This is a genomic window from Streptomyces sp. NPDC002446 (genome assembly GCF_053595675.1).
In genome coordinates this window covers 1-95,327 of sequence record NZ_JBSFYC010000027.1, presented here as the reverse complement: position 1 = coordinate 95,327, position 95,327 = coordinate 1, and the positions used below count along the sequence as shown (strand labels likewise).

The window sequence follows — 95,327 nt, the reverse complement described above, 5'->3', positions numbered from 1 at the left end:
GATCCGGCGACACGGCGCCACATGGTCGTCGATGAACACGTACAGTGCCGCCAGAAGGGCGTCCAAGCCAGAAGTCACACTCAGGCCAACGGACGCCCTTCGCCATGGTCGCGGCCAGCACAAACATCGGACTCAATCATCTAGGGGATGTCACAGCTCAGCAGCAAACCCCGGCCCACCACCCCGGCCCGGCCACCCGTTCCGCGCGGACCAGGTACTTTCGAAGACGTGGCTGGATTCAGGATGGGTCGCGGACGGGATGCCCGCCCCGCGCAGAACGGACAGCAGGGGCAGCAGGGGCAGCAGGCTCCGTACGGACAGCAGGGACCGTACGGACAGCAGCCCCCACCGTCCCCTGGGCAGTGGCAGCAGGCACCGCAGCAGTACGGCGGCGGACCGCAGGGGCAGCCGCAGGGGCAGCACGGCGAGCCGGAGTACTTCGGCGACGGCGGCTACGAGCCCCAGCAGCAGTCCTACGCGCCGTACGCCCAGGACAACAACCCGGGTGCCACCCGGCAGTTCAGCATCGGTGAGGCCCCGGACTACGGCGCCCACCCCGACCAGTACGGCGACGGCGAGTACGCGGCCGGCGGCACCTACCGCGCCGGCCAGACCTCCGCGCCCCCGGTCGGCCCCCGGCTGCACTGGAAGCAGCTGCTGTCCGGCCTCGTGCTGCGCCCCGACGCCACGTTCTGGCAGATGCGCGACCACCAGGTCTGGGCCCCGGCCCTGATCGTCACGTTCGTCTACGGCCTGCTCGCGGTCTTCGGCTTCGACAAGGCCCGCGAGGACGTGCTGAACGCCACGCTCTCCAACAGCATCCCCTGGGTGCTGATCACCGCCGTGATGTTCATCATCGGCGGCCTGATCCTGGGCGCCGTCACCCACACCATGGCCCGCCAGCTCGGCGGCGACGGCGCCTGGCAGCCGACCATCGGCCTGTCCATGCTGATCATGACGGTCTCGGACACGCCCCGGCTGCTGTTCGCGATGTTCCTCGGCGGCGACTCCCCCATGGTCCAGGTCCTGGGCTGGCTGACCTGGCTGGCGGGCGGCTATCTGCTGACGTCCATGGTCGGCAAGTCGCACGACCTGCCGTGGCCCAAGGCGCTCGGTGCCTCCGCGATCCAGCTGGTGGCGCTGCTGGCCCTGGTCAAGCTCGGCACGCTGTAGGCCCGTCCCGGCCACGTCAGGGGCCCGCCCCGGAGCACTCGGCTCCGGGACGGGCCCCTTCGACGTACGGCGGCCGCAGGGCGCGCTGCCGCCTCAGCCCCGGACGAACCGCTGCCCCGCCGACCCGTCACAGGCCCGCAGCCTGAGCGGCTCCTTCGCCCCGCCCAGCGTCAGGCACAGCGACTGCGCGGCGGCCGGCCGGATCGACCCGCCGTCCGCCCGTACGAACCGCTGGTTGGCCGCGCCCGAGCAGTTCCACAGCACCAGCCCGGCCCCGGCCTCGTAACGCGCGCCCGGCACGTCCAGACACCGGTCCTGGGTCAGTCCCACGTGCACCGACCCCTGCTCGCCGTCGTACCACCAGTCCTGATGGCGCTGGCCGTTGCAGTCCCAGCCGCCGACCGCCGTGCCGTTGCGGCTGGCGCCGCCCGTCGCGTCCACACAGCTGCCCGTACCGGCGTTCGTCAGCGGCCGGTACACGTCGTCCCAGGCCCCCGCGTACAGCTTCGGCCGCCCCGTGCTCGCCGGATCCGCGCAGGACGCCTCGCGCAGCGACGGCGCCGCGTACAGCTGGGTCAGACACGACGCGAACGCGCCGTGCCCGCGGGCGTTCGGGTGGAAGGACTGCCGCACCGAATTCGCGTTCGGCGGGAAGGGGTTGGAGAGGTTCACATACAGCCCGCGGGCCCAGGTGTCCTCCATGCACACCTCGTGCCCGTGGAACAGCCGCGAGGCGTCGAGGTAGGTCGCGCCCGTGTCCCGCGCGGCCCTGCGCACCCCCTGCTCGAAGGCCGGCACCGCGGCGTTGCGGCCCCAGCCCGCGTCCGAGGTGTAGCCGGTGCAGCCGCCCGGCAGCTTCCCCGGGTAGCCGGGGTTGTCCTCCACGTCCGGCCCGATCGGGCTCGGGTACGACATCACCACGAGCCGGTAGTCGCCGTCCGCGTACCCCGCGTCCCGCATCACGGTCCGCAGATCACCGACCGTCCGCTCGACCTTGGGCACCAGCCCGTCCACCCGCGCCTGCCAGCCCGGCCGGTACTTCGGCTCGCAGGTGCCCTGCAGCAGGAACCAGCGCTGCACGCAGTCCGTCATCACCGGCCCGAACTGCAGATCGTCATTGGCCCCGGCCACCAGCAGCACCATTTTCAGCCGGGTGTTGCGGGCCGCGACGGCGAGACTGTCGCTCTGCACCAGCTCGTCGGGGTACTGCTTGCTGCCGCCGATCACGATGTTGCCGCTGTACGCGCCCGAGCAGGCGACGTTGTACGTCACGTCCGCCGCGATCCCGGTCCGGTGGATCGCCGAGTCCGGCGACCGGTGACACCAGTTGTCGGGCCCGTCCGTCCCCGGCTCGTACGTCCCGACGCCCTCTCCCGAGATCTCGCTGTCGCCCAGCGAGATCAACGAGGTCTTCCGCTCCTCCAGGGGCCGCTGTGCCGGGTCCCCGTACAGCTTGACCGCCTGCTCCGCCCGGATCTTCTCCAGGGCGGGCGCCAGCGGGGCGGCGCGCGTTCCGGCCGCGGCACCGCCCGTACCCGTACGGGGCTCGGCGAGGCTCACTCCGCCCACCGCCCCGGTGAATGCCACCGTCAAGGCCACGGCCAGGACCGCGCCCCTCGCTCTCCCCCGCCGCCCACGTCTCACCCGCACCTGGGGCCTCCCCTCCGGTCGCCGACCTGCTGTTACCGCCGGTTTTTACTCGCAGGTAAGCAAGTGCGGAACACCCGGAACGCGATTGGCCGAAACACGCGCAAGCACCCGCAAACGCCCGCAAGAACCTGTGCAAGCACATCCGCAAGACGGCGTAAGACCCTGCGCAAGAAGACGCGTAAGAACATGCAAAAGGGAGCCGGCACACAGCCGACTCCCTTACCCCGAAGGGCGGTTCACCCATCGCAAGAAGCGGTCCCACGGACGGTTCAGAGGGCGTCCCCGCGGATCCCCCGACGCCCGCTCACCTCCCGCTCACGCGTCGAGGATCTGCCCCTCCCGCCGGACCACCGGCGGCTCGACGCTCCACGGGAAGTTGATCCAGTCGTCCGTGCGCTTCCACACGTACTCGCACTTCACCAGGGAGTGCGACTTCTCATAGATCACCGCGCTGCGGACCTCGGCCACGGTCTCCAGGCAGAAGTCGCGCACCAGCTTCAGCGTCTTGCCGGTGTCCGCGACGTCATCGGCGATCAGCACCTTCTTCTCGCTGAAATCGATCGCGTTCGGCACCGGCGCCAGCATGACCGGCATCTCCAGGGTGGTCCCCACCCCGGTGTAGAACTCCACGTTCACCAGGTGGATGTTCTTGCAGTCCAGCGCGTACGCCAGGCCCCCGGCGACGAAGACTCCGCCCCGGGCGATCGACAGCACGACGTCGGGCTCGTACCCGTCGTCCGCGATCGTCTGCGCCAGCTCGCGGATCGCCCCGCCGAACCGCTCGTACGTCAGGTTCTCCCGCACGTCACTCACGTATCTCTCTCAGACCTTCTGTATCCCTGTGCCCACACGCGCCGGCGCCCGCTCCGCGCCCGCGGCCGCCTCACACCTGCGTACGGTGGAAATTCCGGAACGAACGGGACGGCGTCGGACCGCGCTGCCCCTGGTAACGGGAGCCGTACCGCTCACTGCCGTACGGGTGCTCGGCCGGCGAGGTCAGCCGGAACATGCACAGCTGCCCGATCTTCATGCCCGGCCACAGCTTGATCGGCAGCGTGGCGACATTGCTCAGCTCAAGCGTCACATGCCCGCTGAACCCGGGGTCGATGAACCCGGCGGTCGAGTGCGTCAGCAGCCCCAGCCGCCCCAGCGAACTCTTCCCCTCCAGCCGGGAAGCAAGGTCGTCGGGCAGCGAGATGACCTCGTACGTCGAGGCCAGCACGAACTCACCCGGGTGCAGGATGAACGCCTCGTCCCCCTCCGGAACGACCTCACGGGTCAGATCGGACTGCTCGACGGCGGGGTCGATGTGCGGATAGCGGTGATTCTCGAACACCCGGAAGTACCGGTCGAGGCGCACGTCAATACTGGACGGCTGCACCATCGACTCGTCATAGGGATCGATGCGCACCCGACCAGCGTCGATCTCGGCCCGGATGTCCTTGTCTGAGAGAAGCACGCACACGAGGATACGCGCCCGCACCACCCCCCTCGCACGACGAGGGCCCGGCCCCCACCGGGGACCGGGCCACACCACTCAACCTCGCGATCTCTTCTTACGACTCTTCTTCCGATCTTCTTCCGACTCTCCCCCTGCTACGACCTCACTACCGCTACTACCGCTTCGCGTGCTCCACGGGCACCGAATGCCGCAGCCGAGCACAGCGCGGGCAGCGCAACAACCGTCCGGGACCGAGCCGGTCGGTGGTCTGCATGGGGAACGAAGCGGTGCTGAACACGTGGCCCTCGGCACAACGTACGACGGTGCGCTCCATCAAGTCCCTCTCCCAACTGCGTGGACAACAAAAGCCACATTAGGGGATGAACTGGGCGCCACTACACGCGGCACTCCGACGCCCAACCGTACGCCTCAACTCCCGCCCCCCGCACCCGCATCCCACCCACGGACACCCCCCGAGCCGTCCCCGAGCCGTCCCCCGCGCCACGCCCCACCCCCGCCTCGCCGAGCGCCCCGCACCCCCGCCCGGGCACGCCAAATGCACCGCGAGGCGGCGATGGGGTAGAGTGTGCGACGATGTTCCGCCCTCGATCCGAGGCGGGATTACGCGGGTGTAGTTTAATGGTAGAACATGAGCTTCCCAAGCTCAGAGCGCGGGTTCGATTCCCGTCACCCGCTCCATACAGAAGCCCCAGGTCAGCGGCCTGGGGCTTAGTTGTTGTCTAGACCATTTTTCGGCCGCGCGCCATCCGCGCACCATAAGGGACCGATTAACGCACCGAGTTGGCATCCGCAAGACCCTCCGGAGCGACCTGATGGGTGGTCATCGCGAATCGCGAGACGAAATTTTTGTGGCCTGCGCCATGTGCCGCTGGGCCGCTGGGCCGCTGGGCCGCTGGGCCGCTGGGCCGCTGGGCCGCCTGCAACGATGCGCCCGCGAACACGGGAGTGGCGCACCGGAGCTGTCGTAGACGACGCCCCTCTGCGAGCCGTCTCATGCGGCGCCGTTCCATACTCCTCATCGACCGCGCCTGCGGGAGCCCCGAACAGAGCACCCTCAGACGATGTACGGCGCCGGCTCACCGGCTGGCGCCACGACCTGAGCGGCCTCTGCTGAGAGTAGGGCACTCCACACAAGCCTTCCTCGGAACCTGGCCACGACGAACCTCCTGACCCGGTTGTTGCGTGGTCATAGCCGACTTTGAGGCAGCCTCCGTTACGATCCCAGGAGCCGTAACTCTGCCTGTTCTGCGGGAGGTTGGCGCGTGAGCGAACCTGATGAGGAACTGCTCCCCATTACGGCGAACGGCATCCTCGGGACTTCTCTGGCACATGTCCTCGACCTGATCCGCGCCCAGGTGGGGTCGGTGCAGCCGCGTCGGATCGCATGCGTCGTAGGGACGCAGATCAACGGATCGCCGCACCTGGGCACCGCCCTCGTCCAAGCCGCCGCTTTCCTGCTCGCCCAGCAGGCCCACCGCACCTGGGCCACCGACACCGCCGTGCGTTTCATCGCGCTGGACAACGCGGAGTACGAGAAGGCAGCCGACCCCGTAACCGGGCGCACCTATCGCCGCACCTACGTCCACGCACTCGGCGCGGACGCCGTCGCCAAGCTGATCGACGCGCACTACCGCCCGCTCCTCGACGGCATGTCAGCCGCGACCGGCGTCCCTTATTCCATCGAGACGTACTCCGACCAGCAAGCATCCCAGGCGTTCAGGACGGAATTCCTGCACAGCCAGACGCTGCGGGAGAACCTGCGATGGTGGCTGGCCCCCTCCACCGGCACGCTCCAGCCCCGCCTCCCCTGCCCCACTTGCGGCTGGCAGGAGGCAGAACAGGAGGCGGAACTCGAAAGCACCCGCCTCCTCCGCCTGGACGAGCGCGGCGCACTGTTCGGCGCGACATGCCGTTTCCACGGCGCCCACGAGCTGCTCCTCGACGTCCAGGGCAGCGGCTATCTCGACCTGCCCGTGCTGTACCGCAACGTGATCAAGGAACGCACCCTGGCGACCGACGCCGAGACTGTGTCCTTGGTCCTCAAGGGCAGCGACTGGGCATACGCCGTCCAACCCGTGGACCGCGCCCTGGCACTGCTCGGCACGCCGCCGACCGACATCCCCGTACGGATCTTCACCCCACAGGTACTCCACGCCACAGGCAGCGTCCTCTCCAAATCCATGCTCAAGACAGCGGCACCGGACGGCCTTCCGGCAGCCGCCCCATGGATGCTCTCCTGGACCAACTGGCCCGAGAGCACCACGACTACGTCGATGCGGTGCTGTGGCTGGTCGGCCACCTGCTCTCCGACCCCAGGCACTTCTTCCGCTCCTTCACCCTGAATGAGCTGGCCCGCCTCATCGACGCCCGCCCCGTCTCTGCACCGAAGCCCGGGACAGCGCGACGAGGGCCGGGCTGACCAACCGTCAGCCCGGCCCTGACAGCCGGTTGTGCCTTTATCGCTCGGCCGACCCGGCCGCAGGCGCATGCAGGTCCGCGCGTGTGGAACGGCCACGCCGAGCTCAGTGAGCTTGGCGTGGCCCGGTTCGCGCTGCTCGGCCCCGTCTACTGAGCCGACTCGGCCGCCTCGTGAGCCGCCTCGGCCTGCCCGCTGCAGAACACCTCCTTGACAAGCCTTTGGTGCGCCTTCTGGAACGCCTCGGCCGTGGCGGCGAAGTCGAGCTCGGCGTCCCCGGTGGTCAGGGAGGCGGTCAGGGTCTTGCTGCCGTCGGGCGTGCTGTACATCAGCGTCGCCCCACCAAAGCCGCCGTTGTGGTGGAAGATGGTGCCGCCGCCGTCCGTGTCCTGCACGAACAGCCCGAGGCCGTAGCGGTGGTCGCCGCTCTTGGGGTGCGGCGTGCGCATCTCGGCCAGCAGCGAGTCCGGCAGGAGCTTGCCGCTCATCAGCGCGGAGAAGAAGGTGTGGAGGTCCTCGGTGGTCGAGATCATGTCACCAGCGGCGGAGATCCAGGAGGCGTTGAAGCGGGTAACGTCGACCACCTTCCACTGGCCGGCGTGCTCGTACCGGTAGTAGCCGTGAGCGTGCGGCTCGGGGATCTCCGGCGAGGCGCCCGGCACCACGGTGCCCGACAGTCCCAGCGGCCGCAGGATCAGCCGCTGCATCTCCTCTGCCAACGAGCGGCCGGTGACCTCCTCGATCAGCAACTTGGCCAGCACGTAGTTGGTGTTGGAGTAGCTCCAGTCCGTCCCCGGCTCAAACCGCGCCGGCTTGGACAACGCCAGCCGTACCAGCTCCTCGTCCTGGTAAGTGTGGAACTGGTTGTCCACCCACTCCTGGCCCTGCCAGGGGATCCCCGGCACGACCGTCCCGTCCTCGTAGTACTCGCCGGTGAAGTTGAACAGCCCGCTGGTGTGCTGCAACAGCATCCGCACCGTGATCCGCCGGTCCAGCCCGAACCGGGGCAGGTAGTCATCGGCCGGGCTGTCCAGCCCGATCTTGCCCTCGGCCACCAGTTGCAGCACCACGGTCGCGACGAAGGTCTTGGTGGTGCTGCCGATCCGGAAGTGACCGTTGGTCGGCGGCTTGGCACTCTCGCCCAGCTTGCGCACCCCGGCGCTGCCGACCCACTCGCCCCGCTCATCGTGCACGCGCAGTTGCACCCCGGCGAATCCGGACTCGACGATCTCCTCGATGGCCTTCTGCAGCTCCGGGCGGTCCTGCCCGGTGAGGATGAGGGACATGGCTGTGCTCCTTATGGGTTGCGTGGGTGGTTGTTGCGGTGAGGTTGTGCCGGCCGCCGAGGGCGAGCGCGTCCAGGGCGGTGGCCGTGCTGCGTTCGCTGTGCGGGATGCCTCCCGGCACGGCGGGTCAGAGGCTGCGGGCGGTGATGTCGCCGTAGGCGGTGGTCGCGTGGATGTTCAGGCCCGCGGCGCCGTCGGTGTTCTTGAGCGCGTTATGGATCCGGCCGTAGGCGGTGCCGGCGTCCAGTGCGGCGGAGACTCCGCGGGCGGCGCCGACCGAGATCCCACCGGCCTCGGTGCGCAGCACGACCGTGCCGCGCACGGCCTCGGCGATGTGGAGGTCGCCCTTTTGGGTGCTGATCTCCGCGGGGCCGCCCAGGCGGCCGACCGAGATGTCGCCGGCGGCGAGGGTGAGGCGGGCGCTTTCGGCCTCGTCGAGCTTGACCGAGCCGTGCGCGCCCTCGAAGGCGACGTCGCCGAGCCGTCCGACGCCCCGGAATTCGGCGCTGGCCGCCTTCGCCTCGATGCGGGAGCCGGCGGGCAGCTGGACGGTCAACTTGATGGATCCAGAGTTGCCGAGGATCCGGTTCTCCGCCGGTAAGGCCGCGACCCGCAGGACGCCGTCGCCGTATTCGACCGTGATCCGCTCCGCCGCCTTCACGTCGCGCCCCTTCGAGGCGTCCGCGGGCAGGACCTCGACCGTGGTGTCGGCCCGGTCGGCGGCGATGAACCGGACGCGTCCCGCGGGGATGTCGAGGACGGCGGAGACCGGGGCGGGAGTGTCGAACTTCTGCATCGTGCTCTCCTGCGACTCGTTGTTTCGGATGCAGGAAACGCTACGCTGCATTCCAAAGTCCAGCAACAAGTTCGTTGCGTCAAATCGCCATCAACGCAGGTAGAGGCTGGAATATCGTTGCAACAATTTCGAATTCAATGCAACGAGCGCTACTCTTTCGTTGCAATAGATAGAGAGTGAACGCTATGTTGGAGGCATCAAGGAGCACGAAGGAGGTCACGATGCCGGGAGGCAGACTCACCCAGCAGGAACGCCGGCAGATCGCGCTGGGGCTGGCCGACAGCCTCGCTTACGCGGAGATCGCCAGACAGCTCGACCGTCCGACCTCCACGATCACGCGTGAGGTCATGCGGAACGGCGGCCCCACCGCCTACCGCGCCGACCTGGCCCACCGCGCTACCGAACGCCGCGCCCGCCTGCGCAGGCAGGCCGCGCCCAGGGGGCCGGAGGCGCCCGTGCAGACCGACGGACGCGACGCCGAGGCCGTGCACGAGTACGAGGAGACGCTCACTACCGTCATCATGCAATCGGGCTTGCCCAAGATGACTTCCCGGGTGCTGACCTGCCTCTACACCACCGACGCGGGCAGCCTCACCGCCTCCGAACTCGTCCAGCGCCTCCAGGTCAGCCCGGCGTCCATCTCCAAAGCGATCACACTCCTCGAAAGCCAGGGCCTCGTCCGCCGGGAACGCGACGAACGCCGCCGCGACCGCTACATCGTCGACGACGACGTCTGGTACCAGGGGATGATCGCCAGCGCCCGGTCCAACGCCCTGGTCATCGAGACCGCACGGCAGGGCGTCAGCATCCTCGGCCCCGACACCCCGGCTGCCGCCCGCCTCGAAGGCGTCGCCCGCTTCCTCGACTTCGTCAACGAGAGCATGACCCGCGCCGCGGAGCAGGCCCGCGGCGTCCTCCACCCGAAAGCCGAAGCGACCTCAGGCGGCACCGCCACGCCACGTTCAGATCGCGGATAGACAGTCGTCTTGATGGTCACAGCCAGTGGCGCCGGCGCCGGATCACCAGTCAGCAGCAGTGCCCGTGGCGCGTCGCGAGCCGCCCCCTGCGGGAATGCCTCCGTTCCGGGGCCGCATCGCCCACCGTGCCAGTGCCGTGCCAGATAGACCGGTAGACCACGGTCAACAAGGGCCAGAGATTCAACCGGGCACGCCCGTCCCAGCCGCGGCGTCTTCGCTGGTCAGGACGCCATTCGGCACCCGAAAGCCCCCTGATTCCCAAGCTCAGAGCGCGGGTTCGATTCCCGTCACCCGCTCCATAGTTGAGGCCCAGGTCGGCGACCTGGGCCTTGTTTGTTGTCTGGACCAGTTCAGGCGTCGCGCACCAGATCCGCACCAGAAGGCTTCTGATCCGCCTTGCTGCGGGCAGCCCGCACGAGGTCGTCCAGTCCGCTCGCCACTTCCTGTTGCCGTTCAGGGTCCCAGTGCTGGTAGATCAGCGCGGCCTTCTCAGACGGCTGGCCGGCGCGGACCATCGTGCCCTTGAGCATCGCTCCGCGCACCGAGGAAGACCATCAGACGCCAGCGAGGCCCGAGGGCATCGGCACAGCTCGCCGACAGGCCCCGCTACCGGGGGAGTTGGGCATGGATGGTTTTGCCGGTTCCGGGGGCGGGGGTGATGGCCAAGTGGCTGGCAAGGTGGCGGACCATGTGCCAGCCGAAGCCACCGCCGCCGCCGTTGAGATCAGGTGCGCGTTCGCGGGGGGCCGCCGAGCTGAGGTCGCTGACCGCGGCGTTCAGCGTGTCCGGGCCGGCAAAGAGTTGGAGGGTGTACCGGCCACCGCCGTGGCGCAGTGCGTTGGTGGCGAGTTCGGAGACCACCAGGAGGAAGGTGTCCGTGCGCTCGGGATCCGGTGCTGGAGTGAGGTTGTCAGTGAATGCGCGGGTCGCCTCGCGGGCTCGGTGGATGCTGTCCGGGCTTTCGCCCCGCACCACGGTCGACACGGGATGAGGGGCGGCGCTGGTGATCTTCATGCCGTTCATGCGCGTACACCCCACCTGTGATCTGTTGCGCCCTTTTGCCGTGACAGGCAGTGTGCCCGCCCCTTCGGTTCCCACACCCCGGACAACGCACTTCCTGGTGCAGTTTCCATCAGGCGCGGATGACAGAAGCTCGGCCACCACCTTGACAGAAAATCTGTCATGGCGGTGGTAGACATGCAGCCTCTCGAGGTTTAGGCTTTTCGTCGTAGCCAAGAGATCGAAAGGCGCGGCAGAGGTCGAACTGCCGCGCGTGCGGTGCCAGAAGAGGCACGGCAGTGGAGTCGCGGGGCCGAAAGGTATGCAGGTGGGCCCCGCGACTGACTGCCGGGCCGGGCGGCCCCCGGGACCGCGAGCGGAATCGCAGGATCTGCAGTAGTAAGCAGGACGACAGAAGGAAGATAAGGAGGCAGACACCATCAGGATCGCCCGGGCGAGGAAGTGAGTCCGCTCGGGTACCGCAGGCCCCGGAACGGAAGGTGGTCCCCGGTCACACATCCGCGATCCCCGCACTTCCCGCCCTCTCCCGGGCGACGGTGCGGAAACAGAAAGCCGGCACCACAGTAAGCCGGCAGATGGTGTTCAATCCCTCGGGGCCCTGGTGCGTGTTCGGCACCAGGGCCCCACGATGCATTCCCCCATCAGAGGTGCAAATGACCGCAGAAAACTCTCACGATCGTCTCAACGACGAGGACTACCCCGCCTACACCATGGGTCGAGCCGCCGAAATGCTCGACACCACCCCCGCCTTCCTGCGGGCCCTCGGTAAGGCCAAGCTGATCACGCCGTTGCGTTCCGAGGGCGGCCACCGCCGCTACTCCCGCTACCAGCTGCGTATCGCCGCACGCGCCCGCGAACTCGTCGACCAGGGAACCCCCGTCGAAGCCGCCTGCCGCATCATCATCCTCGAAGACCAGCTCGACGAAGCTCAGCGCATCAACGAAGAACTGCGCGCTTCGCCCTCCGGGCCCCGCCGCAAGACCGACGCCTGAACTCCGCTTCCGCGCCCGCGCACGGCCGCCGCGCCCCGGGGACGTTCAGTCGCCGTCGGACAGGCCGGAGTCACAGCCGACCCACAGCAACCACGCAGACGAGCTCCGTCGATATCGTCGCCGGAGCTGTTCGCCGTCAGCCTGACGCCAACCGGGTTGAGCGCCACGGTCGGGGTATGCCCTGATCTCGCGGCAGCGTCCGAGGCTCCGCGCCTCTGATTCACCGGGAGCCGGGCGGGCCATCGGGACGTGGGACGGACGAGGCCCACGCGCCAGGACATCTGCTGTGGTCAACAGACGGCGAGGGAGATGGCGCTCGTCCCGAACAGCAGCAAGGCGGTGACGGAGTACGCGCTCCGCGGGGTTGGCCGGCTGGAGCACGTTCTCCCCTCACCGGGGCGAGGGACACACTTCCGGATTCGGCGGCGTCGCGGGACACAGCTTCCGTCCTCCTTCGGACCGTCGGGCCTGCATTGCCACAGCGGTCCGGTCAGGCTCGGGCCGGGTGCCCCAGCAAGGCCGACGCCGTCTCCAGTGGTGTGAGACCGGTCGGTGGCACGAGCGCGGCAGCCGGGCGGCACACGAAGCCGAGGCGGCTCAGAGCTCGGGTCACTTCGCCGGCGGAGAAGTCACGACGGTCCTGCCGGGTGATGATCTCCCCGACCTGTTTGACGGGGTAATGGCGGCGGCCGATGAGCACGGACTCACCCGTGACGGGTTCGGGTTTGATGCCCTTCATCGCATCCTGCACCTCGGTCTTGAGCAGGTTGAAGGGGAAGCCGGCGATGACGACGCGCATAGTGCCTCTACAAGGTCGAAGAGAAGCCGGAAACGGATCACCGGCCCGGGCGGAGAGGTATCAACGGGTGAGGACGACGGCGCCCAGGGCGTGCCCGTCCTCACCGATCACGGGTGAGGCCCGCAGCGCGCGTTGGCGCATGGCGCGTTCGGCGTCGTGCCCTTGGTGGTGGGCTGTCATCTGGGAACGGGTGATCAGGCCCGTACATCGCCCGTCCTCGTCACGGACGAGGAGATCGTCGGCACGGGCCCCGATGAGGACGGACAGCGCCAGGTCGACGATCATGTCGTCGCCGACCTGTGGTCCCGGCGACGTCATGACGTCGCCGGCTGCCTTGCCGGAGCAGTCCGCCTGGGGGTGAGCTCTGAAGCATCAACGAAAGCCTCCGTGACGATGGTGATCCGACGAGCTGGGCGTGATCGTCCGGGACCGGCCTAGGCGGCCCGGGCCGAGGAGGTCTGCCGCGCCGTCGGTGTCGCGGTTCGGGATGATCCTGCGGCACGGCGGGCCTGGGCGGGGCGGCTGCGGCGGCCGCGCGTGGAGGAGCCGCTGCGCTTGGCGCGTTCGACGACTGGTGCGGCGATGGTGACCGGGATGCCGGAGGGTGCCTGGGCTCCGGTGATACGGCTCAGTTCGGCCTCGCCGGAGCGGACCTGGGTGGACTGCGGGGTGATGCCCGCGTCCACCATCAGGCGATTCATGGTGCGGCGCTGGTTGGGCAGGACGAGGGTGACGACGCTGCCGGACTCGCCGGCGCGGGCGGTGCGTCCGCCGCGGTGCAGGTAGTCCTTGTGGTCGCTCGGCGGGTCGACGTTGACGACGAGGTCGAGGTTGTCGACGTGGATGCCGCGGGCCGCAACGTTGGTGGCCACCAGGACGGTGACATGTCCGCTCTTGAACTGGGCCAGGGTGCGCGTGCGTTGGGGCTGGGACTTGCCACCATGCAGGGCCGCGGCGCGCACGCCGCTGTTCAGCAGGTGCTTGGTGAGGTTGTCCACGGCGTGCTTGGTGTCCAGGAACATGATCGACCGGCCTTCGCGGGCCGCGATCTCGGTGGTGGTGGCGTGCTTGTCGGCACCGTGGACGTGCAGTACGTGGTGCTCCATCGTGGTGACCGCGCCCGCCGAGGGATCGACGGAGTGGACCACCGGGTCGGTGAGGTAGCGCCGGACCAAGAGGTCTACGTTGCGGTCCAAGGTGGCCGAGAAGAGCATCCGCTGCCCCTCGGGACGGACCTGATCGAGCAGAGCGGTGACCTGAGGCATGAAGCCCATGTCGGCCATCTGGTCGGCCTCGTCCAGCACGGTGATGGCGACCTGGTTCAGGCGGCAGTCACCGCGCTCGATGAGGTCCTTGAGCCGTCCCGGCGTAGCGACCACCACTTCGGCGCCGCCGCGCAGTGCGCTGGACTGCCGGCCGATCGACATCCCGCCGACGACGGTGGCCAGCCGCAGCTTCAGCGACCGGGCGTAGGGGGTGAGTGCGTCGGTGACCTGCTGGGCCAGCTCCCGGGTGGGGACCAGGACCAGGGCCAGCGGCTGGCGGGGCTCGGCGCGCTGTCCGGCGGTGCGGGCCAGCAGGGCCAGGCCGAAGGCCAGCGTCTTGCCCGATCCGGTGCGTCCGCGGCCGAGAACATCGCGTCCGGCCAGCGAGTTCGGCAGCGTGGCGGCCTGGATGGGGAACGGGGCGGACACGCCTTCCGCGCCGAGGGCCGCCAGCAGTGCCGGCGGCATGTCCAGCTCGGCGAAAGCCTCGGCCGGGGGCAGGGCGGGAGTGCGGGTGACGGGCAGGGCGAACTCTCCCTGCAGAGTCGCGGGACGCCGTCCGGGGCCCCCGGAACGGCCCGTGCCCGAGCGGTTCGGCCCACCGGAACGGTAGCCGCCGCGGCCTGAGCCTGACGAGCCGGCAGAGCGGGAGTAGCGGTCATTCGTGCGAGCTGTGCGGTTCATGGAGAACCTTCCTCGATGCGGTACGTCGAGGAATTCCCAGTGGCAATAAGCCGCACACAAGAATCGCCAGAACGAACCGATGAAATGAAATGAAACGAAGCGGGGCGGAAATATTTCGCCCCTTGCACGCCGAAGCGGGACCGGCAACGCCGCAAAGAAGAGCGAAGCAGTTGCCGGATCATGGATCCGGGCGGATTGCCCGTCGCGGGATAGCGGTCGGGAAATCGAACTCGCTGCCCGCACGCCGCTTGTGCGGCCGTTGCGGGGCACACGGGAAACACCGAAAAGCAACGAGCTGGGGCCCGCACCCAAGGTGCGGGCCCCAGCTACGGTGTACGCGTCAGCGTCAGGCGGGAACGATGTTCTCGGCCTGCGGGCCCTTCTGGCCCTGCGTGACGTCGAAGTTCACCTTCTGGCCCTCCTGCAGCTCGCGGAAGCCCTGGGCAGCAATGTTCGAGTAGTGGGCGAAGACGTCGGCGCCGCCACCATCCTGCTCGATGAAGCCGAAGCCCTTTTCCGCGTTGAACCACTTCACAGTGCCAGTAGCCATGTCATATCTCCTTCGGGGCAGTGCCCGGAGCCCACACCATGCGGGCTCCGTGTCGCTGCGTTGATTGCCCGTCCGGAAATAAACACCGGAAATACGAAAGCGCTCCGCCATGTACGACAGCGACCACGCTTGAAGTCTTGGGAATCACAACTGCAACTGAGATCGACGGTAGCACGGTACTGGCGGCCATGCGCGGCACATGATCCCGACGGTTTCGAGAGGGCAAAAAACCCTTACCGCACCAGTGGCCATTTCTGCAGTTGCGGCATGAGATATTCAGCATCGGCGCTCGCCCCTATTCGACCGGAAATGCGTCGCCCCCCTCGACCACTGCCCAGGCTCCGCGGGCACGAGCCGAGCACCAGCCGTGCCTGGCCGAACCACACAACACCGCACAACCGTCGGGGGTGGATCGCGGCGCGGCACGGCCTGTACCGGTCCACCGAATCAGCAGTCAAAGCGGGCGCGGGGTCAGAGCACTCATGGTCACCCGGGAGGACGAAACCCCGACGAACCTTTGGAAGCGGGGTGGCGAGCACGCCGACCCTGCACGCTTGCACCAGCGATTCCGCAGCGGGTACCCACGTGCCCCCTCTCTTCCACCTGCCCGCCCGGAAATGGCAAGCAATCCACGTACCGTCGACGGCAGCGCCCTTGACGCACATCGAACTGGCGCGATGCAGCAGCGACCGGCCGTCTGGTCCTCATACGGCTGTTCTCGCCACCCGGCTTCTCGCCGCCGACCTCCTGACCAGGACGGCCACTCCGATCGGCCGCCGTCCGGTCCTCGCCGTCCGCCGCGCCGGCTGGTACTCACCAGCGAGAACCGCCTCCGCGCTGACCCCGTGGGGGTCGGCCGGCGTCACCAGTCACCGCAGCCACTGTGCATGGACCCGTCGACGGTCCTCGCGGATCCGTTGCTGGTCGTCGCGGGGGCGGAACAAGGAGCCAGGGCCCAGGTCACCGTCCATGAGCCGCCCGACCATGAGTCCGACGACGCCCAGCGCCGCCACCAGCAGGAAAGCCCAGAAGCCGCCGAAAAACCCGGCGAAGCCCAATGCCATTCCCGCAATCAACCCCGCCATAGCCCAACTCATCGTGTGCTCCTTCGCTCAGCTACCCCGTTTGCGGGGCTACTGGACGCGCTGTTCCTCTTCCTCTTCGTCCTCCTCGTCGGGCAGTCTCACATCGCTCACCGCGATGTTGACTTCCACAACGTCCAGGCTCGTCATCCGCTCCACTGCGGAGATCACGTTCTCCCGCACGGCACTCGCTACCTCGGCGATCGCGACGCCGTAGTCAACGACGAGCTCCAGGTCGATGGCCGTCTGCACCTCGCCGACCTCGACCTTGACCCCACGTGTGACGGATTTGCCGCTGCCGGCTCCGGGCACCATTTCGCGGACGGCCCCCATGGAGCGGGAAAATCCGCTGCCCAGCGCATGCACCCCGATCACCTCGCGGGCCGCTATCCCGGCGATCTTCATGACCACGACGTCCTCGATGGTGGTCCGGCCACGGGAGCCCGGGGCGCCACGCTTCCCGCCCGCATCCCTCGGCCTCGTTGCGTCCTCGCCCGTGGACTCCCTTTCGGAGGTCGCGGGCCGATTCTGTCCTCCGGCTTCGCCCATAATCGATAATTCCTTCCCAAGAGGGCATACTTGGCTTACCTCGCTATTCCATTCATTTTAAATACCCTTTGCTTTGTTCGCCTCCGCGATGCGGCCCATGTGGGATCGGGCTGCCGGACGAGGGCGCAAGCGGCGATACCGGGCAGCCTGGGCGCAGCGCCGGTGGCGGCTGACGCATGGATGCTGGCTGCACCGGCAGCAGCTCGCTCCCGGCCGATTGCTGCCGCTTGGCGGGCCCGAGGACGGAGCCTGGATCACCGAACACCCGGCGTGCCAGGTGCCGGGCCGCGCGGCCTCCGGTATCCGGGGCCTGCTGGGCACGGCGCGTATCCGTCTGGCCGGTCGGTCTTTTCAACGGTGTCGGCGCTGAAGCACCAGTCGGCCGACCAGCGCACCGCCGAACACCACCACGCCCACGCCGACCAGCCAGGACTGCACGACCAGGACGGTGCCGATGGCGCCGTAGGTGACCGCGCTGGACGCGATCAACGGCGAGAAGACGAGCCGGGAGAAGACCCTGAGACCGATCAGCCCGGTCACCGTAATCACCGCACCGGGCAGCAGGGCGCCCCAGCCGACCCGCCCACCGAGCAGCATCCGCTGCGACCACCAGAAGAACAGAACCGCGCTCAGCAATGCGGCCGACGTGAGGGCCAAAGACTGTCGCCACAGCGTGGTGGTGGCGGACATGAAGAGGTACCCGACGAGTACGACGAGCCACAGCACATGCCGCCACCGGGCATACCAGCGCGCTGGGGAGAGCTCCCAGACCCTCTCGTAACCGGTCTGCACCGCCGAGCCCAACGACAGACCGAAGACAGCAAGGGCGGCAAGGCCGAACGCCGTCGTGGTCCGAGCTGCCTGGCCGGGCCGGGTGAACAGCTGCCCGATTTGCTCCCTGGAAGCCGTCGACACGCCGATCCCGTCCCCCAACCACTGCGCGAACCCCCGCCCGTGTGTCGGATCACCCGCGGAGACAACGATCAGCAGTGGCACCAGCGTGAGGAACCCGAGCGCCGCGAAACCCAGTGACCGCGATCCCAGCTCCAGCTCACGGCCCCGTCTCCAGCCGCGCCCGACCGGCGAATGCCGGATCACCCGGCGCAGCCGTCCGAACGGAGAAGGACGGCCCGCGGCATCGGAAGGCTTCATCGGTGTGCCTGTCGACTACACGGTCGACGACGTCGCCATCTCACGGGCTGTCAGAAGTCACGCCGCGCGCCTCGGGGGTGAACACCGCCGCCGCTGCCGTGAGGCGCAACATCTCCAGTGTGTCGATCTGGCCCCGTGCCCGGTCCAGCAGATGGTGCAGCTGGGATTCATCCAGACGGGGCTCGCCCGCGGCCACGACGAGCAGCGTGCGCCAGATCAGGGTCTTCCCCTCGACTCCCAGCCGCAGGGTCTCCAGCTCGATCAACGTACTCAGCCCGGAGCGCCGGTACAGGACGCCGTTCGGCTTCAGACGCCCCAGCCTCTCGGCCGCCCAGCCACCGCACACCTTGTAGCGGCGTGCGGGGACGCCGAGTGCGTCCATGACTTCGAGCAGGCTCTGCCGGTCCTGGGCGATCTCGTCGGCGATGCGCTGCAGGTCGGCGCTGCGCGCCGAGTGGCGGTGCTGGTGGGCGATGCGCTGAGCAAGCCCGATGCCGAAGGTGGCACCGGCCAGGTGGTCATTGAGGTAGATCCCGAGCTTGTCGCGATGCACCCTGGGCCCCGTTCTCGTCTGTCCTCGGCGATCTCCTCGACGGTGCGACCGCGTACACAAGCGGGCCGGAAGCACCGGCGTCGGATTTCCCCCGCACCACGCAGCAAACCGCGAGGGAACGGAGCCGGCGCGGCGAAATGCCGGGAACGGACCCGAACGGCTCAGGGGCCGCCCCAGGCGCTGGAGCCACTGTCCGTCCCCGCGCACGAGGTGGAGCTGCGCAGCAGAGCCCTTCCAGGACGGTGACGGCACGCCGCGTTACGGTGCATGGCTTCTCCTGGCCGGCTTCATTGCTGGAGGGCTTCGCACTGAAGGTCGCCGGCATCGTGGACCTCAAGCGGCAGCCCGCACGTGAGCGAGCCGTCGAGGGGCCGCAGCATGCCGCGACCGTGCACTCGTATTCCGGCCCGAAACGTTCCCGCAGCTGCCGACGCCGGATCGTGGTCCGCAGGACCAGCGCGACCACGGCCAGGATGACCACGACAGCCACGATGATGACGATGGTTGACATCGCATCCTCCACTCACTTACAGCCCACGACCGGCAGCCATGATCAGAGACGACTGCGCCGCAAGTAGCTCGGCACGCCCCGCACGACAGGCTTCAGCGGCCGCCGGTGACGTATGCCCAGGCACGCGGTGCGCCGCACTCTCATCGGGCTTCCCCGCACGATCTTGGATCTCACGGGTGAGCGCGCAGCGGTGCATGCCCGCACACGGTCGTCGTTGCACCGCCGGCCGTCGGCTCTCCACGCGCGGGACTTCATCGCCGTGCGGGTGCCGGGGCCCTCTACCAGTAGTGCCGTCTCCCTCGGACCCCATGCCCGAGAGCGCCCAGGAGCAACAAGATCAGTCCGATGACGGCCAGGATGATCCCGATGGTCCACAGTATGGCGATCTTGGCCAGGAACCCGATGATGAGCAGAATGACTCCCAGGGCGATCACGGTGTCCTCCGATCTCGCACAGTGCTCTCCTTCTCACCGTGGCGCTCACCTGTCCACGCGGCAACCACTTCCGAATCCCGCTGACCTCCTGATGTTTCGGCCCGTCCGGGCGTGATGCCTTCTGTGGCGGTCGCCGGTCTCCGGGTGTGGAACCGGGTGGATGGGCGGGGTGTTCCCCGCTGACCACCGACCGCACGCGCAGGGCACCCACTTCGTCACGGAAGGCGGCGGAGTATCGCCGCCAGATGCGTCTTCTCTCGCCGTGGATACGCTGAGAGTGGGTGTTTTCCATGGAATGGCTGAGAAGGCTGCCTGGGATCGCACGGCTGATGCGTACGCACATGTGGCGCGCGTACGAGCGGCTGGCCAAGGTCCACTGGGCGCGGCTCGCCGCCGCCATCACCTTCACCAGTTTCGTCGCACTCTTTCCGCTGATCACTGCGGGCGCGGCGATCGGAGCCAAGCTGCTGAGCAAGGACCAGCTCAGCGAGCTCCAGGGCAAGATCGCCGGCCAGGCGCCGGGCCTTTCCAACCTGCTGGACCTGAACAGCCTCGTCGCGCACGCCGGAACCGTCGGGCTCATCGCGGGCGCGCTGCTGCTCGTGATCGGCATCAACTGGGTCGGCGCCCTGCGCGGGTGCCTGCGCGCGGTCTGGGAGAAGGAGCAGGACCCGGGAAATCCGATCCTGCGCAGGCTCAAGGACACCGGGGTACTGGTCGGTCTCGGCGTGGTCGGGCTGGCCGCGATGGCCGGCTCCGTGTTCGCGACCAGAGGTGTTGCCTGGGCCGCCGACAAGATCGGCATCGAGGGCGGCGCCGGACGCACGCTGCTCCTCCTCGCCGGCCTGGCCATCGCCCTGCTCGTCGACTTCCTGCTGCTCGTCTTCCTGCTCACCCGGCTGCCGCGGGTGCACCCTGGCCGGCGCGCGGTCGTGATCGCCGGCCTGATCGGCGCGGTCGGCTTCGAACTGCTCAAGCTGCTGCTGACCGGCTATCTTCAGGGCGTCGCGGCGAAAAGCATGTACGGCGCCTTCGCTGTGCCGGTCGCCGTCGTGCTGTGGATCAACCTCATGGCCAGGCTGCTGCTGTACTGCACCGCCTGGACGGCGACGGGGCCAGCAGCGCAGTCCAGCGAAGCAGCCGCAGGTGAAGGTGAAGGTACGGGTCCCGGGACCGGCCCCGCTGTGTCCGACGTACCCCGGCCGGCAGCGGAAAGCGGCGGTCCACCAACAACACCGCGCAGGCCCTGATGCCGAGCGGGACGAGCAGGACGGAGCCCGGTCAGCAGCGCGTTACCCGGCTTCGCCCCGGGCAAGCGACCCACGACCCTCCGGGGCGAGTCAGCCACCGGTCCCGGGGAATCCTGTGCGTTCCGGTCGCAGTGGCCTCCTGGCCACTGCGGTTCTACCGTGGGACATACCCAGTAGCTCCTTGGAGCGCGTCATGATCGGCATCCTCGGACTCCTCATCCTGCTCGCCGCTGTAGTCGTCGGCGTGGCCGGCATTGTCACCAACGGTGGCAGCGGGCATGAACTCACAGGCGGGTTCTCGGTATTCGGCTACGACATGGCCGGCTCCACCGGCATGCTGTTCCTGTACGGCATCATCGTCGGGGCGGCGGCCGTGTTGGGGCTGATCATGCTGTTCACCGGTGCACGACGCCGTACCTCGCGCCATGGCAGCACCGAGCGCCACGGACTCAAGCGCCGCGAGCCGACCGCTGCCGGCAACGATCGCCACGACCTGAACGGCCAACGGGGAACCGGCCGCACGGAGACGGCGAACGCGCGGGGAAACGACTCACCGCAAAGCGACCGTTCCCTCGAACCGCACGGCGGTCATCACAGGAGACTGCACTTGTTCGGGCACCGAGCCGCCCCCCGGTAGGCCACCGCCGCACGCGCGGATCGCTGACCGCCGACCCACCAGTATTCGTGCCGCCGTACCTCCAGCAGACAACTCACCCAAGGTGGCCACCCATGAGTATCGCGAAGAAGATCGCGCACAAAGCCGAAGCGATGAAGGGCGGAGCCAAGAAGGCAACCGGCCGCGCCACCGGCAGTCGGCGCCTTCAGGCCGAAGGCCGCGGAGACCAGCTCAAGGGCAACATCAAGCAGGCCGGGGCGAAGATCAGGGACGCGTTCAGGCACTGACCGACCCGCCCGGAGCGCCCTGCGGCCGCGGTGGTCTGCGGTGACCCGCCGTGCCTGCTGCCCATGACGGACTGCCTCCACAGGACCGTGCAGGACCGTGGTCGCAGCGTGAAAAGACGAGGACGACACCAGATGGCCGGCCTGGCGCCCGAGGGTGGACAGCAGGAAGCAAGCTGGAAGAGCAGGCGCCTCTGGTGGCGACATGGCGATGTCGAGCGGGCCGTCCTGCCTCGGCCGGATGCAGCGTGCGATCGAGGGGCTGACGATGATCGAGGCAGGGCCGGGTCGGCTTGACCTACCAGCCGGGCGCGGGCGGCGAACGGCAGCTCGCACGCCGCTGACCACCCGCGCTCAGCCCAAGGGAGGGGGGACGAGGCGCCGTCCACCACGATGACAGCGGAGCCGCGTCGACCACCGTGCCAGTGCCGTGCCAGATAGAGCGGTAAACAACGGCCAATCGGGGGCTGAGATTCAACTGGGCGTTCCGTCCCAGCGGCGGCGTCTTCGCTGGTCAGTCAGGCATGAGGCACCCGAAAGCCCCCTGATTCCCAAGCTCAGAGCGCGGGTTCGATTCCCGTCACCCGCTCCATAGTTGAGGCCCAGGTCAGCGACCTGGGCCTTGTTGTTGTTTAGACCTCTCTAGGCAGGTCATGCGCTCGGCGAGGGGGTGTATTGGGCGGCCTGGGTCTCGTAAAGGGAGCGGTAGTGGCCGTCTGTGAGGGCCATGAGCTGGGTGTGGGTTCCGCGTTCGATGAGGCGGCCGTGGTCGAGGACGTAAATCAGGTCGGCGGTGGCGGTGGCTGCAAGGCGGTGGGTGATGAGGAGCACGGTGGTGCCCTGGTCGGCGAGGGAGCGCAGGGCCCGGAACGCCTCGATCTCGGCTTTCGGGTCGAGGGCCGAGGTGGGCTCGTCCACGATGAGCAGCGGTGCGTCTCGGTAGCGGGCCCGGGCGGTGCCGAGTCGCTGCCACTGGCCTCCGGAGAGTTGGGCGCCCCGCTCAAACCCTTTGATCACCACGCTGTCCCAGCCGTGCGGGAGGGAGGCGACGGTGTCGGCGACGTCCGCGTCTGCGGCGGCCTGTTCGATGCGGTGCTGGTCGAGGGGCTGGTCGCCGCGGCCGATGTGCACGTTGGCGCGTGCGGTCATGGGCCACTGCGGGAAGTCCTGGGTGAGAACGGCGACTTGGTCGAAGACCGCCTCCCGGTCGGCCTCTCGGATTTCCGTCCCGTTCCACCAGAGGCGTCCGCCGGTGGGGAGGTAGAGGCCGGCGACGAGCTTGGCCAGCGTCGACTTTCCCGAGCCGTTCTCCCCCACCAGGGCGACGACCTGGCCGCGGGGGATGGTGAGGTCGACCGCGTGCAGGGCGGGCGCGGTCGCACCGGGGTAGGTGAAGGAGACCCCTTCCAGCCTGACCTCTTTGAGGGGGCCGGGGAGAAGTGAGCCGCCGGTGGGGATGGCGTGCTGCCGGGCGGTGTCGCAGGCCCGTTCCCAGTCCTTGAGGTACATCGCTTCCTGGTAGAGGCGGTTGAGCTGCATGACCAGGGACTGGAGTCCGGCGCTGGAGGTGCGGACCGCGATCACGGCGGTGCCGGCCACGGCCAGCGGCATTCCGCCGCTGGTCAGCAGCCACCACAGCAGTCCGTAGGCGACCAGGGACGCGGCTCCCGAGCCGGCCGAGGCGGCGGCCTGCGTGGCGGAGTCCGCGCGGGCCAGCCGGCGCTGTTCGCGCTCCATGGTCCGGGACATGTCCGCGTAGGCGTCGACCAGGAGGCGTCCGGCACCGTGCACCCGGATCTCGGCGGCACATCGCTGGTCGGTGAGCTTCTCGGTGAGGATGGCGATGGCGCGGCGGTGTTCGATCCAGGCGTGGCGGGAGGCGTACCGGCGGCGGGCAGAGAGGACGGCGCCCCAGCCCTTGGGTGCGGCGACCAGCAGGAGCGTGAGGACGAGCAGTGGATGCAGCAGGAACAGGACCCCGGCTGCCGCGGTCAGGCTGATCAGGGCGTTGAGGACGAGGACGGACGAGCCGAGCATGGTGCGGATCGATTCGGTGCCGAACTTGCCCGCGTCCAGGGTGCGCTGGACCCGCTGGTCCTCCAGCGCGGCGAGTTCCACGCGGATCACACCCTCGTAGAACCGGGCCGTACAGACCCGTTCGACCTTGGGCTCCAGCTGTCCGGAGGCCGCGGTCGACGCCGCCGCGAGCACCGCGAGCACGGCGGCGACCGCGGCCATGGCCACCAGGCCGGGCAGTGCCTCGCGCAGCCGCGTGGGCGTGGGACCGGCCGCGAAGAGTGCCACCAGCACCTGGTTGGTGGCCACGAGGGCGAAGGCCCGCATGAGTCCCTGCCCGAGTTCGGCGCCCAGCAGGGTGAGCAGCGCCGCTCGGTCCTCGCGCCAGGCGGCCTTGGCCACGGCGCCGATCACCTGTGGGAACTGGCGCGCCATCGTCCACAGGCTCATCCGCAGCAGGGGCAGCTCGTGCTGCACGTACGGGGTGTCGTAGCGCAGGGCACCGCCGAACAGCATCTGCTCGCTGTCGGAGACCGGCGCTTTGGGTCGGAGGCGGGGTCGAGGGTGCCTCATCAGGCCACCAGCAGGGCGGTCTGCCAGGGGGAGGCACAGGTGCCGTTGGCGTAGGTGTGCAGGGCGAGTGCGATGCCGGCGCTGCCGTCGAGGAATCCGGCGCGGTGGGGTGCCTGCCGGAGACCGTCGCTCAGCTGCGGGCGCTCGTAGTGGTAGCCGAAGGGGTGATCGGGGCGGTAGGCGGCCAGGAGGCGGGCGGCCAGCACGGGCAGCCATGCGCCCAGCCGGGGGTCGTCGCTGTCCTGGGCCATCAGGCCGGTGAGGTGGAGCAGGCCGGCCCAGCCGTGGCAGACCGAGCTGTCCGTGACGGTGTCCAGCAAGAGCCCGAGTGACGTGACGTGTGTGTCGACTGCCTGCGTGTGCCAGTCCGTGCGGTCCAGCGCGACGGCCGCCAGCTGGAGGGCGCGGGCGGTGCCGGGTGGCCCGTAGCACCAGGCGATCATGCGGGAATGGCCCGCGTGCGGGTCAGCGGCGCCGACGAACGTGTCGAAGCTCATCACCCCGGGCCACATTCCCTGCTCGGTGCGGTGGACGAGGAGGTGCTCGGCGATCCGGACGATGGCTTCACGCTGGCCCGGTACGCGGACGCCCGCCTGCCAGGCGAGCGAGAGCAGCGCGAGGGGACCGCTGATGCCGTGCGCCAGGCCGAGGTTGAAGTGTCCACGGGGGAACTGGGGGCCGTGGCCGGGTTCGAGCGGCACCCACCAGCCCGGTACCCGGTGTCCGTGCACCTCCACCGGTTCGGTCAGGCGCACCAGATAGGCCAGGGTGTCGGTGAGCTGCTCCCGGTGGCGTTCACCGCGCAGCAGCAGGTAGCGGCCGAGTCCGGTGGCGCCGGCGACGACGTCGTACGTACGCATCTGCACGCCCGCCCGCCCGGCGGCCAGGCGCTCTTCCTCGCCGGTGAGCAGCCTGTTCATCTGGGCGGCCACTCGGGCATCGAGGGTGTCGAGCATTCCGGCGTAGTCGTCCTCGCTGTGGCGGGCCGCGTTCGCGGCGAAGGCGAGCGAGGCGGCGCCGCCGAACAGGCCCGGTACCGCCGGATCGCCCAGGCCGCGTGCGGCGGCGGCCAGGTGGGCGTGCGCGGCGGTGCGGAACCGCTCGTCGGCGTGCGAAAGCTCGGCGTACAGCAGCGCGACACCGGCGTGGGCCTCGCCCAGCCCGAGCGTGCCCCAAGGGGACTGCGCCGCGGGCATGCCGGGAAGCAGATCGACGTTGTCCGCCGCACAGGCTGCGGTGGCCACCTCCTGCGGGTCGATGAGCCGTTCGGCGAGTTCGGTCACGATGCCGGCGGCCTGTTCGGGGCTCGCCTCGGTGCCGGCAGCGGCGGTCTTGGTGGGGGTGCTCATGAGCAGCTCCTGATGCGGTCTCGATGTGCTTGCACGGCGCCGCGCATGATGGCGGTGGCGGCCTGTTCCACTTGCGGGCCGATGCCGATGAGCCGGTTGTGGTGCATGTGCAGCAGAGAGAGGAAGACCGGCGTGGGCTCCGACCACGCATCGCCGCCCAGCATGCGCAGGGTGTGTGCGTAGTCGGTGACGGCTGACGTACGGGCTCGCCATGAGGCAAACAGTTCCTCGCCTCCCGGCCGCTCGCGCAGCCCCTCCCAGCTGCCGTGGACATCGATCAGCGGCAGTGCCTCGCGCCTGCGCTTCTGGAAGGCGTGGTGCATCTCGCCGCGGGGGATGGCTTCGAGTACGCGTCCCATCCAGGCCGGCTCCTGACCGCCCGGGGCGTCGTCGGCGGTGTACGCGGCCCAGAAGGTGCGAGCGATGTGTGCCTGACCGAGCGCAGCCACCATGACCGGCTCCAGTGAGAGTCGTCCCGCCTCCCGCAACTTCAGCGCCTCGATGGCCGCGAGACTGTCGGCGTGGAAGACCCTTTCGGCCGCCGTCATGGCCTGCGGACCTCCGTAGCGCTCCAGCTCGGGGTCGTACGTGCCAAGGCCGATCCCCCCGATCAGGCCGTCGGACCGGAGGGCGTCGGCCCAGTGGCGCAGCCTGGGCAGCAGCGCCGCCGCGAGCGTGTCGGGCGCGCCGTGGAACCGCAGCCGGAGCAGGTCGTCCGGGCTTCGGTAGCGGATGAAGAACCAGCGGTCCACGCCTTCGGGGAGACCGTCGAGCAACTCCTCCAGGTGGCTGACGAGCAACTCGTCCTGCCGTGCGGGAGTGCACTGCACCGTGGCGTACAGCCACTCCCCGCCGGGCAGGTGCTCGGCCCTGCCCGTCCGTAGCGGCGCGGGCCGGGCGGCGGCCGGACGGACGGTGCCGGGGCCCCGATCTCCCGGCGCGGCCCCGGTGGGCTCGGCCACCAGCGGGATCACCAGCTCGTTGCGGTGCGGACCCTGCGGGCCGGTCAGCCATCCCGCACCCGCCCCGCGGGCGTCCCACCGCTCCAGCACCAGGGTCTCCGGGCGCCGCTTCAACTCGTGGCGCAGCAGGCGCAGATGGATGGGGCGGGTCAGGTCGAGTTCGAGGCGCTGGTCGGCGTAGACCAGACAGACCTGGTCGGGCACGTGCCAGCGCCTGCGCCACTCCCCCACGGCACGTTCCCACGCGGCGAAGGCGGTGTCCTGGTCCAGGACGGCTTGGGTGGGGCGCCAGCGGGCCAGGCTGAGCACGGCACGGCCGTAGCGGACACGGGGCACGTACGGCAGGTCGTCGGCGCGGCCCCACTCCCAGGAATGGACGCCCCGGACCCCACCACGGCCGATGTCGTCCAGCAGCCGTGCCGTGTTGGGGGCCAGAGTGCGGGTGTTGAGCTTGTGCAGCACGGTCGGCACCACTTCCCGGCCGCTGACCGTGTCGACGACCAGCAGCCGGTGGGGATCGGCACAGACCGCGAGGTCCTCCAGCGCCAGCGTGCCGGGCTCGGCGGTGTCGGCGAACACGCCGACCGGCAGCCGGTGTTCCAGCCACTGGGGCACCTGGACGACGTTGTCGCCGCGGCCGTGACGGGACTGGAAGACGACCTGGGCGTGGAGCCCGTCCGCTCGCGGGCCCTCGTCGCCGGTGGCACGAGCCAGTGCGGTCAGCGACGGACGCAGTTCACCGGAGAACAGGTAGGCGAACCGTCCGAAGGTCGCGGCGGCAGGGCCGGCCGAGCCGCCCATGACGACCAGCCGGAACGCGCCGTCGCGCAGGGCCTCCACCGAGGGCGCGACGAGCCGGGTGAACAGTTCGATCGAGGGGGCGCGCCGCCCCGTCGTACGGGCGATACGGGACACCAGCGGGTGCCCTTGGTCGAGGACCACCTCCTCGGCCCCGGAGAGCAGCGCCTCCTGGGCAAGCTCCGTCATCAGCCGGTCCCGCTCGGTCATCTCGGACGTCCGGGGCGGCAGGGGGCGGGTGCTGGGGGGATGTTCGTAACCGGCGGGCGCTCCCAATCCCACGTCGGGGTCCAGCACTTCGGTGACCGGGACGGCCCTCCCCACGCCATAGCGCTCGACGAACTCCGAGTGGTACTGCCGGAGTGCGAGGTAACCGGGTCCGTCCGGGGCCAGCCGCCACAGCATGTCCGCCGCCCGCTCGGCCTCGGCCGCCACCTCGGGAGGCAGCCGCACGTCCGCGTCCATCGCGAGGTCCACCTGCACGCCCCGCTGTGCCGGCCGCAGACGGTGCATCCGGGAGGAGACCTCGGACCAGGGTGTCCGGCCGTCTCCCAGTGCCCGGTCCCGGTAGTCGGCGAGGACTCGGATGATCTCCCGCAGTTCCGCCAGCTCGGGAAGTGACCGATTGCGCATCGCCCCCAGCGTGTCCAGCACGTGCGCCGCCGCGTCGGGGGCCTCTGCCGGAGGCGTCAGATCGGTGAGCAGGATCTGCTTGCGGACCAGATCGGCGAGCATCCCGGCGATCGCGCCATCAGGAGCGGAGGGGAACTGCTCAGCCAGACTCTTCGCCACCTCCGGGTAGGGCAGCGGCGTCCGGGCCGAGTCCAGCGCGGCGCGGACGGCCGGTGTGTGGCGCACGCTGACCTCCCGCACCGGGCCGGCGTCCTCGACCCCCAGATCGGGGACATAGGAGAGCACCAGCCGGTCACCGCGCACCCGGCAGAGGTTGTTGGCCGTGAGCCGGAGGCAGGAGAGCACTTCCGGACGACCGACCCAGGAGGCCGTCACCGCGGTGACCCAACCCCGCTCCAACCGCACCGACTTGCGGTGCGAGGCTCCCAGGCGCGCACAGGCGTTCTCCGAGGCGTCGGCGAACCGCGCCACCGCGACCCCGGCCATGATGCCGAAGGGGGTGCACCGTGTCGCCATGCGCAACTGGTAGGAGCTGACCGCGCGGACGGCCCGCCGGATGTCGGCGATACCGCGCTTCTCCCCACTGAGGATCTCGTCCCAGCGACGGGCCAGCGGCGGACTGGAGATCTCCACCGCCTCGCGCAGCAACCTGTCTCCGGCAAGCGCACGGAGGTATTCAAGGCTCTTGCGGACCTCGTCGGCAGACCCCTCCGTGATGTCGGCGAAAGTTGCCTCGGAACGCTGTTCGGGAAGGGTGGGAATGCGCAACAGAGCAATGTCGGTGCAGGAGTACAAAGGCTTATTTGCCACAAGGAACTCTCTGTTCTCCGGGCGTCGTCCGAGACCCCCTCCCAGCCCTGGCCGGGAGGGGGCCACCTACTGCTTCAGGCCGATCCGCCTGGCGTCAGCCGCAGTGGGAGATGGTGCAGCAGTCTCCGGTGCACTGGTTGCTGCACAGCGTCGGGATACCGCTGCTGCCTTCCACGCGCGTGGTCGCTTCCTCCCTCGGGTCCGCGGCCTCGCGCACGTCGAGGTCAAAAACATCCATCGCGGTCTTCTGAGCAGCCATGACTACCTCCTGGATGAAACGGAATACGCGACACGTAAACCGATGAGTTATCGGCACGCAAACCGACGGGTTATCGGTCGGCACCGACTCTCGCAGCGCGATCGAATAGGCAGCAAGGAAAGAAATTAGCCATGCGCGGTTTTGCGCCTGTCCCTGCGGAACCACCGCAGGTCGCGCGCCCCCTCACGCCGCCGGGAGCCGCCCCCCTCCACGCGTCACCACTCCGGCTTAACCACCGCAATTTTCCGGGGATCCGAGACTCCAACCGGGTGGCGAAGCAGCCCATTTGAGGGCCGACAAAGCCTGTCTTGATCCTTTCTCGCACCATTTCCAGGCCGGGATCAGATCCCACTCATAAACGCATCTCGAAAGCGCACAAATTTTCGGCGAATAACCCCTTGCGCGCCCGCATGAAAACCTTCAATATATACAGACCGGAACGACCTCGCACCCCCGGAGGAATACGTGTCGAACACTTCGACCGACAGCGAAAACCAAAAACCACCGGAACAAAATGCGACCCATATCAATCAACGCAAAAACCGACCAGGAGGCACGTTCTTACGCCGCGCCCTATGGTTCCTGACAGCGACCGCACTGACCGCAGCCACCCTCGGGACCACCCCGGCTCAAGCAGCCGCCCCACCGAACCCGGTTATCTTCGTTCACGGCCGAAATGCCGACCCGGGAGTATGGAACACAATGCGGGCGGAATTCGCCCGGAACGGATACCCGGAAGACCGGCTCTTCGCCTGGTCGTACGACACCTCGAAGTCGACGAACGAGGTGCTGAGCGATCAACTCCAGACCTACGTCCACGCGGTGCTGGACCGAACCGGCGCCAGGCAGGTGGACCTCGTCGCCCACAGCCTCGGCAGCCTTCCGACGCGCTGGTACGTCAAGTTCGGCGACGGACAGGACAAGGTGGCGCACTGGGCCTCCTTGGCAGGCCCCAACCACGGCACCAGCATGGCCTGGTTGTGCGCGGCGTGGGACCAGGGCTGCCGGGACATGACCCCCGCGTCGTATGTCGTCACCCGCCTCAACTCCGGCAGCGCGACCCCCGGTCCGGTGAAGTACGCGACGTGGTGGTCATCGTGCGACGAGCAGATCGTTCCGCACAGCAGCACACCACTCGACGGCGCCCTCAATACGCACACCGCCTGTCTGAAACACAACGACCTCCTCGGGGACACCACCGTGATCCAGCAGGTGCGCTCCTTCCTCAACGGTGAAAGCAAGGCCACTCAGCCCTGACCGTCCTCCCTCACGTCGATGGTGGGCTTCCTGACTGTGACCTGGTCGTGCCGTTGCCCCCGAGCGCCAAGAGTGGGGGGCAACGTCCACGTTGCCCCCCCACCCGTTCGTCAGGCTTCCCGCGCGAGCGGACGAAAGCTCAACTCCGGCGGCGATCCACACCCTGGGGATAGCGCCACCCTGGCCCAGGCCGAGCGCACCCTGACGGCGGTCGCGCTCAGATGACCGACAAGACACTGCCTAGTGGTCGCGTGCCTGCCAGGTCGTGGACTGGGCGCGGACCAGCCGCGTGAGGTCGCCCTGTGCGACATTGAAGTCGATCACGTGCAGGCCGCTGAGCGGGCTCTTCGTGCCCGGCTCGGTGAATGCCGCGGTGTCGCCGGAGATCTGCAGCCAGCTGGCGGTGCCTTCGGCGCTCTCGTGGAGGTGGCACTCGCCCTGCAGGGCGCTGGGGTGGTGGAGGTATCCGGCGGCGGAGTCGGAGACGCGGTATCCGGTCAGTACGGTGCCCATGCTGCCCTTGGGGCTCAGGAGGTTGCCGTTGAGGGTGCGCTGGGTGGGCATGTAGGCGTCGAGCGGCTGCCGGCGGGTGTGGGGCGTGCCGTTGAGCAGTGCGGCGGGGTTGACGCACAGGACGTGGTTCTTGCGCGAGGTGGTGCGGCCGAACATGTCGTTGGTGGCGGGGCGTTGGGCGTAGCTGGAGTAGGCCACGACACAGCCTGTCGGCACGGGCGTACGGCGGGATGTCCGCGTGCATGCGGGGAGATTGCGGAACGAGGCGGTGGTGACGTCGCCGCCCAGCAGGATCGCCGAGACCAGGTGGCTGCGCATGGCCGGGTTCCGGTCGATCTGGCGGCGCATCATGGCCGTCAGCGCGGTGGCGCCCTGCGAGTGGCCGAGGATCACCACTCCCCGGCGCCGGTGGGTGACGGGGTCGATGTTGTCGTGCTCCCAGTAGTCCCGCCAGGCGCTGTCGATGTCCGCCTGGCCGCGGGTGAGGGCGGCGGACTTGTCGCGGGACAGGATCTCGGTGAATGCCGCCTGCCGGTAGACCGGGGCGAACATCCGGCACGTCCCGGAGAAGCGTGCGGCCTGGGCGAGCAGCACGGCCATCAGCTGTTCCTCGGACGCGCGGGACGCGTTCGGGCCCAGCATGTCCACCGTCGGGTAGGCGTAGAAGCAGTCCACCGACGGCTTCTTGGGCCCGGCGAAGGCTTCCTTACGGCCCGACGGAGACTCCTCGGCGTCCAGCGTCACCGTTTGGCCCGACGGATAGCGCATGGTGAACGAGCCACCGGAGTAAGGGCGTTGGGGGTTTCCGGTGAGGTCCTGGTTGCAGGGGTTGTCCGCCATACCGGGCTTGCACAGCCAGGCGGTTCTGTCCGCGGACTGGTTGCCCGATTCGGCTGCGGCGCTGGTCGAGGCGGCAGCGGTACCCGAGAGAAGCGCCAGGGACAGCACGGCTGGGGTCAGCCGGGCAAGCAAGGGCATAGTGCTCCTTTGGGAGGATGAGGAGGATGAGGAAGATAAGCGGGTGATGCGATATGTATCGCTACGGATTCCTCAACGCCTCCGCTGTCCCCGGGTCACGCCCCAGGCCGCCCCGTAAGCCCATGAGGTGAGGGCTCCTCGGCGGCGCGATGGCCCTCGTCGGGGCGCCGATGAGACGCCGGTTGGGGGGCCGCCCTCCGTCGCCCTCAGTCTGAACGTGCGCAGCCTGCCCGGCATCCCGTCTGACCTGCCGCCGCCGAGCCAGACAACCCGAGCCAGACAACCCGACCCAGACAAGTCGCGTCGTGGGCACGGCCAGGACGGCGCGCGTGAGCCACGTCACTTGGCGGGGGTGCATAGCGGGGCAGGGGCCAGTGTCTTTATTGAGGTTGTAGGGGCGTGTTGAGGTGAGGGGTGACGCTGATGGGGCAGTTGCGGGCCGAGGAGTTCGACCGGTTCGTGGCGGCTCGGTGGTCGGCGTTGCTTCACCTGGCGCGGCTGTTCACCGGTGGAGACCGGCACCGGGCCGAGGATCTGCTGCAGGAAGCGCTCGTCAAACTGTGGTTCGCCTGGCCGAAGGTGGCCGAGCAGGCGCCCGAGGCGTATGTGCGCAAGGTCCTGGCCCGTGCTGCGGCTCGCTCGGCACGGCGTCGCTGGTGGGGCGAGCACCCTGTGGACCAGCTGCCCGACCCGCCCGAGGTGGCAGATGAGACCGCTGCCGTGGACGAACAGGCCCGGTTGGAGGCCGTGTTGGCGTTGCTGCCGGCGCGGCAGCGGGCTGCGGTGGTGCTGCGCTACTACCAGGACCTGCCCGAGCGGGATGTCGCGGAGGCACTGGGCTGTCCGGTGGGCACCGCCCGTTCACTGACGACCCGCGGCGTTGCACGGTTGCGTCAGCTTCTGGCTGAGGCAGAGCCGGTGGAGTGAGGAGGGAGCTATGGATCACTTCGAGCAGGAGCTGGCGCGGATGATGCGTGACGGCCAGGAGGAAACGCTCTATGAGGACCGGCACCGAGACCGACTGCACGCCGGCGTTCGCGCACGCCGGCGGGCTCGAGCGGCCTGGACGGCCACCGGATCCGTGCTGACCGTTGCCGGGCTCGGAGTCGGACTGATGGTCCTGCCGAGCTCCTTCGCTCAGGACGGCCCCACCGGCCCTCAGCGCCGCCCCGGCACGCCCGCGGAGTCGGTCCCGATGCCGTCGACGTCCCGCCCCGTGCCCCCTGCCACGAAGGCGCCGATGCCGACCTGTACGTCAACCGCCCGGCCGGTGCCGATGCCGTATCGCCCCTTGCCCCCCGAGCCTCCGATGTCCACCCGTACCTCACCCCTCAAGCCGGTTCCGATGCCGACCTGCGCCTCAACTGCCGGTCCGGTTCCGGCGCCGACACACACCTCGACCGCGAGGTAGCGCCCCGGCCGCGTTCAAGCGGTCCCGAGGGGTGTGTCCCGAGGGGTGTGTACGGAAGCCCCGTGTCCGTACACCCGGTCCGTACGCCTGGGCCGTACACCCGGGCGAGAGGGAGACGGCGACTTCGCCTGCGCGCGCACCGCGCCCTGGGCAACCAAGTCGGCCACGGGGGCCTGCCTCGGAACCTGCCGGGCGGGCGGGCTCCGCGCAGTACAGCCGCTACGTATTCATCGATCCTCAAGACCGTCGCCTCCCTGCCCTGAAAGTGGCGGGAGGCGCAGGAGGCACCGTGCTCACCGCGTTCGCCCGGGCGTTCAAGACGCCCGACCTGCGCAAGAAGCTGCTGTTCACCTTGGGCATCATCGTGCTCTACCGGATCGGAACCCACGTCCCGGTCCCCGGGGTGAACTACGCGAACGTCGAGTTCTGCATGGAGCGGCCCCACGCCAACAGCGGGTTGTTCGGCCTGGTGAACATGATCAGCGGTGGCGCGCTGCTGCAGATCACGATCTTCGCGCTGGGGATCATGCCGTACATCACGGCGAGCATCATCCTCCAGCTGCTGACCGTGGTGATCCCCCGGCTGGAGGCCCTCAAGAAAGAGGGACAGTCAGGCCAGGCGAAGATCACCCAGTACACCCGCTATCTGACCGTGGCGCTCGCCGCCCTGGAGGGCACCGGTCTGGTGGGCGCCGCCCGCGGCGGTGTGCTCTTCCAGGGCTGCACGCGCCCGATCGTGCCCGACGACTCGGTCTTCACCATCATCACGATGGTGATCACGATGACCGCCGGCACCTGCCTGACCATGTGGCTCGGTGAGCTGGTCACCGCCCGCGGTATCGGCAACGGCATGTCGATCCTGATGTTCATCTCGATCGCCGCGCGCTTCCCGGCCGCGCTGTGGCAGGTCAAGCTTGAGGGCGAGCTCGCCGACGGCTGGATCGAGTTCTTCGCGGTGATCGTGGTGGGCCTGGCGATGGTCGCGTTGGTGGTCTTTGTCGAGCAGGCACAGCGGCGCATCCCGGTGCAGTACGCGAAGCGGATGATCGGGCGCCGGTCCTATGGCGGTACGTCGACCTACATACCGCTCAAGGTGAACCAGGCGGGTGTGATTCCCGTCATCTTCGCGTCGTCGCTGCTCTCCATCCCGGCGCTCATCGCACAGTTCAGCGGGTCGAAGGCGGCATGGGCGACCTGGCTCGCCACCGTCTTCACCAAGGGAGACCACCCCGTTTACCTCACCGCGTACACCTTGTTGATCGTGTTGTTCGCCTTCTTCTACGTCGCCATCAGCTTCAACCCCGAAGAAGTCGCCGACAACATGAAGAAGCACGGTGGCTTCGTCCCGGGCATCCGGGCCGGTCGCCCGACGGCCGAGTACCTCGGCTATGTGCTCACCCGGATCACATGGCCGGGCTCGCTGTACCTGGGGCTGATCGCGCTCGTACCGACAATGGAGTTGGTGCTGTTCAACGCGAACCAGAACTTCCCGTTCGGCGGGACGAGCATCCTCATCATCGTGAGCGTGGGTCTGGAGACCGTGAAGCAGATCGAGAGCAAGCTTCAGCAGCGCAACTACGAAGGTTTTCTCCGCTGATGCGCATCGTCACCCAGTAGTGCGAATCGTCGCCCAGTGGCCGGGCGCCGTGGCGCAGCGGGCACCTATGGGCGGTAGAGGGCGCGGGCGCGCGTCAGGTCGGCAGGACCGGTCTGGCCGAGGCCGAAGAAGTAGTTCACCTGCCATGACTGGGTGCTGCGGGCCTGCCCCGTCGTCGGCGTCGAAGGGCCGGATCGGCCCCTCCGCAGACCGCTGCCACACGGTGACGAACTGGCCCACCTTCGTCCTGCCATCGCGCCCGTGCGCACTGTCCTGTCCGGGGCAGCCTGTGTCCCTCGTCGTCGAAGGAGCGTCGAAGCATCGAGCATCGACGGCTTCCTCACCGGTCTCCGTGTTCGCGGCCCGTCTGAGACTCTTCCGTGGGAACCGGGTGTGCGTGACGAGTGCCGGTATCGATGAGGATCTGCTCGGCCTGGGTGACGTTGCTGGCCTCGACTGCCCTGGTCATTGCGGCGCGGGCCGCTTCAGGTGTCGCGTGCGGCGGAACCACCAGCAGGGAGAAGTAGTCCTGGTCGCCTCGGGTGATGAGGACGGTGTCGTCACCGACCGGGAAGGAGTCGATGTGCACGACCCGGTCGCCGATGACCAGACGCGTCGGCAGCTCTTCCCACGCATCGGCGTCCAGGCCGACGCGCAGGACGGGGCCGAGATGCTCGGTCAGCGCGGCGATCAGACCGGGGAGCTCGGCGCCGATGTCGCGCGAACGCGGCCACCACGCACCGTCGAGAACTTGCTCGCGGGTTTGCGTGGTCACCAGCCGCAAGAGGGCTGTCCCGGGCCTGACGGCCTGGTGGACCGCGTCCGGCAGAAGCTTCGGGGCGCGGGGAGTGTCGGAGTCGGAGTCGGCCATGTGTGTTCGCCCGCCTTCCGGGGCGGTGCGTCCGCCCGCCGAGGTGACCTCTGACCTCGTCACTTCACCGTACTCCGGGTGCCGGGGCAGCGCGGGCGCGCCCGCACGGTGGCGCAGCCAGACCCGCGTTCGCCAGGAAAGTTCCTGGTCACACGCGCCTTCACGGACGGCTGGGCGGAGTAGAGTGAAGAGACCGGGAGTACTTCGCACACCGGCTCCCACGCCGGTGCCGTTTCCGGCGAGCAACAACACCGGGACGTCGAAGACGAGCCCCGGGGACAGGTTCGCGCCATGACCGCGACCATCGACCGTACGATCGTCAGCGAGCGCGAACCTTCGTCATCGGCCCGCCTCGCCTTCACTCCGGCAGGATCGCCTCCGGGTCTCCTGGACGGTGCCTGGTGGCCCCGCTCTCGCGATCTCTCCCGCGAACTCCCCGCTCTGATCGACGTGCTGGACGCGCGCTGGGGCCGGATCACTCATGTCACGGTGAACCCGGCCCACTGGCCCGTAGTGCCGCGAAAGGTGCCGGTGACCGGGCACACGGTGCACGTGGGCTGGTTCGCCGCAGAGCAGGACCCGAACAAGCTGATCCTCCTCTCCTACACCGCGGGCCGCTGGGACCTGCTGGTGATCCCGCCGGAGACCGGCGCTGCCGCCGCCGCCCGGCTGATGTCCGCCGCGGCCGCCCCCGGCGGCCTCCACACCGCCAGCGCGCTGATGACGAGCGAGGACACCGCCCGTCACGCGCAGGAGGAGCTGCAGGAGGAAGAGGAGTGGGAGACCGACGGGGGAGCCGCCTCGGCGACCGAGAAACCGGCCGGGTTCCTGACCTCCGCCCGTCCCTAAATGACCGAGGCCACCGCCCGTCCCCAGATGAACGAGGCCACCGCCCGTCCCCAGATGAACGAGGCCACCGTGAAGCCACCAGAACTCCCCTCGGCCGGGCGCGCCGACGTGCGCATCGTCGCCGCGTCCCCCGAAGCCGCCCGTCGGGTCGCAGAAGTCCTCCGTCATCACTTCGCAGCCACCGAACAGCGCAGCTATCCCGTCGACGACTCAGGCGGAACCCGCCTTCACCTCACCGTCGACACCACCCGCACACCAGAGCCGGCGCAGCCCTGGCTGGTGACCAGTCGATCCTCCGGGGACGCCCGCACACAGACGGACGAAATCTGAAGCCAGAGCCGGCAACGGGCGGCGGGGTGGGGCGGGCGTACTGCTCCACCTGTCCCACAGGCTCCGAGTCGGCGCCGGCACGAGTGGACAGCGATCATGGCAACACTGCAAGAGCGGAAGCACTACCGCCAAGCGATCATGAAAGCCCTGTACGAGACCACGGAAGGCAATCGCTTCCTCGGTGTCCCCGGGGCAAAGCTGCGCGACGATCTTCAGATCCCCGAGCAGGATCTGGCCGCTGCCTGCGCATATCTGGTGGGCGAAGGGCTCGTCACCATCGACTGGGCACAAGGGAACACACCCGTGATGGTCACGCTGACGCACCAGGGAATCCGGCTCATGGAAGCCGAAGAGGAGGAGGGGGGCTGACGCGAAGCGAACGGTGTTCACCCGTCCGGCCGTTAGCGCTCAGGTCCCGGGACGGGTACCGGTGAACCATGGCTGGCACCTTCACCACCCGCACGATCACCATCACAACCGGCTCCACCGAGACCCTGCACGACCTGACGAACGCATGCTCCGCGTTCCTCCGGGAGGCCGCTCATGGGCGCAACGGACTGCTGAACATCTTCACTCCCCACGCGACGTCCGGTCTGGCCGTCATCGAGACCGGTGCGGGCAGCGACGATGACCTGCTGGCGGCCCTCCGCGACGTTCTTCCGGCGGACGACCGCTGGCAAGACCGCCACGGCGGTCCAGGCCACGGCAGCGCCCATATGCTCCCGGCTCTGGTCCCACCGCACGCCACACTGCCCGTGGTCGACGGTGAGCTGGAGCTGGGGGCGTCACAGTCCGTCGTACTGGTGAACACCGACCGGGACAACCCGGAACGCCAAGTCCGGCTGTCTTTCCTCAGCTGACCACACGACTCTGCACCTGGTCTCCGGCGAAAGGGCAGCTATGGCGGAGGGTGATCGGCAGCCTGGCAAGGACGCGGTGGACCGGTCGGAGGGGTTCGGCGAGCGGCTGCTGGGGGTGCTGCTGGACCGGGCGCACGAGATGCCGCCGCAGCTGATCGCCCCGCTGGTCGCGGAAGAGGTGGCCAGGGTCGGTGGCCGGGATATCTCGATCCTCCTGCAGGACTATGCGCAGCTGCTGCTGGTGCCGCTGCCGGGTAGGCATCTGGCGGTCGGCGAGCCCGAGCCGATCGGTGACTCCCACGCCGGCACGGCCTTCCTGAACGCGACCTCCGTCGAGGTACCGCAGGCTGACGGCGTCCGGATGTACCTACCGTTGCTGGACGGCAGTGACCAGGTGGGAGTGCTGGCCGTCACCCTGGAGACCGTCGATGACGACGACCGCCGTCTGCTGCGCAGGCTCGCCGGCCTGGTCGCCGACATGCTGGTCACCAAGCACAGCTACACCGACCAGTTCTTCCTCACCCGGCGCCGCGCACCCATGAGCGTGGCCGCGGAGATCCAGTGGTCTCTGCTGCCGCCGCTGGCAATGTCCGTACCGCAGGTCGCGGTGGCCGGAATCCTGGAGCCCGCCTACGACGTCGCCGGCGACAGCTTCGACTACGCACTCAACGACGACATCCTGCACGTGGCCGTGGTTGATGCGATGGGCCATGGCTTGAACGCTGCCACCATGGCCACCGTCGCCATCGGCGCCTACCGGCACTCCAGACGTGCCGGTATCGACCTGTCCGAGATCTACGCGTTCATGGATCAGGCCATCGCCGAGCAGTTCGGGCCCGAACAGTTCGTCACCGCGCAGATGATGCGCCTGAACATCTCAACGGGCCACCTGCAGTGGGTCAACGCGGGCCATCCCGCACCGCTGCTGATCCGCAACCACCAGGTCCTGCGGCAGCTGGCGGGCCCGACCACCTTGCCGGTCGGCTTCGGAGGTGAAAAGCCCCAGGTCAGCGAGCAGAGACTGGAACGCGGCGACCGGGTGCTGTGCTTCACCGACGGCCTGATCGAGGAGCACAAAGCCGGCCAGGAGCAGTTCGGCGAGGAACAACTCGTCCACTGGGTCAACCGCATCGAGCACGCGGAGAAGGGAGTGCGGGCAGTGGTGCGCTCGCTCTCCCACAGACTGAAGGAGGAACGGGGCGGGAGCACCAGTGACGACGCGACTCTCTTCTTGATCGAGTGGCGCGGGGGCGCCGCCGACCACCTCGCCGTACTGGAGTGATCCGGTACTCGCGTCGTCATTGACGGAGCCGACGGCGCGCAGGCCGCGCTGCCTTCACCAGCGGCCCGGCCAGTACGCCGGTGGCGGCTACCCATCCTCTACGGCGGTGCCAGCTAGCCATCCTCAGCCCGGACTCCGGCCAGCAGCACCTCCACCAGGGCGTCGAAGTCCATCGGGGGATGCGCCGGGAACCGCCCGGCTTCCTCGGCGGCCAGCCATCCCAGGACGGCGGTCGCGAAGACGTACCAGCGCTGATGGGCGCGTTCAGGCGGCAGCCCGCCGAGCATGAAGGCCGTCACCACGCCGGACTCGATGGCGTCGTGCCCCGCCGCCCGGTGCCCGCCGGTCAGGGCACGGGCGGCGAAGCCGGGCACCGTGCGGAACTCGCGGCGGATGGCGTGGGCGAGTTCGGCCAGCCAGTCGCGCCAGTCGGCGTCCGTGGGCTCGCGCCCGGGCACGATCCGCCGGCTCAGCTCGGCACTGACCAGATCGAGCAGTTCCTCACGGCCGCCGACCCAGCGGTAGAGCGCGGAGGTCGCCACGCCCAGGCGGCGGGCGACGGCCTGCATGGTGAGGGTGTCCTGGTCCAGCTCCATCGCCGCCGCGACGATGCCGTCCCGGTCGATGACCGCAGGGCGACCGGGACGGGGGGTGCGGGCGGCGGGCTTACGGCCGGGGGTGCGCTCAGGCATGGCCACCAGCCTAGTGAGGCACCTCCGAGCCATTTAGTGAATCCATTTCACAAATACCTAAGGCTGCCCTAACCTGTTGGAGGTCCTCGGCCCTGGCCGGGCCCCCGGCACACACCCATGTGCCGTGCCGTGCCGTGCTTTTCTGCGCTGTTCCGCGCTGCTCAGCCTCCGTACCGTTCCGCTCCTCCGCACTCCGGAAGGTGCTGCCATGCCTGTACGACAGTCCCTGCTCGCCGGACCCTCGCGATCACTGCGAACACCTCGGCCATCCCGAACACCCCGGCCATCCCGACCATCCCGACCACCGCGGTCGGCGCGACCCGCCCGGCCAGCCCCCGACGGCGTGCTGCTCGCACTCGCCTGCCTGGTGGTGTTCCTGGTGGTCCTGGACGCCACGATCGTCTCCGTCGCCCTGCCCTCCCTCCGCGCCGACCTGGGCCTCGGGCCCACCGCCCTGCCCTGGGTCGTCAACGCCTACACCCTCGCCTTCGCCGGCTTCCTGCTGATCGGCGGGCGCTGCGGCGACCTGTACGGACGGCGCCGCACTCTCCTGACCGGCATCACCCTGTTCACCTTGGCCAGCGCCGTCGGGGGCCTCGCCACCGACGGCGGTCTGCTGCTCGCCGCACGCGCCGCCCAAGGGCTGGGCGGGGCGCTGCTGATGCCCACCACCCTCTCCGTGATCACCCAGACCTATCCGGAGGGGCCCCGAAGGGCCAGGGCCCTGGCGGTGTGGAGCACGGTGGGCGCAGTGGGCGCGGCCGCCGGGACCGTACTGGGCGGAGTGCTCACCCAACTCCTGGACTGGCGCTGGGTGTTCCTGATCAACCTGCCGTTCGGAGCGGTCGCGGCCACCCTCGCCTGGCGCGTCCTGTTCGACGTACGGCGAGACGCAGGGAGAGGGGGCGCGGAAGAGCGGCAGGAGAACGGCGGCCCCGCGCCCCGGCAGCGGCTCGACCTGCCCGGCGCCGTCCTGGTCACCGTCGGACTGGCCGCCGCGCTGTACGGACTGATGGAGTCGACCGCGTACGGCTGGACCGCGCCCCGTGTCTGGGGCCCCGTCGCCGGCGGAGCCGCCGCGCTCGTCCTCTTCGCCGTACATCAGGCGTGCTGGGCCGAACAGCCCCTCGTCCCACGGTCGGTGGTGCGCAGGCGCCCGGTCCAGGTCGCCAACGCCACCATGTTCTTCGTCGGCCTGGCCTTCTTCGCCAGCCCGGTCCTCCTCTCCCTGCATCTGCAGAACGTGCACCACTACAGCCCGCTCCGCGCCGGCCTGGGCTTTCTGCCCACCGCTGTCGCGCTGATGGTCTCCGGTCTGGTGACCGGGCGGCTGGTCCCCCGGTTCGGCGCCCGTGCCGTGGCCATCGGCGGACTGACGCTGGCCACCATCGGCTTCGGCACCCTGGCCCTGACGCTCGGCGGGCACGGCCCGTACGCCCTGACCGTCGGCCTGCCGGGCGTCGTCTTCGGGCTCGGCATCGGCTCGTCCTTCACCCCGATCACGACCTGTGCCACCAGCGGAATCCCACCGACCCTCGCCGGAGTCGCCGCGGGCATCCTGAACACCACCCGCCAGGTCAGCGGCGCCGTCGGCCTCGCCGTCCTGAGCACCGTGGCCGCCACCGGGGCGGACTCGTACGCGCACTCGCACCCGGCAGCGGGCGGCGCGACGGGCGCCGACGCCCTAGCCCACGGCCATGCGCTGGCCTTCACCGTCGCGGCCTGCTGCGCACTGGCCGCAACAGTGGTGGCCACCCGGCTTCCACGGCCCACAGCCTGAGCAGCATGGCCGTTGGGGCGCTGGGGGTCGGTGCCGAAGGCGGCACGAGAGGCCTCGTCGGGGGTGATGACCTCGATGAGGCCGCCGCGCTCGGAGATCGAGACCGCAGTTCCCGGAAGGTGTCAGGCTTCTTCACCGCGATCTTCGATGCCGAAGAATGCGAAAATCGCGGCGCGCTGCACCGCCGTGGTGACGACCTCTTCCAGCTTGGCCGGCGCGAAGATATCAACCATCTCCTTGTTGATTCCGCCCGCTGCCGCATCGAACGTATAGGAGAATCGCCCACCGTCCATCTGGGCTTGCATTCCCGACAATGTGACGTCTACTCGGGCACCCTGGCAGCACAACAGGAGTCCCTCAGCTTCGAGATCCTTGCGAAATTTTCGCAGGCAATGCGTCAGATGGTTCCCTGAGTACGTAACCTCCGAATGACCTTTTCTGATAGCGGTCAACTCATAAGGGTCAGTAGTAGTGAACCGCAGAACTACAGCCTCTGCGCGACTGCCGCCTTCGCCTGCCGCGGCCAGTGTGACGGACTCTGTCATCGGCTTCCCCTGAAGTTTGGATTGGGTATCACAATGACGTCGCCGAACGTGGCGATGCGAGACGAGCAGCTGAAGGGCAGGGCCGGCGCACGCCGGCCCCGCCCCTCACGCCCGCGCCGCGCCGGGCCGGGACGACCTGTTACGCGGCCGTGAGTCGCTTGACCCAGGTGACCGAGCTGCTGCTGCCGGGGGCCTGGATGAAGACGCGGGCGGGGATGGCCACGATGTGTTCCTGGTTGTTGCTGTCGAGGTCGCGGACGACGATGTAGCCGGTGTAGGTGGCGCCGTTGGCCCGGCCCTCCAGATAGCCCTTCTTGCCCTGCGGCACGTTGATCTCCACGTCCGACTCGCGGGTGTTCTGCACCTTGGTCGTGGAGGTGGAGCTGTAGCTGTAGGTGAAGCTGGCCTCGCCGCCGGCCGATCCGCCGTCGCCGCTGATCGTGGGTGTGATCTTGCCGCCCACCTGCCAGCCTTCGGTCGTGCTCTGCTCGTCGGCGACGGACGCCGTGACCTTGTAGGTGAGTTTGCCCTCGCCCGTGAGGCCGTCGCTGGCGCCCCGCTGCGGGTACTTCTCGTCGACCTTCCCGACGAACATGCAGGGCGCCGCCTGACCGTAATAGGGGCTCTGTGAATCGGTGTTGGTCATGTTGCAGTACTGCTCGGCGCTCTGGCCGCCGGACAGGGTGCTGTCCTTGGTGTTCTGGCGGATTTCGTTGCCCTTGGGTTTGGTCGCATCGGACCAGCCGTCGGCCAGGTGCTTGGCGCTCTCCCGCAGCGGTGCGGAGTGCTTCTCGTCGGCCGCGTACTGCGTCGCCGCCGCCTGGGCGTCCTTGACGGCCTGTTCCGGGTCGTACGTGCTCTGCACGTCCGCCAGGGTGAAGGCCTTGACGTTGCCGTCCTTGTCCTTGTCCACCCCGGCCGGGTAACCCATGGAGGATTCCGAGGAGTTGACCGGATCCGTCTTCTCCATCGCGGCGAGGACGTCCTGATCGGACTGGTAGGTGCCGTCGGCGACCTTGGCGGGCTGGCCGTCGTCGGCGAAAGCGGGGGTCTGGGTGCCGATCAGGGATATGCCGGTGAGGAACGCGGTGGCGAGTGCCCCGGCCGTCACACTGCGCTTGCGCCGGCCCGGAGTGAGCTCGGTCTGCAGTTGCGTTGACACACGGTCTCCTATCAGTCGGGCATCGGCCGCTCGGGGCCGCGCCGATTCGTGGGGGGAGTGCGGCGAAACAACGGAGTTGGCGTTCCGAAGGGGGGTGGCCGCGGCAAAGAACCTAGAAAGCTACTATTGCGTTCATCCGTAACGTTTGTAACGGATGTGACTCAGTCGCATCGTGGGGTGGAGGCGTTGGCTGGGCGCGGTGTCGCCTTCAGTCGCCGGTCATACGTGCGTTGACCCGGCGTCATCCGGTCCGTCCGCTCAGCGGAGGCCGCGGATCCGGTACCCGCCCGCCAGCGCGGCGATGCTCAGGGTGGAGACGGCCATCAGGTAGTAGCCGGGTGAGATCCGGGAGCCGGTCGCCATGACCAGTGCCGAGGCGATCGTGGGGGTGAAGCCGCCGAAGAGGGCGACCGTGGTGTTGTAGCTGAACGCGAGCCCGGTCGCGCGGGCCTCCACCGGGAAGACGTCGGACATCACCGAGGGCAGCGCGCCGAAGTACGCCGCTTTGAGGAGGCCGAGGACCGTCATGCACAGCGCGAGTACCGGGAAGGACGGTGCCTTGGTGAGCCAGAGGAACAGCGGGACGGCGCTCAGGCCGATGAGGGCCGCGGCAGGGACCATGATCCGCAGCCGTCCGAAGCGGTCGGCGAGCAGGCCCACGGCCGGAGTTCCGAGGGTGAGGATGACGCCGGTGATGAGCAGGGCGGTGAACGACAGCGAGTCGTCCAGGCCGAGTTCCTTGATCGCGAAGGCGGGCAGGTACTGCAGGGTGTAGTTGAGTGCCGTGGAGACCATCAGCGCCCCGCCGGCGATCAGGAGGCCGCCCCAGTGGCGGCGGAACACCGAGCGGATCGGCGAAGGCGTCTCCCCGCCCTCCCGTACCGCCGGTCGTCGCGCCATCTCGGGCGACTCCTCGACGTAGCGGCGGATGACATAGCCGGCCGGGCCGACCAGGAGGCCGAAGACGAACGGCACTCGCCAGCCCCACGCCGTCATCTGGGCGTCGGAGAGCGTCGCGGTCAGGCCCGTGGCGAATACGGAGGCCAGTACGGTGGCGAGTCCCTGGCTGGCGAACTGGAAGCTGCCGAAGAAGGCCTTGCGCCGGCTGTCCTGCTCGACCAGGAAGGAGGTGGCGGCGCCGAATTCACCGCCGGCCGCGAAGCCCTGGACCAGCCGGGCGAGCACGATGCCCAGCGGCGCGAAGATCCCGAGCGTGGCGTAGCCGGGCATGAACGCCATCAGCGCGGTGCCGATCACCATCAGCCGGATCGACAGCATCAGCGCCTTCTTGCGCCCCTGCCGGTCGGCGTACGAGCCGAGCAGCAGGCCGCCGATCGGGCGGACCAGATAGGTGATGCCGAACACGGCGTAGGCCTGGATGAGTTGGATGCCGGGGTCGTCGTCGGGGAAGAAGGTTTTGCCGATGTATGTCGCCATCAGGGCGTACAGGGCGAGGTCGAAGAACTCGAGGGCGTTGCCGATGGTCGCCGCCGCTATCGCGCGCTTGGCGGACGCTGGTCTCGGGGGCGCGGCCGGGGACGTCCCCGGCCGGGTGGGTTGAGGGGTGGCTTCGGTCATCGCGGGTCCTTCCGGCGGGCGCCGGGCCGACGGTCGTCAGGCCGAGCGGGAGGGGGAGCGGGAGGTGGGCCGGGGAGCGTGCGGGGGGGTGGGGGGTCAGCCGGCGCGTGGCGGGAGCGGGAGGCCGGGCGGGGTGTGGCCGAGGGCATGGAAGAGCGTGGCCGCCAGCACGATTCCCTCGCGGGCGATCGTGCCGAGCAGATGCTCGTCGGGTGCGTGCTGCAGACAGCCGGGGTAGGAGTGCGGCAGCCACAGGGCGGGCACGCCGAGGATGTCGGTGAAGACGTGGTGGGGCAGTGAGCCGCCGATGTTGGGCAGGACGGCGACGGGCTGGTCGGTGACCTGCTCCAGCGTCGTCTTGGCCCAGTCGACCCACGGGTCGTCGAGCGGCGTACGCCCGGCGGGAAAGCTGTGGTGGACGGTCACGTCGACCATCGGGTAGCCGTGGGCGGCGAGGTGCTCGGCGATGGCCTCCGGCACCCGGCTCACGTCGGTGCCGGCGACATACCGCAGCTGCAGGGCGGCGCGCGCCCGGCCGGGGATCGCGTTGACCGGGTGGTCGATGTCGGCCGAGCCGAGCGCGAGGACCTCCAGGATGTTCCAGCCGTAGAGCCGCTCGGCGGGGGTCAGGCCGGGCTCGCCCCACCCCTCGTCGGGGACCGGGTCGCCGGGACTGCCCCCGACCGCGACGCCGGTGAGCGCCTCCCGCACCTGATCCGGGAGGCGGGGCGGCAGCAGTGCGGGGACCTGGATACGGCCGTGCCCGTCGACCAGGCTCGCGAGGGCACCGGCCAGGGTGGTGGCGGGGTTGCGCAGGACGCCGCCCCAGTTGCCCGAGTGGTACGCGTCCGGCCGCAGGTCGACGTCGAGCAGGAGCCTGACGCCCCCGCGCGCTCCGAGGAAGAGCGTCGGCGTCGTCGCGTCCAGGCGGGGCCCGTCCGAGGCGATCAGGACGTCGGCCCGCAGCTCCTCGCGGTGTGCGGCGGCGAAGGCGGCAAGGCCCGGCGAGCCGATCTCCTCACCGGTCTCGAACAGGAAGGTCAGGTTGAAGCCGAGCGACCCCTGCTCGGCCAGCAGCAGCCGCAGCGCCGTGAGGTTGACCAGGTGCTGCCCCTTGTTGTCGGCCGCCCCGCGCCCGTACCACCGGTCGCCCTCGGCGGTCAGGGTCCACGGATCGCGACCGTTGCTCCACTTGCCCGCGTGGCCGTCCACCACGTCGGCGTGCCCGTAGCAGAGCAGCGTCGGGAGCTCCGGGGACTCGACGCGCGTGCCGACGAGGAACGGGACGCCCGAGGGGTCCGGGTTGGCGTACTCGGCGACGGAGCACCCGAGTTGGGTCAGCGCGGGGACGAGGACCTCATCCAGGTATGCCTTAACGGCAAGGTGACTTTGCGGGCGGGTGCTCTCCGTCGGATAGGCGACCATCGCGCTGAGATCGGCGAAGAAGGCGCCGGAGTCGACGTACTCCTCGGCTCGCTGGACCAGGTTTTCGGGGATCACCGGCGATTACTCCTGAGCGTGGCGCAGGTACGGGTGCACGGCATGTGCCGTGTTGGCTCAGCAGCGTAAGGGCGCCTGGGCACCCTGACTATTGCCGTTTGTGGCGCCTGGCGTTCTAATTTCGGCAAACCGGCGCAGGCGTCAGCCGGCCCGCCGTCCAGCCCCCGTGGAGGTCCGATGCAGCTCGTGCCGGTGAGCCTGGCGTACTTTCTCGAAGTCGCCCGTACGGGGGCGGTGAGCGAGGCCGCCCAGAACCTGCGGGTCGCCCCCTCGGCGATCAGCCGGCAGATCGCCAAGCTCGAATCCGGGGTCGGCGTCCCTCTCTTCGTCCGGCATCCGCGCGGAATGACCCTGACCGACGCCGGATCACGCCTGCTGGCCCATGCCCGCCGCAGCGAGGCCGAGTCCTCGGCGCTCCTCACCGAACTGCGCACCGGCAGCGGCGCGGACGCCCGCAATGTCACCGTGGCCTGCTCGGAGGGTTTCGCACGCCGCCTCGTCCCGCACGCGATGGCGGCCTTCCGGCAGGACCACCCGGATGTGACGTTCCAGCTCGACCGCGTGCCCCACCAGGAGGCGACCCGCAGGGTGGCCGAGGGGATCTCCGACATCGCCGTCACCTACGCGATGGGCCCGCAGCACGACGTACGGGTGGAGTGCTCCGTCGTGGTGCCGATGGCCGCCATCGTCCCGCCTCGGCACCCGCTCGCCGGACGGGAACGGGTCGGCCTGGCAGAACTGTGCGCGTACCCCCTCGCCCTGCCCCCGACCGGAACCACCCAGCGCGACCTCTTCGACACCGGTGCGCAACTGGAGGGCCTGGCCGTCCGGCCGGCCCTGGTCTGCGACGCCATGGCCACGAAGTACGAGTTCGTCCGCTCCGGCGGCGGTATCGCGCTGGTCGGCAACCTGGGCGGCCTGGGCGGCCTGCGCCCGGACCCGGTCGCCGAAGGCGTCGTCTACGTACCGCTCGACCACCCGGTCTTCCGCCGCCGCGAAGCCCAGGTGCAGACGATGCTCGGCCGTCGGCTCCCCTGGGCGGCGACGGAGTTCACCGCGTTGCTGGTCTCACTGCTGCGCCCGGCAGGGCCGATGTCGTGACTGACCACGCAGTCGATGTCATGACCACGAAGCCGATGTCATGACCACGAAGCCGATGTCATGACCACGCGGGGACGGCGAGCGACCGACATCACCTTTGGACGACTAGAGATAACCAGGTACTGTGCAATGCATGGAACCTGACATTGCAGGTAAGCCTAAGCCTGTCGTCGCCAGCAAGGCGGAGAGCCAGCTCCGCAAGGGGGTGCTGGAGTACTGCGTGCTTGCGATCTTGCGGGACGGCCCGCGCTACGGCGTGGAGCTGCTCGAAACCCTCGGCGCGGTGAACGTCATGGTCACGAGCCAAGGGACGATCTACCCCTTGCTGTCGCGGCTGCGCCGTGACGGACTGGTGGAGACCCGCTGGCAGGAGTCCCCGAGCGGGCCGCCCCGGCGCTACTACGAGCTGACACCGCCGGGGCATGCGGCGCTGAAGGAGTTCACCGCTGTCTGGCCGCACTTCCGTGACGCGGTCGACCACTTCATCACCGACTGACAGGAGACCACCATGACGATCACCGATCACCCGCTGGTGAAGAAGTACCTGGCCGCCGTGGCGCGTGAGTCGGCCGGACTCAGCCCGGAACGCCGCAACGAGCTGCTGGCCGACCTGGAGGAGCACATCGCCGTGGCCCTCGCGGAAGAGTCCGCCTCCGGCGACGACGAGATCCGCACCGTGCTCGCACGCCTCGGCGACCCGCGCACCATCGCGGCCACCGCACTCGGCGAGGAGCTCCCCGCCCCGCAGGTGAGCCGAGGACGCACCCTCGCCCTGCTGGGACTGCTGGCGGCGACCGGCCCCCTGACGATCTTCGCGCCCGTGCTGGGCGTCCCGGCCCTGATCGGCGCGATCTGGTGGCTGTGGACCGCGCCGCAGTGGCGCAGCCGCGACAAGGCGATCGGGACGGCGGCCGCCCTCGTGCCGCTGCTGTTCCTGGTGTCGCAGTGGGTGGTCCCCGCGGGCACGCTCAACTTCGGTCTCGGCGCGTTCCTCCCGGTCCTCCTGGCCGTTCCCGCGCTCCCGGCCGCGGCCGCCCTCTATCTGCTGCGGGCGGCGAAGCGCCCGGCGTGACGGGGATCCACCGTCACCACACATCCGGCCCGACCGGCGAACTCTGAGAATCCCCCCACCAGTGAGAATCCCCCACCAGCAAGAGGAGAGAACGATGCAGGCACAGCTCGCACAGCAGATGGCCCTGGCCCCTACGGGCGACATCATGATCACCTGCGTCATGGGTGCCGCGGCCCTCGGCGTTCTCGCGTTGTATTTCGGCGCCCTGCTCAGCATCGTCAGGTCCGACGTCACCGGCGGGATGAAGCTGGTCTGGCTCGCCTTCGCCTTGGTGGCGCCCTTCTTCGGGTGCCTGCTCTGGTTCCTCGTCGGCCGCCGCAACGCCCAGCACCGGACAGGCGTTGCCTGATTCCGGGGCCCGCCCCGTCGACGACGGCCGACAGGCCGCGGCCGGGGCCCCGCATGAGGCCCCGGCCCGGCGGTCCGGACGATCACTCCCCGACCGCCGGAGGGTGAGCCCTTACTTCTTCACATACAGCCCGTGGAGGTAGATGGGCATTTCCACGCCCAAGGGAATCGGGTGGCACAGATAGGCGCTCCAGGTGCCCTCGGCAATTCCCTTCTTCCCCCGGGCCTCGCACTCCGTGGCCTTCGCATAGGTCGAATGACCGACGTATCCCGCGGGCGGGTCCCAGCTGTCGGCCTGGGAAACCGTTCCAGCGGCGCCGTCCGCGACCGCGCTCACCCCGGCCGGAACCTCGGCGGCCGTTGCGACACCTGACATCGTGACAGCGAGGAATGAGCCGACGACGGCCGCTGTGGCGACCAATGTGGACCTACGCACAGATTGACTCCTCTTTACGTTCGCGCACCCGGCCGACACTCGACCAAAGGCACTCGGAACAGACAAATAAACACGATGCGCCCCATGGAATATCGACTCCCTTTCCCTTTTCTGTCGGCTACGCGGCTAAGCGGCTACGCCCGTCATTGCAGAGAAAAGGTCAGGGTCTTCCTCCTTTGAGAAGGACGCACCGCCGTCACGAGGCCTGGGTCAGGTGATCGTCATGGGTCAGGAGCGGGTGGCGAAGTCCTGGGTCCACCACGGGCCGTTGGAGTTGAGGTTGACGCCCACCCCGGTGGATTTGTAGGAGCAGTTGAGGATGTTGGCGCGGTGGCCGGGGCTCTCCATCCAGCCCTTCACTGCCGTGGCCGGGTCCTTGGGGCTCTTGAAGATGTTCTCGGCCCAGCTGCCCCACTGGAATCCGGCATTGGTCATACGGGTCCCGGGGTCGACGCCCTCCGGCGAGTTGTGCTCGTAGTAGTTGCGGGCGGCCATGTCGTCCGAGTGCCCCTGTGCCGCGCGCTGCACCCGGGGGTCGACGGTGAGCGGACCGCAACCGTGCTGGGCCCGCTGGGCGTTGACCAGGTCGACGACCTTCTGGGCGAACTGCGCGGCGGTGCCGGTCGCGGCCCGCGGTCCGGCGGGGGTGGTGGTACCCGTCCCGGATCCGGTGCGGGAGGTGCGGGGCGTCGTGTTCCCGGCGGTCGTCGAGCCGCTTGAGCCGCTTGAGCCGCTCTCGGGGCGGGCCTTCCGCGGCCGCTGGGGTGTGTGCCGCTTGCGGTGCCGTTCGGCGTCGGAGCGGGCGGTCGCCGCCTCCTTGCGGCGGGGCGAGGGGGCGGCGCTGCGCGATGCCGAGGGGGTGGCGGCGGTCGCCGTGGGCGGTGCCGGTACGGAGCGGTTCGCCGCGAGCGACTGGTCGGATCCGTCGGGGCCGGAACCGGGACGTATGAGCACCAGGGAGCAGCAGCCCACGGCGAGCGCGGCCGTCACCGCCAGCAGCGTGGTCTTCCGCCGGGGGCGCGGACGGCCGGTGGCGGCGCGGTGGGATCCGGCGGTCCGCCCGTGCCGGCCGCCGGGCCGGGGCTTGGCGGAACGGCGGTGGGAGGCGGGCTCGCCGGTGCGGTGGTCGTCGGTCCCGGTGGGCGTCTCGTCGCGCTGGGCCGACCAGAGGTTGTCGTCGTCGAGGGTGTGGTTCATGGGTCCGTTTCCTGTGCGGCCGCGGGGACCTGGAGCCGTGGCCTGTGGGGGATGTGGGTCCGTACGGTCCGCCGGTGCAGGCGGTCCGTAGGAGGGAGACCCCGGTCGCGGTGCCGGATAACGAAAAGTTCGGGCGAGAAAAGTGATCGGGGGGTTCGGGCAGGTCCGAGCGGGCCGGAGGGGCCCGGTAGGCCGCGCGTGGGCCTGGCCGGGGATGTGCGCCGAGGGATGGGCCGGGGCTGGGGCATGGCGGTGGAACGGGCGCACCGTAGGTTTTCTGTTATCCCGCTGAGCCCGACAGGTCACCTGAGGCGGGGGCCATGGACGTGCACACGGATGAACAGGACCGAAGAGGCGTGAAGCAGGAGAGCGGTACGGCGACCGTCGAGGCTGCCAAGGCCGGGGACAAAGATGCCCGGGAGCAACTGGTCGCCGCGTACCTGCCGCTGATCTACAACGTCGTGGGCAGAGCGCTGGACGGCCACGCGGACGTCGACGACGTGGTGCAGGAGACCATGCTGCGCGTCCTGGAGTCGCTGGCGGATCTCCGCGAGCCGGCCTCCTTCCGTTCGTGGCTGGTGGCGATCGCCATGAACCAGGTACGGCGCCGCTGGACCGTCCACCACAAGGCCCCCGTCGTCGGCCTGGACCAGACGCCCGAACAGGCCGACCGGGCCGCCGACTTCGCGGACCTGACCATCTTGAAACTCGGGCTGACCGGCCAGCGCCGTGAGGTCGCCGCGGCCACCCGCTGGCTGGACGACGGAGACCGGGCCCTGCTCTCCCTGTGGTGGCTGGAGGCCGCCGGGGAGATCAGCAGGGCGGAACTCGCCGACGCCATCGGCAGCGGTGCGCGGCATACGGCGGTCCGTGTGCAGCGGATGAAGCAGCAGCTCGCGGCCGGACGTGTGGTCGTCCGCGCGCTCGCGGCGCATCCCCCGTGCCCCGAACTCGCCCAGCTGACCGCCACGTGGGACAACGAGCCCTGCGCCCTGTGGCGCAAACGCATAGCCCGCCACGCCCGCCGGTGCGGCGACTGCTCAGGGCACTGGAACGACCTTCTGCCCGCCGAGGGGCTGCTGGCCGGCCTCGCCCTGCTGCCGCTGCCCGCACACCTCACCCCGCCCACCGTCCTGCACACCCCCACCGCCGCGACCGCCCCCACCACCGCGACCGCATCGAGCGCACCGGGCGCACCGGGCGCACCGGGCGCACCGGACGCATCGAGCGGATCGAGCGCATCAAGCACGTCAGGCACATCAGGCATCCCGGCCCCGCCGCGCCGGGGCGTCAAGGGCGCGGCGGTCGCGGGGGCCGCGGCACTCGCGGTTGCCGTCCTCGCCGCGCTCTGGTGGTCTCGCGGCACGCCGGGGAACGAGCACCGGGCCGAGCCGAAGGCGGCACCCACCGTCGCCACCGCCACACCGGCGCCCCGTCCCACGCCCACACCGGCACCGTCGCGCACCAGCGCCCGCACCTCGCCCACCCCGTCCGCCTCACCGACGACCCCCACCCCGTCGCCCACCCCGCCCGACCTGGAGGCACAGGCCATCGCGCTGGTCAACCTCCGGCGGGCAGAGGCCGGGTGCGGTCCGCTCCGTAGAGACCGCAGGCTGCACGCCGCGGCCCAGCGGCACTCCGCCGACATGGCGGCACGCGGCTTCTACGCGCACGACACGCCGGACGGCACCGGGCCCGACGAGCGGATCACCGCGGCCGGATACCCGTGGAGCAGCTGGGGCGAGAACCTCGACCGCGGCCCGCGTACGGCCGCCGCGGCGGTGGGCGACTGGATGAGCGACGCCATGCACCGGGACAACCTGCTCAACTGCCGGTTCACCGCGGTCGGCATCGGTGTCGTGCACGGTGCGGGCGGCCCCTGGTGGACCCAGGACCTCGCCGCCCCGCGCTGACCCCGGGGCGGGCGGGGCGGCAGGTGCTCCGCGTGCCGTCCGCTCAGACCGTGGTCCGCTCCACGGGGATCCACAGCTCCGCGTCCGCCCGGGTCGCGTCCTGCGACAGGCGGGTGCGCAGGAGCTCGGGCCCCGGCCTGCTCCGGTACGGGTTGGACGGGAACCACTGCGTGAACACGTCCCGCCACAGGTACTGGAGGGCCTGCGGGAACGGCCCGGAGTTCTCGAAGACGGCCCAGGTCCCCGCGGGGACCGTGAGCGCGTCCAGGTCTTCCGGAACGTTTCCCGACCGGGTCACCACACCGTGGTAGTAGTCGAGTTCGGTCCCCTCGGACCGGCTCGGGTCGAGGTCGTCGCTCACCCCGACGATCCCCTCCGGCTCCTGGTCGGACAGTGCCGTGATGCGCCGTGTCGTCTCCTGGTCGATGCTCCGGAGGAAGTCGGCGATCGTCGGGTTCACGCCCTCGTGGACGAGCGGGGCACGGACCTTCTTCCCGACCACCCGGAACTGCTCCTTCTCCACTACGCGGTAGCGCATGCTGCCGCTCCCTTCGATGATGAGCCGGAAGGTCATCCGCGGCTGGGAGCGCAGCGCAGCGCCCGTACGCCGGGCCTCGCCCGGCCCCACACCGTGCACGGCCCGGAACGCCCGCGCGAACGCCTCCCCCGAGCCGTAGCCGCAGCGCACCGCGATCTCCAGCAGCGTCCGCTCCCCGGCGAGCACCTCGGCCCCCGCGACGGTGAGCCGTCTGCGCCGGATGTACTCCGACAGCGAGATCCCGGCCAGCGTGGAGAACATCCGGCGGAAGTGGTACTCCGACGTCATGGCGATCCGCGCCAGATCCCGCACCTCGATCGGCTCGTCGAGATGCGACTCGATGTGGTCCAGGGCCTCGTTCAGTCGCTCCAGCACCTCGTTCTCCTTCCCTTTACGGCCTTCACGTGCGGAAGTCCGCACCCGTCCGGACCCGGCATCCCCTGCCCGGAACGGCCGGGTATGACGGGTGGCCGAAACCATGGGCATCCAGCCGGTGCGTGGAACACCGCTGGCTCATCTGACACAAGCACCCTGTACACCCGCGCTAGTGTGCGCCCGTGAGCCTTCATGTCGTCATAGGATTCGGGCCCGCCGGCGCGGCCACCGCTCGACTGCTGGTCGAAAAGGGCCATTCGGTAAGGGTCATCACCACGTCGGGCCGCAGCGCGGAGCCCGGCATCGAGCACGTCGCGCTGGACGCTACGGACCGCGCGCGGCTGATCGAGGCGGTGCAGGGCGCTGCCGCGATCTACAGCTGTGCCGCGCCGCCCTACCACCGCTGGGCGAGCACCTGGCCGTCGCTGGCCTCGTCGGTCTGCGCGGCGGCCGAGGCGACCGGGGCCGTGCTGGTCATGCTGGGCAATCTCTACGGCTACGGACCGGTGGACGGTCCGATGACCGAGGATCTGCCGCTCGCGGCGACCGGCACCAAGGGGCGGGTGCGTGCCGCCGTGTGGGAGCAGGCGCGGGGGCTGCACGAGGAGGGCCGCATCAAGGCGGTCGAGGTGCGGGCCTCGGACTTCTTCGGGCCCGGTGTGACCGACGGCGGGCATCTGGCCGCGCGGGTCATACCGCGGCTGCTGCGCGGCAAGCCGGTCTCCGCGCTCGGCGATCCGGACGCCCCGCACAGCTGGACCTACCTCCCCGACGTGGCCGCGGCCCTGGTCGAGGTGGCCGGCGAGGAACGGGCCTGGGGCCGGGCCTGGCACGTCCCGACGGAGCCCGCCCTGTCCACCCGGGAGATGGTCGACCGCCTCGCCGCCCAGTCGGGAACGGGGCCGGTCGCGGTGCGCCGGCTGTCTCCGGCCGTGCTGGGCGTGGTGTCGCTGCTCTCCCCGCTGATCCGCGAACTGAAGGAGATCCGCTACCAGTTCGACCGGCCGTTCGTCGTCGATGCGCGGGCTTACGAGGCCGAGTTCGCGGTACGGGCCACGCCCGTCGACGAGCAGATCAAGGCGACGGTCGAGTGGTGGCGTGACCGATCGGCCACCGCCGGGTGACAGCCGTGACGGGCAACGAATCCCTGGCCGGCTCCGCGGGAGCGCGGCGTGATGACGTCGCCGTCGTGGGGATGTCCTGCCGGTTCCCGGGGGCGCCGAATGTCAACGCGTACTGGCGGCTGCTCACGGATCCGCAGGCGCAGTTCTCCACCGTCCCGGACTCGCGATGGCGCAGCGCGGCCTTCCTCAGCGACAACTTCCGTGATGCGTCCGCGGCCTATACGGACACCATGGCGCTGCTGCCGGACGTGGGCCACTTCGACGCGGTGCACTACGGCATTCCGCCGCGGCGGGCCCGCTCGATGGACCCCCAGCACCGGCTGCTGATCGACCTGGCACGGGAGGCGATCCAGGACGCGGGGTGGGAGGCCGAGGGCTTCGACCGCGAGGAGACCTCGGTGATCACCTCGCTCACCGAGAGCGGCTATCGCGAGATCAGCACCCTGCAGATCCGGATGCGTCAGCTGGCCGGCGGCGAGTTCGGCGCGCCGTCGGGCGATCCCCGCTGGCTGGAGACGGTCCGCGCGGTCGACGGGCTGCACGGCACCTCCGTGGCCGGGCTGCTGCTCAACATGGGCCCCAACACGGTCAGTTCGGTCTTCGATCTGCACGGCGAGAGCTATGCGCTGGATTCGGCCTGTTCGGGCGGGCTGATGGCGGTGGCCAACGCCGTCTTCGCACTGCGCGCGGGCCGGTGCCGGATCGCGCTGGCGGGTGGCGCCCAACTGATGCTCACCCCCGACCTGTTGGTGGGGCTGTGCCGGATCGGCGCCATCTCGCGCAGCGGCAGATGCCTGCCGTTCGGCGCGGACGCCGATGGCTTCGTCCTGGGAGAGGGCGCCGGGGTGCTGGTGCTGCGGCCGCTGGCCGATGCGCTGGCGGCCGGCGACCGGGTCTACGCCGTGATCCGGGGCGTGGGCACGGCCAACGACGGCACCGTGCAGGGCGGGATGCAGCCCCAGGCGGCCGGTCAGCTCCGGACGCTGCGCCGGGCCTACCGCGATGCGGGCCTGGCCCCGGACGCGGTGGGCTACCTGGAGGCGCACGGCACCGGGACCACGGTCGGCGATCCGGTCGAGGTCGGTGTGCTGCGCGAACTGCGCGGTGCGCGGGGTGCCCCCGCCTACCTCGGGGCGGTCAAGGCGGTGGTCGGGCACTCGCTCAACGCCGCCGGGATAGCCGGGCTCATCAAGACCGTCCTGGCCGTCCACCGGGGCCTGATACCGCCGCAGCCGGAGTTCGCGCTGGGCGACCGCGCCGGGCTCGACGCCGCGCGGCTGACCGTCCCGACGGCACCGGCCCGATGGCCGGACTCCGGGCAGCCGCGCCGGGCGGGGGTGAGCGCCTTCGGCTTCGGCGGCACCGGCGCCCATCTGGTGCTGGAGGAGTGCACCACGGCACAGGCCCGGCCCGCCCCGGACCGCGGGCCGCAGCTGCTCGTACTCAGCGCCCGCGACCGGGCCGGGCTGGCCCGCTACGCCCGGGACGTGGCACACACCCTCGCCGACGACCGGCCGCCGCTGGCCCGCGTGGCGGACACACTTGCCCGCCGGGCCCCCTTCACGGAACGGCTCGCCCTGGTGGCACAGGACGCCGCCGACGCCGTCGGAAAGCTGACGGCAGCGGCCGACGCCGTGGCCGCGGGCCGTACCGGAGAGCTCGGGCCCGGGCAGCTGGCCGGCACGGTGCCGCCCGGTGAGCCGCCGGAGGCCGCGGTGCCGGTGCCGGGCGCGCTGTCCGCCGGGGAGCGTACGGCCGCGCTGGCCCACCTCGCGGAGCGCGCCGTCACCGGTACGGGGCTTCGTCCCGTGCAGGGGCGCATGCCCCCCTGCACCCTGCCGCCGAGTCCGCTCGCCCCGCGCCACCACTGGGCGGTGGACGAGACGGCCCGCGAGCCGGAGGACCGGCCGGGAGCGGCGGCCCCGCCCGGACCGCCGGACCCGCCCGGGGCGCCCTCCGCGGCGCCGCGGGACGGTGGCGCGACCGCCGCGTCCCTCGTGCTCGAAGAGGTCTCGCGGACCGGCGTCTTCCCGCTCTCCGACCTGAGCGCGCGGATGGCGCTGGTGTCCGATCTCGGCTTCGACTCCCTGATGTTGCAGGAGCTGGAGTTCGGCATCGGCAAACGGATACCGGGCTTCCGCACCGAGGAGATCTTCTCGCCCCACCTCACCATCGAGCAGCTGACCGCCCTGGTCGCCGTGCACCTCACGGAGCCGCCGGCCCCCGCCGCGCCCCTTCCCGCGAAGGTGCCGCCGGCGCGGGGCGCCGAGACCGCGTGCGTCGATGACTTCCCGGAGGTGCGGCAGTTCGAGGAGCGGCTGAGCGCCATCACCGGCAGTGGTGCCGACTTCCCGTACTTCCGGGTCCACCAGGGCAACATCCGCGACACGACCGTCATCGACGGCCGGCCGTACCTGTCCTTCGGCAGCTACAACTACCTGGGGCTCTCGGGCCATCCGGCGGTCAACGAGGCCGTGCACCAGGCCGTCGAACGGTACGGGACATCGGTCTCCGCGAGCCGGGCGCTCTCCGGCGAACGGGAGCTGACCGTACGGCTGGAGCGGGCGCTGGCCGGCTTCCTCGGCGTCGGCGACTGCCTGGCGCTGGTGAGCGGCCATGCCACCAATGTCACCGCGATCGGGCACCTCGTCGGCGCGGGGGACCTCGTGGTGCACGATGCGCTCGCGCACGACAGCATCCTTCAGGGCTGTGCGCTGTCCGGTGCGGCACGGCGCCCGTTCGCCCACGCCGACACCGGCCAGCTGGACCACATCCTGCGGCTCAACCGGTCCCGGTTCCGGCGGGTGCTGATCGCCGTCGAGGGCGCCTACAGCATGGACGGGGACCTCGTCGACCTGCCCGCCGTGGTCGAGCTGAAGAAGCGCCACGGCGCCTTGCTGATGGTCGACGAGGCGCACAGCATCGGCACCGTGGGCGAGAGCGGCCGCGGCGTCGGTGAGTTCTTCGGCGTCGACCGGTCCGATGTGGATCTGTGGATGGGCACCCTGTCCAAGGCCTTCGCCAGCTGCGGCGGCTACCTGGGCGGCTCGGCCCGGATGGTGCGGTGGCTGCGGCACACGCTGCCGGGCTTCGTCTACAGCGTCGGACTGACCCCGGCCAACGCGGCGGCGGCGCTGGCCGCCACCGAGCTGATCACCGCGGAGCCGCAGCGGGTGCGCACACTGCGGCGCAACTCGGAGCTGTTCCTCACTCTGGCCGCCGCGGCCGGTCTGGATACGGGCCCCAGCGCCCACAGCCCGATCGTGCCCTGTGTCCTCGGCGACTCGGCGCGGACCCTGCGCGTCGCGGACCGGCTCTACGACCGCGGGGTCATCGCCGATCCGATCTTCCACCCGGCCGTGGAGGAGGGGCTCGCGCGGCTGCGGTTCTTCGTCACCGGCGAGCACCGCGAGGACGACATCCGACGGGCGGTGTCGATCCTGGCGGAGGAGGTGGCGGCGGCCGCGCGATGAGTGCCTCATGTCAGATCAGGGTGCGTTCGATCCGGCTGAGCATGGCGTTCTTCCCGGCTTCGGCGTCGTCGCCGGCCTCCCCTGCCGGGGGCGGGCCGTGCCGTTCCTCGGCGCTGCCCATCCGCTGGGAGAGCAGATAGGCGATGATCTCCGCTTCCTGTTCCTGGACGTCGTCGTAGGTCGCGCGCAGGAGCATGTCACGCACGAGATCGGGGTCGAGGTTGGGGAACAGCAGGCGGGCGCTCGCCTCGTCCAGCCAACCCGCCCCGCGATGGCAGCAGATGATGTGGCCCAGCTCGTGCAAGATGATGTGCTCCTGATGCGCGCTGGTCGTGTTGGCGTCGTAGAAGATGAGGTCCTCGTCGCGTGCGGCGACCCACATGCCGCAGGGGTGCGACGTGGCGGGCATCTGCATCGGGACCAGCGTGATCGGGCGGTCGCGGACCTCTCCGAGGTAGCGGCAGAGTTCGGCCACATCGGCCGCCTCCGGCAGGTCGAGTGCGGCGATCCGCTGTGCGCCGGCCTTGCGGAGCTTCTTGAGCTGGCTGCGACGGTCCTGATCGCCTGAACGGCCCCTCCTCGCGCCCCTCACTCCCCCGTGCCCCTTACTCCGGTTCGGAGGGGTCGGTGACGGGAGGCAGGCCCTGCATCTGGCGGTACTGGTCCATGATGGCCGTGATGGCCTGGAGGTTCTCCCTCTTCATCCCGGCCGCCCGCATCGCCACGGAGCGGACGCCCGCCTGTCGCAGCGCCTCGATGGCGGCGACCTCGCTGAGCACCGACTCGGCGACCTTGTCGTCGAAGAAGTAGGCCACCGATACGCCGAAGAAGCGCGCCAGCGCGGCCAGCAGGTCGGGTGAGGGATTGGAGCGCTTGCCCGTCCGCAACTGCGACAGATACACACCCCCGACCTTGAGTTCGGGGCTGGCCCGTTTCAGCTCCTCCGCCACCTCGGCGTTGGTCCAGTGCTTTCCCTTGGGACGAACCGTCTTGAAGAGGTTGTCCAGACGCACTGCCAGCATGGGCCGGTCGTCAGTCTCGGACATTGCGAATCTCCCTCCCGTCACCTCCTTGGCATTGCCCTCGGCTAACCGTCAGTTTCGCAGATTAGCTGTCAGTTGACAATCGGGCCGTGCTCCGCCAACGTGGACCTCGCCGATAGCTGTCAGCTAACTTCGCTTACGGGGGTAGCCGAGTTGGTTGCCGGCCATGTCGGCCTGGCCCGGCCGTCGGGGGAAGGGTCGGGCCAGACCGGGCCGGGCGGGACACACCCGCCCGGCCACGACAGGGAAAACGGGGGAACGGGGGAACGGGGAACCACGGGGGATCCACGGGGGAAACGGGGACCCACGGGGGAACGGGGGAACCATCGGGGGAGAGCACGGGGGAAAAGGGAAAACCCGCCCGGTCTGACGGGGGACAGACCGGGCGGGAGCTCTCAACTCGCCTTACCGAGTCTACGGTAGGCGGCTGCGACCTGGGTGAGCCATGCGACCTCCGCGGTGAAGTTGTCCGTATCGCGGTCGTCGAAGTCGCCGGCGTCCTTGTTGTCGTCGGGGATGGTGCCGATGCGCTTGGCGTCCAGTGCCTGACGGATCTGCGCCGCCTCGGCGAACGCCTGCCGGGACTCGTCGCTCGTCCCGGGCTCCGCACCGCCCGCACCGTGGGCGGAGCGCTCGATGTAGGGCCGCAGGTCCCGCCATCCGTCGCGGATTTCGATCACCCGGCGGTGGAGGCGGTAGTTGAGGTCGGAGACCGCGGCGCCGGGCGGCTCCAGGACGATGTCCGGGGAGGACTCGTACAGGTCCCGCCAGAGCGGGTAGAGGGCACGGTAGGAACGGTAACTGCGCGCCCACTCCAGCAGCTTGGCGGCCGAGGAGCCCCAGGAGGAGATGGTCAGGCTGAGCGAGAGGGTGGCGATGCCCGCCGCGCTGAAGACGTTGGAGGCGAGCTGCCAGACGCCGATGTCGATGCCGAACGCGGCGGTCAGGATGTTGACCGTCCTGGCCGTGCAGTAGAGGAAGAGGACCACCGCGGCGACGGAGAGCAGCCGCAGCGCCTGTCGCAGCGAGGCCTTGCCGGTCATACGGGCGTAGGGGCCGCACTGGCGGAAGATGGTGACGCACGGGGCCGCCTGGGAGACGATGAAGACCAGGAGGTAGGTGAGGACCAGCGGCTGGCCGCTGCCCGTGTTGAAGTCCGTGGCCGGCCGGCCGGGGCCGTCGGCGACGAGGAAGAGCGCCACCAGAAGCACGTTGAGGGCGATGCCGGTGATCACCCAGTAGCGGGTCTTGCGTACCGCCTCCTCGGCGGTGGTCGCCCAGCGCAGCAGGATGATCTGCGAGCTGACGCAGAAGGCGACCGCCGATAGGTGCATCACCAGGATGGCGAGGTTGCCGACGCCCAGGAAGCGCCCGCTTCCCATGGCGATGGCGCCCATGGTGAAGGTGAGGCACTGCAGCAGCAGAGTGATCACCAGTGTGCGGTAGGCGGTGTCCCGCCAGCTGCGCCTTACTTGGCACAACCGGTAGACGAGCGCGGCGTACGACGAGAGCGCCGCGATGACGAAGCAGAGTGTCTTGGTGGTGTTCACGGCCTGATCCCCCGCCGTGCGCGCACCCGGCGAACGGCCTGGTCGGTGTTCTCGCCCTAGTCGGCGCTGACGCCCTCGTCGTGGTTCTCCCCCAACGGAACCACGAGCCCGATGCTTTCGGCCGCCACGGCGATGGCGAAGTCGAAGAAGGCGACCTCGTCCCGGACGCTGTCGTGGGTGCGGCTGAAGACCTGGAACACCAGGAGCCCGATCAGATTGCTCCACAGCACGATGCCGCGCTCGATGATGTCCGAGAACGGTGCCTCGGGCGCGCCGCCGAAGAGCTCCACGGCTTCCGGCCGGAGCAGCGACGGCCCGGGGAACGTCCGCCGGGGCGGGGTGAGTTCACCGGCCTCCAGCGCCGCACGCAGGATGCCGGCCAGCACCTCGGGGGTGCGCGCGGCGGGCGGCACCGTGTCCTGCGGTGCGTGGTACTCCGGCACGGGTGAGCCGTAGATCAGCGTGAACTCGGCGGGGTTGTCGAAGGACCACTGCCGCAGCGCGCGGGTCGCCGCGAGCAGCCGCGCGCCCGCCGGCGCCGAGGCGTCCCTGGCGGCCTGATCGGCCTGCTCCATCGCGGCGCCGGACACGTTGTAGGCATCGATGATCAGCGCGGTCAGCAGGTCGTCCCGATGCGGGAAGACGGCCGCCACCTCGGCGACGGCAAGACCGCTCCCCGCCGCGACGGCCTCCAGGGACAGCCCCGCGGCGCCCGCTTTCGCCAGCAGTTGGCGCGCGGCGGCCTTGATGACCGCCGGCGGCCTGGTGTTCACATCGGCGGCACTCGCTCCGGAAACATCCATGGCCAAACCGTACCTGTCCGCTGCCACGGCCCACGGTGCGGTCGGCCGCGGACCCCGGCGGTGCGTGGTGATTCGGCCACACCGCTCGGGCCCGCTCAGCCCGCAAACCGCCCGCGCACGGCAGGTTGGTCAGGAGCAGACCGTGTCGTCCGCCGGGACCTTGCCGTCGAGCAGATGGCCGTCCACGGCCTTGGTGGCGCACTGGTTGACGCCGTACGTGCCATGGCCCTCGCCCTTGACGGTGAGCAGCACCCCTACCCCCTTGCCGAGCTTGTGGGCCATCTTCCGCGCGCCCGCGACGGGGGTCGCCGGGTCGCCCGCGTTCCCGATGACGACGATGGGGGCGGCGCCGGGCGCCGAGACCTCCGGGGTGTCGCTCTTGCCGGTGACCGGCCAACCGGTGCAGCTCAGCAGGCCCTTCGCGGTCAGCTCACCGAAGACCGGCGAGGCCTTGCGGAACTTCGGCAGGACGGCCCGCACGTCCTTGGGCGTGCTGCGCTGCTTGGTGTCGGCGCAGCTGATCGCGGCGTTGGCGACCTGCATGTTGTTGTAGCGGCCCCGGTCGTCCCGTCCGCTGTAGTTGTCGGCCACCGTCAGAAGGGTGTCGCCGCGGCCCTGCTCCGCCTCGGCGAGCGAGGCCGACAGCATCGCCCAGGCCTCCTTGGAGTAGAGCATCGCGGCGATGCCGATGATCGCCTGCCCCTCGGTGAGCTTGCGCCCGCCGGTGGCCGGCAGCGGGTGCTTGCGGATCTTCGCGAGCAGTGCGGCGATCCGGCGGTGGCCGTCCTCGGCGCTGGGGAAGGGGCAGGAGCCGGGTGTGGCGGCACAGGCGGAGAGGTAGTTGTCCAGCGCCAGCTGGAAGCCCTTCGCCTGGCCCAGGGACTTCTGTACCGGGTCCTGGGTCGGGTCGACCACGGCGTCCAGGACCGTGCGTCCCACGTTCTTGGGGTACAAGTGGGCGTAGACGCCGCCGAGTTCGGTGCCGTAGGAGATGCCGAAGTAGTTGAGCTTGGCATCGCCCAGGACCTGGCGTATCAGGTCCATGTCGCGGGCCGCGCTCTGGGTGCCGACGTGCGGCAGCAGCTTGCCGGAGCGCTTCTGGCAGGCCGCCGCGGCCTGCTTGCTCTGCTCGGCCGTCTCCTCCGGATCGGTGGTCAGGGCGCGCTGCGCATCGAGCTCCTTGTCGCTCAGGCAGGTCACACCCGCGCTGTCGCCGACGCCCCGGGGGTCGAAGCTGACCAGGTCGTAGCGCGAGCGGAGCGACTGGGCCGCGGTGTACTGCGGCAGCGTGGCCACGCCCGAGGCGCCCGGTCCGCCGAAGTTGAAGACCAGGGAGCCGATCCGCTTGCCGCCCCTCTCGGCCTTGGCGCGGATCAGCGCGACGTCGATGGTGTCGCCGGCGGGCTTGGCGTAGTCCAGGGGCGCCTTCAGGTCCGTGCACTCCCAGGCCGTGCCGTCCGCCAGCTTGCCGGGTGCCTTGCCGCCGCCCTGGGCGGTGGACGGCGCCGGGCACGGCCGCCAGTCGAGCTTCTGGGAGGTGAGCGCGGCCGGCAGTGCGGCGGCCGTCGGGGAGGAGGAAGAGGAGGAAGAGGCAGAGGGTGTTGCGTGGCCGGAGGCGGCCTTGTCGGGGGCGCAGGCGGTGGCGGTGAGGCCGAGCAGCAGGGTGGCGGAGAGCAGTGACGTGGTGCGTGGCGTGCGGAATCCAGGCATGGTCGGCTTTCTGTCGCCAGGGCGGCAGGCCCTGGATGCGTGAAGGTGAACTGTGCGCTGCGTGGGGGGAGTTGGCGGACCCGACGGGGTCGGGTGGGCACCCGCGGCCGGGGTGCGGGCCGCGGGCGAGGAGGCCACCGCCGGCGGGCCCGCCGCGGGCGGCGCCGGCGGACCGTGGCCGGGGGTCGTCAGGTGCCCAGGCCGGCGTCCCTGGCCAGGAGTGCGGCCTGTACGCGGTTCTCGCAGCCCAGCTTGGCCAGAATGCGGCTCACATACGTCTTCACCGTGGCCTCGCTCATGTGGATCCGGGCGCCCGCGTCCGCGTTGGAGAGGCCCTCGCCCAGCAGCGCCAGGACCTCCAGCTCCCGTTCCGTCAGCGTCTCCAGCCTGCGACGGGCCTGCTCGGCGCGGCGGCCGGCCACGCCGGAGGCGAGGGAGTCCACGACGTGGCGGGTGGCGCCCGGCGACAGATAGGCGTCGCCGGCCGCGGCGGCCCGCACCGCGCGCATCAGCTCCGCGGGCGCCGAGTCCTTGAGCAGAAAGCCCGCGCTGCCCTCGGTCAGGGCGCGCAGCACGTTCTGCTGGTCCCCGAACGTCGTCAGGACCAGCACCCGTGTTTCGGGGACGGTCCGGCGGAGTTCGCCCAGGGCGGTCAGCCCGTCCATGACCGGCATCTGGATGTCGAGCAGTACGACGTCCACGCGCTGGGCCCGGGCCAGCTCGACCGCCTCGCGGCCGTTGGCCGCCTCCGCGACGACGTCGATGTCCTCGGCCGAGGTGAGGATCATCCTGATGCCCGCCCGAATGAGCGGCTCGTCATCCGTGACGAGAACCCTGATCACGACTCTCCTGCGCGCTCTTGAGCGGTCCTTCCTGCGGCCGCTCGCCATCATCCCCGATCCAACCGCCGCCCGGACGTCCCGGCGACCCCTCCGCGGTTACGACTTGACCTCGAAAGACTTCTTCTCGATCAGCTTTCCGTCCTTGAAGCAGAAGCGGAAGACGGGGTCCCTGTCCCAGCTGCTGCCGATCTCCGTGGACCCCAGGCTGAGACACTTCGCCCCCTTGGGCACGGGCGGCGCACCCTCCTCCAGGTTCTCGGTCAGGAACGAGTCCCCCTCGGGCAGCCGGCCGCGGACGGAGGACTCCGACTGGCCCACCTTCACCGCGTCGTACTCCTTCGGGTCGATCACGGACCGGTCCGTCTCGCCCGCGAGGAACACCGCGACGACCCCGGCGAGCACCACCAGCGCGGTGATCGCGGCCACCGCCCCGCAGCCGACGGCCAGGCCCCTTCGCCTCTTGTTCCGGCTCATCGCCCTGACCAGCTCCTTCGGCAGACCGATCCCGTAGTCGACCGGATCACCCTCGCCGAGGGAGCCCGCCGGGATCTGCTGCCGGAAGTCGCTCGTCGGCCCGACGAACGTCGTCGCCGTGCTCCTGGGCGCGCGGCCCGCCGCCCCGCCCTCCGGCGAGGTGTACGGCAGCACGCCCGCCAGCCGGAAGCCGCCGTCCGCGGTCGGGCCCGCGTGCACCATGCCGCCGACGAGCCGGGTCCGCTCCCCGAGGCCGGTGAGCCCCTGGCCGCCGCTCACCACACTGCGGCCGCTGTCCGCGGCCGCGGGGGCGGGGCCGTTCATGACCTCCACGACCAGCGAGTCCGGCTCGTACCGCAGCTCGACGGTGATCGAGGCGCCCGGGGCGTGCTTGTGGACGTTGGTCAGGCCCTCCTGGACGATGCGGTACGCCGCGTGATCGGCCGTGGGGGCGAGTGGCCGCGCCTCGCCCGAGCGGCGCAGCTCCACGGCCGTGCCCGCACCCCGGGACGCGCCCACCAGGCCCTCGATGCCGGCCACCCCGCGCGACGCCGCCTTGGCGTCCTCCTCCCCTATGGCCTCCAGGGCATGGGACGTGCCGCCCTGCCCGGGGGCCTCCGTGCCGTCCCGCAGCAGCCCCACCACCTCGCGCAGTTCGTGCATCGCGGCCACCGAGGCCTCCCGCAGCACGCCCACGGCCTCCCGCTGCCGCCCGGTCAGCTCGCGGTCCACCTCCAGGGCGCCGGTGTGCACGGCGATCAGCGCGAGCTGGTGGCCGAGGCTGTCGTGCATGTCCTGCGCGATGCGCTGGCGCTCCCTTATCCGGGCCTGTCCGGCGATCATCTCGCGTTCGCGCAGCAGGTGGGCGTGGTACTCCCGCAGGGTGTCCGCCAGGGTGCGGCGCTGCGACCAGTAGCGGCCGGCGAGGCCGGGCACGACCACCAGGACCAGCGACGACAGGGCGACCATGATCAGGAGCGCCGGCGAGAGGCCCGGCAGCTCCCACAGCACGGTCAGGCCGAGGGTGAGGACGAAGGCGAGGGCGAAGGTGCCGGTCGCCCGGCCGACCCCGTCGATCCGCCGACCGGCCGACCAGGCGGCGACCAGGACCAGCGGGGCGAGGCCGCCGAACTCGGCCGAGCCGGCGGCGGTCGCCAGCAGTACGGTCGCGGGCAGCACCCGGCGCAGCAGTGACAGCAGGGCCGTGGCCAGCGCGACGGCGAGGATGCGTACGGGGCCACCGGCGTCCAGCACCTCGATGCCCGCCGCCAGCACCCCCAGCCCCACGGCGAGCAGCGATTCCCCCACGATGCGCCCGGGGGACCACATGCCGGGCTCGAAGAGCGCCCTGACCGGGTCCGCCATCCGCCGGGTCGCCGCGCGCAGCCTCGCCGCCGGTGCCCGACGGGCCCGCTCCGGGCGGTCCATGCCTTCCACACCTGTCACGCGGCCACGTTAGGCGGGCCCGTCCGGCGCGGACACCGCCTTTCGTCGCGACACGCAGCGACCAAAGTCCCGGCGGCGGCGCTACAGGTTGTCGCCCCAGCCGCCCTGGATCATGGTCTGGAACGCCCATGTCCCGTCCCGCCGGATCAGGATGTCGGCGTAGCGCAGCTGCTGGGTCCGGCCCTCCACGGTCATCGTCGAGTCCGTGAAGACCACGGCCATGGCGGGCGAGAGGAAGACGGGCGTCCGGGTGGACTCAAAGGTGATGTCCTCGCTTCCGTCGCCCATCACCTGCGTCATCGTCGTGACGAACTGCGCCCGGTCCCACTGCGCCGAACGGCCGTTGCCGGCCGCGTCGTCGCTCACGAGGTTGAGCGGGAACACCGCCATGTCGGCCATGCGCTCCACGTTGCGCTGTCCGCTCTGGGCGTCGTACTCGGCGAACCAGGCGTCCAGGCTCGCGCGGTCCTCGTCGGTCGCCATGTACCCGGTGTCGGGCAGAAAGGTCACGCGGACTCCTCACAGAGACTCGTCAAGTTTGACTACGCGAGGGAAGGTATAGCCCGTAGAGGCCCTAGTCAAACTTGAATAGGAGTTTGGGCCCGGCGTCACGCCGGCTGTGCCGCGCCCGACACCAGTGCCGCGGTCACCGGGTGGGACGGGGAGGCGAAGAGCCGCGCGGTGGGGCCGGACTCGATGGCGTGGCCGGCGGACAGGACGAGGAGGGAGTCGGTGCGGTCGGCGATGAGGTGGAGGTCGTGGCTGATGAGGATCAGCACCAGGCCGCGCCTCTCGCGGAGGTCTTCGAGGAGGTCCATGATCGCCGTGGCGGTCCGGGCGTCGAGCGCGGAGGTCACCTCGTCGCAGACCAGCACGTCGGGGTCGGCGGCCAGCGCGCGGGCTATGGAGACGCGCTGGCGCTGGCCGCCGGAGAGTTCGTGGGGGTAGCGGCCGGCGAAGTGGGCGGGCAGGCCGACCTGTTCGAGGAGGTGCAGGACGCGGGCGGGGGTCTGGGCGCGGGTGGCGCGCCGGTGCAGGCGCAGCGGGCGGCCGATCGTCGCGCCGACCGTACGGCTGGGGTTGAGGGTGCCCAGCGGGTCCTGCGGTACGAGCTGGAGGCGGCGGCGCTGTTCGCGGGTGCGGCCCTGGGCGGTGGGGGCGAGGCGTACTCCGTCGAGGGTGACGGCGCCGCCGGTGGGGCGGTGGAGTCCGACGACGGCGCGCACCAGGGTCGTCTTGCCGGAGCCGGAGGCGCCGACGATGCCCGTGCTGGAGCCGGCGGCCACGGTGAGGTCGATGCCGTGCAGGACGGGGACGCGGCGGCCGCGGCCGGTGAAGGCCGCGTGCAGCCCGGAGACGGTCAGCGTCGGCTCGCCGGTGGGCAGCGGCCGGGCGGCGGGGCGCGGCGCGCGGGGCGGCGCGGGCGTGCCCCGGGAGAGGTCGACGATGTCGTCGGCCAGCCGGGAGACCAGGTCCGCGTCGTGGCAGGAGAGGGCGACGGCGAGCTGGTGGTGGGCCGCGAGGTGGCGCAGGAGTGCGGCGATCTCGTCGCGCAGCTCCGGGTCGAGGCCGGCGGTCGGCTCGTCGAGGAGCAGTACGGCGGGGCGCCGGGCCAGCGCTCTGGCCAGGGCGAGACGGCGCTGCTGACCGCCGGAGAGCTCTCCGGCGCGGCGGCCCGGCAGGCCGTCGCCGGTGGGCAGTTGGACCTCGTCGAGCAGGGCGCGCAGCGCCTGGGGGCTGCGGTCCACGGCGACCTCGGCGAGCAGGCGGCGGACCTTCATCCGGGGGTTGAGCCCGGAGCCGGGGTCCTGGCCGACGTAGGCGAGGCGGTGGCGGCGCAGGGTGCGCAGCGCGGCCGCGTCCAGCGTGAGCACGTCCTGGCCGAGGACGTCGATCCGGCCGGCCGTGCGCCGGGCACCGCCGGGCAGTACGCCGGCCACGGCGCGCAGCAGGGTGGTCTTGCCGCAGCCGGAGGGGCCGGTGAGCGCGGTCACCCGGCCGGGGCGGACCGTCAGGTTGCCGCCGTCCAGGAGCAGCCGGCCGTCCGGGGCGGCGATGGTGAGGCCGGTGACGGTGACCGCCGTACCGGCGGCGGGGGGCGGCGGGTTCTGGGGGTATCGATCAGGCTGGTGGGTCACAGCGCGGTCACCGCTTTCCGGCCGGTCTGCGGTACGAGTGCCGAGACCGCCAGGTTGACGCTCATGGCGAGCAGGCCGATGGCGATGCTGGGGGCCAGCACGGCCCAGGGGTTGAGGAGGATGCCGCCCGCGTTCTCCCGGATCATCAAGGACCAGTCGGCGGTGGGCGGTTGCGGGCCGACCTGGAGGAAGCCGGCGGTGGCGACGACGTAGACGGCGGCGACGAAGCGCAGCCCGAAGAGGGCGAGCACGGTGGCGCGCAGGTTGGGCAGCACCTCGCGTACGACGAGGTGCCACAGCCGCTCGCCGCCCACCGCCGCCGCCTCGATGTAACCGGACGCCGCGACGGGCGCGGCCGCTCCGGAGACCAGGCGCACCCCGTAGGGCACGCCCATGACGACGGCGGCGGCGATCACCGCGAGGCGGCCGCCGCCCGGCCACGACAGGGCGATCAGGAGGATGCCGAGTACGGCGGGCAGCAGCATCAGGACGTCCGCACAGCGTTCGACGATCCGGCCGAGGACCGGCCGCAGCGCGCCGAACGCGCCGAGCAGCGCGGCCGCGGCGGTGACCAGGGCGGCGACCAGCAGGGAGGTGGCGATCAGGGCGCGGCCTCCGGCGAGGAGGCGGGAGAGCACGTCCCGGCCGAGCTGGTCGCCGCCGAGCGGCGCGCCGCCGCCCGGTTCGGCGTACGGGGCGGCGACCGGGGCGTCGACGGCGTGCGGGGCGAGCCACGGCCCGGCGGCGGCGAGCGCGACGAGCAGCAGGGCGGGCAGGGTGCGCAGGATCAGCGCGCGGCGGACGCGGCGGTGTACGGACGGGGTGCGGGCGGGCGCCGGCGGGGCGGTCGGGTGCGGGGCGGTCATATGCGGCCTCCCGAGGCCCAGGCGCGGACGAGGTCGGCGAGCAGGAGTACGCCGGTGATGACGGCTCCGGTGACCGCGACGACGCCCGCGATGACCGGGCTGTCCCGGTCGGTGACGGCGCCGGCCAGCACCCCGCCGATACCGGGGTAGTTGAAGATCGTCTCCACCACGACGGCGCCGCCCAGCAGCATGCCGGTCGAGGTGGCGATGCCCGCCGCGATGGTGGGCAGCGCACCGGGCAGCAGATGGTGGACGAAGATCCGGTGGCGCGGCAGCCCGTCGATCACCGCGGTCTCCATGTGCGGGGCCTTGGCCTCGTCGGCGAGGGCGGCCCGCACGATGCGGGTGTTCCAGCCGATCTGCGGGATCGACAGCGCCAGTACGGGCAGGATCAGCATCTGCCAGGTGGCGGGTGCGCCGTCGGCGCCGGTGAGGGTGACGGCGGGCAGCCAGTCGGCCCACAGCGCGAAGACCAGGACGAGGGCGACCGCGACCACGAATTCGGGCAGCGCGAGGATGCCGGTGGCGGTGGCGGACACGGCCCGGTCGGTGGTGCCGCCGGGCTTCAGCGCCGCCAGGCAGCCCAGGCCGAGGGAGACGGCGAGGGTCACCAGCAGCGCCAGCCCGCCCAGCAGCAGGGTGTTGGGGAAGGGCCGGGCGAGCAGGTCGGCGACGGCCTCGCCGTGCGCCGAGGTGCCGAGGTCGCCGGTGGGCAGGCCGGTCATCCAGTCCGTGAAGCGGGTCAGGACGGGGCGGTCCAGGCCGAGGAGGTGGCGGCGCTGGGCGAGGTCGGCCGCGCTCTCGCCGCGTTCCGCGGTGGCGGTGGCGGCGTCGCCCGGCAGCAGTTCGACGGCGGCGAAGACGGCGGCGAGCAGCACGGCGAGCAGCAGCATCCGGCGGGCCAGCAGGGCGAGCAGGCCGCCCGTGCGGCGCAGCACGGACAGCGCGGGCCGGGCCGGCCGGAGGGTGGTGGTCCGCCCTCCGGCCGGTCCGCCCGCGGGCCGCTGCGCCGTCCCGCTCAGCGGGCCAGCCATGCCCGCTCGAGCTGCACACGCCCGTAGCCGGGCAGGGTGGGCAGACCGCGTACCGGGGCCGCCGCCAGGTCGATGCCGTCGGCCATGCCCCACAGCAGATAGCCGGACGCGTCGTACTCGATCCGCTGCAGCTCCTTGAGGGCCTTGGCCCGCTTGGCCGCGTCCTTGGTGCCGATGGCCTTGCGGTACGCGGCGTCGAACCCGGCGTTCTTCCAGCCGGCCTCGTTCTGGGCCGCTTCGGAGACCATCGTCTTGCTGGCGAAGAAGACGACGGAGTCGTTGGTGCCCCAGTACGTGGTGTAGAGGTCGGCCTTGAGCCAGGACTTGTCCCAGAACGTGGCGGACTCCTGCTTGACCACGTCGATCTTCACCCCGGCCTCGCGGACCTGGGTGGCGAACAGGGTCGCGGACTCGGCGAGCCCGGGGACGTCCTCGGTGGTCAGCAGCTTGTACGTGGCGGACGTGTCGAAGTCCGCCGCCTTCAGCAGGGACCTGGCCCTGGCGAGGTCGCGGGTGCGCTGCGGGACGGACGCGGCGTAGGCGGGGTCGCCGGTGCCGAGGATGTCGTTGCCGACGGTGCCGTAGCCGGACAGCACCTGCTTGACCATGGCCTTGCGGTCCACGGCCAGCCGCAGCGCCTCCCGTACCTTCGCGTCCGCGAAGGGGCTGTCGCCGGACGCCCGCATCACGATCGGCATCGCCATGTCGTCGGGGCGCCGGACGACCTGGATGTCCTTGCGCTGCGCGGCCGTACGCGCGGCCACCGCGCCGACGTTGGAGGCGACGTCGATCTGGCCCCCGAGCAGGGCGTTGGACATCGCCTGCGGGGATTCGAAGATCTTGACCTCGATGGCGTCGAGGAGGACCTCGCCGCCGTACCAGTCCTCGTTGCGTACGAGCCGGGCGTTGCCGGCGCGGAACCAGTCCAGCTTGAACGGGCCGGCGCCGGGGGCCTTGGCGATCTCCTTGTCCTTGGTGTCCTTCTTGAGCACGAAGGTCGTCAGCCGGGTGAGCAGGGGCAGTTCGGCGTTGGCGTAGTCGGAGACCACCACGACGGTGTCGTCGCCGTCGGCCCTGATGTTCTCCTTCTTGATGCCGGGCAGGCGGGTGGCGCCGGTGGGCGTGGCGCGCAGCCGGCGCAGCGACCAGGCCACGTCCTCGGCGGTGACCGGGCTGCCGTCGTGGAACTTCGCACCCTTGGCGATGGTGAAGCGCCAGGTCTTCAGATCGTCCGACGCCTGCCAGCGCGAGGCCAGCCGGGCGACGGTGTTGGTCTTGGCTCCGGGGGCGGTGAGCGTGTCGTGTACGAGGGCGATGATGAGGTAGTCGCTCTCGTTGGCCTGGGTGGCGTGCGGGTCGCGGGTGACGGCCGCGGCGCGGCCGAGCGCACCGACCCGGAGCGTGCCGCCCCGCCGGGGCTTGCCGCCCGCGGCGCCGGGCCGGGACGAGGTGTCCCCGCTGCCCGAGCACGCGGCCAGCAATGCCGCCGCGCCCATCGCGCCGCCGGCCCACAGCACTTGACGCCTGTTCATGTCCACGTACGTCCTCGTTCCGCTTCGGGGGCGATGGGGGGTGCTTAGGTTTGCCTACCCTAATGACAACCATTACCGCAAGGGGTGGCCCTCCGATGAACGGATGATCGAATAGCGGTTCCACCGCCGGACGGGCGGTCAAGTGGCGTACAGAGCCTGGCTTTTGATGGCAGGTCGGCGCAAACACCAAAAACCGACTGGACCGACCAGTAAGGTTTGCCTTGCCTAAGTTTGATGCTAGCGTTCACGCCGTTCGCCAGTGAACCGCACCACCAGCCGCCTCCGGGCGGCCGCTCAGCCCTGCCCGTTACGGATCCGCCGCCCCCACCCACGGCTCCCAGCAGACGCGATTCCCCCCTGCCGAACGACGGAAACGGACCCTTGCCATGAGCACGGCAGCCGCACCTGTCCGCACGCTCGACGACCTCACCGTGAGCGAACTCCGCCAGGCCGCGGAGAAGATACTCGCCGAATTCGGCACGTCCGCCGCATCTCCCGAGCTCCTGAGCCGAGTTGCGCAGACGGCCGACGAGTTCGGCGACACACTCCGCCACCACTGCCGCCCCGTCGACACCGCCGACGGCCTGTTCGTCCTGCGCGGCCTCGACGTCGACGACGACGCCATCGGGCCGACGCCCGCCGACTGGGCCGCCGCCGGCGACCGCGCGGCCCGCTACGACATCCAACTGCTGCTGCTCGCCAGCGTGATGGGAAACCCCCTCGCGTGGGAGGGCCAGCAGGACGGCCGGTTCGTCCACAACATCGTCCCCTCGGCCGGGCACGAGAGCGAGCAGACCGGTGCCAGCAGCACGGTGCTCCTCAGCCCTCACACCGAGGACGCCTTCCACCCCGGCCGCGCCCACCTGCTGATGCTCGGCTGCCTGCGCAACCACGACGGCATCGCGACCACCGCCGCCAGCATCCGCAGGACCCGCCTCGCGGACGGGGACATCGCGCAGCTGAGCCGGCCGGTGGTGCCGATCCTGCCCGACGACGCGTACGCCGAGGCGCAGGGCTACGCCGAGCAGGCGCCGCCCCCGGTGCCCACGCTGTTCGCGGCCGAGGAGGGACTGACGCTGCGCTACGACCCGGCCTACACCCCGCTCGACGCGGCGGACGCGCCCTACCGGGCGGCCTACGAGCGGCTCGGCGCCGAACTCGCCCGCGTGTCCGTCGCGGTGAGCCTCTCCCCCGGCGAGGTCCTGGTCGTCGACAACGACCTGGTGGTGCACGGACGGGTGCCGTTCCGGGCCCGCTACGACGGCAGCGACCGGTGGCTCAAGCGTGCCTCCGTCCGTGTTCCCGGGCGCCGCAGCCGACCCCTGGCCGAAGCCGCGGAGCACGGATACGGTCAGGCCGCCCTCGAAGCGCACGCACGCTGACAGCTCGTCCACGGACTGGAGGCACCACACGATGACCGGCACCTCGACCACCGCCCCCGCCGACCCCCCGATATCCGCCGACGACCAGCACCTGCGGATCCTTTCCACCTCGGACCTGGCCGGGATCGACATCTCCCTGGCCGATGTGGTCGCCACCGTCGAGGGCGCCTACCGCACCCTGCACGCCGGACGGTCCGACAACCCCCGCAAGCTGACCGTCAAACCGCCGGACGGGCACTCGGTCTCCTACGCGATGCTGGGCCGGGACGGCTCCCGTGACGTCGTCGCGATCAAGACCTCCTACAAGCACGGCCTGGACAAGGGCCGGGCCGAGCAGCACTACTACACCGCGCTCACGCTCTACGACGACGCCACCGGCCTGCCCGTGGCCATGATGGACTGCTCCCGGATCGGCTCGCTGCGCACCCCGGCGGTCTCCGCGCTGCTGGCCCGCGAGTGCGCGGCGCCCGGCGCCCGCAGCGCGCTGGTCATCGGCACCGGCACCCAGGGCCGCCTCGCCCTGCCGTTCCTGCTGACCACCCTGCCCGGCCTGGACCGGCTGATGCTGTCCGGCACCCACCCCGAGGGCATCGCCGCGGTCCGCGAGCGGCTGCGCGCCCACTTCCCCGACCGCGACGTGGAGCTCGTCACCGATCTGCGGGCCGCCGCCGCGGACGCCGACGTCGTCGTCGCCACCGCCGGAGCCCATACGCCCGCCGCCGTCGAGGCCGACTGGCTGCGCCCCGGCGCACTGTCCGTCCTGGTCGGCCACGGCCTTGCGCCCTCGACGCTGCACCGGGCCGACCGGGTCATCGCCACCAGCGAGGCGCAGATGAACGTCACCGGCACCGACATGGCCGACGCCGACGGCCGACTCCCCGCCGTGGACGCCGAGTTCCCGCCGGTGCTCGCCGGTGCCGCGGTCGGCCGCGGCTCGGACCAGGAGCGGATCTTCGCGTACAACAGCGGCCTGGTGGTCACCGACATCGCCCTCGGCCATCGCTTCGCCGAACTCGCGCTGGCGCAGGGCCTGGGAACCGAGGTGCCGCTGTGGCGGTGAGCAGCGCATCCGCCTGGCCGACGCTGCCCGCCCTGCCCGACCCCGCCACCACCGCGGTACTGGGCAGCGGGCTGCTGGAGGAGCTCTCCTACGCCCTCGGCGGCCCGTTCCACTTCCTGCTGCCCGACGCGTTCGACGGCAATCTGCACGCGATCCGGTCCGTGCTGGCCGAGGCGGGCGTGGACGGGTTCGTGTACTTCGCGAAGAAGGCCAACAAGGCCGCCGTGTGGAGCGAGCGCTGCGCCGCGCTCGGCGCGGGCGTCGACGTCGCCTCCGCGGGCGAGCTGCAGGACGCCCTCGGGCACGGCGTACGCGGCGAGCACCTCGTCGTCACCGGGCCGGCGAAGGACGGCGCCCTGCTGCGCCCGGCGGTGGGGCAGGGCGCGCTGATCGCCGTGGACGCGCTGGACGAACTCGACGCGCTGATCGCCACGGCGCTGACCGGGCCGCTCCGCCCGGCCCGGCTGCTGCTGCGCGCGCTGCCGCCGGGCCAGCCGCACAGCCGCTTCGGCATGAACGACGCCGAGCTGGACACCGCGCTGGAGCGCTGTGTGCGGGCGGGCGGCGCGGTGCGGATGGAGGGCTTCAGCTTCCACCTGTCCGGATACGCCGTGCAGCCGCGCGCCGACCTGGCCGGGCAGCTCGTCGAGCGGTGCCTCAAGGCCCGGACCCTCGGGCTCGCGGCCGACCGGGTCAGCATCGGCGGCGGCCTGGCGGTCAGCTACACCGACGCCGCGAGCTGGCGCGGCTTCCTCGCCGAGCAGCACAGCGGCCACTACCACGCGGGCAGGTCGTTCACCGCCGGCGACTTCTACCCGTACCACTCCCCGGCCGCCGGCGCCGGGGCGCTGCGGGCCCTGCTGGGGGCGCACCCCGAAGGGCACCGCCGGAGCCTGGCCGACCTGCTCACGGACTCCGGGGTCGCCCTGCTGATGGAGCCGGGCCGGGCCCTGCTGGACCGGGCGGGCGCGACCGTGTTCCGGATCCAGGGGGTCAAGGACCGGGCGGACTACCAGCTGCTGACCGTCGACGGCACCAGCCTGAGCCTGTCCGAGCAGTGGTTCAACAGCGAGTACCTGCCCGATCCGTACCTGCTCTCCGGGAGCACGGACGCCCCGGCGGGGACGTGGCCCGCCAGTGTCGGCGCGGCCACCTGCCTGGAGTCGGACATGCTCACCTGGCGGAAGATCCCCTTCCCCCGCCGGCCGCGCACCGGCGACCTGCTGGTCTACCCCAACACGGCCGGCTACCAGATGGACTCCAACGAGTCGCCGTTCCACGACCTGCCGCTGCCGCCCAAGGTCGTCATCGACCAGACCGAACGCCCGCGCCCGCGCTGGCGGCTGGACCGGCCCCGCACCTGACCCCGCGCCGACGCCCGTACGCCCGTACGCCCGCTTCACAGGAGTTTGCATGCCCGGAGCACTTCAGCGCCCCGCCGTGGTCTCCCGAATATCCGACCTCATCGGCCACACCCCGCTGCTGGAACTCGCCGTCTCCGCGACCGGCAGCCGTCTGCTGCTGAAGCTGGAGATGTTCAACCCGACCGGCACCGCGAAGATCCGGATGGCCCGCCAGATGATCCTCGACGCCGAGGAGCGCGGCGTACTGCGGCCCGGCGGCCGCATCGTCGAGTCGACCTCCGGCAACACCGGCCTCGGACTCGCCGTCATCGCCGCCGAACGCGGCTACACCTTCACCGCCGTCGTCGACCACCACGCCTGTGCGGACAAGCTGCGCGCCATGAAGGCCCTGGGCACCGAGCTCGTCCACGTCGTCGACGACGGCACCGAGGAACTCGCCACCGCCGCACGGGAAGAGCTCGCCGAGGAACTCGCCCGCGGCCGGGACAACACCGTCTTCACCGAGCAGCACAACAACCCCAGCAACGGCGTGGGCTACTTCCCGGTGGCGCACGAGCTGTACGAGGCCCTCGACGGCCGGCTCGACGTGCTGATCGGCGCGGTGGGCACCGGCGGCGCGCTCTGCGGCACGGCCCGTGAACTGCGCACCCTCATCCCGTCGTGCACCACCGTCGGCGTCGAGCCCAAGGGGTCGATCGCGTTCGGCGGCCCCGCCCACGACTACTACCAGTCCGGCACCGGCACCCCCGAGGGCGCGGAGATCGGCGCGCTGGTCGACTTCGCCCTCATCGACGAGGGCGTCAAGGTCGGCGACGTCGAGGCGTTCGCCACCTGCCGCGCCGTCGCCCGCACCGGGCTGCTCATCGGCGGCTCCGCGGGCGGCGTCGTCCACGAGGCGCTGCGCCGGCTGTCCGCCCTGCCGCCCGGCGCCACCATGGTCGCCCTCGTCAACGACGGCGGGGAGAAGTACCTGGACACGGTCTTCAACGACACGTGGATGCAGGACCGCGGTCTCCTCGACCCCGCAGCGGAGCGGGAGATCGAAGAGCTCCTCACCAAACTCCGCGGGAGCCGCTGACCGCCATGCCGACCACCCTGCTGCGCGACAGCCGCGCCCTGGCCACCCTCGCCGTCCCGCTCATCCTCACCCAGCTCGCCCAAGTCGCCCTGACCACCACCGACACCGTGATGATGGGCCTGCTCGGCACCGAGGAACTCGCGGCCGGCGGCCTGGCCATCGTCCTCTTCAACCAGCTGCGCACCATGGGCGTCGGCCTGGTCACCTCCGTCGGCAACCAGATAGCCGCGGCGGCGGCCCGCGCCGAGCGGGCGGGCGGCGAAGCCGAGCGCGGGGAGGTCCGCGCGATCGTCCGGGCGAGCCTGGCGGTGGCCACGCTCGCCGGACTGGCCGGCGCCGTCCTGATGTTCCTCGCCGGCCAGGCGCTGACCTGGCTCGGCCAGGACGCCGCCGTCGTCGCACACGCCCGGAGCATGCTGCTCGCGCTGGCCCCCGGGCTGCTGCCCTGCCTGTGGTTCCAGGCCGTCCGCCAGTTCACCGTCGGCATGCGCCGCCCCCAGGCCCTGCTGCGGATCACCCTGGCCTCGATAGCCGTCAACGCCGGCCTGAACTGGGTGCTCATCCACGGCCTGTGGGGGCTGCCCCGCCTGGGCCTGACCGGCATCGGCGTGGCCACGTCCACCGTCTACCTCCTCTCCTTCCTCGCCCTGTACGTCTCGGCGCGCAAGGACGGCCAACTGGCGCCCCTGCTCTCGCTCAACGCGGCCGGGGCCGATGCGGCCACCGTCAGGCGGCTCGTCGGCCTGGGGGTGCCGATCGCCGCGACATACGGCTCGGAAGCCGGGTTCTTCTCCCTGACGGCGCTGATGGCCGGGTCCTTCGGACCCGCCGCGCTGGCCGCGCACACCGCCGTCAACCAGCTCGTCTACATCGTCTTCCAGGTCGCCGTCGGGCTCTCGCACGCCGCCTCGATCAACGTCAGCCGGGAACTCGCCCTCGGCCGCACCGACCACGCCCGCCGCATCAAGAACACCGCGCTCGCCTGCGCGGCGGGCGTCATGACCCTCGTCGGCATCGGCTATCTGACCCTGCCCCACCTCGTCCTCGCGCCGTTCCTCGACGCCGGCTCCGACCGGGCCCTGGCCCTCGCCACCCAGCTGCTCCTGGTCACCGCCGTCCTGCAGTTCTTCGACTGCGCCCAGAACATCGGCGTCGGACTGCTGCGCGGGCTCGACGACACCAAGAGCGGCTTCCGCATCACCCTCATCGGCTACTGGGCGGTCGGGCTGCCCGCGGCCTGGCTGCTCGCCTACCCGCTGGGCCTCAACACCCTCGGAATCTGGCTCGGTCTGCTGACGGGTCTGGCCACCACGGCCGTCCTGCTGCTGCGCCGCTACGGCAGACAACTGCCCGGCCACCGGAGCGCGCCGGTGCCGGCCTGAACCCCCCGCCGAGGCGCTGACCTGGCCCGATATCCGGATGTGCGCCCGCCGTGTCCCGCCACGTGGAACGCCCTGCCGCAGCGAAAGAAATGCGCCATCGTGGCTGAACAGCGATACGGGCTAAGGTGCTCCCGCAATCGGGTTCAGGTGTGCGAGGAGGGGAAGGTCGCGGTGTCCGATCTGGGGCGGCTGATAGCCGGCCGCTACCGGCTGGTAGAGCGGGTGGGCCGCGGCGGGATGGGCACCGTGTGGCGTGCCGAGGACGAGGTGCTCGGCCGGCATGTGGCCGTCAAGAAGCTGCACATCCCGCCGCATCTGCAGGACGACGAGGTCCTCACCCTCCACGAGCGCACCCGCCGCGAGGCCCGCAGCGCCGCCCGGATCGCCCACCCCAACGTGATCGTGGTGCACGACGTCGTCGACGACGAGGGCCTGCCGTGCATCGTGATGGAGTACATCCCCTCGGTCACGCTGAGCGACCTGGTGAAGCGGCAGGGCGCACTGCCGCCCGGCGAGGCGGCCCGGATCGGCCGCAGCATGGCCGCCGCGCTGCGCGCCGCGCACGACGCCGGGGTGCTGCACCGCGACGTCAAGCCCGCCAACGTCCTGCTCGGGCACGACGGGCGCATCGTGCTGACCGACTTCGGGATCGCCGTGGAGTCCGGCACCCCCTCGCTGACCCGCACCGGCGAGCTGGTCGGGTCGATCCAGTACCTCGCGCCGGAGCGGCTGCGCAGCGGGATCGCCGAGCCCGGCCCCGCCTGCGACCTGTGGTCCCTGGGAGCGACGCTCTACCAGGCGGTCGAGGGGCGCCACCCGTTCCACCGTGACACCGCGATCGAGACGGCGTACGCCATCGCCGCCGAGGCGCACCACCCGCTGCGCGCCGCCGGCCCGCTGACCGCGGTGATCGAGGGCCTGCTGGTGAAGGAGCCCCGGCACCGGATGGACGCCCACGAGGCCGAGCGGCTGCTGGGCGAGGCGGCGGAGGCGGGTACCGGAACGGCGACCGGGACCGGGACGCGGGTCGGGGCGGTCGCCGCCGGCCCCGTCGCCGATGCGGTCACCCGGCCGCAGCGCATCGGGGACGCCGCGGCCCCGGCGCGCCGGGGCAGGCGCCGCCGCACGGTGCTGTGGATGGCCGCCGCGGCCGCGGTCGCCGCCTCCGTGACCGGCGGCACGCTGCTGTGGTCCGGGAAGGGCGGCGAGCCGGCGGAGAGCCGGCCGTCCGCGGCCCGCTCCCCCTCGAACAGCCCGAGCCCCAGCCCGTCGCCGCCGCCCCCGGTGCCCGCCGGATACCACCTGGAGAAGGCGGGCCAGGGCTTCTCCGTGCCCGTACGGGACGGCTGGAAGCCCAAGGACATCCCCGGCGGTGAGGTCGCCTACGTCGACCCGACCGGGCTCGTGGGGCTCCGGGTCGACGTCGTCGGCTTCGCGGGGTCCGATCCGGTCCGGCACTGGCAGGAGACCGAAGAGGACCAGACGCGCCGGGACAACGCGAACTACGAACGGGTGCGGATGGGCGCCACGACCTTCCGGGGGCGGCCCGCGGGCTACTGGGAGTTCACCTTCTCGGGCCGGGCGCGCGACTACCGGGCCGTGGAGCTGTCCTTCAGCGGCGCGGACGGCACCCAGTACGTGGTCTACCTCTCCGCGCCCAACGAGCAGTGGAACCAGTACCGGCCGGTCTTCGACGCCACCCTCAAGGCGATCCGGCTGCGCGAATAGCCCTGCGGGCTACGGCCCCGACCCGCCGGACAGGCCCCGGCCTCCCTCACGCCCGGATGCGCGCCTTGAGGACCTGGCTGCCGATGGCGAGCGTGACGCCCAGGAGCAGGACGTAGAAGACGCCGATCTTCTGCAGGTCGTCGAGGAAGAACCAGACCGCCCCCAGCCCGGTGAACCAGAACGCCACCAGCGCGAAGCCGCCGGCGCGTTCGTCCTTGTAGCCGGCGGCGAGACAGAGCGCGGCGACCACGCCCAGGACCAGGGCGATGAGGACGTAGTGGGTGTCCCAGCCGAGGTAGCCGCGGGCCAGTTCGGACCACACCACCACGGCCTCCGCCACCGGGCCCCACACCACCGCACACGCCAGCCGCGCCGACCACAGCAGGAGCACCGCCCCGGCGGCCCCGGCGAGCAGGGCGACCTTGGAGAACTGGCCGACCTCGATCACGTCGGCCCGGGATATCACCAGGGTCAGAAGGCAGCCGAGCAGCGCGACCACACCCTCCGCCGTCGGCCGGAACACCACCCTGGCGAGGCCGCGGCGCGCGGGCGGCGCGGCCTGCTCGGCCCGGGCCGCCCCCTCCCCGCCGGCCGGCTCCGGGCCGGGTGCCTGGGCCTTGGCGTCGATGGTGGTGGGCGTGCGTACCGGGGCGGCCGGTGCCGCCGCGGCCGCCGCGTCGAGCGCCGCCTTCATCGCCGACGCGTCCGCGAAGCGGTCCGCCCGGCTCTTGTGCAGCGCCCGGACGATCACCTCGTCCACGGCGGGCGGCAGCTCCGGGCGCAGCCGCGAGGGCGGCAGCGGCTCCGCGGCCAGATGCTGGTGCATGACGGAGAACGGCGAATCCCCGGTGTACGGGGGATGCCCCGTCAGCAGCTCGTACAGCAGGCAGCCCACGGCATACAGATCCGTGCGGTGATCGGTCTCGGCCCCGTTGATCTGCTCCGGCGCCAGATAGGCGGGGGTGCCGACCGCCACCCCCGTACCGGTCAGCCGGGTCACCGCCTCGCTGAGCGCCTTGGCGATCCCGAAGTCGACGACCTTGACCTGCCCGGTGGCGGTGAGCATGACGTTCGCGGGCTTGATGTCCCGGTGCACGATGGCGTGCCGGTGGCTGTGCTCCAGCGCCTCCAGCACCTGACCGGCGATGTCGGCCGCCTGCGCCAGGGGCAGCGCGCCGTCCTTCAGCACCTGGCCGAGCGTCCGGCCCGCCACGTACTCCATCACCAGGTAGGGCTCGGCGACGCCGCCCCCGGCGTCCTCACCGGCGTCGTGCACCGTGGCCACACCGGGGTGGTTGAGCGCGGCGGCGGCGTGCGCCTCGCGCTGGAACCGGGCGAGGAACTCGGGCTGCAGCGCCAGCTCGGCGGAGAGCGTCTTCACGGCGACGGTACGGCGCAGCCGGCGGTCGACGGCCCGGTACACCTTTCCCATTCCGCCGTGCCCGAGCTGCTCCACCAGCTCGTACCGCTCCCCCAGGACTCTGTGCTCCACCGGATTCCTCCACGGACCGAAAACACCAACACGGCGGAAGACGGCCTGTGGCGCGGCGGGGTTCCCCGGTGGCCGCCCGTCCGTGGCCTGCGGCGCGGGCTCACTCGCCGATGCCGATCAGGGCCAGCGTGATGTTGTCGGGGCCGCCCGCCTCGATGGCGGACTTCCACAGTTCGAAGGCGGCCCGTCCGTCGTCGTGGGCCCGCAGCAGGTCGTCGAGTTCCTCCTCGGGTACGGGGTCGGTCAGGCCGTCGGTGCAGATCAGGTAGCGGATGCCGGCGTCGAGCGGGGCGGTGGTGATGTGCGGGGTGATGGCGCTGAACCGTGTCGCGCCGCCGAGGGCCTGGGTGACCAGGGACGTGGTGCGGCGGCCGGGGGGCAGGGGCGGGCTGTCGTCCACGCTGACCTGGCGCAGGCCGTCCTCCGTGGCGTCCAGGACCCTGCTGTCGCCGACGTTGAAGACCAGCAGCGACTCCGCGAGGACGACGGCGCCGGCGACGGTCGTCCCCATGGTGACCAGCTCCGGGTCGCGGTCGGCGGCCGCGTACACCGCGTGGTTGCACAGGGTCAGGGCGTCGCGGACGGCCTGCTCGCTGTCGAGGGACGGGCCGAGCGCGGCCAGCTGCCGTACGGTCAGGGCGCTGGCCACCTCGCCGCCCGGCTGGCCGCCGATGCCGTCGGCGACCGCGACGACCAGCGGGTTGCCGAGCGGGAAGACCAGCGTCTGCGGGTTCTCGGTCACCGTGCCGCACAGCGTCCACGGACCGGCCACCAGGCTGTCCTCGTTGTGGTCGCGCAGCAGACCGGGGTGGCTGAGGGCAGTGACGGTGATGTACCGCATGGCTGGGTGCCGCCTCTCTCAGTCGTCGGACTCCGTCGTCCGGCCGGACGCCCCGCCGCCGCCCAGGGTGTGCCGCTGCATGAGCCGGGAGATGTCCTTTCCGGTGACGATCCCGGTCAGCCGGCCCCCGTCCACGACGAGCAGGCGGCTGCCGGACCGCAGGGTGAAGCGGTCGAGGGCCTCGCTCAGAGGCTCGTCCGGGGCGGCGACCGCGCACTGGGACAGCGGGATCGCCACCTCGCGCACCCGCAGGTTCTCCCGTTCGGCCGGCGGTACGGCCGCGAGCCTGCGCAGCTGCACGATGCCGCTGGGGCGGCCCTCGAAGTCGAGCAGGGGGAGGGCGGAGTGGTGGGAGGGCACCGCCACGTCCTCGATGAAGCGCTGGACGGTCAGCCAGTCGGCGCCCGTCACCACCGGGCTGGACATGGCGTCGGCGGTCCGTACGCCCCGCAGCGCGGTGTACAGCGCGGCCCGGCGCCGCTCCCCACCGGCGACGATCACGATGAAGAGGCCGACGAAGACGATCCACAGTCCGCCCGCCGACCCGCGCAGCACGGAGACCCAGCCGGCGGCCACCAGCAGCAGGCCCATGACCTGGCCGCTCCGGGAGGCCGCCAGATCCGCCCGCTCCCGGTCGCCGGTGCGCCACCACAGGACCGCCTGCACCACCCGGCCGCCGTCGAGCGGCACGGCGGGCAGCAGATTGAAGACGCCCAGGAACAGATTCGCCCAGCCCAGCCACAGCAGGACCACCGCGGGGATCTCGGCCCAGCCGGCCAGCAGCTGGAGCCCGGCGCCCCCGCCGAGCGCCACGCCCCCGATGAGCAGGCTGGTCAGCGGGCCGCTGACGGCCACCACGAAGGCCGCGCCGGCGGTCTTGGGCCGGCCCATCCGGGTCGTTCCGCCCAGCGCCCACAGCGTGACGTCCTCGACCGAGATCTTCTTCCAGCGCGCGGTCGCGGCGTGCGCCGTCTCGTGCAGCAGCAGGCTGCCGGTGAGCAGCGCGGCCCCCACGAGGCCGGCGACCGCGTACACGGCACCCGAGCGGCCCGGCGTCCAGGCGGGCAGGGCCTGCCGCCCGAGTCCGAACGCGAACAGCCCCACCAGCAGCGGCACGCTCCAGTGCATCCGCAGCGGTACGCCGACAACATGTCCGACACGGACAGAGCCGTTCATCGTCGTCTCACCCACCCCAATTGTCGCTCGCGGAATCTACGCTGGACGTAATGGACCGGAGCGCTGACTGCCGGAGGTGCGCCATGGGGCACAGCCACCACTTCCACGTCGATCAGGGCGGCCACTCGATCACGGTGAACGTCGGGCCCGGCCGCGACGGGGAGATCGAGCTGCTGGTCAACGGCAAGGTGGTCGCGTATCAGAAGGAACACGGCCCGGGGATGAACGTGCTGACCGGCGAGCTGCCCGACCAGCCCGCGCACCCCTTCCGCGTCCTGCTGCGCCAGCCGCACCTCGTCCCGTCCGTGCCGCGCTGCACGCTGGAGCTGGACGGCGTGGAGCAGCCGATGCCCGAGCGGCTGGTGCTGTGAGGAGGTGTTGGGCCACCCGGCTGATTCTCGCCTTCGAGCGTTTTGATCCCTGCGGGTTGAACGACGATGCGGATGGACAACGGCAGCACGATACGTCTGGCATCACAACGATGGACAGGCGAGGAGCGTCGTGAGAAGAATTGCGCAGGCGGGAAGTGTCATCGGGGCGTGCGGAATGGTGCTGCTCGGCACCGGAGCCGCGCAGGCCGTGACCGTTCCGGGCGAATCCCTGCTGTCGGCCGTGGCGGGCGCGGACGTCGGCACCGTCACCGGCATGATCTCCGGAGTGGTCTGCAACAACCGCCTCGCCGACTTCAATTACAAGTCCCCGGTCCGCAAGTCGCCGCACCCCTGCATCAACGGCCCGGTACGCAGCGGCAACAGCAAGAACAGCGGCAACTTCATCAACAAGGGCAACCCGAACAACAGCGGCAACCTCTCCAGCACCAACGGCACCATCAACGGCGGCAATTCCGTCTCGGGCGCCTCGCAGGGCAGCGACAACAACATCCAGAAGATCCTCGGCCTGCACCACTGATACGCGCCGCCCGCTCCGCGGCAGGCCAGACCCAAAGCGGCCCCGTTCCCGGCTGGTTCCGGGAACGGGGCCGCCTCGCGTCCGCGTCAGAAGTGCGTCGATCCCACCGATCGTGCGATGTTCTGGACCTTGTTGCTGGACTGGTTCTCCACGCCGGTCGTGCCACCCGCGTCGTCGTTGGTGTTGCCGTTGGTGTTGGTCGGGCTGCCGCTGTCGTTCGGGTTGCCCTTCACATACACGTTCTGCGCGTTCTTGACGTTACCGCTGTTCACCGGGCCGTTGACGCAGAGCTTCGCCCGCGGGCCGCAGCGGATGATCGCGCGGAAGTCGGCGATGGTGTCGCTGTTCCACACACCGTCCCCGCCGTACCCGTCGAACCCGTCCCACGCCTGTGCCGGCGACGCCCCACCGACGGCCAGGAGCAGGCCGCAAGCTCCGGCGATCACAAATTTCACGCGTGCCATGTTCTTCACTGTGTGCTCCTGCACCTCGCGGTTTGGTAACCCGCGGTCTTGCTACCGGGCGTGCCCGCGTCCACCAAGCCTGTGCAACGGCCCGTCCTTCGCATTCACCCTCTCCGACCACCGGATTCACCGTGACGGCCCTCCGCGGCGCGGCCCGGTGGCCGAGGCACCCCGGGCGCCGGCCGCGCGGTGGCCGGAACCGCCTCCCCCTCCCCGCGGGTAAACGCCCCGCGAATGGAAAGGGTCATAGGGCCGCCCAGGTCGAACTGTGGTCCGTAATTCTCATTCCTCGCAGGGGAGGGAACGTCCGGGATGAACGGTGCCGCTCTTCACCTGGAACCGCGCCTGGAGGAGCCCCTGGCGTCGCTGCTGCGCGCACCGGCGTTCCTGCACTCGCTGGTCGACGCGCTCGGCTCCCCGCTCAACATCGTGCTCCCCGAACGGATCGCGGAGAACGTCGAGCGCTTCCGCGCCGTCCACCGCCGGCACAGCCTCGCCGGGCAGGTCTTCTTCGCCCACAAGGCGAACCGTTCCCGCGCCCTGGTGCGCCGGCTCACCGCGACGGACGCCGGCATCGACGTGGCCTCGCTGGGCGAGCTCCAGCATGCCCTGGGCGCCGGATTCACCCCGCAGCGGATCGTGGCGACCGGGCCCAAGGACCCGCAGTTCCTGTGGCTGGCGGCGCTCAGCGGCGTCACCGTGAGCATCGACGGGGAGGGGGAGTTGGCAGACCTCGCCGCTCTCCTGCGCGACCGCCGGCTGGCGCCCGTACGCATACTCCTGCGGCTGTCGGGGTTCGAGGCGGGGGCGTCCGGTGTCCGGGTGCGCTCCCGGCCGAGCCGCTTCGGGACGTCCGTGACCTCGCTGGACGCGCTGCTGGACGCGGTCGAACGCCACCGCGACACCGTCGAGCCGGTCGGCGTCGCCTACCACCTCGACACCACCAGCCTCGACGAGAAGGCGATCGCCCTGGAGGGCGCTCTGCACGCCATGGACGCGTTGCGGCGCCGCGGATTCCAGCCGCGGGCGCTCGACGTCGGAGGCGGCTTCGGCGTCAACTACCTTGCGGACGGCGCCGCCTGGGACCGCTACACCACCGCGCTCACCCAGGCGGTGCTGGGCAACCGCCCGCCGCTGACCTGGGGCGGGCACGGCTACGGACTGCGGGCCGAAGGCGGGAAGGTCCGGGGCGCCCTGAGCCTCTACCCCGCTCACCGGCCGGTCGCCGGCGCCGCGTACCTCGATGCGCTGCTGTCGCGGCCGGCACCGGCGCTGGGCGGCCGCCCGCTGGGCACCCTGCTGCTGGAGAACCTCTACGACCTGTACAGCGAGCCCGGCCGGGCGCTGGTGGACCAGTGCGGGCTGTCCCTGGCGAGGGTGCTGGAGGTGCGGCACACGGAGCGCGGCGACCGGCTGGTACGCCTGGCGATGACCGCGGGCGACGTCGGCCTGGAGGAGCACGGCGTCCTGATGGACCCGGTGCTGGTACCCCGCGAGGACACCCCCGGGCCCCCCTCCGACGGCCGGGAGGAGTCCGCGGGCGGGTACGGCGTCCACCTCACCGGCAGCCTGTGCCTGGAGTCCGATCTGATCACCAGGAGAACCGTCTTCCTGCGCCGCCCGCCGCGCCCGGGAGACCTGCTCGCCTTCGCCAACACCGCCGGATACTGCATGGACTTCAGCGCCACGAGCGCGCAGCAGCAGCCCCTCGCGCGCAGGGCCGCCGTCTGGGAGAACGACGGCTCCTGGAGCTGGTGTCTCGATGAGCAGTACTGGCCGATCACACCGACTGGGGGACATCAGGCATGAGGTACGACAGCATCACCGACGCCATCGGCGACACCCCGCTGGTGCGCATCGACCCGGCCGTGCACGGCCTGCGCCATATCGACCTCTACGCGAAGCTGGAGATGCTCAACCCCTTCGGCTCGGTCAAGGACCGGGCGGCCTGGAACATGGCCCGGCCCGGCCTGGCCGCCGCGGTCCGCGACGGCGCGACGGTCATCGAGCTGTCCAGCGGGAACACCGCCAAGGCGCTGGCCGTCATCGCGGGCATGCACGGGCTGCCGTTCAAGAGCGTCACCAACCGCATGCGGGTACCGGAGATCAAGGAGCTGCTTCTGCTGCTGGGCGCGGAGATCGAGGAGCTGCCCGGCCAGACCGAGTGCCTGGACCCGACCAACACCGAGGACCCGCTGACCCTCTTCCACCAGGAGCTGTCCCGGCCCGACAGCGCGAGCCTGCACACCGACCAGTACTTCAACGCCCTCAACACCGAGGCCCACACGGCGGGCACCGGCCCGGAGATCGTGGCCGACCTCGACGGCCGGGCGCCCGACTGGTTCATCGCCTGCGTGGGCACCGCCGGCTCGTCCACCGGGGTGGCCAGGGCACTGCGCGCACACGACCCCGCGGTACGGGTCGTCGGGCTGGTCGGGCACAAGTCCGACTTCATCCCCGGGATCCGCAACATCGACGAGGTGCACGAGGTCGGCCTGTTCGACCCGGCCACCTACGACACGATCGAGGCGGTCGGCGCCGACGAGGCCATCGAGGGGATGCTGACGCTGATCCGCCGCTGCGGCCTGCTGGCCGGCCCCACCGGCGGCGCCGCGTACCACGGCGCGATACGCCATCTCAGCGCCGTCGACGCCGACTTGACCGGCCGGCACACCGCCGTGTTCATCGTCTGCGACCGGGTCGAGAGCTACCTCAGCTATGTCCGCGAGCGGCGCCCCGAGCTGCTGGGCCGCCCCCCGGCGAAGAACTCCGTGGCCACCCTCACCGCCGCCGAGACGGCCGCGGCGGCCGTCATCGACACCGCCGACGCACAGAAGTGGATCGCGGCCGAACGCCCGCTGGTGGTCGATCTGCGCGGCCCCTTCGCGTATGCCGCGCTGCACATCGAGGGCTCGGTCAACATCGTCGACGAACTCTTCGAGGAGCTGCTGCGCGGCGGCCTGCCCTTCAGCAAGCGGCAGCCCGTACTGCTGGCGTGTCCGGTCGGCGAGAAGTCCCTGCGCTACGCGGCGCTGCTGACGCGCATGGGCCATCCCGACGTCCGCAGCCTGGCCGGCGGCATCATCGCCTGGCGCGACGCCGGCGCGCCGCTGGTGCGTGACTGACATGGTCCGTCCGCCGGCCGGGGTACGCCCGGACGACCTGCGGAGTCTGCGGTCGTGGCAACGCCCCCTCCGCGCCCAGTTCCCCATCATCACGGCCCATCCGGAACTGGCCTACCTGGACAGCGCGGCCACCGCCCAGAAGCCGCAGGCCGTCCTGGACGCCGTGTACTCCTACCTCACCACCTCCAACGCCAACGCGGGCCGCGGCACCTACCCCTGGGCCAACGCCACGACCGCGCTGGTGGAGCGCACCCGCGACCGCGTCAGGTCCTTCCTGCACGACCCGGACCCCGACCACTCCGCCGTCCACTTCACCAGCGGCACCACCGAGGGCCTGCGCACCGTCGCCCGCGACTGGCTGACCGCCTTCCTCACCGACGGCGACGAGATCGTCGTCCCCTTCGCCGACCACGAGGCGAACCTCTCCCCCTGGCTGGAGGCCCGGAACCTCCTGGAGCGGCGCGGCATCCGCATCCAGGTGCGGGCCCTGCCGTACCAGGAGAGCTCCGGCGACTACGACCCGGCGGCGCTGGCCGCGCTGATCGGCCCCCGTACCCGCTTCATCGCAGCGACCCATGTGCACCACGTCTACGGCGCCGACATGAACATCGGCCGGATCCGCGAGGCGGCCGGTCCCGCCATCCCGATCTGCCTCGACGCCGCCCAGAGCATCGGCCATCTGCCGGTCTCGGTGGCCGAACTGGACGTGGACTTCGTGGTGTTCTCCGGCCACAAGGCGCTGGCGCTACCGGGCACCGGCGCCATCTGGTCCCGCGGACTGCGCGGCCCGCGCTTCCGCCCCGGCGGCTGGGCGGGCACCCCCAACACGGCCGGTATCGCGGGCCTCGCGGCGGCCCTGGACTGGCTGGAGGCGGCGGGCCTGGACCGCATCGAGCGCTGGACCGTCGCCCTGGCGTCCCGGCTCACCGACGGCCTGCGCCGACTGGACGCGTACGAGATCCTCGGCTGCCAGGTCAGCCTGCCGGCCGGCACCGCGGTCCAGCGCCGCCGCAGCATCGTCACCTTCCGCCACCGCGACATCAGCTCCGCCGACCTCGGCTTCATCCTCTACAGCCACGGCTTCATGGTCCGCTCCGACCACCACTGCCAGGCCGGTGCACACGCCGGTGCGACCGACGGCTCCGTACGGGTGAGCCTGCACGTCCACAACACCCCCGAAGAGCTGGATGCGCTACTGTCCACCCTCTCCAATCTGCAATGATTTTCAGAACCATTGGTGGGCGTGGTGGGCATGGTGGGCGTCATGGGTGTGGTGGCGGGGTCGGGGCCGGGGGGCAGGGCACGGGCGCGCGGCGGTACGAGCGTCAGCATGGCGACGGCGGCGCGCTGGGTACGGCGCTGGGAGGACCAGCAGCAGCGGTACGCCGTCGACCGGGACGAACGCCTCACCGTGATCACCGACGTCGTCGAACACACCACGGCCGGCCGCCCGGCCCCCCTCATCGTCGACCTCGGCTGCGGCCCCGGCGCCCTGGCGGCACGGCTGGCCGCCCGGCTCCCGCACGCCGAGATCCTCGCCGTCGACGCCGACCCCCTCCTGCTGGAACTGGGCCGCTCCCACTACGCCTCCACCACCACCCGCTATGTCGAGGCGGTGATCGGCCGCCCCGGCTGGCTCGACGCCCTCGCCCTCACCCGCCCCCTGGACGCGGCCGTCTCCACCACCGCCCTCCACTACCTCGACGAACCGGCCCTGCGCCAGGTCTACCGCGACCTCGCCGCCCGCCTCCGCCCCGGCGGCGTCCTCGTCAACGGCGACCACCTCTGCCAGGACGCCCCCCGCATCTCCGAGATCGCCCTCACCATCGGCCGCCGCCGCGCCGAGCGCCAGCGCGCCTTCACCCACGAGGACTGGGACTCCTGGTGGGCCGCCGCCCACACCGACCCCGAACTCGCCACCCTCCTCGCCGAGCGCCGCACCCGCCCCCTCCCCACCAGCGAGGGCGAACACCTCACCCTCTCCGGCCACACCACCCTCCTCCACGAGGCCGGCTTCACCCACACCGGCTCGGTCTGGCAGTTCGGAAACAGCCATGTGGTGGTGGGGGTGCGGTGAGGGGGGTGCGGTGAGGGGGTGCGGTGAGGGGGGTGCGGTGAGGGGGCGGGCCGGTCAGGCCCGTTCACGCTCGTCGGCCACCGGCCGGCAGCGCCTCGGGCGCAGGGCCTCCGTACGGGATTCCGTGCGGGATTCCGTGCGGGATTCCGTGCGGGATTCGGTACGCGCCTCCGTACGGGACTCCGTACGCGCCTCCGTACCGGCCTCCGTACGCGCCTCCGTACCGGAGGAATCGCTCTGCGACGCCTTCCGGGAGTCGCGGGTGGTGGTGCGGCCGCAGTTGGGCCAGGCGGACAGGCCCTGGTCGCGGGCGATGCGGCGGCCGACGGCGATCTGCTCGGAGCGGGTGGCGAGGTCGGCGCGCGGGGCGAAGCGGTGGCCGCCGTAGGCGCGCCAGGTGGTCAGGGCGATCTGCAGGCCGCCGTGGTAGCCGTTGCCGGTGTTGATGTGCCAGCGGCCGCTGCTCTCGCAGGCGGCGATGCGCTCCCAGTCCGGCACCGGCGGACCGGTGGGCGCGTCCGCCGCGGCGCCCGGGGCGGGGCCGAGGATGCTCAGCGACGTCAGCAGCACGGACAGTATGGCTTCGGCGGACCGCTTGGCGAGGGGCGACGGCATGGAATCCTCCGCTGTGCTCCGGCGGCGCCGTGGCGGAGTGCTCGCCACGACGGGTGGGCACGCACCAACTAACCCGGCAATATGGTTTTTCGCGGGATGTGCCCGCGCGACATGCGGGTGTTTCACCCGGGTGGTCCATTGCCGGTGCCGCCCGGTCACCGCGCTGTGCGGTCGGCCCATTGCCCTGCGCCATCGGGTCATTGCCCTGTGCCATCGGGCCATTGCTGCCGCCGCGCGCTATTTCCTCAGCCGTCGCCCCGATGGCGGTTGCGTTGTCAAGCTCCGAATTCAGGCCACCCCTGGGAAATTCATGGCGGACCCGCGCCGCCGGCCGTGTGGGAACGGGCAATTACGTGACCGAATAGGCGAAGGAAGGGGTGAGCGGGAGAGGTTCGGGGATGGCAACGGCGAACTCGTAAGCCGCCGCGAAGGTGAAGTTGCGCACGGAAACCGGGACTTCGAGTCCATAAGGGCACGGAACGCTGACGGTTCCCTCGTCCGCGGAGAAGCCCGCCTCGATGCGTTCGGGCGCGATGGACAGACCGCGGCCGACGGCCTGCATGGCAGCGTCCTTGCGGACCCAGAAACGCGTGATGAGGCGTTCGCGCTCGTCGGCCGGGCAGCTGGCCGCGAGGTGTGACTCCCGGTCGGTCAACACCTCGTACGGAGTGTGCGGCGCGGACACCCCCCGGCGCACGGACTCCACCGAGAACCCCATCTGACGTGCGTCGTCACCGCACGCCACGACCAGCAGCCCGCGGGTGCCGTACAGCTCCCAGTGGGTGGCGGCGGCCATCGCCGTGCTCACCCGGTCGGGAAGCCGGGCCAGCAGCCAGCTGCGGGACGCACTGTCGAGGGTGGCTCTGGAGTGGCCGTTCAGCCCCAGGCAGTTGTCCGGGGACAGCGCGCTCTTGGCTCCGCTGCGCGAGGGGGGCGGCGAGGGGGCCGGGGAGTGGGCCGGGGAGTGGGCCGGGGAGTGGGCCGGGGAGTGGGACGAGGACGAGGACAAGGGCGGAGACGGGGGCGGGGACAGGGACGGGGACGGTGCGGTCGAGAAGGACGGAGCAGAGCCGGATCCGGACCCGGATCCGGACCCGGGCCCTATGGGGACGATGAATATGGGCACGGGGGTGGGTACGGGGGTGGGTACGGGGGCGTCCGGGTATTCGTGCGGGTACGACCGAGCGGGGGGCTGTGCGGCGGGCTGTGCGGGTGCGAGCGGCGCCAGGCGGACCTGGGCGGGGTGGTGCTTGCGGCCGGGAACGTCCTGGTCAAGGCGCCCCGGACAGAGTTCGAGAAGAGCGGCGTTCGTTTCCACGTACTTTCCGTCCTCCACAGTCGAGCGGTGCCAAGGCCGCACCCGGTGAGTGGCGGCCCGTCATACAGATGGTGTCTCCCCCTATTTCGCCTACATCGATCGATACAGACAGCCCAAGGTTTGCAGATCCTCCGGATCCTTCGAGTCATCCCTCCTGCTGATGTCCGGCTACATACTTCGATGTACGGGAGACTGACCCAAATTCGGGCGCCAGGGCCAAGAGAACGGGCAGGGCGCCGAAGTACTGTCCTCGTGTGTGGTTACGTCTTTTCACAAGTACGGGCGCGCGCCGCCGGCCCATACCGCTCCGTGACCTCAGATTGGCAGTCGGCTTCTTCGCCAGCTGTCTGATTCTGTATGTCCTGGGCGGCCCCCGGGTCATGGGGAGCGACATCCCCGCATGGCAGGCCGTCCTGCCGGTGCTCGTGCTGTGTACGGCGACGGCCTTCCGCAGCGCCCAGCCGCCGCTTGCGGTCGCCGTCGGCACCCTGACCGTGATCGTGGAGATGACGTCCAGCGGCGGCCTGGGCCCGGTGCTCATCTATACCGACCTGCTGTACGCGGCCGCCCTCTACGGCGCCCCATGGCTGTGCCGGGTCCTGCAGTTCGGGACCGTAGCCGTCACCATCGCCACCACCGTCACCCTCATCGCCATCAGCGACCGCTCCGAGGGTGTGACGACCGGCGTCATCGTCGCGATGCTGCTCATCTCCCCCGTATGGACCGGGGTGTTGATAAGGAACCACAAGGAACGGGCCGACGCCGAACGGGAGCGCGCCGCGCAGATCAACCGCCTGGCGGAGCTGGACCGCAAGACCGTCCTGCAGACCGAGCGCACCCGCATGGCCCGCGAACTGCACGACCTGGTGGCCAACCACCTCAGCGCGATCGCGATCCATTCGAGCGCGGTGCTGTCACTGACGGAGGCGAGGCGGGCGGCTGGTGCTGACGACGACCCCATACTCCAAGCCCTCGCCGTCATCCGCGAGAACAGCGTGCAGGGGCTGGCCGAAATGCGCCGCATGGTGGTGCTGCTGCGCTCCGACCGCGGCGTGGACGACGACTGGGACCGCCCGCAGCTCAACGCCCTGGGCGCCCTCGTCGAACAGGCCCGCCCGGCCGCCGACGCGGCCGCCCTCACCCTGCACACCGCGTTCCCCGAGACCTTCCCCGAGGTGTCCTCCGTGATCGAAGTGACGGCATACCGCATCGTGCAGGAGGCCCTGACCAATGTCCTCAAGCACGCCTCGCCGGGGCACGTACGCATCCGCTGCCAGGCCGGCGCCGAACAACTCACGATCTCCGTCGACAGCCCGCTGGCCCGCCCCGACCCGCGGACCCGGCAGCGCCCCGTGGAGCGCCTGGCCACCGGCGCCGGAGCCGGCCTCGCCGGAATGTCCGAACGGGCCGCCCTGGTCGGCGGCATCTTCGACGCGGGCCCGGACCGCACCGCCCCCGGACGCTGGCGGGTACGGGCGGTACTTCCGCTGACCCAGAACTCCTAGGCGCTGCAACCAGGGCACCACGCCCAGGTCGCTGCACCTGGGGCACTACACAAGACCCCGGGGCGTAAGGCTCGCTCCGGGACACCAGGACGGGGGCGGTGAGGACGAGAGATGGAGCAGCCAGTGAAGATGCAGGTGGAGGAGCCGGTGGACGAGTTAGTGAAGAACGACCCCGCGAGCCGCTCAACGGCGGGGCACGGGCCTATGACGGGGCCTGCTCCGATGAGGGGGCCCGCTCCGATGACGGGGCCTGCTCCGGTGGCGGGGTCCGCTCCGACAACGGGGCACGGGCCTTTAACGGGGCACGGGCCGACAACAGGGCCCGGGCCGTTATCGACGCACGGGTCGATAACGGGGAACGGACCGACGGCCGCCACGTCACCCACACCGGGCCCCGCACCAACATCCTGCCCCGCCCCAACATCCTGCCCGGCACCAACCTCCTCCCCGGCCCCGCCCATCCGCGTCCTGGTGGCCGACGACCAGGCCGCCGTACGCTCCGGACTGGTCCTGGTCCTGCAGACCGACCCGGGCATCACGGTGGTCGGCGAGGCCGGCGACGGCGAAACGGCAGTCCGCCTGGCCACCGAACTACGCCCCGACGTCGTCCTCATGGACGTCCAGATGCCCCAGCTCAACGGCGTCGCCGCGACCCGCCGCATCGTCGAACGCGGCCTCGCCGAAGTCCTGGTCCTGACCACCTTCGACCTCAACGAGTACATCTTCGGCGCCTTACGTGCCGGTGCCGGCGGCTTCATCCTCAAAAACGCCGAGCCCGCCGTCCTGGTCAGCGCCGTCCGCGAAGTGGCCCACGGCGACGGCTTCCTCACCCCCGCCATCGCCCGCCGCCTGATCACCGAATTCGCCGCCCGCCCCCCATCGACCGACCCCGGCCCCACCCTCCCCGCCGGCTCCGCCCAGGCCCTGTCCACCCTCACCAAACGCGAACTGGAAGTCCTGGCCTGCATCTCCCGCGGCCTGGCCAACAGCGCCATAGCCGAAACCCTCAACCTGGCGGAGGGCACGGTGAAAACCCATACGAGCCGGATCTTGTCAAAACTCAACCTGCGAAGCCGCGTACAGGCCGCGATCCTGGCCCAGCAGTGCGGGGTTTCGTTACGGGGGTGAGGGGCACCCCCGGATGATCCGGGGCGGGGGCGGGGCGTCTCGGCCCTATTCCGGCCCCACTGGGCAGGCGCAGAGCACCGTGTAGGGCGTCCCCGTCGCCGGATCCACCACCATCACGCATCCTGAGCACCGCCGGCGTCGCCGTTGGCTCCCCCACTTGCTCCCAGGCCGCCGAGGATGACTGCCGGCGTCGACGGCCTTCCGGTACGCGGTCACCGTCGCCGCGTGCTGTGGGTTGATCCATTCGCTCATGTCGGCCTCTCCTCCGCTCCCCCAACGACGGTAGAGCCGTTGGGGGAGCGGGCACAGGGTGTCGGATCAGTTGGGCCCGGTGTTCGAGCAGTCGGCACCGCACCCGGCGGGCGGCGGCTCGGAGTGCTCGCAGGTCGCCGCTACGGCAATCGTGCCGTCGGACGGCCCCGTCCACAGATCCGGATCGGGAACGTACCCGGCGGCTCGGATCGCCTTCTGGGTCCGGGCAAGGGCTCCGGGGTCGTGACGCTCGGGGCCTGGAGGCTCCGGCACGTGGTGCACGAACAGGCCGAGCTTGCGCGCCAGCTCCGCCTTGACGCGGGTGTGCAGGATCAGCGCATGCCATCCCTCGTCGACCACGCGGGACGGCTTGAGGCGCAGGCGCGGCCGCCGGGCGCAGGCCGCTTCGAACTTGATCGCCTCGACGACGATGCGTTCGGCGATGGCACGGCCCATGCCGGGGTTGTTGGCCAACACCGTGTGCGTAATGCTCGCGAATGCGGCTGGAGAGACCAGATCCCGCGGGTCAGACGCCTGCACGTGCTCTTCGGGGCGGCCGTCGTGCTCCACAGCGTCGTCCATGTCCGAACCGTCCTCGCCCAGCCCGGACAGTCGCGCACCCCTGCTCTCCGCTACCCGCCGCACATTGACCAGCGATGCAGTCAATTCGACAGCCAGCAGGTGAATTTCGCCTGGAGTCCAGGTGCGGGCGTCCAGGACACGGCGCGCTTCCTCGATGAGTTCGCCGGCCAAGTTGAGTTGCACCACCTCCATTTCATCGGCAAGACGAGACACGAATCCCACCCCGTCCCCCACCAGGAAGCATGGGTTTCCATCCGGCCTCTGCCACGGCAGGAGCCGCGCGGTGTCAGTGGGACTCATCGGCCCGCCACCTCCACACGGTGAATACGGCGCGGCCCGGCATAGATCCCGGGTCCCGCAAGCCACAGCGCCCGCCGCCGTCCACGCTGCAACCGTCGTTCTCGCCGTTCCTCCGGCGTGAGGACGTAAGGCCGGATCAGCGCCGTGTCTTCACCCCGCAGCAGCTCCGGCCTGGGTGCGGGAACCCCGGGGCGCGTGCAGCCCGGCACCTCCCGCTGCCGGGCTGCTGGGCCCTCGTCGGCCGGACCGCGGTGGCGGCCCGGCCCGGGAAGTACTACCCGCAACAGCGGCTCGAAGATTTGGACGATACGCTCTGCCACGTCGACGCTCCTTAGAAGTCATCTCAATTGGCGAGTCTGCGGTAGCAGATGAGGGTGCAGGCGAGGCTGGTGAAGGCGAGGAAGTGTTCGGCTTTGCGTTCGTATCGG

Annotated in this window: 86 protein-coding genes, 1 tRNA gene and 4 pseudogenes; 39 read left to right on the top strand and 52 right to left on the bottom strand. The window is 70.7% G+C overall.

From position 1 onward, the window contains the following. The first annotated feature begins 243 nt into the window (after positions 1 to 243). Positions 244 to 1,173 (top strand): Yip1 family protein, encoded by a 930-nt coding sequence (locus tag ACWD6P_RS17770; RefSeq protein WP_451445030.1) that lies wholly within the window; start codon positions 244 to 246, stop codon positions 1,171 to 1,173. 93 nt (positions 1,174 to 1,266) lie between these two features. On the opposite strand, the gene ACWD6P_RS17765 is transcribed toward ACWD6P_RS17770, so the two are convergent. The 3 genes from ACWD6P_RS17765 to dcd form a co-directional block, all read right to left on the bottom strand. Then, the gene (locus ACWD6P_RS17765) at positions 1,267 to 2,772 is read right to left on the bottom strand and encodes a ricin-type beta-trefoil lectin domain protein (RefSeq protein ID WP_451445020.1); all 1,506 of its coding nucleotides are present in this window, start codon (positions 2,770 to 2,772) and stop codon (positions 1,267 to 1,269) included. 366 nt (positions 2,773 to 3,138) lie between these two features. Beyond that, on the bottom strand, positions 3,139 to 3,636 hold the full coding sequence (locus ACWD6P_RS17760) for a phosphoribosyltransferase (RefSeq protein ID WP_451445019.1): 498 nt from the start codon (positions 3,634 to 3,636) through the stop codon (positions 3,139 to 3,141). A 70-nt stretch (positions 3,637 to 3,706) separates the two neighbouring features. After that, positions 3,707 to 4,282 (bottom strand): dCTP deaminase, encoded by a 576-nt coding sequence (dcd, locus tag ACWD6P_RS17755; RefSeq protein ID WP_393485405.1) that lies wholly within the window; start codon positions 4,280 to 4,282, stop codon positions 3,707 to 3,709. A gap of 607 nt (positions 4,283 to 4,889) precedes the next feature. Here dcd and ACWD6P_RS17750 point away from each other — a divergent pair. Beyond that, positions 4,890 to 4,963: transfer RNA gene (locus ACWD6P_RS17750), tRNA-Gly, on the top strand. Positions 4,964 to 5,547: 584 nt separating this feature from the next. After that, positions 5,548 to 6,627 carry a hypothetical protein gene (locus tag ACWD6P_RS17745; protein WP_451445018.1) on the top strand — a complete coding sequence of 360 codons (1,080 nt, stop codon included), beginning with the start codon at positions 5,548 to 5,550 and terminating at the stop codon, positions 6,625 to 6,627. A 223-nt stretch (positions 6,628 to 6,850) separates the two neighbouring features. Here the strand turns inward: ACWD6P_RS17745 and ACWD6P_RS17740 are convergent, their stop codons facing one another. Both ACWD6P_RS17740 and ACWD6P_RS17735 read right to left on the bottom strand, forming a co-directional pair. Then, entirely contained in the window at positions 6,851 to 7,987 is a 1,137-nt protein-coding gene (locus ACWD6P_RS17740) for a serine hydrolase domain-containing protein (protein WP_451445017.1), read from the bottom strand. Between the two features lie 127 nt (positions 7,988 to 8,114). Continuing rightward, on the bottom strand, positions 8,115 to 8,783 hold the full coding sequence (locus ACWD6P_RS17735) for a DUF4097 family beta strand repeat-containing protein (protein WP_451445016.1): 669 nt from the start codon (positions 8,781 to 8,783) through the stop codon (positions 8,115 to 8,117). Between the two features lie 221 nt (positions 8,784 to 9,004). Here ACWD6P_RS17735 and ACWD6P_RS17730 point away from each other — a divergent pair, with 221 nt between their 5' ends. After that, positions 9,005 to 9,760, top strand: coding sequence for a helix-turn-helix domain-containing protein (locus ACWD6P_RS17730; RefSeq protein ID WP_451445015.1), 756 nt, complete (start codon positions 9,005 to 9,007; stop codon positions 9,758 to 9,760). Between the two features lie 350 nt (positions 9,761 to 10,110). Here the strand turns inward: ACWD6P_RS17730 and ACWD6P_RS17725 are convergent. Both ACWD6P_RS17725 and ACWD6P_RS17720 read right to left on the bottom strand, forming a co-directional pair. Continuing rightward, positions 10,111 to 10,296: pseudogene (locus tag ACWD6P_RS17725) on the bottom strand (tyrosine-type recombinase/integrase); the annotation flags it as partial. A 70-nt stretch (positions 10,297 to 10,366) separates the two neighbouring features. Next, positions 10,367 to 10,774, bottom strand: a complete 408-nt coding sequence (locus ACWD6P_RS17720) for an ATP-binding protein (RefSeq protein WP_451445029.1) — start codon at positions 10,772 to 10,774, stop codon at positions 10,367 to 10,369. A 659-nt stretch (positions 10,775 to 11,433) separates the two neighbouring features. On the opposite strand from ACWD6P_RS17720, the gene ACWD6P_RS17715 reads away from it, so the two are divergent. After that, positions 11,434 to 11,772, top strand: coding sequence for a MerR family transcriptional regulator (locus ACWD6P_RS17715; protein WP_451445014.1), 339 nt, complete (start codon positions 11,434 to 11,436; stop codon positions 11,770 to 11,772). Between the two features lie 490 nt (positions 11,773 to 12,262). On the opposite strand, the gene ACWD6P_RS17710 is transcribed toward ACWD6P_RS17715, so the two are convergent. The 9 genes from ACWD6P_RS17710 to ACWD6P_RS17670 all read right to left on the bottom strand — a co-directional run bounded on the left by ACWD6P_RS17710 (position 12,263) and on the right by ACWD6P_RS17670 (position 19,351). Continuing rightward, on the bottom strand, positions 12,263 to 12,571 hold the full coding sequence (locus ACWD6P_RS17710) for an SCO5918 family protein (RefSeq protein ID WP_451445013.1): 309 nt from the start codon (positions 12,569 to 12,571) through the stop codon (positions 12,263 to 12,265). Between the two features lie 60 nt (positions 12,572 to 12,631). Further along, complete coding sequence (locus tag ACWD6P_RS17705) at positions 12,632 to 12,889, bottom strand: CBS domain-containing protein (protein WP_451445012.1); 258 nt, start codon at positions 12,887 to 12,889, stop codon at positions 12,632 to 12,634. 116 nt (positions 12,890 to 13,005) lie between these two features. Next, on the bottom strand, positions 13,006 to 14,520 hold the full coding sequence (locus ACWD6P_RS17700; protein WP_451445011.1) for a DEAD/DEAH box helicase: 1,515 nt from the start codon (positions 14,518 to 14,520) through the stop codon (positions 13,006 to 13,008). Positions 14,521 to 14,866: 346 nt separating this feature from the next. Continuing rightward, the gene (locus tag ACWD6P_RS17695) at positions 14,867 to 15,070 is read right to left on the bottom strand and encodes a cold-shock protein (RefSeq protein ID WP_069775160.1); all 204 of its coding nucleotides are present in this window, start codon (positions 15,068 to 15,070) and stop codon (positions 14,867 to 14,869) included. An 869-nt stretch (positions 15,071 to 15,939) separates the two neighbouring features. Beyond that, on the bottom strand, positions 15,940 to 16,167 hold the full coding sequence (locus ACWD6P_RS17690) for a hypothetical protein (RefSeq protein ID WP_451445010.1): 228 nt from the start codon (positions 16,165 to 16,167) through the stop codon (positions 15,940 to 15,942). A gap of 36 nt (positions 16,168 to 16,203) precedes the next feature. Beyond that, complete coding sequence (locus ACWD6P_RS17685) at positions 16,204 to 16,701, bottom strand: Asp23/Gls24 family envelope stress response protein (RefSeq protein ID WP_451445009.1); 498 nt, start codon at positions 16,699 to 16,701, stop codon at positions 16,204 to 16,206. A gap of 351 nt (positions 16,702 to 17,052) precedes the next feature. Next, positions 17,053 to 17,853: a YhjD/YihY/BrkB family envelope integrity protein gene (locus tag ACWD6P_RS17680; protein WP_451445008.1), complete on the bottom strand. Its 801-nt coding sequence runs from the start codon at positions 17,851 to 17,853 to the stop codon at positions 17,053 to 17,055. A gap of 40 nt (positions 17,854 to 17,893) precedes the next feature. After that, positions 17,894 to 18,406, bottom strand: a complete 513-nt coding sequence (locus ACWD6P_RS17675; RefSeq protein ID WP_451445007.1) for a hypothetical protein — start codon at positions 18,404 to 18,406, stop codon at positions 17,894 to 17,896. Positions 18,407 to 19,195: 789 nt separating this feature from the next. Beyond that, positions 19,196 to 19,351: a DUF6131 family protein gene (locus tag ACWD6P_RS17670; RefSeq protein ID WP_181923971.1), complete on the bottom strand. Its 156-nt coding sequence runs from the start codon at positions 19,349 to 19,351 to the stop codon at positions 19,196 to 19,198. Positions 19,352 to 19,641: 290 nt separating this feature from the next. Here ACWD6P_RS17670 and ACWD6P_RS17665 point away from each other — a divergent pair, with 290 nt between their 5' ends. The 3 genes from ACWD6P_RS17665 (at position 19,642) to ACWD6P_RS17655 (ending at position 21,504) form a co-directional block, all read left to right on the top strand. Further along, the gene (locus tag ACWD6P_RS17665; RefSeq protein WP_451445028.1) at positions 19,642 to 20,601 is read left to right on the top strand and encodes a YihY/virulence factor BrkB family protein; all 960 of its coding nucleotides are present in this window, start codon (positions 19,642 to 19,644) and stop codon (positions 20,599 to 20,601) included. Between the two features lie 193 nt (positions 20,602 to 20,794). After that, complete coding sequence (locus ACWD6P_RS17660; protein WP_451445006.1) at positions 20,795 to 21,238, top strand: hypothetical protein; 444 nt, start codon at positions 20,795 to 20,797, stop codon at positions 21,236 to 21,238. Between the two features lie 92 nt (positions 21,239 to 21,330). Continuing rightward, a complete protein-coding gene (locus tag ACWD6P_RS17655) occupies positions 21,331 to 21,504 on the top strand; it encodes a CsbD family protein (protein WP_451445005.1) in 174 nt (57 codons plus the stop codon). A gap of 648 nt (positions 21,505 to 22,152) precedes the next feature. Here the strand turns inward: ACWD6P_RS17655 and ACWD6P_RS17650 are convergent. The 4 genes from ACWD6P_RS17650 to ACWD6P_RS17635 all read right to left on the bottom strand — a co-directional run bounded on the left by ACWD6P_RS17650 (position 22,153) and on the right by ACWD6P_RS17635 (position 28,901). Continuing rightward, positions 22,153 to 24,090, bottom strand: coding sequence for an ABC transporter ATP-binding protein (locus ACWD6P_RS17650; protein ID WP_451445004.1), 1,938 nt, complete (start codon positions 24,088 to 24,090; stop codon positions 22,153 to 22,155). Beyond that, a complete protein-coding gene (locus ACWD6P_RS17645; RefSeq protein ID WP_451445003.1) occupies positions 24,090 to 25,439 on the bottom strand; it encodes a lanthionine synthetase C family protein in 1,350 nt (449 codons plus the stop codon). Before ACWD6P_RS17645 ends, ACWD6P_RS17650 begins: the two co-directional genes overlap by 1 nt. Next, a complete protein-coding gene (locus tag ACWD6P_RS17640; RefSeq protein ID WP_451445002.1) occupies positions 25,436 to 28,600 on the bottom strand; it encodes a lantibiotic dehydratase in 3,165 nt (1,054 codons plus the stop codon). The genes ACWD6P_RS17645 and ACWD6P_RS17640 overlap by 4 nt, the downstream gene beginning before the upstream one ends. Positions 28,601 to 28,736: 136 nt before the next feature. Further along, on the bottom strand, positions 28,737 to 28,901 hold the full coding sequence (locus tag ACWD6P_RS17635) for a hypothetical protein (protein ID WP_451445001.1): 165 nt from the start codon (positions 28,899 to 28,901) through the stop codon (positions 28,737 to 28,739). Positions 28,902 to 29,366: 465 nt separating this feature from the next. On the opposite strand from ACWD6P_RS17635, the gene ACWD6P_RS17630 reads away from it, so the two are divergent. Together ACWD6P_RS17630 and ACWD6P_RS17625 are read left to right on the top strand one after the other, a co-directional pair. After that, a complete protein-coding gene (locus tag ACWD6P_RS17630) occupies positions 29,367 to 30,158 on the top strand; it encodes an esterase/lipase family protein (protein ID WP_451445000.1) in 792 nt (263 codons plus the stop codon). Between the two features lie 132 nt (positions 30,159 to 30,290). Further along, positions 30,291 to 30,383 (top strand): annotated as a pseudogene (locus ACWD6P_RS17625) (plasmid mobilization relaxosome protein MobC); the annotation flags it as partial. A gap of 15 nt (positions 30,384 to 30,398) precedes the next feature. On the opposite strand, the gene ACWD6P_RS17620 reads toward ACWD6P_RS17625, so the two are convergent. After that, the gene (locus tag ACWD6P_RS17620) at positions 30,399 to 31,649 is read right to left on the bottom strand and encodes a DUF3089 domain-containing protein (protein ID WP_451444999.1); all 1,251 of its coding nucleotides are present in this window, start codon (positions 31,647 to 31,649) and stop codon (positions 30,399 to 30,401) included. A 423-nt stretch (positions 31,650 to 32,072) separates the two neighbouring features. Between ACWD6P_RS17620 and ACWD6P_RS17615 the strand changes: the two genes are divergently transcribed. Then, positions 32,073 to 32,576: a SigE family RNA polymerase sigma factor gene (locus ACWD6P_RS17615; RefSeq protein ID WP_451445027.1), complete on the top strand. Its 504-nt coding sequence runs from the start codon at positions 32,073 to 32,075 to the stop codon at positions 32,574 to 32,576. Positions 32,577 to 32,807: 231 nt separating this feature from the next. On the opposite strand, the gene ACWD6P_RS17610 is transcribed toward ACWD6P_RS17615, so the two are convergent. Further along, positions 32,808 to 32,966 carry a hypothetical protein gene (locus tag ACWD6P_RS17610; protein WP_451444998.1) on the bottom strand — a complete coding sequence of 53 codons (159 nt, stop codon included), beginning with the start codon at positions 32,964 to 32,966 and terminating at the stop codon, positions 32,808 to 32,810. 383 nt (positions 32,967 to 33,349) lie between these two features. Between ACWD6P_RS17610 and secY the strand changes: the two genes are divergently transcribed. Further along, positions 33,350 to 34,657, top strand: coding sequence for a preprotein translocase subunit SecY (secY, locus tag ACWD6P_RS17605; protein ID WP_451444997.1), 1,308 nt, complete (start codon positions 33,350 to 33,352; stop codon positions 34,655 to 34,657). 65 nt (positions 34,658 to 34,722) lie between these two features. Here the strand turns inward: secY and ACWD6P_RS17600 are convergent. Together ACWD6P_RS17600 and ACWD6P_RS17595 are read right to left on the bottom strand one after the other, a co-directional pair. Next, positions 34,723 to 34,903: pseudogene (locus ACWD6P_RS17600) on the bottom strand (MepB family protein); the annotation flags it as partial. Positions 34,904 to 34,997: 94 nt separating this feature from the next. Further along, a complete protein-coding gene (locus ACWD6P_RS17595) occupies positions 34,998 to 35,528 on the bottom strand; it encodes a DUF5994 family protein (protein ID WP_451444996.1) in 531 nt (176 codons plus the stop codon). Between the two features lie 291 nt (positions 35,529 to 35,819). On the opposite strand from ACWD6P_RS17595, the gene ACWD6P_RS17590 reads away from it, so the two are divergent. The 5 genes from ACWD6P_RS17590 (at position 35,820) to ACWD6P_RS17570 (ending at position 38,849) form a co-directional block, all read left to right on the top strand. Further along, on the top strand, positions 35,820 to 36,377 hold the full coding sequence (locus tag ACWD6P_RS17590) for a DUF5994 family protein (protein ID WP_451444995.1): 558 nt from the start codon (positions 35,820 to 35,822) through the stop codon (positions 36,375 to 36,377). 69 nt (positions 36,378 to 36,446) lie between these two features. Continuing rightward, the gene (locus ACWD6P_RS17585; RefSeq protein WP_451445026.1) at positions 36,447 to 36,707 is read left to right on the top strand and encodes a hypothetical protein; all 261 of its coding nucleotides are present in this window, start codon (positions 36,447 to 36,449) and stop codon (positions 36,705 to 36,707) included. Positions 36,708 to 36,803: 96 nt separating this feature from the next. Then, the gene (locus ACWD6P_RS17580; protein ID WP_451444994.1) at positions 36,804 to 37,076 is read left to right on the top strand and encodes a hypothetical protein; all 273 of its coding nucleotides are present in this window, start codon (positions 36,804 to 36,806) and stop codon (positions 37,074 to 37,076) included. Positions 37,077 to 37,144: 68 nt separating this feature from the next. Continuing rightward, the gene (locus tag ACWD6P_RS17575) at positions 37,145 to 37,567 is read left to right on the top strand and encodes a YjbQ family protein (protein WP_451444993.1); all 423 of its coding nucleotides are present in this window, start codon (positions 37,145 to 37,147) and stop codon (positions 37,565 to 37,567) included. Between the two features lie 40 nt (positions 37,568 to 37,607). Further along, entirely contained in the window at positions 37,608 to 38,849 is a 1,242-nt protein-coding gene (locus ACWD6P_RS17570) for a PP2C family protein-serine/threonine phosphatase (RefSeq protein WP_451444992.1), read from the top strand. 113 nt (positions 38,850 to 38,962) lie between these two features. Here the strand turns inward: ACWD6P_RS17570 and ACWD6P_RS17565 are convergent, their stop codons facing one another. Next, positions 38,963 to 39,541 carry a TetR/AcrR family transcriptional regulator gene (locus tag ACWD6P_RS17565; RefSeq protein ID WP_451444991.1) on the bottom strand — a complete coding sequence of 193 codons (579 nt, stop codon included), beginning with the start codon at positions 39,539 to 39,541 and terminating at the stop codon, positions 38,963 to 38,965. Positions 39,542 to 39,884: 343 nt separating this feature from the next. Here ACWD6P_RS17565 and ACWD6P_RS17560 point away from each other — a divergent pair, with 343 nt between their 5' ends. After that, positions 39,885 to 41,321: an MFS transporter gene (locus ACWD6P_RS17560; RefSeq protein ID WP_451444990.1), complete on the top strand. Its 1,437-nt coding sequence runs from the start codon at positions 39,885 to 39,887 to the stop codon at positions 41,319 to 41,321. Between the two features lie 122 nt (positions 41,322 to 41,443). Here the strand turns inward: ACWD6P_RS17560 and ACWD6P_RS17555 are convergent, their stop codons facing one another. The 4 genes from ACWD6P_RS17555 to ACWD6P_RS17540 all read right to left on the bottom strand — a co-directional run bounded on the left by ACWD6P_RS17555 (position 41,444) and on the right by ACWD6P_RS17540 (position 46,106). After that, entirely contained in the window at positions 41,444 to 41,626 is a 183-nt protein-coding gene (locus ACWD6P_RS17555; protein ID WP_451444989.1) for a hypothetical protein, read from the bottom strand. 379 nt (positions 41,627 to 42,005) lie between these two features. Then, the gene (locus ACWD6P_RS17550; RefSeq protein WP_451444988.1) at positions 42,006 to 43,028 is read right to left on the bottom strand and encodes a hypothetical protein; all 1,023 of its coding nucleotides are present in this window, start codon (positions 43,026 to 43,028) and stop codon (positions 42,006 to 42,008) included. Between the two features lie 258 nt (positions 43,029 to 43,286). Continuing rightward, positions 43,287 to 44,606: an MFS transporter gene (locus ACWD6P_RS17545; protein WP_451444987.1), complete on the bottom strand. Its 1,320-nt coding sequence runs from the start codon at positions 44,604 to 44,606 to the stop codon at positions 43,287 to 43,289. A 96-nt stretch (positions 44,607 to 44,702) separates the two neighbouring features. Next, entirely contained in the window at positions 44,703 to 46,106 is a 1,404-nt protein-coding gene (locus ACWD6P_RS17540; protein ID WP_451444986.1) for a M20 family metallopeptidase, read from the bottom strand. Positions 46,107 to 46,283: 177 nt separating this feature from the next. Between ACWD6P_RS17540 and ACWD6P_RS17535 the strand changes: the two genes are divergently transcribed. From ACWD6P_RS17535 to ACWD6P_RS17520, 4 genes are all read left to right on the top strand, one after another. After that, positions 46,284 to 47,207, top strand: a complete 924-nt coding sequence (locus ACWD6P_RS17535) for a LysR family transcriptional regulator (RefSeq protein ID WP_451444985.1) — start codon at positions 46,284 to 46,286, stop codon at positions 47,205 to 47,207. 133 nt (positions 47,208 to 47,340) lie between these two features. Continuing rightward, positions 47,341 to 47,703, top strand: a complete 363-nt coding sequence (locus ACWD6P_RS17530; RefSeq protein WP_451444984.1) for a PadR family transcriptional regulator — start codon at positions 47,341 to 47,343, stop codon at positions 47,701 to 47,703. Positions 47,704 to 47,715: 12 nt separating this feature from the next. After that, positions 47,716 to 48,279 carry an HAAS signaling domain-containing protein gene (locus ACWD6P_RS17525; protein WP_451444983.1) on the top strand — a complete coding sequence of 188 codons (564 nt, stop codon included), beginning with the start codon at positions 47,716 to 47,718 and terminating at the stop codon, positions 48,277 to 48,279. 94 nt (positions 48,280 to 48,373) lie between these two features. After that, positions 48,374 to 48,628, top strand: a complete 255-nt coding sequence (locus ACWD6P_RS17520; protein WP_451444982.1) for a PLD nuclease N-terminal domain-containing protein — start codon at positions 48,374 to 48,376, stop codon at positions 48,626 to 48,628. A gap of 111 nt (positions 48,629 to 48,739) precedes the next feature. Here ACWD6P_RS17520 and ACWD6P_RS17515 read toward each other — a convergent pair whose 3' ends face one another. Both ACWD6P_RS17515 and ACWD6P_RS17510 read right to left on the bottom strand, forming a co-directional pair. Further along, on the bottom strand, positions 48,740 to 49,003 hold the full coding sequence (locus tag ACWD6P_RS17515; RefSeq protein ID WP_451444981.1) for a hypothetical protein: 264 nt from the start codon (positions 49,001 to 49,003) through the stop codon (positions 48,740 to 48,742). Positions 49,004 to 49,291: 288 nt separating this feature from the next. Then, the gene (locus ACWD6P_RS17510; RefSeq protein WP_451444980.1) at positions 49,292 to 50,260 is read right to left on the bottom strand and encodes a CAP domain-containing protein; all 969 of its coding nucleotides are present in this window, start codon (positions 50,258 to 50,260) and stop codon (positions 49,292 to 49,294) included. A gap of 320 nt (positions 50,261 to 50,580) precedes the next feature. On the opposite strand from ACWD6P_RS17510, the gene ACWD6P_RS17505 reads away from it, so the two are divergent. Further along, positions 50,581 to 52,173, top strand: a complete 1,593-nt coding sequence (locus ACWD6P_RS17505) for a sigma-70 family RNA polymerase sigma factor (RefSeq protein WP_451444979.1) — start codon at positions 50,581 to 50,583, stop codon at positions 52,171 to 52,173. A gap of 43 nt (positions 52,174 to 52,216) precedes the next feature. Here ACWD6P_RS17505 and ACWD6P_RS17500 read toward each other — a convergent pair whose 3' ends face one another. Further along, positions 52,217 to 53,086 (bottom strand): effector binding domain-containing protein, encoded by an 870-nt coding sequence (locus ACWD6P_RS17500; protein WP_451444978.1) that lies wholly within the window; start codon positions 53,084 to 53,086, stop codon positions 52,217 to 52,219. Between the two features lie 182 nt (positions 53,087 to 53,268). On the opposite strand from ACWD6P_RS17500, the gene ACWD6P_RS17495 reads away from it, so the two are divergent. Together ACWD6P_RS17495 and ACWD6P_RS17490 are read left to right on the top strand one after the other, a co-directional pair. Further along, positions 53,269 to 54,210 carry an NAD-dependent epimerase/dehydratase family protein gene (locus ACWD6P_RS17495; protein ID WP_451444977.1) on the top strand — a complete coding sequence of 314 codons (942 nt, stop codon included), beginning with the start codon at positions 53,269 to 53,271 and terminating at the stop codon, positions 54,208 to 54,210. A gap of 71 nt (positions 54,211 to 54,281) precedes the next feature. Continuing rightward, positions 54,282 to 57,683: an aminotransferase class I/II-fold pyridoxal phosphate-dependent enzyme gene (locus ACWD6P_RS17490; protein WP_451445025.1), complete on the top strand. Its 3,402-nt coding sequence runs from the start codon at positions 54,282 to 54,284 to the stop codon at positions 57,681 to 57,683. 10 nt (positions 57,684 to 57,693) lie between these two features. Here the strand turns inward: ACWD6P_RS17490 and ACWD6P_RS17485 are convergent, their stop codons facing one another. From ACWD6P_RS17485 to ACWD6P_RS17430, 12 genes are all read right to left on the bottom strand, one after another. Beyond that, positions 57,694 to 58,275, bottom strand: coding sequence for a toxin (locus tag ACWD6P_RS17485; RefSeq protein WP_451444976.1), 582 nt, complete (start codon positions 58,273 to 58,275; stop codon positions 57,694 to 57,696). A gap of 13 nt (positions 58,276 to 58,288) precedes the next feature. Further along, entirely contained in the window at positions 58,289 to 58,729 is a 441-nt protein-coding gene (locus ACWD6P_RS17480) for a helix-turn-helix domain-containing protein (protein WP_451444975.1), read from the bottom strand. Positions 58,730 to 59,121: 392 nt separating this feature from the next. Further along, complete coding sequence (locus ACWD6P_RS17475; RefSeq protein WP_451444974.1) at positions 59,122 to 60,276, bottom strand: MAB_1171c family putative transporter; 1,155 nt, start codon at positions 60,274 to 60,276, stop codon at positions 59,122 to 59,124. A 56-nt stretch (positions 60,277 to 60,332) separates the two neighbouring features. Further along, entirely contained in the window at positions 60,333 to 61,079 is a 747-nt protein-coding gene (locus ACWD6P_RS17470; RefSeq protein WP_451444973.1) for a TetR/AcrR family transcriptional regulator, read from the bottom strand. A gap of 129 nt (positions 61,080 to 61,208) precedes the next feature. Continuing rightward, on the bottom strand, positions 61,209 to 62,789 hold the full coding sequence (locus ACWD6P_RS17465; RefSeq protein WP_451444972.1) for an alpha/beta hydrolase: 1,581 nt from the start codon (positions 62,787 to 62,789) through the stop codon (positions 61,209 to 61,211). 188 nt (positions 62,790 to 62,977) lie between these two features. Beyond that, entirely contained in the window at positions 62,978 to 63,631 is a 654-nt protein-coding gene (locus ACWD6P_RS17460; RefSeq protein ID WP_451444971.1) for a response regulator transcription factor, read from the bottom strand. Positions 63,632 to 63,727: 96 nt separating this feature from the next. Continuing rightward, the gene (locus tag ACWD6P_RS17455; RefSeq protein ID WP_451445024.1) at positions 63,728 to 65,434 is read right to left on the bottom strand and encodes a sensor histidine kinase; all 1,707 of its coding nucleotides are present in this window, start codon (positions 65,432 to 65,434) and stop codon (positions 63,728 to 63,730) included. Positions 65,435 to 65,632: 198 nt separating this feature from the next. Beyond that, positions 65,633 to 66,061 (bottom strand): nuclear transport factor 2 family protein, encoded by a 429-nt coding sequence (locus ACWD6P_RS17450; protein WP_451444970.1) that lies wholly within the window; start codon positions 66,059 to 66,061, stop codon positions 65,633 to 65,635. A gap of 98 nt (positions 66,062 to 66,159) precedes the next feature. Next, positions 66,160 to 67,689: an ABC transporter ATP-binding protein gene (locus ACWD6P_RS17445; RefSeq protein WP_451444969.1), complete on the bottom strand. Its 1,530-nt coding sequence runs from the start codon at positions 67,687 to 67,689 to the stop codon at positions 66,160 to 66,162. Continuing rightward, positions 67,686 to 68,555 carry an ABC transporter permease gene (locus ACWD6P_RS17440; RefSeq protein WP_451444968.1) on the bottom strand — a complete coding sequence of 290 codons (870 nt, stop codon included), beginning with the start codon at positions 68,553 to 68,555 and terminating at the stop codon, positions 67,686 to 67,688. Before ACWD6P_RS17440 ends, ACWD6P_RS17445 begins: the two co-directional genes overlap by 4 nt. Then, positions 68,552 to 69,589: an ABC transporter permease gene (locus tag ACWD6P_RS17435; protein WP_451444967.1), complete on the bottom strand. Its 1,038-nt coding sequence runs from the start codon at positions 69,587 to 69,589 to the stop codon at positions 68,552 to 68,554. The genes ACWD6P_RS17440 and ACWD6P_RS17435 overlap by 4 nt, the downstream gene beginning before the upstream one ends. After that, entirely contained in the window at positions 69,574 to 71,121 is a 1,548-nt protein-coding gene (locus ACWD6P_RS17430; protein ID WP_451444966.1) for an ABC transporter substrate-binding protein, read from the bottom strand. Before ACWD6P_RS17430 ends, ACWD6P_RS17435 begins: the two co-directional genes overlap by 16 nt. Positions 71,122 to 71,507: 386 nt before the next feature. Between ACWD6P_RS17430 and ACWD6P_RS17425 the strand changes: the two genes are divergently transcribed. From ACWD6P_RS17425 to ACWD6P_RS17400, 6 genes are all read left to right on the top strand, one after another. After that, positions 71,508 to 72,503, top strand: coding sequence for a TauD/TfdA family dioxygenase (locus tag ACWD6P_RS17425; protein ID WP_451444965.1), 996 nt, complete (start codon positions 71,508 to 71,510; stop codon positions 72,501 to 72,503). 31 nt (positions 72,504 to 72,534) lie between these two features. Next, positions 72,535 to 73,563 carry an ornithine cyclodeaminase family protein gene (locus tag ACWD6P_RS17420; RefSeq protein WP_451444964.1) on the top strand — a complete coding sequence of 343 codons (1,029 nt, stop codon included), beginning with the start codon at positions 72,535 to 72,537 and terminating at the stop codon, positions 73,561 to 73,563. After that, a complete protein-coding gene (locus tag ACWD6P_RS17415; RefSeq protein WP_451444963.1) occupies positions 73,554 to 74,927 on the top strand; it encodes a Y4yA family PLP-dependent enzyme in 1,374 nt (457 codons plus the stop codon). Before ACWD6P_RS17420 ends, ACWD6P_RS17415 begins: the two co-directional genes overlap by 10 nt. A gap of 49 nt (positions 74,928 to 74,976) precedes the next feature. Next, positions 74,977 to 76,005 (top strand): cysteine synthase family protein, encoded by a 1,029-nt coding sequence (locus ACWD6P_RS17410; RefSeq protein WP_451444962.1) that lies wholly within the window; start codon positions 74,977 to 74,979, stop codon positions 76,003 to 76,005. 5 nt (positions 76,006 to 76,010) lie between these two features. Beyond that, entirely contained in the window at positions 76,011 to 77,387 is a 1,377-nt protein-coding gene (locus ACWD6P_RS17405) for an MATE family efflux transporter (protein ID WP_451444961.1), read from the top strand. A gap of 171 nt (positions 77,388 to 77,558) precedes the next feature. After that, positions 77,559 to 79,115 (top strand): serine/threonine-protein kinase, encoded by a 1,557-nt coding sequence (locus ACWD6P_RS17400; RefSeq protein WP_451444960.1) that lies wholly within the window; start codon positions 77,559 to 77,561, stop codon positions 79,113 to 79,115. A 46-nt stretch (positions 79,116 to 79,161) separates the two neighbouring features. Here the strand turns inward: ACWD6P_RS17400 and ACWD6P_RS17395 are convergent, their stop codons facing one another. The 3 genes from ACWD6P_RS17395 to ACWD6P_RS17385 all read right to left on the bottom strand — a co-directional run bounded on the left by ACWD6P_RS17395 (position 79,162) and on the right by ACWD6P_RS17385 (position 82,624). Continuing rightward, positions 79,162 to 80,607: a protein kinase domain-containing protein gene (locus ACWD6P_RS17395; RefSeq protein WP_451444959.1), complete on the bottom strand. Its 1,446-nt coding sequence runs from the start codon at positions 80,605 to 80,607 to the stop codon at positions 79,162 to 79,164. A gap of 100 nt (positions 80,608 to 80,707) precedes the next feature. Next, the gene (locus ACWD6P_RS17390; RefSeq protein WP_451444958.1) at positions 80,708 to 81,448 is read right to left on the bottom strand and encodes a PP2C family protein-serine/threonine phosphatase; all 741 of its coding nucleotides are present in this window, start codon (positions 81,446 to 81,448) and stop codon (positions 80,708 to 80,710) included. Between the two features lie 18 nt (positions 81,449 to 81,466). Continuing rightward, positions 81,467 to 82,624, bottom strand: a complete 1,158-nt coding sequence (locus tag ACWD6P_RS17385) for a site-2 protease family protein (protein WP_451444957.1) — start codon at positions 82,622 to 82,624, stop codon at positions 81,467 to 81,469. Positions 82,625 to 82,707: 83 nt separating this feature from the next. Between ACWD6P_RS17385 and ACWD6P_RS17380 the strand changes: the two genes are divergently transcribed. After that, entirely contained in the window at positions 82,708 to 82,995 is a 288-nt protein-coding gene (locus ACWD6P_RS17380) for a hypothetical protein (RefSeq protein ID WP_451445023.1), read from the top strand. Between the two features lie 175 nt (positions 82,996 to 83,170). Next, positions 83,171 to 83,533: a hypothetical protein gene (locus ACWD6P_RS17375; protein ID WP_451445022.1), complete on the top strand. Its 363-nt coding sequence runs from the start codon at positions 83,171 to 83,173 to the stop codon at positions 83,531 to 83,533. A gap of 86 nt (positions 83,534 to 83,619) precedes the next feature. Here ACWD6P_RS17375 and ACWD6P_RS17370 read toward each other — a convergent pair whose 3' ends face one another. Then, positions 83,620 to 83,997, bottom strand: coding sequence for a hypothetical protein (locus tag ACWD6P_RS17370; protein WP_451444956.1), 378 nt, complete (start codon positions 83,995 to 83,997; stop codon positions 83,620 to 83,622). Between the two features lie 312 nt (positions 83,998 to 84,309). On the opposite strand from ACWD6P_RS17370, the gene ACWD6P_RS17365 reads away from it, so the two are divergent. Genes ACWD6P_RS17365 through ACWD6P_RS17350 form a run of 4 tightly spaced genes read left to right on the top strand, consistent with a single transcriptional unit; the run spans position 84,310 to position 89,199 of the window. Beyond that, positions 84,310 to 85,806, top strand: a complete 1,497-nt coding sequence (locus tag ACWD6P_RS17365) for a Y4yA family PLP-dependent enzyme (RefSeq protein WP_451444955.1) — start codon at positions 84,310 to 84,312, stop codon at positions 85,804 to 85,806. Continuing rightward, positions 85,803 to 87,122: a pyridoxal-phosphate dependent enzyme gene (locus ACWD6P_RS17360; protein ID WP_451444954.1), complete on the top strand. Its 1,320-nt coding sequence runs from the start codon at positions 85,803 to 85,805 to the stop codon at positions 87,120 to 87,122. The genes ACWD6P_RS17365 and ACWD6P_RS17360 overlap by 4 nt, the downstream gene beginning before the upstream one ends. A 1-nt stretch (position 87,123) precedes the next feature. Then, entirely contained in the window at positions 87,124 to 88,344 is a 1,221-nt protein-coding gene (locus ACWD6P_RS17355) for an aminotransferase class V-fold PLP-dependent enzyme (RefSeq protein WP_451444953.1), read from the top strand. A gap of 42 nt (positions 88,345 to 88,386) precedes the next feature. Continuing rightward, positions 88,387 to 89,199 carry a class I SAM-dependent methyltransferase gene (locus tag ACWD6P_RS17350; protein ID WP_451445021.1) on the top strand — a complete coding sequence of 271 codons (813 nt, stop codon included), beginning with the start codon at positions 88,387 to 88,389 and terminating at the stop codon, positions 89,197 to 89,199. 54 nt (positions 89,200 to 89,253) lie between these two features. Here ACWD6P_RS17350 and ACWD6P_RS17345 read toward each other — a convergent pair whose 3' ends face one another. Both ACWD6P_RS17345 and ACWD6P_RS17340 read right to left on the bottom strand, forming a co-directional pair. Further along, a complete protein-coding gene (locus ACWD6P_RS17345; protein WP_451444952.1) occupies positions 89,254 to 89,814 on the bottom strand; it encodes a transglycosylase family protein in 561 nt (186 codons plus the stop codon). Positions 89,815 to 90,163: 349 nt separating this feature from the next. Then, complete coding sequence (locus ACWD6P_RS17340; protein ID WP_451444951.1) at positions 90,164 to 90,823, bottom strand: hypothetical protein; 660 nt, start codon at positions 90,821 to 90,823, stop codon at positions 90,164 to 90,166. Positions 90,824 to 91,452: 629 nt separating this feature from the next. Here ACWD6P_RS17340 and ACWD6P_RS17335 point away from each other — a divergent pair. After that, positions 91,453 to 92,637, top strand: coding sequence for a sensor histidine kinase (locus ACWD6P_RS17335; RefSeq protein ID WP_451444950.1), 1,185 nt, complete (start codon positions 91,453 to 91,455; stop codon positions 92,635 to 92,637). Positions 92,638 to 93,108: 471 nt separating this feature from the next. Next, positions 93,109 to 93,765, top strand: a complete 657-nt coding sequence (locus ACWD6P_RS17330) for a response regulator (protein ID WP_451444949.1) — start codon at positions 93,109 to 93,111, stop codon at positions 93,763 to 93,765. A 318-nt stretch (positions 93,766 to 94,083) separates the two neighbouring features. Here ACWD6P_RS17330 and ACWD6P_RS17325 read toward each other — a convergent pair whose 3' ends face one another. Together ACWD6P_RS17325 and ACWD6P_RS17320 are read right to left on the bottom strand one after the other, a co-directional pair. Beyond that, a complete protein-coding gene (locus tag ACWD6P_RS17325; RefSeq protein ID WP_451444948.1) occupies positions 94,084 to 94,899 on the bottom strand; it encodes a glycine-rich domain-containing protein in 816 nt (271 codons plus the stop codon). 343 nt (positions 94,900 to 95,242) lie between these two features. Then, positions 95,243 to 95,327: pseudogene (locus tag ACWD6P_RS17320) on the bottom strand (IS5/IS1182 family transposase); the annotation flags it as partial.

Coding starts and splice junctions, on each gene's coding strand:
- ACWD6P_RS17735 (WP_451445016.1), bottom strand. CDS start 8,783: ATGCAGAAGTTCGACACTCCCGCCCCGGTCTCCGCCGTCCTCGACATC.
- ACWD6P_RS17650 (WP_451445004.1), bottom strand. CDS start 24,090: ATGAGGCACCCTCGACCCCGCCTCCGACCCAAAGCGCCGGTCTCCGAC.
- ACWD6P_RS17660 (WP_451445006.1), top strand. CDS start 20,795: ATGATCGGCATCCTCGGACTCCTCATCCTGCTCGCCGCTGTAGTCGTC.
- ACWD6P_RS17510 (WP_451444980.1), bottom strand. CDS start 50,260: ATGAACCACACCCTCGACGACGACAACCTCTGGTCGGCCCAGCGCGAC.
- ACWD6P_RS17380 (WP_451445023.1), top strand. CDS start 82,708: ATGGGGCACAGCCACCACTTCCACGTCGATCAGGGCGGCCACTCGATC.
- ACWD6P_RS17595 (WP_451444996.1), bottom strand. CDS start 35,528: ATGGCCGACTCCGACTCCGACACTCCCCGCGCCCCGAAGCTTCTGCCG.
- ACWD6P_RS17710 (WP_451445013.1), bottom strand. CDS start 12,571: ATGCGCGTCGTCATCGCCGGCTTCCCCTTCAACCTGCTCAAGACCGAG.
- ACWD6P_RS17635 (WP_451445001.1), bottom strand. CDS start 28,901: ATGGCTGCTCAGAAGACCGCGATGGATGTTTTTGACCTCGACGTGCGC.
- ACWD6P_RS17435 (WP_451444967.1), bottom strand. CDS start 69,589: ATGGCTGGCCCGCTGAGCGGGACGGCGCAGCGGCCCGCGGGCGGACCG.
- ACWD6P_RS17555 (WP_451444989.1), bottom strand. CDS start 41,626: ATGCAAGCCCAGATGGACGGTGGGCGATTCTCCTATACGTTCGATGCG.
- ACWD6P_RS17695 (WP_069775160.1), bottom strand. CDS start 15,070: ATGGCTACTGGCACTGTGAAGTGGTTCAACGCGGAAAAGGGCTTCGGC.
- ACWD6P_RS17590 (WP_451444995.1), top strand. CDS start 35,820: ATGACCGCGACCATCGACCGTACGATCGTCAGCGAGCGCGAACCTTCG.
- ACWD6P_RS17355 (WP_451444953.1), top strand. CDS start 87,124: ATGGTCCGTCCGCCGGCCGGGGTACGCCCGGACGACCTGCGGAGTCTG.
- ACWD6P_RS17365 (WP_451444955.1), top strand. CDS start 84,310: ATGAACGGTGCCGCTCTTCACCTGGAACCGCGCCTGGAGGAGCCCCTG.
- ACWD6P_RS17505 (WP_451444979.1), top strand. CDS start 50,581: ATGGACGTGCACACGGATGAACAGGACCGAAGAGGCGTGAAGCAGGAG.
- ACWD6P_RS17575 (WP_451444993.1), top strand. CDS start 37,145: ATGGCTGGCACCTTCACCACCCGCACGATCACCATCACAACCGGCTCC.
- ACWD6P_RS17345 (WP_451444952.1), bottom strand. CDS start 89,814: ATGCCGTCGCCCCTCGCCAAGCGGTCCGCCGAAGCCATACTGTCCGTG.
- ACWD6P_RS17405 (WP_451444961.1), top strand. CDS start 76,011: ATGCCGACCACCCTGCTGCGCGACAGCCGCGCCCTGGCCACCCTCGCC.
- ACWD6P_RS17705 (WP_451445012.1), bottom strand. CDS start 12,889: ATGACGTCGCCGGGACCACAGGTCGGCGACGACATGATCGTCGACCTG.
- ACWD6P_RS17385 (WP_451444957.1), bottom strand. CDS start 82,624: ATGAACGGCTCTGTCCGTGTCGGACATGTTGTCGGCGTACCGCTGCGG.
- ACWD6P_RS17325 (WP_451444948.1), bottom strand. CDS start 94,899: ATGAGTCCCACTGACACCGCGCGGCTCCTGCCGTGGCAGAGGCCGGAT.
- ACWD6P_RS17680 (WP_451445008.1), bottom strand. CDS start 17,853: ATGAAGCCTTCCGATGCCGCGGGCCGTCCTTCTCCGTTCGGACGGCTG.
- ACWD6P_RS17615 (WP_451445027.1), top strand. CDS start 32,073: ATGGGGCAGTTGCGGGCCGAGGAGTTCGACCGGTTCGTGGCGGCTCGG.
- ACWD6P_RS17740 (WP_451445017.1), bottom strand. CDS start 7,987: ATGTCCCTCATCCTCACCGGGCAGGACCGCCCGGAGCTGCAGAAGGCC.
- ACWD6P_RS17440 (WP_451444968.1), bottom strand. CDS start 68,555: ATGACCGCCCCGCACCCGACCGCCCCGCCGGCGCCCGCCCGCACCCCG.
- ACWD6P_RS17455 (WP_451445024.1), bottom strand. CDS start 65,434: ATGTGGTCCCCCGGGCGCATCGTGGGGGAATCGCTGCTCGCCGTGGGG.
- ACWD6P_RS17700 (WP_451445011.1), bottom strand. CDS start 14,520: ATGAACCGCACAGCTCGCACGAATGACCGCTACTCCCGCTCTGCCGGC.
- ACWD6P_RS17545 (WP_451444987.1), bottom strand. CDS start 44,606: ATGACCGAAGCCACCCCTCAACCCACCCGGCCGGGGACGTCCCCGGCC.
- ACWD6P_RS17535 (WP_451444985.1), top strand. CDS start 46,284: ATGCAGCTCGTGCCGGTGAGCCTGGCGTACTTTCTCGAAGTCGCCCGT.
- ACWD6P_RS17360 (WP_451444954.1), top strand. CDS start 85,803: ATGAGGTACGACAGCATCACCGACGCCATCGGCGACACCCCGCTGGTG.
- ACWD6P_RS17465 (WP_451444972.1), bottom strand. CDS start 62,789: ATGCCTGGATTCCGCACGCCACGCACCACGTCACTGCTCTCCGCCACC.
- ACWD6P_RS17430 (WP_451444966.1), bottom strand. CDS start 71,121: ATGAACAGGCGTCAAGTGCTGTGGGCCGGCGGCGCGATGGGCGCGGCG.
- ACWD6P_RS17720 (WP_451445029.1), bottom strand. CDS start 10,774: ATGAAGATCACCAGCGCCGCCCCTCATCCCGTGTCGACCGTGGTGCGG.
- ACWD6P_RS17370 (WP_451444956.1), bottom strand. CDS start 83,997: ATGGCACGCGTGAAATTTGTGATCGCCGGAGCTTGCGGCCTGCTCCTG.
- ACWD6P_RS17350 (WP_451445021.1), top strand. CDS start 88,387: ATGGGTGTGGTGGCGGGGTCGGGGCCGGGGGGCAGGGCACGGGCGCGC.
- ACWD6P_RS17425 (WP_451444965.1), top strand. CDS start 71,508: ATGAGCACGGCAGCCGCACCTGTCCGCACGCTCGACGACCTCACCGTG.
- ACWD6P_RS17645 (WP_451445003.1), bottom strand. CDS start 25,439: ATGAGCACCCCCACCAAGACCGCCGCTGCCGGCACCGAGGCGAGCCCC.
- ACWD6P_RS17685 (WP_451445009.1), bottom strand. CDS start 16,701: ATGGGCGAAGCCGGAGGACAGAATCGGCCCGCGACCTCCGAAAGGGAG.
- ACWD6P_RS17410 (WP_451444962.1), top strand. CDS start 74,977: ATGCCCGGAGCACTTCAGCGCCCCGCCGTGGTCTCCCGAATATCCGAC.
- ACWD6P_RS17530 (WP_451444984.1), top strand. CDS start 47,341: ATGGAACCTGACATTGCAGGTAAGCCTAAGCCTGTCGTCGCCAGCAAG.
- ACWD6P_RS17570 (WP_451444992.1), top strand. CDS start 37,608: ATGGCGGAGGGTGATCGGCAGCCTGGCAAGGACGCGGTGGACCGGTCG.
- ACWD6P_RS17470 (WP_451444973.1), bottom strand. CDS start 61,079: ATGGATGTTTCCGGAGCGAGTGCCGCCGATGTGAACACCAGGCCGCCG.
- ACWD6P_RS17690 (WP_451445010.1), bottom strand. CDS start 16,167: ATGAGTTGGGCTATGGCGGGGTTGATTGCGGGAATGGCATTGGGCTTC.
- ACWD6P_RS17490 (WP_451445025.1), top strand. CDS start 54,282: ATGTCCTGCCGGTTCCCGGGGGCGCCGAATGTCAACGCGTACTGGCGG.
- ACWD6P_RS17770 (WP_451445030.1), top strand. CDS start 244: ATGGGTCGCGGACGGGATGCCCGCCCCGCGCAGAACGGACAGCAGGGG.
- ACWD6P_RS17665 (WP_451445028.1), top strand. CDS start 19,642: ATGGAATGGCTGAGAAGGCTGCCTGGGATCGCACGGCTGATGCGTACG.
- ACWD6P_RS17565 (WP_451444991.1), bottom strand. CDS start 39,541: ATGCCTGAGCGCACCCCCGGCCGTAAGCCCGCCGCCCGCACCCCCCGT.
- ACWD6P_RS17730 (WP_451445015.1), top strand. CDS start 9,005: ATGCCGGGAGGCAGACTCACCCAGCAGGAACGCCGGCAGATCGCGCTG.
- ACWD6P_RS17525 (WP_451444983.1), top strand. CDS start 47,716: ATGACGATCACCGATCACCCGCTGGTGAAGAAGTACCTGGCCGCCGTG.
- ACWD6P_RS17620 (WP_451444999.1), bottom strand. CDS start 31,649: ATGCCCTTGCTTGCCCGGCTGACCCCAGCCGTGCTGTCCCTGGCGCTT.
- ACWD6P_RS17520 (WP_451444982.1), top strand. CDS start 48,374: ATGCAGGCACAGCTCGCACAGCAGATGGCCCTGGCCCCTACGGGCGAC.
- ACWD6P_RS17715 (WP_451445014.1), top strand. CDS start 11,434: ATGACCGCAGAAAACTCTCACGATCGTCTCAACGACGAGGACTACCCC.
- ACWD6P_RS17580 (WP_451444994.1), top strand. CDS start 36,804: ATGGCAACACTGCAAGAGCGGAAGCACTACCGCCAAGCGATCATGAAA.
- ACWD6P_RS17375 (WP_451445022.1), top strand. CDS start 83,171: ATGGTGCTGCTCGGCACCGGAGCCGCGCAGGCCGTGACCGTTCCGGGC.
- ACWD6P_RS17420 (WP_451444964.1), top strand. CDS start 72,535: ATGACCGGCACCTCGACCACCGCCCCCGCCGACCCCCCGATATCCGCC.
- ACWD6P_RS17390 (WP_451444958.1), bottom strand. CDS start 81,448: ATGCGGTACATCACCGTCACTGCCCTCAGCCACCCCGGTCTGCTGCGC.
- ACWD6P_RS17515 (WP_451444981.1), bottom strand. CDS start 49,003: ATGTCAGGTGTCGCAACGGCCGCCGAGGTTCCGGCCGGGGTGAGCGCG.
- ACWD6P_RS17655 (WP_451445005.1), top strand. CDS start 21,331: ATGAGTATCGCGAAGAAGATCGCGCACAAAGCCGAAGCGATGAAGGGC.
- ACWD6P_RS17480 (WP_451444975.1), bottom strand. CDS start 58,729: ATGTCCGAGACTGACGACCGGCCCATGCTGGCAGTGCGTCTGGACAAC.